This window comes from Paenibacillus sp. sgz302148 (assembly GCF_056120465.1).
In genome coordinates, this window is the sequence record NZ_JBVYOJ010000008.1 from 115,343 (window position 1) to 230,685 (window position 115,343).

At 51.3% G+C, this 115,343-nt stretch carries 89 protein-coding genes, 1 tRNA gene, 2 pseudogenes and 1 riboswitch (2 of these 93 running past the window's edge); of the genes and pseudogenes, 71 read left to right on the forward strand and 21 right to left on the reverse strand.

Annotation, left to right across the window (positions count from 1 at the left end):
* From dpdH to AC0LWM_RS13770, 18 genes are all read left to right on the forward strand, one after another.
* Nucleotides 1-213 carry the final stretch of a protein DpdH gene (gene dpdH / locus AC0LWM_RS13685; protein ID WP_474675508.1) on the forward strand. Its footprint begins 2,904 nt before the window's first position, so only the last 213 of its 3,117 coding nucleotides appear in the window; its start codon lies off the left edge, out of view; its stop codon occupies nt 211-213.
* Entirely contained in the window at nt 200-904 is a 705-nt protein-coding gene (locus tag AC0LWM_RS13690) for a hypothetical protein (protein ID WP_474675509.1), read from the forward strand. Before dpdH ends, AC0LWM_RS13690 begins: the two co-directional genes overlap by 14 nt.
* 15 nt (nt 905-919) lie before the next feature.
* Nucleotides 920-5,455 carry a protein DpdJ gene (gene dpdJ, locus AC0LWM_RS13695; RefSeq protein ID WP_474675510.1) on the forward strand — a complete coding sequence of 1,512 codons (4,536 nt, stop codon included), beginning with the start codon at nt 920-922 and terminating at the stop codon, nt 5,453-5,455.
* A complete protein-coding gene (dpdK, locus tag AC0LWM_RS13700; protein ID WP_474675511.1) occupies nt 5,452-5,964 on the forward strand; it encodes a phospholipase D-like domain-containing protein DpdK in 513 nt (170 codons plus the stop codon). Before dpdJ ends, dpdK begins: the two co-directional genes overlap by 4 nt.
* The gene (locus AC0LWM_RS13705) at nt 5,964-8,792 is read left to right on the forward strand and encodes a hypothetical protein (RefSeq protein ID WP_474675512.1); all 2,829 of its coding nucleotides are present in this window, start codon (nt 5,964-5,966) and stop codon (nt 8,790-8,792) included. The genes dpdK and AC0LWM_RS13705 overlap by 1 nt, the downstream gene beginning before the upstream one ends.
* 133 nt (nt 8,793-8,925) lie before the next feature.
* Entirely contained in the window at nt 8,926-11,799 is a 2,874-nt protein-coding gene (locus AC0LWM_RS13710; RefSeq protein WP_474675513.1) for a PD-(D/E)XK nuclease family protein, read from the forward strand.
* A gap of 4 nt (nt 11,800-11,803) precedes the next feature.
* The gene (locus tag AC0LWM_RS13715) at nt 11,804-14,041 is read left to right on the forward strand and encodes a UvrD-helicase domain-containing protein (protein ID WP_474675514.1); all 2,238 of its coding nucleotides are present in this window, start codon (nt 11,804-11,806) and stop codon (nt 14,039-14,041) included.
* Nucleotides 14,042-14,430: 389 nt separating this feature from the next.
* A riboswitch (PreQ1 riboswitch) is annotated at nt 14,431-14,475 on the forward strand.
* A 109-nt stretch (nt 14,476-14,584) separates the two neighbouring features.
* Nucleotides 14,585-15,244: a 7-cyano-7-deazaguanine synthase QueC gene (gene queC / locus AC0LWM_RS13720; RefSeq protein ID WP_474675515.1), complete on the forward strand. Its 660-nt coding sequence runs from the start codon at nt 14,585-14,587 to the stop codon at nt 15,242-15,244.
* A gap of 2 nt (nt 15,245-15,246) precedes the next feature.
* Complete coding sequence (queD, locus tag AC0LWM_RS13725) at nt 15,247-15,687, forward strand: 6-carboxytetrahydropterin synthase QueD (RefSeq protein WP_474675654.1); 441 nt, start codon at nt 15,247-15,249, stop codon at nt 15,685-15,687.
* The gene (gene queE / locus AC0LWM_RS13730) at nt 15,684-16,412 is read left to right on the forward strand and encodes a 7-carboxy-7-deazaguanine synthase QueE (protein ID WP_474675516.1); all 729 of its coding nucleotides are present in this window, start codon (nt 15,684-15,686) and stop codon (nt 16,410-16,412) included. Before queD ends, queE begins: the two co-directional genes overlap by 4 nt.
* 673 nt (nt 16,413-17,085) lie before the next feature.
* Nucleotides 17,086-17,550, forward strand: a complete 465-nt coding sequence (locus AC0LWM_RS13735; RefSeq protein ID WP_474675517.1) for a hypothetical protein — start codon at nt 17,086-17,088, stop codon at nt 17,548-17,550.
* Nucleotides 17,547-18,569 carry a CehA/McbA family metallohydrolase gene (locus AC0LWM_RS13740; protein ID WP_474675518.1) on the forward strand — a complete coding sequence of 341 codons (1,023 nt, stop codon included), beginning with the start codon at nt 17,547-17,549 and terminating at the stop codon, nt 18,567-18,569. The genes AC0LWM_RS13735 and AC0LWM_RS13740 overlap by 4 nt, the downstream gene beginning before the upstream one ends.
* Nucleotides 18,566-19,285 carry a glycerophosphodiester phosphodiesterase gene (locus AC0LWM_RS13745; protein ID WP_474675519.1) on the forward strand — a complete coding sequence of 240 codons (720 nt, stop codon included), beginning with the start codon at nt 18,566-18,568 and terminating at the stop codon, nt 19,283-19,285. The genes AC0LWM_RS13740 and AC0LWM_RS13745 overlap by 4 nt, the downstream gene beginning before the upstream one ends.
* Before the next feature lie 16 nt (nt 19,286-19,301).
* The gene (locus AC0LWM_RS13750) at nt 19,302-20,315 is read left to right on the forward strand and encodes a LacI family DNA-binding transcriptional regulator (protein ID WP_474675520.1); all 1,014 of its coding nucleotides are present in this window, start codon (nt 19,302-19,304) and stop codon (nt 20,313-20,315) included.
* A 40-nt stretch (nt 20,316-20,355) separates the two neighbouring features.
* Nucleotides 20,356-21,177 carry an ABC transporter permease gene (locus tag AC0LWM_RS13755; protein WP_474675521.1) on the forward strand — a complete coding sequence of 274 codons (822 nt, stop codon included), beginning with the start codon at nt 20,356-20,358 and terminating at the stop codon, nt 21,175-21,177.
* Between the two features lie 35 nt (nt 21,178-21,212).
* Nucleotides 21,213-22,244 carry an ABC transporter ATP-binding protein gene (locus AC0LWM_RS13760; protein ID WP_474675522.1) on the forward strand — a complete coding sequence of 344 codons (1,032 nt, stop codon included), beginning with the start codon at nt 21,213-21,215 and terminating at the stop codon, nt 22,242-22,244.
* Between the two features lie 32 nt (nt 22,245-22,276).
* Nucleotides 22,277-23,428: an extracellular solute-binding protein gene (locus AC0LWM_RS13765; RefSeq protein WP_474675523.1), complete on the forward strand. Its 1,152-nt coding sequence runs from the start codon at nt 22,277-22,279 to the stop codon at nt 23,426-23,428.
* Nucleotides 23,425-24,264: an ABC transporter permease gene (locus tag AC0LWM_RS13770; protein ID WP_474675524.1), complete on the forward strand. Its 840-nt coding sequence runs from the start codon at nt 23,425-23,427 to the stop codon at nt 24,262-24,264. The genes AC0LWM_RS13765 and AC0LWM_RS13770 overlap by 4 nt, the downstream gene beginning before the upstream one ends.
* Nucleotides 24,265-24,358: 94 nt before the next feature.
* Here AC0LWM_RS13770 and AC0LWM_RS13775 read toward each other — a convergent pair whose 3' ends face one another.
* Both AC0LWM_RS13775 and AC0LWM_RS13780 read right to left on the reverse strand, forming a co-directional pair.
* A complete protein-coding gene (locus AC0LWM_RS13775) occupies nt 24,359-25,891 on the reverse strand; it encodes an MDR family MFS transporter (protein WP_474675525.1) in 1,533 nt (510 codons plus the stop codon).
* A gap of 37 nt (nt 25,892-25,928) precedes the next feature.
* On the reverse strand, nt 25,929-26,567 hold the full coding sequence (locus tag AC0LWM_RS13780) for a carboxylesterase family protein (RefSeq protein ID WP_474675526.1): 639 nt from the start codon (nt 26,565-26,567) through the stop codon (nt 25,929-25,931).
* A 236-nt stretch (nt 26,568-26,803) separates the two neighbouring features.
* Here AC0LWM_RS13780 and AC0LWM_RS13785 point away from each other — a divergent pair, with 236 nt between their 5' ends.
* The gene (locus AC0LWM_RS13785) at nt 26,804-27,148 is read left to right on the forward strand and encodes a winged helix-turn-helix transcriptional regulator (RefSeq protein WP_474675527.1); all 345 of its coding nucleotides are present in this window, start codon (nt 26,804-26,806) and stop codon (nt 27,146-27,148) included.
* Between the two features lie 103 nt (nt 27,149-27,251).
* On the opposite strand, the gene AC0LWM_RS13790 is transcribed toward AC0LWM_RS13785, so the two are convergent.
* Complete coding sequence (locus AC0LWM_RS13790) at nt 27,252-29,372, reverse strand: LamG-like jellyroll fold domain-containing protein (RefSeq protein WP_474675528.1); 2,121 nt, start codon at nt 29,370-29,372, stop codon at nt 27,252-27,254.
* Between the two features lie 161 nt (nt 29,373-29,533).
* Here AC0LWM_RS13790 and AC0LWM_RS13795 point away from each other — a divergent pair, with 161 nt between their 5' ends.
* On the forward strand, nt 29,534-30,880 hold the full coding sequence (locus tag AC0LWM_RS13795) for an amino acid permease (protein WP_474675529.1): 1,347 nt from the start codon (nt 29,534-29,536) through the stop codon (nt 30,878-30,880).
* 89 nt (nt 30,881-30,969) lie between these two features.
* Here AC0LWM_RS13795 and AC0LWM_RS13800 read toward each other — a convergent pair whose 3' ends face one another.
* Nucleotides 30,970-31,584: a TetR/AcrR family transcriptional regulator gene (locus tag AC0LWM_RS13800; RefSeq protein ID WP_474675530.1), complete on the reverse strand. Its 615-nt coding sequence runs from the start codon at nt 31,582-31,584 to the stop codon at nt 30,970-30,972.
* Nucleotides 31,585-31,792: 208 nt separating this feature from the next.
* On the opposite strand from AC0LWM_RS13800, the gene kynU reads away from it, so the two are divergent.
* The 3 genes from kynU to AC0LWM_RS13815 all read left to right on the forward strand — a co-directional run bounded on the left by kynU (nt 31,793) and on the right by AC0LWM_RS13815 (nt 38,249).
* Nucleotides 31,793-33,079, forward strand: a complete 1,287-nt coding sequence (gene kynU, locus AC0LWM_RS13805) for a kynureninase (protein ID WP_474675531.1) — start codon at nt 31,793-31,795, stop codon at nt 33,077-33,079.
* Between the two features lie 109 nt (nt 33,080-33,188).
* Nucleotides 33,189-34,544 (forward strand): amino acid permease, encoded by a 1,356-nt coding sequence (locus tag AC0LWM_RS13810; protein WP_474675532.1) that lies wholly within the window; start codon nt 33,189-33,191, stop codon nt 34,542-34,544.
* Nucleotides 34,545-34,715: 171 nt separating this feature from the next.
* Nucleotides 34,716-38,249, forward strand: coding sequence for an S-layer homology domain-containing protein (locus AC0LWM_RS13815; RefSeq protein ID WP_474675533.1), 3,534 nt, complete (start codon nt 34,716-34,718; stop codon nt 38,247-38,249).
* Between the two features lie 228 nt (nt 38,250-38,477).
* On the opposite strand, the gene AC0LWM_RS13820 is transcribed toward AC0LWM_RS13815, so the two are convergent.
* The gene (locus tag AC0LWM_RS13820) at nt 38,478-38,969 is read right to left on the reverse strand and encodes a hypothetical protein (protein ID WP_474675534.1); all 492 of its coding nucleotides are present in this window, start codon (nt 38,967-38,969) and stop codon (nt 38,478-38,480) included.
* A gap of 283 nt (nt 38,970-39,252) precedes the next feature.
* Between AC0LWM_RS13820 and AC0LWM_RS13825 the strand changes: the two genes are divergently transcribed.
* From AC0LWM_RS13825 to AC0LWM_RS13835, 3 genes are all read left to right on the forward strand, one after another.
* Nucleotides 39,253-41,061 (forward strand): sensor histidine kinase, encoded by a 1,809-nt coding sequence (locus AC0LWM_RS13825; protein ID WP_474675535.1) that lies wholly within the window; start codon nt 39,253-39,255, stop codon nt 41,059-41,061.
* Nucleotides 41,058-42,209 (forward strand): response regulator, encoded by a 1,152-nt coding sequence (locus AC0LWM_RS13830; RefSeq protein ID WP_474675536.1) that lies wholly within the window; start codon nt 41,058-41,060, stop codon nt 42,207-42,209. Before AC0LWM_RS13825 ends, AC0LWM_RS13830 begins: the two co-directional genes overlap by 4 nt.
* Nucleotides 42,210-42,369: 160 nt before the next feature.
* The gene (locus AC0LWM_RS13835; protein WP_474675537.1) at nt 42,370-46,308 is read left to right on the forward strand and encodes an S-layer homology domain-containing protein; all 3,939 of its coding nucleotides are present in this window, start codon (nt 42,370-42,372) and stop codon (nt 46,306-46,308) included.
* Nucleotides 46,309-46,557: 249 nt separating this feature from the next.
* Here AC0LWM_RS13835 and AC0LWM_RS13840 read toward each other — a convergent pair whose 3' ends face one another.
* Complete coding sequence (locus AC0LWM_RS13840; protein ID WP_474675538.1) at nt 46,558-46,902, reverse strand: MmcQ/YjbR family DNA-binding protein; 345 nt, start codon at nt 46,900-46,902, stop codon at nt 46,558-46,560.
* 304 nt (nt 46,903-47,206) lie between these two features.
* On the opposite strand from AC0LWM_RS13840, the gene AC0LWM_RS13845 reads away from it, so the two are divergent.
* From AC0LWM_RS13845 to AC0LWM_RS13870, 6 genes are all read left to right on the forward strand, one after another.
* Nucleotides 47,207-48,745 carry an outer membrane protein assembly factor BamB family protein gene (locus AC0LWM_RS13845; RefSeq protein ID WP_474675539.1) on the forward strand — a complete coding sequence of 513 codons (1,539 nt, stop codon included), beginning with the start codon at nt 47,207-47,209 and terminating at the stop codon, nt 48,743-48,745.
* A gap of 485 nt (nt 48,746-49,230) precedes the next feature.
* On the forward strand, nt 49,231-53,070 hold the full coding sequence (locus AC0LWM_RS13850; protein WP_474675540.1) for a DUF4855 domain-containing protein: 3,840 nt from the start codon (nt 49,231-49,233) through the stop codon (nt 53,068-53,070).
* Between the two features lie 103 nt (nt 53,071-53,173).
* Nucleotides 53,174-54,610 carry a cardiolipin synthase gene (cls, locus tag AC0LWM_RS13855; protein WP_474675541.1) on the forward strand — a complete coding sequence of 479 codons (1,437 nt, stop codon included), beginning with the start codon at nt 53,174-53,176 and terminating at the stop codon, nt 54,608-54,610.
* 33 nt (nt 54,611-54,643) lie between these two features.
* Entirely contained in the window at nt 54,644-56,020 is a 1,377-nt protein-coding gene (locus AC0LWM_RS13860) for a hypothetical protein (RefSeq protein WP_474675542.1), read from the forward strand.
* Nucleotides 56,021-56,250: 230 nt separating this feature from the next.
* Complete coding sequence (locus AC0LWM_RS13865; RefSeq protein WP_474675543.1) at nt 56,251-56,541, forward strand: hypothetical protein; 291 nt, start codon at nt 56,251-56,253, stop codon at nt 56,539-56,541.
* A 225-nt stretch (nt 56,542-56,766) separates the two neighbouring features.
* Nucleotides 56,767-57,540, forward strand: coding sequence for an SIR2 family NAD-dependent protein deacylase (locus AC0LWM_RS13870; RefSeq protein ID WP_474675544.1), 774 nt, complete (start codon nt 56,767-56,769; stop codon nt 57,538-57,540).
* Between the two features lie 9 nt (nt 57,541-57,549).
* Here the strand turns inward: AC0LWM_RS13870 and AC0LWM_RS13875 are convergent, their stop codons facing one another.
* Nucleotides 57,550-58,155, reverse strand: a complete 606-nt coding sequence (locus tag AC0LWM_RS13875; RefSeq protein ID WP_474675545.1) for a pentapeptide repeat-containing protein — start codon at nt 58,153-58,155, stop codon at nt 57,550-57,552.
* A 21-nt stretch (nt 58,156-58,176) separates the two neighbouring features.
* Nucleotides 58,177-58,833 carry a pentapeptide repeat-containing protein gene (locus AC0LWM_RS13880; protein ID WP_474675546.1) on the reverse strand — a complete coding sequence of 219 codons (657 nt, stop codon included), beginning with the start codon at nt 58,831-58,833 and terminating at the stop codon, nt 58,177-58,179.
* 269 nt (nt 58,834-59,102) lie between these two features.
* On the opposite strand from AC0LWM_RS13880, the gene AC0LWM_RS13885 reads away from it, so the two are divergent.
* Complete coding sequence (locus AC0LWM_RS13885) at nt 59,103-59,747, forward strand: TetR/AcrR family transcriptional regulator (RefSeq protein WP_474675547.1); 645 nt, start codon at nt 59,103-59,105, stop codon at nt 59,745-59,747.
* Nucleotides 59,748-59,749: 2 nt separating this feature from the next.
* Nucleotides 59,750-60,280 carry a GNAT family N-acetyltransferase gene (locus AC0LWM_RS13890; protein WP_474675655.1) on the forward strand — a complete coding sequence of 177 codons (531 nt, stop codon included), beginning with the start codon at nt 59,750-59,752 and terminating at the stop codon, nt 60,278-60,280.
* Here the strand turns inward: AC0LWM_RS13890 and AC0LWM_RS13895 are convergent.
* Complete coding sequence (locus AC0LWM_RS13895) at nt 60,243-60,992, reverse strand: polysaccharide deacetylase family protein (RefSeq protein ID WP_474675548.1); 750 nt, start codon at nt 60,990-60,992, stop codon at nt 60,243-60,245. The two genes, AC0LWM_RS13890 and AC0LWM_RS13895, sit on opposite strands and share 38 nt — an antisense overlap.
* Complete coding sequence (locus tag AC0LWM_RS13900) at nt 60,989-61,582, reverse strand: YkoP family protein (protein ID WP_474675549.1); 594 nt, start codon at nt 61,580-61,582, stop codon at nt 60,989-60,991. The genes AC0LWM_RS13895 and AC0LWM_RS13900 overlap by 4 nt, the downstream gene beginning before the upstream one ends.
* A gap of 251 nt (nt 61,583-61,833) precedes the next feature.
* Between AC0LWM_RS13900 and desA the strand changes: the two genes are divergently transcribed.
* The 13 genes and pseudogenes from desA (at nt 61,834) to AC0LWM_RS13965 (ending at nt 73,192) form a co-directional block, all read left to right on the forward strand.
* A complete protein-coding gene (gene desA / locus AC0LWM_RS13905; RefSeq protein WP_474675550.1) occupies nt 61,834-62,937 on the forward strand; it encodes a Delta(5) desaturase DesA in 1,104 nt (367 codons plus the stop codon).
* Between the two features lie 55 nt (nt 62,938-62,992).
* Nucleotides 62,993-64,129, forward strand: coding sequence for a sensor histidine kinase (locus AC0LWM_RS13910; protein ID WP_474675551.1), 1,137 nt, complete (start codon nt 62,993-62,995; stop codon nt 64,127-64,129).
* Complete coding sequence (locus AC0LWM_RS13915; protein WP_474675552.1) at nt 64,126-64,725, forward strand: response regulator; 600 nt, start codon at nt 64,126-64,128, stop codon at nt 64,723-64,725. The genes AC0LWM_RS13910 and AC0LWM_RS13915 overlap by 4 nt, the downstream gene beginning before the upstream one ends.
* 30 nt (nt 64,726-64,755) lie before the next feature.
* The gene (locus AC0LWM_RS13920) at nt 64,756-64,935 is read left to right on the forward strand and encodes a DUF3934 family protein (protein ID WP_474675553.1); all 180 of its coding nucleotides are present in this window, start codon (nt 64,756-64,758) and stop codon (nt 64,933-64,935) included.
* Between the two features lie 160 nt (nt 64,936-65,095).
* Nucleotides 65,096-65,620 (forward strand): DinB family protein, encoded by a 525-nt coding sequence (locus AC0LWM_RS13925; protein ID WP_474675554.1) that lies wholly within the window; start codon nt 65,096-65,098, stop codon nt 65,618-65,620.
* A gap of 53 nt (nt 65,621-65,673) precedes the next feature.
* Nucleotides 65,674-66,062 (forward strand): annotated as a pseudogene (locus AC0LWM_RS13930) (iron chaperone).
* Between the two features lie 229 nt (nt 66,063-66,291).
* On the forward strand, nt 66,292-67,371 hold the full coding sequence (locus AC0LWM_RS13935; protein ID WP_474675555.1) for a Gfo/Idh/MocA family protein: 1,080 nt from the start codon (nt 66,292-66,294) through the stop codon (nt 67,369-67,371).
* A 99-nt stretch (nt 67,372-67,470) separates the two neighbouring features.
* Complete coding sequence (locus AC0LWM_RS13940; RefSeq protein WP_474675556.1) at nt 67,471-68,094, forward strand: SGNH/GDSL hydrolase family protein; 624 nt, start codon at nt 67,471-67,473, stop codon at nt 68,092-68,094.
* 191 nt (nt 68,095-68,285) lie between these two features.
* A pseudogene (locus AC0LWM_RS13945) lies at nt 68,286-69,025 on the forward strand (Fic family protein).
* A 78-nt stretch (nt 69,026-69,103) separates the two neighbouring features.
* The gene (gene speD, locus AC0LWM_RS13950) at nt 69,104-69,925 is read left to right on the forward strand and encodes an adenosylmethionine decarboxylase (RefSeq protein ID WP_474675557.1); all 822 of its coding nucleotides are present in this window, start codon (nt 69,104-69,106) and stop codon (nt 69,923-69,925) included.
* Nucleotides 69,926-70,184: 259 nt separating this feature from the next.
* Nucleotides 70,185-71,684 carry a diguanylate cyclase domain-containing protein gene (locus AC0LWM_RS13955; protein ID WP_474675558.1) on the forward strand — a complete coding sequence of 500 codons (1,500 nt, stop codon included), beginning with the start codon at nt 70,185-70,187 and terminating at the stop codon, nt 71,682-71,684.
* 77 nt (nt 71,685-71,761) lie between these two features.
* Nucleotides 71,762-72,757, forward strand: coding sequence for an HD-GYP domain-containing protein (locus AC0LWM_RS13960; protein ID WP_474675559.1), 996 nt, complete (start codon nt 71,762-71,764; stop codon nt 72,755-72,757).
* 27 nt (nt 72,758-72,784) lie between these two features.
* The gene (locus AC0LWM_RS13965) at nt 72,785-73,192 is read left to right on the forward strand and encodes a DUF6855 family protein (protein ID WP_474675560.1); all 408 of its coding nucleotides are present in this window, start codon (nt 72,785-72,787) and stop codon (nt 73,190-73,192) included.
* A 73-nt stretch (nt 73,193-73,265) separates the two neighbouring features.
* Here AC0LWM_RS13965 and AC0LWM_RS13970 read toward each other — a convergent pair whose 3' ends face one another.
* From AC0LWM_RS13970 to AC0LWM_RS13995, 6 genes are all read right to left on the reverse strand, one after another.
* On the reverse strand, nt 73,266-74,483 hold the full coding sequence (locus AC0LWM_RS13970; RefSeq protein ID WP_474675561.1) for a M24 family metallopeptidase: 1,218 nt from the start codon (nt 74,481-74,483) through the stop codon (nt 73,266-73,268).
* Between the two features lie 33 nt (nt 74,484-74,516).
* On the reverse strand, nt 74,517-75,269 hold the full coding sequence (locus AC0LWM_RS13975; protein ID WP_474675562.1) for an amino acid ABC transporter ATP-binding protein: 753 nt from the start codon (nt 75,267-75,269) through the stop codon (nt 74,517-74,519).
* Between the two features lie 14 nt (nt 75,270-75,283).
* Nucleotides 75,284-75,928: an amino acid ABC transporter permease gene (locus tag AC0LWM_RS13980; RefSeq protein WP_474675563.1), complete on the reverse strand. Its 645-nt coding sequence runs from the start codon at nt 75,926-75,928 to the stop codon at nt 75,284-75,286.
* Nucleotides 75,929-75,953: 25 nt separating this feature from the next.
* Nucleotides 75,954-76,790: a transporter substrate-binding domain-containing protein gene (locus AC0LWM_RS13985; RefSeq protein ID WP_474675564.1), complete on the reverse strand. Its 837-nt coding sequence runs from the start codon at nt 76,788-76,790 to the stop codon at nt 75,954-75,956.
* Between the two features lie 34 nt (nt 76,791-76,824).
* The gene (locus AC0LWM_RS13990) at nt 76,825-77,406 is read right to left on the reverse strand and encodes a TetR/AcrR family transcriptional regulator (RefSeq protein ID WP_474675565.1); all 582 of its coding nucleotides are present in this window, start codon (nt 77,404-77,406) and stop codon (nt 76,825-76,827) included.
* A gap of 310 nt (nt 77,407-77,716) precedes the next feature.
* A complete protein-coding gene (locus AC0LWM_RS13995; RefSeq protein WP_474675566.1) occupies nt 77,717-78,841 on the reverse strand; it encodes an acyltransferase family protein in 1,125 nt (374 codons plus the stop codon).
* 221 nt (nt 78,842-79,062) lie between these two features.
* Here AC0LWM_RS13995 and AC0LWM_RS14000 point away from each other — a divergent pair, with 221 nt between their 5' ends.
* The 3 genes from AC0LWM_RS14000 (at nt 79,063) to AC0LWM_RS14010 (ending at nt 84,862) form a co-directional block, all read left to right on the forward strand.
* Nucleotides 79,063-80,052, forward strand: coding sequence for an RluA family pseudouridine synthase (locus AC0LWM_RS14000; RefSeq protein ID WP_474675567.1), 990 nt, complete (start codon nt 79,063-79,065; stop codon nt 80,050-80,052).
* Nucleotides 80,053-80,079: 27 nt separating this feature from the next.
* Nucleotides 80,080-80,955: a radical SAM/SPASM domain-containing protein gene (locus tag AC0LWM_RS14005; protein WP_474675568.1), complete on the forward strand. Its 876-nt coding sequence runs from the start codon at nt 80,080-80,082 to the stop codon at nt 80,953-80,955.
* Between the two features lie 319 nt (nt 80,956-81,274).
* Nucleotides 81,275-84,862: a glycoside hydrolase domain-containing protein gene (locus AC0LWM_RS14010; RefSeq protein ID WP_474675569.1), complete on the forward strand. Its 3,588-nt coding sequence runs from the start codon at nt 81,275-81,277 to the stop codon at nt 84,860-84,862.
* Between the two features lie 179 nt (nt 84,863-85,041).
* Here AC0LWM_RS14010 and AC0LWM_RS14015 read toward each other — a convergent pair whose 3' ends face one another.
* Nucleotides 85,042-85,641 carry an acyl-CoA-like ligand-binding transcription factor gene (locus AC0LWM_RS14015; RefSeq protein WP_474675570.1) on the reverse strand — a complete coding sequence of 200 codons (600 nt, stop codon included), beginning with the start codon at nt 85,639-85,641 and terminating at the stop codon, nt 85,042-85,044.
* A gap of 5 nt (nt 85,642-85,646) precedes the next feature.
* On the reverse strand, nt 85,647-87,170 hold the full coding sequence (locus AC0LWM_RS14020; RefSeq protein WP_474675571.1) for an MFS transporter: 1,524 nt from the start codon (nt 87,168-87,170) through the stop codon (nt 85,647-85,649).
* A 255-nt stretch (nt 87,171-87,425) separates the two neighbouring features.
* Between AC0LWM_RS14020 and AC0LWM_RS14025 the strand changes: the two genes are divergently transcribed.
* The 12 genes from AC0LWM_RS14025 to AC0LWM_RS14080 all read left to right on the forward strand — a co-directional run bounded on the left by AC0LWM_RS14025 (nt 87,426) and on the right by AC0LWM_RS14080 (nt 103,917).
* Entirely contained in the window at nt 87,426-88,232 is an 807-nt protein-coding gene (locus AC0LWM_RS14025; RefSeq protein WP_474675572.1) for a DUF3592 domain-containing protein, read from the forward strand.
* Nucleotides 88,233-88,463: 231 nt separating this feature from the next.
* Nucleotides 88,464-89,612 (forward strand): response regulator transcription factor, encoded by a 1,149-nt coding sequence (locus AC0LWM_RS14030; RefSeq protein ID WP_474675573.1) that lies wholly within the window; start codon nt 88,464-88,466, stop codon nt 89,610-89,612.
* Entirely contained in the window at nt 89,605-91,362 is a 1,758-nt protein-coding gene (locus AC0LWM_RS14035) for a cache domain-containing sensor histidine kinase (protein ID WP_474675574.1), read from the forward strand. Before AC0LWM_RS14030 ends, AC0LWM_RS14035 begins: the two co-directional genes overlap by 8 nt.
* Before the next feature lie 149 nt (nt 91,363-91,511).
* On the forward strand, nt 91,512-92,468 hold the full coding sequence (locus AC0LWM_RS14040) for an ABC transporter permease (protein ID WP_474675575.1): 957 nt from the start codon (nt 91,512-91,514) through the stop codon (nt 92,466-92,468).
* Complete coding sequence (locus tag AC0LWM_RS14045; RefSeq protein WP_474675576.1) at nt 92,462-93,325, forward strand: carbohydrate ABC transporter permease; 864 nt, start codon at nt 92,462-92,464, stop codon at nt 93,323-93,325. Before AC0LWM_RS14040 ends, AC0LWM_RS14045 begins: the two co-directional genes overlap by 7 nt.
* Nucleotides 93,326-93,356: 31 nt before the next feature.
* Nucleotides 93,357-94,907 carry an extracellular solute-binding protein gene (locus tag AC0LWM_RS14050; protein ID WP_474675577.1) on the forward strand — a complete coding sequence of 517 codons (1,551 nt, stop codon included), beginning with the start codon at nt 93,357-93,359 and terminating at the stop codon, nt 94,905-94,907.
* Complete coding sequence (locus AC0LWM_RS14055) at nt 94,808-97,207, forward strand: FAD-dependent oxidoreductase (RefSeq protein ID WP_474675578.1); 2,400 nt, start codon at nt 94,808-94,810, stop codon at nt 97,205-97,207. Before AC0LWM_RS14050 ends, AC0LWM_RS14055 begins: the two co-directional genes overlap by 100 nt.
* A gap of 1,020 nt (nt 97,208-98,227) precedes the next feature.
* Nucleotides 98,228-98,980, forward strand: a complete 753-nt coding sequence (locus AC0LWM_RS14060; protein ID WP_474675579.1) for an SDR family NAD(P)-dependent oxidoreductase — start codon at nt 98,228-98,230, stop codon at nt 98,978-98,980.
* Nucleotides 98,977-99,750 (forward strand): creatininase family protein, encoded by a 774-nt coding sequence (locus AC0LWM_RS14065; RefSeq protein ID WP_474675580.1) that lies wholly within the window; start codon nt 98,977-98,979, stop codon nt 99,748-99,750. Before AC0LWM_RS14060 ends, AC0LWM_RS14065 begins: the two co-directional genes overlap by 4 nt.
* Nucleotides 99,751-100,083: 333 nt before the next feature.
* Nucleotides 100,084-101,211 carry a hypothetical protein gene (locus AC0LWM_RS14070; RefSeq protein WP_474675581.1) on the forward strand — a complete coding sequence of 376 codons (1,128 nt, stop codon included), beginning with the start codon at nt 100,084-100,086 and terminating at the stop codon, nt 101,209-101,211.
* Between the two features lie 2 nt (nt 101,212-101,213).
* Entirely contained in the window at nt 101,214-103,547 is a 2,334-nt protein-coding gene (locus AC0LWM_RS14075) for an SMP-30/gluconolactonase/LRE family protein (RefSeq protein ID WP_474675582.1), read from the forward strand.
* Between the two features lie 4 nt (nt 103,548-103,551).
* Nucleotides 103,552-103,917 (forward strand): RidA family protein, encoded by a 366-nt coding sequence (locus AC0LWM_RS14080; protein ID WP_474675583.1) that lies wholly within the window; start codon nt 103,552-103,554, stop codon nt 103,915-103,917.
* Between the two features lie 3 nt (nt 103,918-103,920).
* Here AC0LWM_RS14080 and AC0LWM_RS14085 read toward each other — a convergent pair whose 3' ends face one another.
* Together AC0LWM_RS14085 and AC0LWM_RS14090 are read right to left on the reverse strand one after the other, a co-directional pair.
* On the reverse strand, nt 103,921-104,757 hold the full coding sequence (locus AC0LWM_RS14085) for a WYL domain-containing protein (protein WP_474675584.1): 837 nt from the start codon (nt 104,755-104,757) through the stop codon (nt 103,921-103,923).
* Nucleotides 104,744-106,057, reverse strand: a complete 1,314-nt coding sequence (locus AC0LWM_RS14090; RefSeq protein WP_474675585.1) for a helix-turn-helix transcriptional regulator — start codon at nt 106,055-106,057, stop codon at nt 104,744-104,746. The genes AC0LWM_RS14085 and AC0LWM_RS14090 overlap by 14 nt, the downstream gene beginning before the upstream one ends.
* A 159-nt stretch (nt 106,058-106,216) precedes the next feature.
* On the opposite strand from AC0LWM_RS14090, the gene AC0LWM_RS14095 reads away from it, so the two are divergent.
* From AC0LWM_RS14095 to AC0LWM_RS14125, 7 genes are all read left to right on the forward strand, one after another.
* A tRNA-OTHER gene (locus AC0LWM_RS14095) sits at nt 106,217-106,277 on the forward strand.
* A 201-nt stretch (nt 106,278-106,478) separates the two neighbouring features.
* Nucleotides 106,479-107,990 carry a TROVE domain-containing protein gene (locus tag AC0LWM_RS14100; protein WP_474675586.1) on the forward strand — a complete coding sequence of 504 codons (1,512 nt, stop codon included), beginning with the start codon at nt 106,479-106,481 and terminating at the stop codon, nt 107,988-107,990.
* 16 nt (nt 107,991-108,006) lie between these two features.
* The gene (locus AC0LWM_RS14105; protein ID WP_474675587.1) at nt 108,007-109,272 is read left to right on the forward strand and encodes a class I SAM-dependent methyltransferase; all 1,266 of its coding nucleotides are present in this window, start codon (nt 108,007-108,009) and stop codon (nt 109,270-109,272) included.
* Nucleotides 109,273-109,275: 3 nt separating this feature from the next.
* A complete protein-coding gene (locus AC0LWM_RS14110) occupies nt 109,276-111,864 on the forward strand; it encodes a metallophosphoesterase (RefSeq protein ID WP_474675588.1) in 2,589 nt (862 codons plus the stop codon).
* A 61-nt stretch (nt 111,865-111,925) separates the two neighbouring features.
* On the forward strand, nt 111,926-112,276 hold the full coding sequence (locus AC0LWM_RS14115; RefSeq protein WP_474675658.1) for a hypothetical protein: 351 nt from the start codon (nt 111,926-111,928) through the stop codon (nt 112,274-112,276).
* Between the two features lie 25 nt (nt 112,277-112,301).
* Nucleotides 112,302-113,075 (forward strand): MerR family transcriptional regulator, encoded by a 774-nt coding sequence (locus AC0LWM_RS14120; RefSeq protein WP_474675589.1) that lies wholly within the window; start codon nt 112,302-112,304, stop codon nt 113,073-113,075.
* The gene (locus tag AC0LWM_RS14125) at nt 113,069-113,728 is read left to right on the forward strand and encodes a GAP family protein (protein WP_474675656.1); all 660 of its coding nucleotides are present in this window, start codon (nt 113,069-113,071) and stop codon (nt 113,726-113,728) included. Before AC0LWM_RS14120 ends, AC0LWM_RS14125 begins: the two co-directional genes overlap by 7 nt.
* Nucleotides 113,729-113,760: 32 nt before the next feature.
* Here AC0LWM_RS14125 and AC0LWM_RS14130 read toward each other — a convergent pair whose 3' ends face one another.
* Entirely contained in the window at nt 113,761-114,069 is a 309-nt protein-coding gene (locus AC0LWM_RS14130) for an MGMT family protein (protein WP_474675590.1), read from the reverse strand.
* Between the two features lie 192 nt (nt 114,070-114,261).
* Between AC0LWM_RS14130 and AC0LWM_RS14135 the strand changes: the two genes are divergently transcribed.
* Both AC0LWM_RS14135 and AC0LWM_RS14140 read left to right on the forward strand, forming a co-directional pair.
* The gene (locus AC0LWM_RS14135) at nt 114,262-115,047 is read left to right on the forward strand and encodes an arylamine N-acetyltransferase family protein (protein ID WP_474675591.1); all 786 of its coding nucleotides are present in this window, start codon (nt 114,262-114,264) and stop codon (nt 115,045-115,047) included.
* 195 nt (nt 115,048-115,242) lie between these two features.
* A protein-coding gene (locus tag AC0LWM_RS14140; protein ID WP_474675592.1) for a VOC family protein crosses the window boundary here: on the forward strand, nt 115,243-115,343 show its start. The gene runs 367 nt beyond the window's last position; only the first 101 of its 468 coding nucleotides appear in the window; it begins with the start codon at nt 115,243-115,245; its stop codon lies beyond the right edge, outside the window.

Genomic DNA, 115,343 nt, shown 5'->3' on the forward strand with positions numbered 1-115,343 from the left:
GGCCATATTGCGGAAGTTGAGAAGAGCGTCGGTGTTCTGGATTCGTTCCTCGATCAATCGACCAGGAAGATCGAAGCGGATTTAAGAGATTTGCAGGCTACCGAGGCTATTAAAGAGCTCGAACAGGTGAAAAACGAAATTGAAGGTCAACTCGGTCTCATTGCGAAAGGGTTGGCTTCCATCCGAGGGGAGGGCTCCCATGCTGGCGATTAAAGCATCACGATTTATCGAGTTCGTGAACACGGCGAAAAGGTTAGAGTCGGAAAAAGATTTGCTGAAGTTGTTTCGTTCCCGTCAATCGATGCTACAAGAGATCGTTACTGCGCTTGCCGGTGTTTGCGACAGTTACATGGCGATGAAGGAGGCGGGCATCGATTGCCCGAATTTGAGCAGCACGATTGGCCCGGCTGCGGTAATGGTGGGCATCAAGATGGATTTATTTAAGGAAAAGCCAGAGTGGATATTGGATACGCAGGAATTCCAGTCGTTTCAACGAACGATGAAAAGCGTCTTCGACACGGTGAATAAAAGTTTGCTGGAAGTATGGAAGGCGCATGTGCAAAACTCGCTTCCGCTCATTCAACAAGAGACGTTGGCGATATTTCAGAAAATATCGAGCTTTCAAAGCGACATCGATAAGATGAAACAGCATATGCAAGCGATTCAGTTGTTATCGGCCCGTTTGCCGATGTCGGTTAATGAAACGAATCTGCTGAAGGAGCGTGCGAACGAATTGCACGCTTTATGGAAAAAGTTCGGACAAGGCAACGTTCCGGACGAAGTGCTTCATTTCCTTAAACTGGCGGGCAGTTCAAGCGGAGCGCCGATGCGCCTATGGACCGCGGCAGTTGCTGAATGGCTTAACGAACAAGGCATTGCGAACCATTGCACAATTCGGATTTAGAAAAGAGGGAATGCCTTGAAAGATTGGAAGCAGCTTTTTCTCAATGAACTCGAAGAGCACGAGGCCAAATATTTATCTTGGGGCTATGTTGAAGGTTCGTTTACCGATGAAGAACTGGATCGGTTGGCAGCAGATTTCATTGACCGCCATCAGGTCGAAGATACGACCGCCGAGGAATTGAAAAACGGCTTACTCGAGGAATGGATGATTGCCGCACTTCCATTAAGAAGGGAAGAGGTGTGGCGTACAAGAATGGCCGAAACCGTCCGTCTCATGGCGCGGTTGCGCCAATGGTTTCCTTCAAAATCGTGGCAAGCATCACCGACGCTTGTTTCCGATTTTCGCTTTCACCAAAGCACCCGTGTATATCCCGAACGGTATATCGACGGGCCGTCACTACTCCAAGCAGCGGATAACGTTCTCGGGCAGTACGAACGAGATACGCTCGAGACGTTCATCGAAGGTAAAGGCGACAAGTTTCGTCTATCCGAATTTCAATTCGACGCAACGATAAGGATGTTTCGGGATTTGCGGGAAGAGAGATCTCGTGGGTTTATCGTGACGGCCGGAACAGGTACGGGGAAGACGCTATCGTTTTATTTACCTGCACTTACATGGATTGCATCAAGGATTGACGCTGTACGCTGGATAAAGGCCGTCGCACTGTACCCCCGAAACGAACTGCTTAAGGACCAGTTTATGGATACGCTAATCGAAGTGCGACAACTGAACCGGATCCTGCCACTCGAACGCCCAATATCGATCGGGGTAGTATTCGGGGATACGCCGAATACGAAGGAAAGAGTCTCGGAAAGATGGAAAAAAGGGCCGTTCGGCTACGTCTGTCCTTTCCTGAAATGTCCAGAGTGCAAATCAGAGCTCGTCTGGTCGGGCGACGACCTGACTGTCGGCCGTGAACGTCTCGTCTGCGTCAAACGAGGGTGCGATACGGTGATCGAAGGTGACGTGATGCCGCTTACCCGCTCATCGATGCGGAAACAGCCGCCTGATATTATGTTTACGACGACAGAAATGATGAACCGGTATACTAGCGATCATAATTACGGCTCGTTAATCGGCTTACGGACAGAGCGTCCGCCTCGCATTGTGCTACTAGACGAGGTTCACACATACACCGGTACGCACGGCGCGCAAGTAGCGCTATTACTCCGAAGATGGCACCACGCATTGGGTAAGCCACCGCTTCATATGACCGGTCTATCAGCAACGCTGCGGGATGCCGGCGATTTTTTTAGTCAGTTGACCGGACTGCCACGCGGCGATGTAGCAGAAATTGATGCTGCGAACGGAAAGATGGAGTCGAAGGGGAAAGAGTATCATCTCATACTGCGCGGAGACCCCGCAGCGGGTACTTCCCTGCTTTCGACGACGATTCAGGCGTCGATGCTGCTACGGCGCATGCTCGATCCTGGCAGTGCCTTGGCGGAAGAGCAAGTGACCGCTTATGGTTCGAAGTTGTTTGTATTTACAGACGACCTCGATGTGACGAATCGGTTGTTCCACACATTGCTTGACGCGGAAGGTAGAAACAACAAGACGCTGGCCAAACTGCTTGATCGTGAACCGCTCGCCGCGCTGCGGAGCCATTTTACCGCTGGAGCCGCACAGCGTATGTTGCACGGGCAGTCATGGTTTTTCCCAGAAAGTATCGGTCACGATCTGCAGCAATCACTTCATATTGGACGGACGAGCTCGCAGGACGCCGGAGTCGATGTAAAAGCGGAAGTGATCGTCTCATCGCCGTCACTTGAAGTTGGATTTAATGACAAACGGGTTGGTGCAGTGATTCAGCATAAGGCACCTCGGGATCTTGCAGCGTTTTTACAGCGTAAAGGACGAGCGGGTCGCGACCCGATGATGCGGCCGTGGATGGTGACGATTCTATCAGATTACGGTCGGGACCGGTTTATGTATCAAAGTTACGATACGCTGTTTCAACCTGTGCTCGAACGGCAGGCGTTGCCAATTATGAATCGATACGTACTTCGTATCCAGGCGGTATTCGCTTTTATGGATTGGGCTTCCTATGAGTTGGGACAGCAGAGGGTCAATGCTGGAAGTTTGTGGTACATGTTCGCACAGCCTACCGGCGGGGATTCCACGCAGAAGGGGGAAGTCATCAGGCTGATCAAACGCATCCTGGAAGAGCAGTCAGTCCGTTTCCGGATGGAGAGTTATATCCGGCAGGCGTTAAATTGTTCGGTGGAAAACATGCACGCTCTTATGTGGGAGCCACCTCGGTCCTTGATTCTAGAAGTACTACCGACGCTGCTCCGGCGTCTTCAATCGGACTGGGGCACAATGGATGGCAGTGGTGGCTCGAAAGAAATGTACACGCCGAATCATCCGTTACCGGAATTTGTGCCTGCGAATCTGTTCAGCGATTTGAGTCTACCAGAAGTTAAAGTGGTGTTGCCGCCATTGCCGAACGCTACCCGTTTGGATGAAGCGATGGATATATTGCAGGCGCTAAACACGTTCGCACCGGGGCGGGTTTCACGGCGATTCGGTGTGTCGCACGGCGCGGAAAGCCATTGGATTGCGCCACCGTCGCTGCTGCCAGGCCTGGAACCGCAGGAGTTATTAATTTCGGAATTTTGCCAGTTTGATGAGTACCGTCATCTCGGCCGATTCCAGTATGTGGATAAAGGTACTATAATCGAATTGCCTGTTGTACGGCCTTGGAAAATCAGGCCGAAACAATCCGATCGGTCGGTTGATACGAAATCAAACGCCCGCCTTATATGGAAAAGCCAATTGTTCCCGGCTTCGGAGGCCGTGACGGGTTCGGAATATGGTTTGGAGGCTGACATTCCAAAAGGTTCCAGATGGGCGTCCGTCATCGGCGGAGTCCGTTTCTTCACCCACGACACGTATAGCGCGGTTATCGTAAGACGGTTCGCCATCGGTTCGGAGTCCTCGGTACGGCTCGTCAATCAAACGGATCCGGTTGAATTGTCCGTAAGGTTCGTACTTGAGCCCGGCCAATCTGCGGCATTAGGGTTTATTCAGCAGGTGGACGGCATCAGGTTTACTCTACATCAGATTCCGGTACGCATCCTATCGATTGACGACCCGAATGAAGCGAAGTTACGGTCCTTCCGATCGCTTTATTTTCAACAAATAGTCATGAAGGATGAGGCGTTGAGCGAGATCGGCAACTCATTTGTGCTTGAGCGGATGGCGGAAATTTATTTATCGGCGCTTCTCCATACTTCTCTGGTGAACGGATGTACACTTGAGGAAGCGTGCGAAACAATTCACGATCATTCGTTTCCTTCTGTCATGAACGACGTGATGAACGTTGTGTTTCAGGTTCTGACAAGCTCAGATGAGTCGGAAATAGAGGAGGAGGCACAGTATCAGCGGACACATCTTAAGTTAATCGGTTTATTTGAGACGCCTCTCGTTGCCGAACGTTTGCGGGCACTCGCGGCCGTGCTTTGGGAAGAGCCCGATGGACAGTGGCATGACTGGGCACGCGAACGCTGGGTGGCCACGCTCGGAGAAGCTCTATTGCAAGCATGTATTGAAATGGCGGGATCGCATCGCAACGGCGAACTTCTACTCGATATCGGGGGCGGCCCGCGGAAACAAGCGGACGGTACGTGTGCGGATGTGGCCGATGAAATATGGATCACTGAAACGATCGAGGGTGGAAGCGGAATTATTGAGGAAATCGCGAAAAGCTACCAGCAAGATCCCCGCCGGTTTTACCGACTCCTAGAGAGTGCTTTGGCGCCGTCCGACGCAGAAATCGTACACAGCGAGTTGTCCCGCATCCTGGAGCACATACAGGCCGATCCGTCGCTCCACGATGCGATCAATCGGTTCCGGAACTCAAGCGGATACCGGGAAACGAATGCAACGATCGAACGAGTCAAGGATCGGTTGAACGATCTCGGCATTCTCGCCACGTTGCCGGTTATGAACGGGTTGTTTAACCGCCTTCTACGTCCCGGCAGCAATCCTGATACCGATGGGTTTCTGTTTGATCTGTTTCAAACGTGGAAACGGGAAGAATCCCGACTTGGAATCGAAATGGACGCACGCGTGTTTGCTTACGTCTTCAGTGCGGACGTTCGCAAGTCTGCCAATTTTCAAGCTGCGCTTCAACACATTGATCCGCGGGCACTGGATGATTTGAATTGGCGGTTCAATGTCATTTACGGCATGATCTGGCCGCAGGGCTCTCAAATCCGACGCCGAGCACTGGAGTCGTACAATCCTTTTGCCAGTCGTGTGCCGACGGATCGAGAGCTTGTCCTTGGCGCCATGCAGTTACATCACCAGGTTTCGTATCCGGATTTAGGGTGGAAAGAACGCATGACGAGCATGCTCATTGACTATGGTTCTGTTCAACTCATAGTTCCAGAGGGAAAAAAATTAGAAATCAGCGATATCATTGTCAGTTTGACCGCGGAACCGCTCGATCTCGGCTATTTGCACGTTTATCCGCGGGTTGAGGGGATCACGAGAGAGCGCGGCTTTTACGCTCTAAACATAGAAATCCGGGAGGCGCTGCAATGACTCGTTACATTTACACAAACTCTGCTTCCCGGGAATTACCGGATCTGCTACAAAGTGTGTTGGCTGCCGAATTGATCCGGCCGAGCCGCCGCCTTTTTCTTGCCTCCCCTTGGGTGTCCGATATTTCGGTCATACGTAACCGTTCGAATGAGTTTTTGCTGCTTGAACCACAATGGGCGCGAAAAGACATTACGTTCTCCGATGTCATTGCCCATGTGATAGAACGGGGCACGGAATTTTTTCTGGAAACCCGGAGACTCGATCATAATGAAGAGTTTGTCAAATCTATCCAACAAAAGACGTCCAAGTCATTCGATGTGCGGTATAATGCGGTTCTTCACGGTAAAGGATTGCTCGGGGACTCCTATTTTATAAGTGGTTCGATGAATTTCACTTACAATGGAATAACGACATACGAAGAGTTTCTTCAGTATACAGCGGATCCCGCTGAAGTGGCTGAGAACCGGATCGTCTGGAGCAGATGGTGGGGAAAGGGGGATACGGAGTGATGACACCCGATGTAAGGTACTTCCTAGAACACTTCTTCGCAAGCCCTAACCTGATTACCTGGGATCGAATTGAATCAGGGGCGCTTGGCAAGGTTTACCCATATATATCTAGACTTGAAGGCAACCGGCCTTCCCCCACGGTGCTGCCATTCATGGAGCGCGACAAAACGTTTACCTGGTATGCCCTCGCGTTTGACGAAACATCGTTCATTCAACTGCGGGAGCAGATCCGATCATTTATCGGACCGACTTACAGTGACTTCGGCGGCTATCGTCTCAGCGGGGCACCTCATGCAGCGGACCTGATCGCCGAATCGTTTACTCAGGGACATTATTTTACCTTTCGCGGCGATGACAACATGATCGGCGAGAAAATTCAACTGATGTTCATGCTGTTGGAGGGGCGGCCGGAGCGTCGTGCTCGTATTCCCCAGGATCCGTTCCAATTGCTCCGCAGCTTTGAGCTAGCGCTGCAAGCGCGAGATATTGAAAGTGCCGAAACGCAAATCAGTTTATTGGAACGTTACCGCCTGGTAGATCCGCGGAATGTTTTGTTCATGCGCATAGACATGCTGGCTCGCTTTGAACGCTGGCACGATATTGTGACCCACCCGCAAATGGAAGATTTGCTTAAGGCATCTCGTCCTTCCCGCATTACGGAAGGGTTAATTCGCGCCGTTTATGCGGTTTACTTGAAAGAACACAGGCACGACCCGCTGGCGCTGAAAACCGCATTTTCACAAGCGGTATGGCCGCAATACCAGTCGCTTTACCGTGTACGCGGGTCGCTTTCGCACCCGGAGACACTGATCAGTTTCATGTTGCGCGCGGTCACCCCGGACACTCCGCAGCCAGAATTGCAAAGCGAATTGCTCGCTGCCGGTATAGGTACCGAAACGGAACAACTGTTAAGGTCACTTGCCGGTTCGGCGGGAGCATGTGGCGACTCAACTGGATCCGGACCTGCAGTGCATTCGCTGGAAGAGGCCAAAGCTCTCGCCGATCAAGGCCGGTTTGAAGATGCTTTCGCGATCGTTTCCGGGCTATCCGCTTCGAAAGAGCAATATCAGTTAATGCTATTGTGTGCGTTTGAAATTCAGGATCTGAAGATCGATAAGCAGGTTGCGGATTCGGTTTCGCACTTGAGCGAAAGCGAGTGGCGAACGATATTGACCAGCAGACAACTCCGCGTCTGCTACGAGTATTTGGTACCACATCTGCGTACCGGCCCCGGTAGGGACGTTTCCTCCTCAATGCCCGGCAACTGGAACGAATGGTTCAGTCGGCTTACCAGTCTGGATCCCTACGTTGCGATTGATCTGGCGAAACGCGGAGCCGACGAGTGGACACGCGACGGTTTTCTCAATAACGGTACGGAAATCGAACGGCTTCTCGTCCATCTACGGAATGATGATACGACAGTAGGAAGTGAAGTGCTGAATGTATCGCTGCCCTATTTACTTCGCTATTTCGTGGGTGATCCGAAGTGGCCACGTCCGGAGTTGAAGCCGGTGTATTTCGAACTCTACCAACTATTCTTATCTCATATGCACGGCATTCGCGATGAAATGAAGATTGCAGCTGACTGGTCCGATGTGCTGCTCGATTTGGGGCTCTCCCTGATTGAATACCGCCAGTTGTTTAGTGAACTCACGGAAGGGTGGCACAAATTTGCGTCAACGGAATTTTTGCAAGTGCTGTTTCCGTTTTTGCAGAAAGCCGGAGAAAGGCCTTGTCCGGATTTGCTCCCATGCCTGCGGTTGATTCACCGGATTCGTATGCGTCTGTCGGGACGGTCCGTTCTGGCGGATCCGATATGGCTCGACATCGAGAACCGGCTCATCCCGAAGGAGTGGGAAATATGGTATCGCATTCTGTTTGAAGCGGAAGAAGATTATCAGTTTCTGACGGACTGGCTGGACCGGCTCGAAGAGAGCTACGATAATTGGACACCGACGGCGATTCGGCACATTAACGAATGGCTGACGCAATGGGTAATAGAAGAACCGGAAGCCGCTAAAAAAGGTATGTTGGTACGATCGCTTTCTCCTTTTGTCCGGTATGTCACGCACGATCCGGACTTTCCGGAAGGAAGCGAAACGGAATTTTACGAAAATTTGGCCGACACCGTCCGGATGTTCGCCAGCAAAAACGAACATACGTTGCAGGACTTATTGAGGCTTCTCGACGGTTTGCTGAGGAAAAAGCCCGAGGCGACAGATACACAGTGGCGGAATACGAGGGACTGGATGACGTTTCAACCTATCCCCAATCTACTGTCTGTCGCGTTTGACTGTATGGAACTGTTTCACGATTATGGCGTGCCCGGCATGGAGATTAAACCCGTGTGGGACAAGTGGGTCGGCAAACTGTACGACAAGATGGATGAACATACGAATTGGCTGTTGCCGTTTCTGATCGAACTCGGTGAAGCGGTGACTGGCGACTACATGATCCTGCAGCAACTTAAGCGGCATATGAACCGCAGAGAGGAGGACTCCGACGATCCGCTTAAGAATCTTCCGCAAATGACGATAACGATTTTCTCATGCAGGGAGAAGGCCGCACGCCGTGCCGCCGAACAGATCATGCGCCGCAACGGGCGGCTGAAAACCCGCGTCTGTACACATGACCGAGCCACCGAACAGACGACGGCTTACGCGCGACAGTCGGACTTATCCATTGTCGTCACGGTGTGTATTTCTCATGCGCTGACGTACGGTATCCGGGATCAACTGCGTGCAGAGCCTATTTATCCGCGAAGTTCGGGGGAGGCTGGTATTCTCGAGCGGTTTGAGGCGTACGCCAAGGAGAAGATGTCTTCGTAACATGGAACTGTTCTTATTATGTTCCTATTTCCAATAGAGTGTATATATGGTATTATTCATTTAGGCCTTTGGGAGCACTCTGCCCAAAGGCCTTTTTCTTGGCCAAAATCCGAATATGTCCTGGAGGGATCGGATGCTCACTTTGTTTACGTATGAAAACCGTCTGCCGGACCGCGCAAAGATTGAACAGCTTATCATTAAAGGGCGTGAGTATACCTACATAACCGCGACTAAAGCACTATCTGCCGAACGGGAACGTAACGGATTAATAAAGGAAGAACAACGGTTCACGAACGATAAGGGCGAAGCAAAGAAGATGGCGTTGTTTGCTGACGTCATAAGGGCATGGACGAAGCAAGGATTTGCATTATCTTCCCGGGGAGAAGAGAAGACGATGTTGTACCGGGCGATGAATGAGATATCCAAAGGCGATCCTCATCTTCGCGATTTGCTGCGCCATGACTTTTCCTCGTGGATTCGCATCCTGTACAGTCTCGCTGCGGAAGGCATCGACCTTCGAAAAAAACCGCTCCCTCAGCCGAAACGGGATCTGCTTGTGAATCCAGTCATCGAAATGCACTTAAAGGCCATTCAGGCTTCGTTTTACGATAACTTGGAAAATGTAAAAAAACGGCTGTTCGAAGCCGCTGCGCACGATTACTTGGCAGTTCGTGCGGCACCGACTGAACTGGTCGTTATGGAAGGTTTCACTTATTTGACTGAACTACAGCGATGGTTTATAGAGCAGTGCGATAATCAAGGAAAGGAAGTCGTATTCCTCGTTCCTTATCGGGAACAGCAGCGGCAGGCGTACCAGGTTATTGAGGAAACGTACCGTTTTATAGGGAAACGTCGTTATTCCATCGACACGCCTCCAATCAGCGAAAAAGATGATATTGCGCATGTTCAGCGCCATATGCTGCAGTTCGGAAAACCTACGCTGTTTGCTGAACCAGTTGCAAACGTAACGCTGATGCAGTATCCGAATCGCGACCGCGAACTGCAAGGGTGTATCGTGCAGTTGAAACATTGGTTCGACAGCGGCGAATACGAGCCAAAAGACGTTGCAGTCGTCATGAGGCGTTCGAAAGAGTTCGTCGACCGTCTTCGGGATTACATGACGATGAATCCACTTACGTATGTGGATCGAACCAGCGGGCAGAAGAGAGAAGTGGAATTGGTTTCGAATCCGAGACTACTGCTGCTTACGCCTGTAGGACGGTTCATTCTCAACCTTTATCAAATTTGGCAGGACGATAAACTTTTTCTTCAAGCAGACTCTCTTGAGACGATATTGTCATCAGGATGGTTGGGCGCGGCCGTTCAGGACTCGACACCAGCGTTTCGCGCAATGAAATTCCAGTACTTCACGGCATGCCAGACCAGGGAAGACTGGATGGCTGTTTTGCGCCGGTTGGAGCGGAATTGCGAGGAAGAGACAGTGTTCCGACTTCCCGTGCAACTGGCGGACACGGAGACGATCCGCAAATGGACCGAAGTTGTCGCACTGCTAGATTCGGTATGCTCTCGTCTGTTCTGTCAAGGAGAGAGATCTGTTGCAAGACATATCCAGATATTGCAGGAAGAATTGAATAAAATGCTGCCGAACGACCTTCGCAAGGCGGAGCGGGAAGTGTTGGAGCTAATTCAGTCGGTATTTCGGGACTTGAGCGGGTATTTCTCGATTCCGCTCACGACGGAAGAGTTCGGTGACGCGATAAATGCTTTGACTCGGGTTCCGAACGAGAATGACGAAAGCGAAGAGGAAGTGGACGACGTTCAAGCAAACCCGGCTTTACTGCGTATCGTCACGCCGGAAACGATGGACGGCATGTCTTATAAAGCGGTTGTGTACGTCGGATGTGACAATGTGCATGTGCCGGTGCTTTATCCGGAACCGTGGCCATTCTATATCGATGGAAGGGAGAAACACTTAGCGACAGAGCGGTATATGTTTCTGACGGTCGTTCGTGCCTCAGAGGAAAGGCTGGTGCTCAGTTACGCGCAGAAGGACGGAGACCGCTCCTTCCAGCCCAGTTCATATATGCAGGAAGTTGAACTGTTGCTCGGTACGAAAAGAACAGTCCAAGGCATCTTGGACACGCTTGATTTAAGCCGGGCTCACGGCGGAGTGAAAGAAGTAAAAGTGCGGACCGCCAAACGAAAGTTTTATGACTTGAACGAATTGGCACATTACGGTCTATGTCCGCTCCGTTATAGGCTGGAACTTCTACACCCAGAGGCCAGGATGTATCGCAGCGAATGGCAGTTGGAGATATATGCTCAGGCCACCTGGCTAAACCGGATATACGGGCTGCTGGAATTGTCGGGAAGAACACCGCCGCAAACGAGCAGCGTGGAATTTTACCAACATATGCTCGGTCTCATGGAGACGTCTAAAGCTGATGTTCTCAATTTGTTTCCGGCTTTCAGCCCAATCACGTGGCACGCAATTGAACTGCAGGTCAAAGGTCAACTCGCATTTTTCAGCAAAGTGCGTTACCGGTATTTTCGTCATATCGTCAAAGGCGCTAGAGAGTCCTTCCGGGTGATGGTCGACGACGGACATGAAGAGCGAACGGTAAGAGTTAACATAGACGTTCCGTTTATGGTCAAAACCGCACTTTTCGATATTCCAGTTCTAGGGGATATTCAGACAGGAGAATGGCTCCTACCCGGTGAAAAGGAAAACGAGAATTTACCTGAAGCCGTTACGGAAGAGGTCGAGATTGACGGCGTCCGACTTTTCCGCAGCCAATATCAGGCCGTTTCGTGGTGGAGAAATTCAATAAACGCTTACTTCGCCGTGGAGAAAAAGCAGAAAGCGACCGACAACCGTTATACGAGCATGCTGGATAGGCATTTTGCGAGTATGCCGGAGCGAATCGGCCACTTCGTAAGGAGTATCGAGCAAAACAAATTTCCCAAACATGCCGGAGATCATTGCACGTCTTGTCCGGTTCGGTTGGAATGTTTGGGTATCACCGATCAACAGGGAGAGGTGTGACGGTATGAGAATTGAGCGCGGCGGGGTACGATTGTCACGCGAGCAAGCCGATATCGTTGACAGCGTTATGCAACCGGACTCGATCACGGTTGTTTCCGCAGGTGCAGGTTCTGGAAAAACACGTACCATGGTGGCGTCCGTCCTGCATCTGGTCAATGAGGAGAAAGTCAACATCGATGATTTCGCACTAATTACTTTTACAAATAAAGCAACCGATGAAATGCGGGAACGATTGGAGAGTGGGGTTCGTGAGCGGATTCGGGATGCGGAGCAAGCCGGCGACTGGGACCAGCGTGTTCGCTGGTTCGAACAGAAGGAGCGTATCGCCTCGACGTTTATAGGTACGATTCACCGCTTTTGTGCCATGCTGCTGCGCAATTTCGGATATACGGAACTTATCGCTCACGAATCCGAGATCTTGATGGCGCGCCATCATTTCTTGACTGCACTTAAAGTCACGATGAACGAAGCGTTGGACGACCCGCTGACTGCCGGGTTGTTTAACACGGAGCATGTCCTTTGGGCTCCCCACGTGATGGCTGAAAAGTTGGAGGGCTGGTATGAACATATCCGGAGGCGTGGACGTTCGATAACAGAAGTGGTTGCTGAAACATTGCGGCAAAATGAAAACGACGAAGACCAGGCTTACCGAAACGCCGTAGCATGCATGCTGGAAAAACTCGATCGGCATTATGGGAATCTGAAGCGCGAGAAAGGCGGCGTCGACACGAACGATCTGCTGCACAAATGTGCGGCGCTCGTCGAGCAATACAAGGATCAAATTGGCCCCTTGGTTGCATCGCGATTCCGTTATTTGTTTGTGGATGAATTCCAGGATACTGATGAACTTCAGATGAACATCATCCAGTCTTTGTCGCCCTGGCTTACACACGTGCTGGTGGTGGGCGACCGCAAACAGGCGATCTATGGGTTCCGCGGCGCCGATCATTCGGTTATACGCAAAATCTCGGAAAAGAACAATACAACTCCTCTTTCACTGAGCGCATCCCGTCGTCCGACTGAGCCTTTGCATTCGGTACAATCGGCTTTATTTGATGACATGGGGCGGCGATACGAGTTTTTGCAAGAAAAATTAACCAAAGCGGATGATGCGCATGTGCCGAATGATACTCTTGTCCCGTTCCATTATGAGCATATTGAGATTTACAAGGAGCGTGAACAACCCATTGCAGAGCGGACGATACATAAGATCCGAGAGTTTCTCGATCAACGGATCCATGACCGGCACCAGGGAATGCGCCCGGTAAAGTACCAAGACATTTGTGTTCTGTTCCGTTCCAATTACCAAATGCAAAGTTTTTACTCTCGGTTTCCATCCGATATTCCCGTCGTAACGGACACGGGTGGTGGCTTTTTTCGTAAACCGGAAATAGTGGCATGCTATCATATGCTACAGGCGATATTAAAGTATCCCGACGACGTGTCCCTCGATTTGGCGCTTGGTACCCCGTTCCTTCCGTTTATCACTCCAAGTTCAATATACCGGAGTGATGGGACAAATCTAGTTCTTAGGGATTGGTTCGAAGAGGAAGAGGATTGCTCGGAATGGTTAGAGGGAATTCGGAATGTACGCAAAAGGATGAAGGTTGATCTCGTACCACAGTTGCTGACCTATATGTACGAATTCACCAGGGCACGGGAATATTACGGGAAGCAGGGCAATTTACAGGCAGTGGCTAATCTGGAGAAGTTGGTGATGTGGTCCCGTGAATTGATGGATTCGGAAGCTCTGACGTTGCAACAGTTTTTCGATCGGTTCCAGTTGGCCTTGCTATCCGGAATGGAGATGGACGAAGCGGATACAGGAGACGAAGAAAGTAAGCCTAATGCGGTTCGATTCTCAACTGTTCATTCCGCCAAGGGTTTAGAGTACCCGATTGTTATCATTCCCGATATTGGTCGCAGATTGCTCAGTGACGACCAGATGCCTACCTTCTTCGAAATTCCCGGATGGGGACTCGATCTTGAACTGCCAGGAGGGCACGGTCGCTCCTCGAAATTTGATAATTGGACTGCTCAATATCGCCATAATTTACTCGAAGAAGAGGCTCGCACCTTTTATGTAGCCGTTACTCGCGCGGAACATGTCGTTTGTTTAATCGGGCATGGATCATACAAAGCGAACCCAATCGGAAGTGAGAACTGGTCGTGGAAAGATGAGGTATTGATGGCAAAGTCAACTCTACAAACACTTGGTAAGAAATTCGTATACTTTTCTTGAATATTAGGCAGATCCGATGGATCTGCCTAATAAAAATTCGCCTTACTTGCCCCTCATCGAACAATTTTCTGTTAATATCTGCCCCTATCCCCGCTTCTTCATCGTTTTCTCGACAAATAAAAACCCCTGTGAGTGCTTCTCAACAGGGGCTTGCCGATGCTTTCGGACAACTCTAAAATATCATAAAATTTGATATAAGGCAAGACATTTAAGTTATATACCATCCTCGCAAGAAAGTTAGATGCCGCAGGCATTATTTCTTAATGAGGGGGCGCAAGCAGATCACCTTTATGGAAAAAGCTTTGAGATGCAAGCTTAGCCAAACTGCGGTATAATGGTAAGATAATATACAAATCTGAAATCATCCGAGCGTAACAGCATGAATGGCTCCAGGAGAGGTTCTAGCGACACCCTCTATAAAAAACTAAGGGAACGATATCCTTAGGATATCGTTTTTTTCATGGTTCCTAAGAAGAGAGTTGTTCTTGAATCTCTATGCTCCGCTCGCGCCGGGTGCCGATATACAAGAGAGGGGATAATAGGATGAAGAAGGAAAAAGCCATCGTCGTTTTTAGCGGCGGTCAAGATAGCACCACCTGCCTGTTCTGGGCGTTGGAGCGCTTCAACGTAGTAGAGGTGGTTACGTTCAATTACGGCCAGCGTCACAAGTTAGAGCTCGAATGTGCGGCCAGTATTGCCAAGGAGCAGAACATTAAGCATCATGTGCTCGATATGTCACTACTGGGCCAGTTGGCTCCGAACGCGTTAACGAGGGATGAGATTGCCATTGAAGAGAAGGAAGGGCAACTGCCGACGACATTTGTGGACGGGCGTAACTTGCTATTTATATCCTTTGCTGCTGTTCTAGCGAAGCAGGTCGGCGCAAAACATATTGTAACCGGGGTATGCGAGACAGATTTCAGCGGCTATCCGGATTGCAGGGATATATTCATTAAGTCTTTGAATGTGACGTTGAATTTATCAATGGATTATCAGTTCGTTATCGATACGCCATTGATGTGGCTCACGAAGGCAGATACCTGGGAACTGGCCGATAAACTTGGGGCATTTGATTATGTGCGGAATAAATCACTTACTTGCTATAATGGTGTAATCGCCGACGGCTGCGGCGAGTGTCCGGCATGCCGCTTGCGAGCGAACGGATTGCAGGAGTATATGTCCAGGAAAAGTGGGGCGCAGTAATAATGATCCATCAAACCTATCCTACCGTTGCACACAACTTTCGGTTCGAATTGAACAAGGATTTCCAGTTCGCGGCAGCTCACTATATCCCGAGCGAAAGCGCTGGAAAATGCAGCCGAGTACATGGTCATACGTATTATGCCAACGTGACGATTGTCGGTGATGAACTGGATGGATCCGGCTTCTTGGTAAATTTTTCAACGATAAAGAAATTGATTAGTGACCGTTTCGACCATTCCTTGCTGAACGATCATAATGACTTTTTTAGTGATGAGAACGAAGCGCGTTTCCCGACGACTGAGGTTGTCGCCAGAACAATGTGCGAAATTATCCAAGCCTATTTGGATAAAACGCCGAATAAGCCGATATGTGCGCAAATTTTCTTGCGGGAGACGCCGACAAGCTACGTGGTGTACCGCCCGTTATCGGGAGGTAAACGATGAGAACAGCACGTATACCAGTGATGGAAGTATTCGGCCCGACAGTTCAAGGTGAGGGCATGGTCATCGGTCAAAAAACCATGTTCGTACGCACAGCAGGTTGCGATTACTCATGCTCCTGGTGTGATTCCGCCTTTACATGGGACGGGACCGGGAAGCAGGACATTCGTATGCTCACCGCCGAGGATATTGCAGCCGAGCTCTTGAGGCTTGGAGGGGAAGCCTTCTCCCATGTTACGATTTCGGGGGGCAATCCTGCACTAATCGGAGGTATGCACGAACTGATCGATCTGCTCCATGACAAGGGTATGAAGGTAGCCTTAGAGACACAGGGCAGCCGCTGGCAGGACTGGTTTCTGTCCATCGACGAGTTGACACTATCGCCGAAGCCACCAAGCTCGGGCATGAGCATGAACTGGGATGTGTTGGACAGCATCGTGGAGAAACTGACCGAAGCGGGGCGGAGCTTCAGCTTGAAAGTTGTCGTGTTCGATGAACTGGATTTGCAGTATGCAGGGAAGGTGCATCGGAAATACCCGGCGTGCGTGCTTTATGTACAAATAGGGAATGATAACCTAACAGAAAGTGACCCTACGGTATTGTTGAAACACCTTGTGAAGCGGTATGAATGGTTGGTTGACGCCGTAATGGAATCTACGGAGTTGAATGCCGTTCGAGTGCTTCCGCAGCTCCATACGTGGATCTGGGGGAATAAACGCGGGGTGTGATCGGAGAAAGAGATATTCGTGGTAGCATGAATGATACAGAGAGAATACTTACCAATAAAAAGATCATTATTCTTTTTTGATCCGATCCGGAATGTTCTAGTATCAAGATACTTTGATCGAAAGGGTCATGACCCTTTTTATAGCCAGACCGCACCTCTACTCAAGATTTTTTCGAACGATGCCAAATAACTTTAACATGTTCATGAATACGGTACATGTAAAGTAAAGTTTTTCGCTGGTCAGGAATAAATTATTCCATTATTGACCAATTCCCAAAAAGCTCCCGTTCACCCGGGAGCTTTCTTTTCTACATATAAAGCCTCGCCACATGAACCGAAGTGATTGTCTTCGCAATCTCCTCAACCAAACAATGACGTTGTCTCACAAAATCTCCCACAGGTACATTTCATTCGTGAAAAACCAGCCGCGTACTACGATATCATGATTTAATTCGGATCGCACCAGCCGTTTTGTTGGGCGTAGGCGACTTGCATCATGTCCCGCTCGGCTTGCTTGTTTGTTAATGATGTCTTCAGCTTTTGCCCAAAACCCCATTTACAAAACATTTTAACCCGGATAACAAAGCTCGAACATTTCGGATGTACATTGGAGATGTGAGAACGATCCCATCTGAGATCGATCCCACATTCAAGAGGAAAGGATACGATCGACGATGCTGATCGATAAGATGCAAACCTTATCGCCGCTCGATACGAGTACGCATATTAGCAGCAAGTTCGAGCTCTTGCGGCCGAAGTCCAAGCTGCACATTGAATTTTCGTATTCCCCGAAGCTGCTTGAGGACGGGGAGCTCACGAGGGAGTATGTGGCGGCCTGCATCGACCGTTACTTCGAACCTGAGCAAAGAACTGCGGCGCGGCGACATTTGGAGCGCGAGACGAAGCTTTCGAATTTATTGACCTTATCCGTGGATGCGCCGGACGGCTACCGAGGTGCATGCCATCGGCACGACCAGAACCAACTGCTATTCCTATCCGCAGAGGAAGCTTCACCAGGCCTGATGAAAGGGCCAATCGGAGCGGGTGAATGGACCGTTACGGTCAGCGTTCATTCCGTCGTGACGGAAAGCTGCACATACCGGCTCCGGGTGTGGGCGGACGAGGAGGATGCCGAATGAAATGGCTGGCTTGCGAGCTTCACACCCATACGATCCATAGTGACGGCAAACAAACGCTGCTCGAGCTTGCTGCGGCAGCGAAGCGGCTCGGCTTCGAATGTATCGCTTTGACCGACCATAACACGATGTCGGGCTTGCAGAGGAAAGAGGACATCGAGAGGGAAACGGGGATCGCCATACTTCCGGGGATGGAGTGGACGACCTTTTACGGACATATGGTCACCGTCGGCTTGGACGCGTTCGTCGATTGGCGGAAAGCGGAGCCGGATGCGATTCATGCCAATGTTACGGAGGTGCACAAACAAGGAGGCGTCGCCGGTTTGGCTCATCCGTTCCGGATCGGTACGCCCATCTGTACGGGATGCTTCTGGGAATTCAACATCCGCGACTGGAACGATTTCGATTATATCGAGGTGTGGTCGACGACCTTCGCGCCGGTGAAGCAGGATAACCTGCGGGCCTTCGCGTTATGGACGCATCTTCTGAACGATGGCGTGCGCATCGCGGCAACCTCCGGGCGAGATTGGCATCGTCAAGAGGAGACGGAGGACCCCTTGTCCGTCACCTATCTTGGGCTGAAGGAAGAGGATGCTTCCATACAGGAAGCGGCGGTGAACGCCTTGAGAGAGGGCCGGGTTGCCGTCACGATCGGCCCGCTCGTCACGATGAAGGTGCTCGGCGAAGCGAGCGGAGCAACTTACGAGCTTGGTGCCGCGGTTCCTGCAGGCCATCCCGATGACAATGAGCGCTATACTGCTCATGTGAACGTCTCGTTTTCCGCCCGGAAAGGATTGTGGCAGCTTCCAGACCAGTCATTCCGGCTCGTTGTTAACAGCAGCGAAGGATGCCTTGCCGAGTTGCACCTTGGAGCGGAGGACAAGCACTACGAAATCGGGCTTAGTTCAAGCGAGAAGCGCCCGGTTTGGATCAGAGCCGAGCTTTGGGGCATCGTACGCGGCGTACGCACGTTGATCGCTTTTACGAACGCCATTTATTTTGACCGGGAGGTAGCCATATGAATGAATTCCCGCTTATTACCGCGCATACGGGCTGCATGGGAACGCCCGATAATTCCATGGCGTCCGGACGCGCCGCGTTGGCGCTTGGCGTCGATATTATCGAAGACGATATACGGTCGACCCAAGACGGAATACTCGTCCTTAGCCATGACGACGAAATCCGAACGGCGAGCGGAGAGACGGCAAGCCTCTCCGGCATGACTTATCAGGAGCTGCGAGAGATTGCCGAAACGCCGGTTGTCGCTCTGGAGGAACTGTTGGCGCTTGTGAAAGGCTCCGATACGATGATCAATCTGGATATGAAAACGGACGATGCGCTCGAGCCGGTTTCCCGGCTGATTCAACGGACCGATATAGCGGATCGCGTATTTATGACCGGCTGCTTTTATGAGCGTGCACTCAAGGCGAAGAGCGTTGTGCCAGGAATGCGGAAGCTGCTCAACGTGAATGTTCAGCATTTTCGAACGATGGCGTACGAGGAAGCGGTGAGGGAGTCGTGCAAAGAAGCGCTCGATGCCGGGTGCTTCGGCCTGAATGTGCCGTACCAAGTTTTAAACGGCAGAATGATGGAAATCGCCGAAGACGCCGGGCTACCCGTGTATGTCTGGACTATCGATGAAGCGGAGGAAATGAGGCGCTGCGCGGAGCTTGGCGTACGTTCGATTACGACGCGGGCCGTCGATATGCTTCAGGTCGTGAAGGCAAATTGGAAATAGGGAGTTCAGTCGGTAAATGGGATATAACATCAACGAGATCGCGGCTCTGGCCGGCGTGTCCAGATCGACCGCATCACGCGTCATATCCGGGAACGGGTATGCAAGCCCCGAAGTTCGGGAGCGCGTCATGAAGATTATAGAACAATTGCAATACAAGCCTAGCGCCGTAGCGCGGGCAATGGTGTCGCAGCGAACCCATAACATCGGCGTCATCGTCTTTCGCGAGACGCTGCCGATCGTCTCTCATCCGCTGTACAGCAAGCTGATCGACGCCGTCCTCATGCAAGCCGAAGCGAAAGGCTACTCGATATTTCTAAAGACGGACCGCGAAATGTCGCTCCGTTCGACCGATTATTTGCTCGAGCAGCGGGTGGACGGTCTCATTCTGATCAGCCGCTTGCGCAAAAACGTCATCGATTACGTGAAAAAGTTTAACGTGCCGTACCTGATGGTCAACGGATCGACGGACGATCCGGAGGTCATTCATCTCGTCAGCGACGACGAGGAGGGAGGGGCGAAGGCGGCTTCCCATCTGTACGGGCTGGGCCACCGGCATTTTCTCGTGATCGCGGGACCTCAGGAGCATCGCAGCCATAACCTTCGCTTGGAAGGGTTCAAACGCGGTTTGGAGCAGCTTGGAGGAGCCGAGACGCTGGATATCGTCTCATCCCGGGATTCGACGTTCGAGCAGGGATACGCGCTGATGAAGGAGCATATCGACTGGTTTTCCGGAGAAAGAATCGGCGCTTTGGTGGCCACGAACGACATGCTGGCGCTTGGGGCGATGAAGGCGCTGCTGGAGCATGCGATTGCCGTTCCGGGACAAGCCTCCGTCTTGGGCTTCGACAATATCGATTACGCGGCGATGTACACGCCGGGGCTGACGTCGGTGCAAATCGATACGGCGAGCATGGGCAGGGACGCGGTCGATTTGCTCGATAGGCTGATCCGCAAGGAACAGGATGTGCCTAAGCTGAACATATACCCGAGCGAGCTGATCGTGAGGCAGTCTACGTATCGATCAACCTAAAACGGCTCGCCGTTGATGACGAAAGGAGAAACGAATCGTAATGTGGTATTTCCGTGCGGTCGGCATTCGCAGAATCGTCGAGTTTGTTTTATTGACCGTATTTGCCGTTTTTTTCGCCGGGCCGTTGCTGAATCTTGCCGTTCTGGCGTTTAGCGGCCAGTGGTCTTATCCCGATGCTTTGCCGCACCAATGGTCGCTGAAATGGTGGAGCTTCGTCCTGAGCAAAGAGGATATCGCCTCGTCCATCGGCCTGTCTTTTGTCATTGCCGCTTGCGTGACCGCCTTGTCGATCGTGCTTTGCATACCCGCGGCATACGCTTTTGCCCGAATCCGGTTTCCGTTCAAAAAAGTGTTCCTGTTTTCGTTTCTACTGACGCACGCTTTTCCCAAGATGGGGCTGTACGTCGCCATTGCCGTTCTGTTCTACCGGCTCGGTCTGATGAACACGCTGCTCGGCGTCGTGCTGATCCATATGATCAACGTTCTGATGTTCATGACCTGGATCCCGACGGCGGCTTTCCGCAACGTGCACGCCGCGCAGGAAGAATCCGCGAGAGACGTCGGCGCTTCACCGTTCCGCGTCTTCCGCAGCATTACGCTGCCGATGGCGATGCCAGGAATTCTCGTCGCCTCTGTCTTCACGTTCCTTAATTCGCTGGACGAGGCGCAAGGTACGTTCCTTGTCGGCATACCGGATTTCAAAACGATGCCGGTCGTCATGTATTCGATCGTTTCGGATTTTCCCGCCAGCGCGGGGGCCGTATTCTCGATTATTTTGACGCTGCCGACCCTGATTCTGCTTCTTGCGGCGCAGCGATTGGTGAGCGCGGATGTGCTCGCGAGCGGATTTCAAGTCAAGTAAACCGAATAAACCCGATCGGAGGTTAAAACAGAAGCATGCAACTTTCCATACGCAATCTTTCCAAACGATACAAAACGGGCGAAGGCGTAACCGGGATCAACCTGGATGTCGCCAAAGGCGAGCTTGTGACGCTGCTCGGCCCTTCGGGCTGCGGCAAAACGACGGTGCTGCGAAGCATCGGCGGATTTCTGGAACCGGACTCCGGAGATATCTTGATCGAAGGACAAAGCGTCGTAAAGCTTCCCCCGGAGAAACGGCCGACTTCGATGGTGTTTCAAAGCTACAATTTATGGCCGCATATGTCCGTCTATGACAATCTGGCATTCGGCCTTCACATACGCAAGATGCCCAAAGCGGAAATACGCGAGGCGGTAGCCGGCGCGCTTCGCTTGGTGAGGCTGCCCGGGGCGGAGAAGAAGCTTCCGACCCAGCTTTCGGGAGGACAGCAGCAGCGCGTTGCGCTTGCGCGGTCGCTCCTACTGAAGCCGGCGGTGCTGCTGCTCGACGAGCCGTTCTCCGCGCTCGACGCGAAGCTGAGGCATGAGATGCGGGAGGAGTTGCGAGAAATTCAGTCGCAGACAGGGCTAACGATGGTTTTCGTCACCCATGACCAGGAAGAAGCGCTTGCGCTGTCCGACCGGATCGTCGTCATGAACCACGGTCATATCGAGCAGGTCGGCAACCCGCGGTATATTTACGACGAGCCGGAAACGCTGTATGTGGCCGAATTTATCGGCAAAATGAATTTTATGGAGGGGGTGGCCGGGCAAAACGTCATTCGGGCGGGACAAGCCGATTTCCCGAATCCCAGAGGATTAACCGGCAAAGTCATGGTCGCGGCAAGACCCGAGGACGTATTGATCTTTTCCGAGCAGAAGAGCGGGAAAGGGCTGCAAGGAGTCATTAAGCACATGATGGTGCTTGGGCATTATGCGGAAGTTTCGATCGAACTGGAGGATGCCTTCACCGTCCGCAGCTTCCAACCGAAGGAAGCGGTCCGCGAATTGTCCGTCGGACAGCAAGTACGAGTCGACTATTCCAAAACGTTAGCTTATCCATGCGCTTGATCAAAAAAGAGATATTCGGGAGGAAGAGAACCATGAAAAAAATGATGACAATTGCTTGTGCAGTAACCGTTTCGTTGATGGCGTTGGCAGGTTGCGGGGCCAAAAGCGAAAACAAAACATCCGATTCGCCGGCCGCCACCGCCGCCACGGAACAGGTCTCATTCAGCTTCTATTTCTCCGGCTCGCAGAACGTCAAAGATTTGTGGGATACGCTAATCCCGATGTTCAAGAAGGAAAATCCGACGATCGACGTGCAGGCGGTTTACCTGCCTTCCGGCACGGGCGCGCAGCCGACGTACGACCGTATTCTGGCGGCGAAGCAAGCTGGGAAAGGCTCCGGCGACATCGATTTGTATGAGGATGGCATAAACGTCGTTAGCCAAGGCGGCAAAGACGACGTATGGGAGTCGCTTTCGACCGACGCGATCAAAAACTTGGCGAATGTCGACGCGAAGACGATGCAGGATGTGAACCAACTGGCGATTCCTTACCGTGCCTCCGCGGTCGTGCTTGCTTACAACAGCGAGAAGGTGGCCAACCCGCCGAAGACGCTGGACGAGCTGCTGGAGTGGATTCGCAATAACCCAGGCAAGTTCGCTTATAACGATCCGTCCACAGGGGGATCGGGTAGCTCGTTCGTGACGACGGTGCTGTACAACGGTTTGCCGGAAGAAGCGATCCATAACAGCGACCCGTCGATCATGGCCGAGTGGGACAAAGGCTTTAAAGTGCTGAAGGATCTGGGGAACTACGTGTACGGCAAAGGTATCTATCCGAAGAAAAATCAAGGCACGCTCGATTTGCTCCAAAACGGCGAGGTCGACATGATCCCGGCTTGGTCCGACATGGCACTTCAGCAATTAAACGAAAAGCTGCTGCCGGAAAGCGTGAAGCTGCAGCAAATTACGCCGGGCTTCAACGGCGGGCCGACTTACCTGATGGTGAACAAGCTGTCCGAGAAGAAAGAAGCGGTCTATCAATTCCTGAACTTCGTTCTTTCGCCTGAAGCGCAAGAGGTTATTGTTAACAAAATGAACGGATTCCCGGGCATCGAGCTTTCGCACATGTCCAAAGACGTTCAAGATAAGTTCAGCGGGGTAGCGGAAGGCTTCCGTGCGTTCAACCTTGGCGATCTGGGCAATGAAATCAACAAACGCTGGCAAAGCGATGTCGCTGCCCAATGAGTAAAAATGCGAAACAAGCGATATGGGGGCTGACGCTTGTCGGCCCCGCCTTCTTGCTTTTGCTCGTCATCGTTGTGTTGCCCATCGTACAGTCTTTTATCGCAAGCTTGCACAACAGTTCGGGCGGTTACGATTTCAGCCGATACCAAGCGCTGTTCACGGACACCGGGATGCGGGCGAACATCGTGTATACGCTCCAAATCACAATCATCTCCTGCGCAGTTGTCTTGGTAGTCAGCTATGCGTTGGCGCTGTATCTGCGATTCAGCTCGGGCTGGATCGCCAGATGGATCCGCAAAACCTACATGATTCCGATGTTCATTCCGGGCGTCATCGCGACTTACGGCCTTATGAATTTGCTCGGCAACCACGGCTGGCTGGCGCGTCTGCTGCTTCCGTTTGGGCTGGAGCTGCCCAGAATTATTTTTGATGCGAAAGGGCTTATTATTGCGAACCTGTGGTTCAACATTCCGTTCGCGACGATGCTGCTCAGCTCCGCGATCGCGGGCATTCCGAACTCGGTGATCGAAAGCGCCAAGGACGTCGGGGCAGGCCGGTTCAGCATCTTCTTCCGGTTTATTTTTCCCTTGTCTTACAAAACGTTTCTAGTCGCGTTTACGTTCGTGTTCATGGGCGTCATCGGATCGTTCACCGCGCCGTTCCTCATGGGCCAGAATTCGCCGCAAATGCTTGGCGTGGCGATGCAGCAAGTGTTCGGCGTGTTCGGCGAGCGCGAGCAAGCCTCCGCGATTGCGTTTTTTACGTTTTTGCTTTGCTCGGTGCCGGGTTATTTCTATATCCGCTCGATGGCGAAGGAAGAATCGGCCCGTATGTAGGGCTCCAGAGTAACCTTACTCTTCACCAGCTCTAACGCGATCTAAGTCCGGGCATCAAGTTAGATTAACTCGGTGCCCGGACTTCTTTTTACGCCTAATGAGAGCCTGTATATTCGTCGCTCTCCAATTTCGTCAGCTTCTCGCGGCCCATGAAGAAAGAGAAGACCAGCGCAAGTAGGGATGGAATAATCGCCCATGCGAAGGTATGCGAGATGGAGGACGAGAGCGCTGTCGTAATCTTCTCGAGCACCTGCTGCGGAATGGCTTCCCTCGTTTCCGACGATAGAATGGCGCTCGGATCGCTGAGATTGATGCCTGCTGGAATCTGGCTTTGACCGCCGCCCCCCGAGAACAATGCCGTCGGCTTGTTGTTCATGGTATGGCTTTGAATAATCCCGAATACCGTGATTCCAATCGTCATCCCTAGCGAACGCAGGAAGTTCAGAGTGGCGCTGGCTGCGCCACGTTCCCTAGGCGTGAATGAGAAGATCGCGGCATTGCTCAGAACGGAGAAGGTCGTCCCGATACCCAGACCAATCAGAATCATGAAGATGATAATCATGAATTTAGGTGATTCAATGCCAAGCGTTGTAAGCAAAATATTGCCGATCGCAAGCAAAGCAAGAGTTGGCACCATAAGCAAACGGAACGTCGTCTTGGTAATCAGGAAGCCGCTAATGGTTGACGACACGACGGACCCCAGCATCATCGGCAGGAGCACGAGACCGGAGTTCGTCGCTTTTCCTCCCAGAACGCCCTGGACGAAGATCGGGATGTAGACCGATGCCGTGATGAATGCTGCGCCGCTGAATATGGAAATGACGTTGCTGGTCCAGTATAGACGTTTGCGAAACATGCCGAACGATATGATGGGCTCTTGAACGGTTCGTTCGATGAAGATAAATGCAACCAGAAGCGCGGCAAATCCGGCAAACAAGCTGATAATTAAGCCGGAATCCCAAGCATACTGTTTGCCTCCGAGCTCGAGCGCGAACATGAGGCATACCACGCTGCCGACGAACGCAGCCGCTCCACCCCAGTCGATTCGCTGCTTTGTATGCTGAACGGACTCTTTATAGAAGAAAGCGATCATGATAAAGGCAATCAGACCCAGCGGCAGGTTAATGTAGAAAATCCATTCCCACTTGATATAGTCGGTAATGTAAGCACCAAGTAATGGTCCGAAAATACTCGATATGCCGAACACAGCTCCGAATAATCCGCCTAGTTTGCCGCGGCTTTCAGCCGGAACGGCATCAAACATGATCGTAAAAGCAATTGGAATTAGCGCTCCCCCGCCGATTCCTTGAATAGCGCGATAAATGCTCAACTCTACGATGGAATGCGCCGTACCGCACAGGATGGAACCCAACATGAACATCAAAAGCCCGAAAATATAAAACCGCTTGCGCCCATACATATCGGACAGCTTGCCGAAGATCGGCATGCCCGCCATCTCGGCGACCATGTAAGCCGACGTGACCCAGACAAATTTGTCCATCCCGCTGAGCTCGCCGACGATCGTTCCCATCGCCGTCGTGACAATCGTGTTGTCCATGGATGCCATCAGAATCCCAAGTAGTAAGCTGGAGACGATAACACCCACATTGTTACGTGGTGCAATCATTGTTGTTTGTCTTCCTTCCCATTTCATCTTCATCATATTATTGGGAAACTTGCTCTAAGAGCCAATTATAGAGCAAAGGGTCAGCATAGGTTTCTGTCAAATCGTGACCCGCATTGGGATAAACGGTTAATTTTACATTCCCATTATGTCGTTTTATAGCTTCTACCATATTCATTGTTTCCTGCAATGGAATAACATCATCCTTCTCGCCGTGAAACGCCCATATCGGGATATTCTTCAAGACCTCTGCTTTTTCAGGATCCCCACCACCGCACATGGGGGCGAGTGCAGCAAATCGCTGTGGATATTTAATGGCTAAATCCCATACGCCATAGCCACCCATACTGATTCCTGTTAGATAGATTCTCTTGTGATCCACAGGGTATTCTGCAACGATCTCATCAAGAAGAGCTATGATGAAGTCTGTTTCCATATTCCAAGAGGATTGGTCAGGACATTGTGGGGTAACGACGATAAATGGGATGTCTGACCTTTTCTCGAGTTGCTGTGGAAGGAAATCTAATCTTAATAGATCCAAATCATTTCCCCGCTGTGATACGCCATGGAGATAAAGGAGCAGGGGCAATCGCTGAGAAGACTTTATTCGATTCGGTAAATGAAGCAAATAATTTAGACTCGCACCGTCTTTTCGCAATTTTTCGTCTATTTGAATCATAAAAATTCCACCTTAAGTTAATTTTGTTTTTACTGTTCCAATCATTCTTTAATTGCATCCATAGTCAGATCGTTTATCACTCACTAATTCATTCCGATCTTTCCCCCCTTTTAAATCATTCACTAACATGGAAGTGGAATTGAAACCATATTAGTGCAATAATGAATATTAGGGAAGAACCCACTTATTAGTGATATACTAACCCGAAAGTAATAATTGTGAAGGAAGTGGGATTTATGGCTATGACTTTTTGCTATGATAAGCTCGAAATTTGCATTAGAGTGATCGGCGGTAAATGGAAGGGACTTATTCTATATCATTTGCATTTTGGTCCGAAACGAACATCTGAGCTGCAGAAGCTCGTGGTAAATATTACGCAAAAAATGTTGATACAATCCTTAAGAGAGCTGGAGGAGGATGGTATTGTAGAAAGAACGATATATAACCAAGTGCCTCCCAAAGTAGAGTACTCTTTAACCGAGCTCGGATTGTCACTTCATCCGATACTGGTGACTCTTATGGATTGGGGCGGAATGTATCAAGAACATTTTCGGAAAGAATCGGAGAAGAACTCAGTATAAATGCTTAGGATGATTTGATGAGGGGGACGTTTGTGAGGGCAACACAAGTAGGGCCACCTGCCTTAACATGCGGTGACCCTTTTTCCATAGTATCATGCCGAAGCTATTTTACATCGTCAGTTATTATGTCCATGTCCTGCGACGAACGGTTATACATGGAATCCGCGGCGAATGCCCGGAGTATGTATGGAGTTTGTGGCGATAAACCAGTGACTTGATATTGCCTGTACTCATCGAATGGCTTGTCTAGCGGCAACGAAAGGCTGTTGAACGATTGGTCCACTTCCCCGGTGAGCTTGTTGATCAGCTGAATATTATATTCCAACACGTGCACATTGTCATTTGCTTGCTTTATTGTAAAAGTAACTTCGTTGCCATTGATGGAGTTGACCATAATTCCCTCATCAAACTGCGGAGCAATGAGTTCTCTTGTATCGCTCCTGCTGTATGTGAAGGCATCTTGGCCTTCGCCGACGTTTACCACACGAGGTATGCCTACAAACTGATCTGTACTTAAATTGTACTGTTTGATAATTATTTTGGTACCATAAACCTCTAAGAAGTTCGCAATACGAGGTGCGGTATTGTAATTGACATACGCGCCTTCGATATAGTCTCCGTACGGACCGCTATCCATATAACTGGAATATGTCGACGCGCCGCATTCGAGATACGTAGCCGCACCTTGATAGAGAGAACGTTCGTCGGTCGGGTCGTAGTGCGTGTGACCAGATAGATATACCACCTGCGATAAATTGTTGTCGGCAATATATTTACCTACCTGATTGCTTGCCTCGCTGCTCCATCTCTCTGACCACACGGTACCGCTTATAGGGAAGTGAGAAGATACAAAGATCGGTTTTGTTGGATCGTAATCCTCTTCTTCGGTAATTTGGTTGAGGAAATCAATGGTTTTTCCCACCGTATTGTCGTTGTTGTAATTTCCATCAAAACATACAAGATTATATCCTTTTACCTTTACCCGATAAGCATCGTTAAAGAAATTGTTATCGTACGAATTCGTAGATTCGTTCCAAGCGCCTGCCGAACCGACAGGTATGAATTCTTCGGCGCCACCCATATCATGGTTGCCTCTTATGATATAAAATGCCGTATTATCAAATAAACCCTCATTTTTAAGTTTATCGTATACGCTAGTCATCTCTTTCATCCACAAATATTCTATAGCATTGTTGCCGCCGGTAACATCGCCGGGAATAAACAAGACGTCGGCCTGCGGGATTATGCTCAGTTCTTTTCTGAAACCTTCTTCCACGCGCGCGATGGCAGCGGGATTACTGCTGATTTCCGGGTCGCTGTCCACAATCATATTAAAATCGGCGGGAGTTAATGATTTATTGCTTTTTTGATAGATGAAAATGGCGTTGTTTAGTTCACGGTTGTAATAATTGATCGTTTCCTGTGTATAAAATTTTACTTTTTGCGTTGTTGCAACCGCAGTTGCCGCATTCAAAACCTTGTTCAAATCACCAAAATCGGTTTCGCTGAAGCCATTGCCGAGACCGCCTGCTATGACTGCATTTGCTTCTGATATGGTGTCGTTAAGTGCTTTCATATTTACTTTATTTATAGCGTAACTAAGATAATTCGCTTGAACTGCATCTCTGCTAAGTGCACCTTTCCAAATCATCAGATCAGCGATATCGAATGAATTGCCGCCGAAGTTGCCCGACCCGTCGCAACCAATATGTAATGGGTTCGATGTATCTAAACTTCCGGGACCTAGCGTAGTTTCAGCCATCTCGTAGCCATCAATATACAACGACGCCAGCATTTTATTTCGGTCTACAACATAGGTCACATAACGCCAATCGGAAGCATTAAACGTGTTGCGCCCAAAGGAAATATTGTTTACGGATGCGTTCGGGAATCCGAAATTCATTTCGACCGAATGTACCGATGTGTAAATCGCCCAGCCTGCGCTCAAGCCATCACTAAAATCCTTGTTAGAACATATGACTTGATTATTGTTCGTGTCGCCTTTATACCAGAAGGATACGGTAAAACTGTCCTTGCCAAAATTCAAGCTATTCGTCGTACTGACATAATTGCCATTTCCGCTTTCTAAATGCAGCGCTTTGGTCCCTGGTAATACACCGTCTACAAAACTATAAATTCCATTTGCTTCGAGCAAATGCTCTGGATTCGCATCGTCTTTTAAGTGATTATCGAATGTAATCGATGCAATAAGGGGAAATGTCATGACAAAACCTCCACATGTCTGAATTTCTTAGTCCATTATACTTTTAGTGGACTTGTTTTCCAATCAACCCTTCTGTTCATGCAGCTGCATCATAGGTTATACTGGTTATGCTATTTTAAAAAATAAACAGCTGCCTATGAACAACATCAGGGGGAACACAAATGGGACAACAAGAGGGTACGTTACAGAAAAAATTAAAACCCAGACACATCAGTTTAATGGCCATGGGCGGTGTCATCGGAACGGGGATTTTTAAAGGGAGCGGCGAAACGATCGGACTGGCGGGGCCGGGTGTTGTTTTATCTTATATTATCGCCGGTCTGCTGCTATTGGTTGTTATGGCTGCCATGGCGGAAATGGCGACCGTCTATCCGAATCGGAACATGAAGGATTTTATCCGGGAAGCTTTTGGGGTCAAGGTCTCTTTTGTAATGGGTTGGCTGTATTGTTTTTTATGGTTAACCGTATGCGTCATTGAGATCATTGCTGCCGGCAGCTTTTTACAATATTGGTTCTTAGACGTTCCGTTGTGGGTACTCAGTCTGGCCTGCGCTGCCTTTATTATATTGATTAATTTGCTCAGCGTAGGCGTGCTCGGGGAATTTGAATTTTGGCTGGCCGGGATCAAGATTGTGATGATCATCGTTTTTATTGTGCTCGGTGCAGGTTTGATTTTCGGGATTATTCCAAGTGAACATACGCCATACCTGGAGAATTTTAAAGGTTCCGGGGGCTTCTTGCCGAATGGGTGGGCTTCTATTTTTTCAGCCATGCTTGTTGTGATGTTCTCTTATGGCGGGTCGGAGCTCATTGGCTTAACGCTGACGGAAACGGAAAATGCGGCCGGCATACTGCCCAAAATGGTCGGCAACTTTATTCTGCGAATCGTGATGTTCTTCACTTTGCCGATCCTTGTCATCTGCGGATTGATCCCGTGGAATGAAATAGGGCCGGAGAGCAGTCCGTTTGTTCAGGTTCTATCGTCAACCGGGCTTTCCGGGACGGCACATATTATGAACTTTATTCTCGTTACGGCCGTTCTGTCCGCAGCCAATTCGGGGATATACGGCGCATCTCGGATGCTGTTTTCTATGGCGGCAGCGGGAGAAGCTCCCAAGGCTTTTGCCAAAACGAATCGCAAAGGAAGTCCGGTGAACGCCCTATTGCTGTGCGCGGCTGTCCTGCTGGTCGGGGCCATGCTCGGATTTTTCGCACAAGACCAGCTATTCCGGGTGTTAATGGCGGTACCGGGTTTTGTGGTGCTCTTGGTATGGATTTGCATTGCTTTGGCACAGCTCAAGCTGCGAGCCCATTATCCGGTGAAACCAAGTTTCAAGGTGTGGGGATTTCCTTATGTAACGGGAGCCGTGGTTTTGTGTCTGGCCATTATTGCGTTTATGTTTGTGCTGGATCCGGCGAACCGGCTTAGCATCGGGGTATGCTTCTTCGTGCTGCTGCTGCTCATCCTGTGGTCTTTTGCTAAATTCCGTTCGGATCGGCCGCGATGATCATCAATTTTAGAGGTTAGTTTTGACGACTTGAGAAGTCCGTTCGATTGCGAGCGGACTTCTTTTCATGCAAGGTTTGGCCAATTTTTTCAAAAATATAACCCCGCCACATAAACCGCAGTGATCGTCCTCGCGATCTCTTCAACTGATCCGTGATGCTCGTCCCGCACGATTTCCCACAAGTACATTTCGTTCGTGAAAAACCAGCCGCGGGCGACGATCTCATGATTTAACTCGGAGCGGGCGAGTCCGTTTTGCTGGGCGTAGGCAACGTCCTGAGAAATGCGCTGAATAAATTTTTCCCGAATCGCTTTCCATTTATCCGCAACCAAGGAAGAAACCCCAATCGCCTGGGCAAACACCTGCATCATGGCCCGCTCGGCCTCCGCCATCGTCAAAAAAGCATTCGCCTGCTTGTTAATGATCTCCTCGGCTTCTTGCTTCGATTTCGGCACGAAGGAGATCTCGGCGATTTCAAAAAATCGCTCCATGACGTCTTCCATCAAGACGATGAGCAAATCTTCTTTGCCCTCAAAATGAACATACGCCGTCCCGTATCCGATGCCGGCATGCTTAATCATTTGCGTGATCGTTGCTTTCTGAAAGCCTTCCTGAAGAAAAATTTCCTTCGCGGCTTCCAATAATTTCTGCCGTGTTTTCTGCGATCGTAAATGGCGCTTGTCCTCTACATTCCGGTTATTCATTCCGTTTCCTCCGTCCGATGCTCAATATCTTAAGGATATATGGATTTTTGCGAAAAGGAAAGAGATGTCCTAGGTTAATCGGATGTCAACAATTGGCTGCGAAATATTATTGACATCATGTCATATTCAGCGTGATAATGTTATTGACACGATGTCACATTTATTCAAGAAAGCGCTTCATTACTGCTTTGTAAAGGGGAGTTTCTCGATGCTGTTGAAGAACTTTGAAACCACGTTGGAATATGCGAAACAAATGGATCAGGTCGATCCGCTGAAGCATTTTCGGGAAGAGTTTTATTTGAAGCCGGGATCGATTTATATGGACGGGAACTCGCTTGGCCTGCTTTCGAGAAGAGCGGAGAAGACGCTCCTGGAATCGCTTGAGGATTGGAAAGAGCACGGAATCGACGGCTGGACGCAGGGGAACCACCCTTGGTTCTTCATGGCGGAGGAGCTCGGGAAGAAGCTTGCTCCGTTGGTAGGCGGTTCGGCGGAGGAAGTCATCGTGACGGGTTCGACGACGGTCAATTTGCATCAGCTTGTGTCGACGTTTTATGAGCCGAAGGACAATCGCACGAAAATTTTGGCGGATGAACTGACGTTTCCATCGGATATTTATGCTTTGCAAAGCCAGCTGCGGATTCACGGTTATGATCCCGATGCGCATCTGATTCGGGTGAAAAGCCGCGATGGCCGCTTCCTGGAGGAAGACGATATTATCGAAGCGATGGATGAGACCGTCGCATTGATCGTATTGCCGACTGTGCTTTACCGCAGCGGTCAAATTTTGGATATGAAACGATTGACTGAAGAAGCTCACCGCAGAGGGATTGTGATCGGCTTCGACGCGTGCCATTCCGCGGGTTCGATTCCGCATTCTTTTGGCGAGTGGGGTGTAGACTTTGCGTTTTGGTGCAATTATAAACATTTGAACGGCGGACCTGGCGGCGTTGGAGGTTTGTTCGTCAACCGTAAGCATTTTGGAAGAATGCCTGGTCTTGCCGGATGGTTCAGCTCCGCGAAAGAGAAGCAATTCGACATGGAGCATACGTTAACTCCCGCTTACTCCGCTGGAGCTTTTCAAATCGGAACGCCTCATGTGCTGAGCGTGGCTCCTTTGATCGGATCACTCGAAATTTTTGCGGAAGCGGGCATTGAACGTATTCGTGAAAAATCGCTTCAAATCAATCAATATTTGATGGACTTAATCGACAGTGAACTGGCGGGTATGGGATTCGTCATCGGTACGCCAAGAGAGGATGCGCGCCGCGGCGGGCATGTGAGTCTCGAGCATAATGAAGCCGCACGGATTTGCAAGTCGTTGAAGGAAAACGGCATCATTCCGGATTTTCGGGCGCCGAACATCATTCGTCTTGCGCCTGTCGCCCTGTATACGTCGTACGAGGAAGTTTGGCAGGTCGTTCGAATTTTGAAAACGATCATGACGGACAAACAATACGAAAAGTTCAAAAACGAACGCGAAGTCGTTGCTTAATGATATGGCGAAATGAGAGGGCGAAATGAGGGGGTTCGCTCTCTCGCATGGATTCAGGTCATCAAAGGACAAAGCCTAATGGAATGGTTCGAGAAGGGGATGAAAAGAGATGGAGAATAAGCATAACGGCGGGGAGTTAAAACGGGAGGTCACGACAGGCCAGCTCTCGATGATCGCCATGGGGATGGCCATTGGAACGGGGTTGTTTTTGGGTAGCGGACTTGCGATCGGCACTGCGGGACCTAGCGTATTGCTCAGCTATTCGATCGGTGCGGTTGTCGTTTTGTTATTGATGGGGTGCTTGGCGGAAATGACGGTTGCCCATCCGACCTCAGGGTCTTTCGGCACGATTGCCGACAAATATCTTCATCCTATGGTAGGCTTTCTTGTCCGCTACTCCTATTGGATCGCGCAGGTTCTCGCCATTGGGGTTGAAATCAGCGCAATTGCCGTCTATATGAAATATTGGTTTCCGGGTGTCCCCGGCATCATTTGGATCGTTTTGTTTACCGCGGTGCTCATTTATGTAAACGCTACCAGTGTGAATGCTTTTGCAAAATTTGAGTATTGGTTTTCCATGATCAAGGTTGGCGCGATTGTGGCGTTTATCCTTCTTGGCGCGTACGTTCTGTTTGGAACTTCCGGATATGAACATGTAGGAGCTCATAATCTGGCGGATCAAGGCGGCTTCATGCCGTTTGGGTTCAAAGGGATGTGGATTGCCGTATTTATTTCGTTATTTAGCTATATTGGCACGGAGTTGGTCGCGGTTACTGCGGGTGAAGCCAAAGATCCGGATGTAGCGGTGCCGAAAGCTTTGAAAGCGACGGTTTTCCGGTTGTCCGTGTTTTATGTGCTGACTTTGGCGATTATGCTGATGATCGTTCCATGGCAATCGGCAGGCATTGAAGAAAGTCCTTTTGTGAAAGTCATGGAAATCCTGAATATCCCCGGTGCCTCCGGGATCATGAATTTTATCGTGCTCACAGCCGCTTTATCCTCCATGAACGGGCAGCTGTATGCTTCCTCGCGGACGATGTTTTCGTTATCCAAAGAAAAGTTCGCACCGGCCGTGTTTGGTAAGCTCAATAAAAAAGGCGCTCCAACGACCGCGCTTTTCGTTTCCACCTTCGGCATTATTCTTGCCGCGGTTGTTAGTGCGCTGCTGCCTGAATCTTCGTACTCTTTTATGATGGGCATCTCCATGTTCGGTTCGCTGTTTACTTGGCTGATCATTTTCATCTCTCATTTGTCTTTCCGCAAGAAGTGGGAGAAGTCAGGTGGGCGCAAATTGCCGGTCAAAATGATGGGGTTTCCTTATTTGACGATACTGGGCGGACTTCTGCTGCTCAGCTTGATGATCACCGCATGGTTTACGGATTTTAAGATTATGCTCCAGTTTGGGGTTCCTTGGCTGCTGTTTTTGTGTGTGGTTTATTGGGTGATGAGGAGAAGGAAGGGGTAATAAGGGATATGGAACAAGGGCAGGAGCGACGGCTTCCTGTCCTTTTTTCGTGTTGGAGAGACCAACTCTCAAACGATGTCGATATTTCATGAAAAAGGCGAGATTTTCGCGAGAATCTGTCGATATAATAGATATATTGATGAAAACTAGCATGTGGGAAGAGGCGGATTTATGGGTAAACGGAAGCGTTTTAAAGTCATCCAACAAAGCAGTCGTCGTTTGCAGACTTCTTTGCTTGCCGGAGTTTTGTTGGCTGGTTCTATTCCAGGACTGGCCTATGCAGCCGAACCGTCAGCACAAGACCAGGTTAAGTCTACCGATCGTCTGGTTCTAGAGGCTGCCGGTGCAAACAACACACCGCTAACGGACCAAGCTTCGGCGGGCGGTTTTTCCGACTTGAACGGAATGTCATCGTCCGCGGAGGAAGCCATTCAGCAGGCGAAGAAGCTGGGGTTGCTGGAAGGGGATCCTACAGGACATTTTCGTCCTGCCGAAATTTTGACTCGCCAGGAGCTTGCGGCTTTGATGGCGAGGGCGCTTCGTTTGTCTTTGCCGGATACGCGGACTTCGTCGTTTGCCGACGTGTCGGAATCGAGCTGGAGCGCTGCCTCCATAGAGGCGGTTTATCGCGCCGGTTTGATGACGGGAGGAGGAGCGGATTCCTTCCGCCCGCAAGATCCCGTTACCCGGGAAGAGCTGGCCGCGGTGTTCGTGCGGGCCGTGAACGGGACGAATGCGCGCGGAGGTCAGAAGCCGCCGGTACAGGACCAGCAGCAGATTTCTACGTGGGCGGCCGGTTTCGTGGATACGGCCTTGCGTTTAGGACTCATCGACACGCCAAATGAGCGATTGAATCCGCGCGGCTCCGTTGTACGCGGAGATATTGCGGCTTTTTTGGTCAATATTTTTCAAGCGGAAGAACAAACGGCGACAATCACCCAAGTGGATGGAGACATGATTTTTATTAACGGGAAGCCGTATTTGGCGGATGACAAGCTGAAGCAGTTGCTCGGCGAACAAAACGGGGAAGCGTTGAAAGGGGCCGTATTGAAGTTTAAGTCGGCCAACCGCAACGTTAACGGCCTTTCCGATTTGGAAATCGTCAAAGACGGCGTTGATCTTAACGCGGGCAGCTTCGCATTTGCAGGAAACTTGAAGATTAGCGGGAACGGTGTCACTGCGAGCGGCGACTCTTTTGGTCAAGTGACTTTAGCGCGAGGGGTTTCGAGCGTAGAATTGAATGCCAAGATCAAAACGTTGGCGGTGGACGGCGGACAAGCTATTCAGTTAAAAGGAAATGTACAAATCGAAACCCTGCAGGTAACGGATCCGAAAACGAAGTTGACGCTAGGCAGCGGCGTGGAAATTGGCGAAATTGTATTGGCCGAGGGCGTCAAGCTGTCGCAGGTGATTGAAAATATAGATAAAGTGAGCGGTCGGATCAAGCGTGTCCAAATCGGCATCGATGATCGAAATATTCCAAGCCCGACACCGCCTACGACAACAATTCCATCTCCGTCTCCAACGCCTGCTCCTGCTCCGTCCAACCATGCGCCGACCGTGAAAAGTGCGATTTCACCCGTGACGGCCCAAGTGATGGACAGCATTCAGACAGTGAGCCTCGCGAATAGATTTGCCGATGCGGATAATGACGCATTGACTTATTCGGCGGTTTCGTCGAACACGGGCGTCGCCACGGTGTCTGTGGCTGGGTCGGACTTGACCGTCACGCCGATTGGTGTCGGCACGGCCACGATTACCGTGACGGCGAATGACGGTAAGGGCGGAACGGTGCAAACGCAGTTCGGCGTAACGATCACGTCCGCCCCGGTGAACCATGCTCCGACAGTGAAGCAGACGATTTCTCCGGTCATGACGAATGCAGGTGATCCGGGCACCAACTTCTCGCTTGGCGGAACGTTCGAGGACGAAGATTACGATGCGTTGACCTATTCTGCGATCTCCTCGGATACCAGCGTTACTGAAGTTGCCGTGACGGGAGATCAGTTATCGATCGTTCCCAAAAAAGCCGGCAAGGCCACGATCACCGTAACTGCCATAGACCGCAAAGGCGGCGAAAAGAGCACCAATTTCTTAGTCACTGTCAATGGACCGCCTGCGGTATCGTCGACGCCATCCGACCAATCGCTCACTGTCGGAAATGCCGACTACACCCTGGATTTATCGACGGTGTTCAGCGATCCGGACCAAGACGCGTTGACCTATGATGCGAAATCGCAGGATTCAAGTATCGCAACGGTCGCGATTAACGGAACGCAGGTGACGGTGCACTCTCTGGCATCTGGCCAGACAACGATTGAACTCACAGCCAAAGACGGTAATGGCGGCGAAACGAGAATCAGCTTCAAGGTCACAGTCAATGAACCGCTTTTGATATCACCGCTGCCAGCTCAAACGCTTCAAGTCGGCACGCCGACCGTCTTGGATCTAGATCCGTATCTCTCCGATCCGGAGCAGAACACATTGACCGTCACGGCAACTTCGGCAGCTGCAGGCATCGCGACCGTCTCGGTCTGGGGACATCAAGTGACGCTGACGCCGGTTGCAGAGGGTTTTACGACCGTAACGATCACAGTTATGGATAACCGCGGCGGGATGGCAACGTCGTCCTTTGTGGTGGAGGTTCAAGCCGCTTCGGTGGGGCCGAACCATGCGCCGCAAGTTTTTGGCACCATCTATGAACAAGTGCTGACTGCAGGCGTGACGAATGCCCGGTCGTTCAGCCTCACCCAACTGTTTAAAGATTCGGATGGCGATACGCTGACCTTTACCGCCGTTCCGCAAGTTTCCGGCATCGTGGCCGCAACGGTTTCGGGGAATATCCTCACGCTAACGCCGGACTCAACCGCGGGCAAAACGATTGTGCAAATTACCGCGGACGACGGCAAGGGAGGCACGGCGACCTACGATGTCAATGTGCGCAACGCGCCTCTTGCTCCGAACGGAAAGGTGGAGATTCGGACGAAGCAGGGAGTGAACGATCCCGTCACCTACGACCTGTCGGGTATCTTCCCGAATCAGACCACTTTCCAAATCTACCAGGGCACTCCGGATTTAACACGAACCGGAACGACGCAGATGAACGGAAGGATTTGGACGTGGGATGGCAATGCCGGACCATTGGTGTGGGTGATCGATGAAAATGGTACGGCGGTTGTTCTGAATATCACCGTAGCTCCTCAAGGGGCCGAGGATCTGTACTTCTCGCAGTACATGGACTTGGGCAGCGGGCGAACGGCGATTCAGCTGTTCCACAATCTTGACGGAGACAATTCGCAGGTGTCCGGTTATGAGCTTGAAGTCTATCGATATAATACCCAGGACGGACAGACGATCCCCAATACACAATCTTTGTTCTCGTTTGGGAAGGGTACGCCGTATATTTTCATCGACGATTCGTTCACAAATTTTATGGATATTACCACTGCCAAATATTTCAACGGTCAATTACCGTTGTACGATCCGAATGGCAAAATAGTAACCACGGGGATTGTCCTGAAGAAAAACGGTGTCGTGATCGACGTGCTTGGCAATCCGAGTTCGCAGACGCAGTTCATGCCAAGCGGCGGCACGATCATCCGCAAGAAGGGCATCCAAGCCGGCTCAATTGCGTTCAATCAGTACGGGGAATGGAATAGTTTCCCTACAGGCACTTCCCAGTACATTGCATCGCACACCCCGTAATCGTGTAAGCTCTAAATCTAAATAACGGAAAAGATGTTGTGAAGCCTACAGAATGGTGAGATGAATGAACCAAATCAAGGATCTTCAGAAACTCATTAAGCTCACAGGTGAGCGAGAGAAAGTGAAAATAAAAAAGAACATATGAAGTTTGAATAAACCCCTCAAAAAGGCGATACTCGGCACTTCATGTGCGAGTATCGCCTTTTTCCTCATTCCGCCAGCCGATTGCTAATTCTGCATTTCCACCACACCGTCTTTGCCGAAATGGGTTTTGATGACGTAACCGTTCGTATCCATTAGCATCCATCGATCGCTGCGATCTTCGTTGAAGTAATGGGTCATGTTTACGGTAATGCCGTTTTCCGTTTCCGGATCCTCCACCGCTTTGCAGTATGCCGTACCGTTATATTTTTTCATGCCTACGATTTTCGCGTATACCGGCTCCTTCATTTTCACGTCTCCGGTGACGGTCCATAGCTCTCCCGGCGTGCACCAGGCGGTTGCGGGTACCTCCTCGGGGGATTCGCCTTCGGGCGAGCTGCCATCAGACGATTCATTTTGAGATGAGACGCTTTGGGATGTTTGACCGCCGCCATTCTCCGCCTGAGAATCCACATCCACATTCTGAATTGCGCGATCCGGGGACGTTCCCCCGGCACTGCAGCCGCCTGCGGCGAACAAGCCGATGATGAACATCCATGCAATGGTTGTTTTGAACACGGGATCCTCTCCTTTGATGCTACATTAAGAGAAAATGACTTCCACTCACAATACCATTTCACTGCCACAATCGGGAATATCGGATCGGCTAGAGCGTCTTTCATTATTCTTTTATTCCGCAGTAGTAAACTTGTCTTATCCTGAATCATTCAAGTCTGCGATTCTCTTGACGAATGACATTCCGCTCCCATCTGCCAGATGATATGATAATGCTAGGGAATTTTGTCGAACTGGGTCGCGGGATTTCGGCTCGGTCGTTATTCGTCACAAGGGAGCCGCATTCGTGGATATTAAACAGTGGATGTCGATCTTACTTTTCATCGCGACGGCGATGATGCTGTTCATCTCTTGGTTATCTTACCGGAAACGCCATCTACCCGTTGCGAATACGATGATTTTCATGATGTTGGCAGCGGCTTTTTACGCGTTTGGCTATGCGTTCGAGGTGCTCAGCCGAAGCTTGAACGATTTCAAGCTGTCGCTTCAAATCGAATATGTGGGCATTCCTTTTGTTTCGACGCTTTGGCTCTTGCTGGTCATTCAATTCACGGGAACCGCCTCGCGCTACAGAAAGCGGCTCACGGCGGCGTTATTCGTCATTCCCGTGCTTGTTTTCGGATTCCATTTGACCAACGATTGGCACCACCTCGTATACGAGCAATATATTTTGAACACGGATACGCCGGTTCCTTTGTACACCACAATCAAAGGATTCTGGTATAAAGTACATTCCGTCTACAATTATGGCGTTATGCTGTGCGGGATGTTGCTGTTTATCCCGATGTATTGGCGGTCTTCGCCCATCGTGCGCAAGCAAATTCTGATTCTCGTCCTGGGCGCCGCCGCTCCGATGCTCCTCAATATGTGCTTTTGGCTCGGCATACGCCTCGACTTGACGCCGTTCGGGTTCGCCGTATCGGGGATCTTCTACATGTGGGGGATTTATCGTTTTAATCTGCTGCGGTTAACGCCGCTTGCCCATGCCAAAGTGTTCGATACGATTCGGGACGGGGTCGTCCTGCTCGATTACGAGGATCAAATCGTCAGCTACAATCGCGCTGCCGAAGCGATGCTCCCCGAACTCGGTTTGACGCTCCATTACCCCGCCGATGTCGGCAAGGTATTGTCCGATCATCCCGAATTGTTGGAAAGCATTCATGCCGCAAACTCCGGCGATGAGCGATTCCCATTCCACCGATTTCATGAGAATCGGCACCGGTATTATAACTGTAGCTTGACCTACATCTACGATGCAGGCAAAACGCCGATCGGCAAAATGTTAATGTTTAACGATATTACGGAGCTGAAGGAGAACGAATCGCGGCTGCGTGAAAACGCGCGTCAGCTATCCGAACTGAATGCGTTCAAGGACAAGCTGTTTACCGTCATGGCGCACGATATCCGTGATCCGATTGCGCTCCTTGTGAGCTTGACCGAGCTTTTGGGCGAGGAGTTGACCGCCGCCGATCGGGAGCATGCCGAGCTGTTTCATGCATTGCAAGGACAAGTGCACGGTACGTTTCAGCTTGTCGAGAATTTGCTGGACTGGTATCGCAGCCAAAAGGGAACAGTCATGTTCCGCCCGCAAGGCTGGAATTTGCAGCAGGTCGTCCGGCAAGCCTTGTCGCTTGCCGGGGCGAAGGCGGGCATCAAGCAAATTCGGATGACGGAACGGATCGACGAGCAGCTTGCGGTAAGCGCGGATAAAGAAATGCTGGATCTGATCTTGCGGAATTTGCTCTCAAATGCGATAAAATTTACGGGGATCGGCGGCTCGATCGAAATTAGCGCGGCCGTGGAAGGCGAACTGGTCGTCATCGCCGTCCGTGACAACGGAGCGGGAATGGATGTGCAAACCTCGGAACTGCTTCGGCTCGAGGAACCTTTCTTCAAGGCGCCGGCCGACGGGGACGATGCAGGGAATACAAGGTTCGGACTCGTTCTTGTGCGGGAATTCGTTCGGATCCACGGCGGCAGCCTCTGGTTTGACAGCGAGCCGGGAGTGGGGACGAGTTTTTATTTCTCGTTGCCCGGCTCCGCCAGTGGGCGAGAGGCTTTCGTCGACGGGGAAATGGAGGAATGGAGCGAATGAAAGTCATTTTGGTGGACGATGAGCCGGCGATGAGTTTGATTTTACGCAAAATGTTGGTCAAGCTGCCCGAAGTACAAGTGGCGGGTACTTTCACGGATACGAAGTCCGCGGCGGCATTTTTAACTGAAAACAAGGACATCGGTCTCGCTTTTGTCGATATCTCGATGGCGGGAGAGAACGGTTTGGCGTTTGCGGCCAGGATGGATGCTTCGGGCTCCCCGGTACAAATCGTATTCGTCACTTCGCATAAGGAATATGCCTTGGATGCGTATGATTTGTCCGTGCTGGATTATTTGGTCAAGCCCGTTGCCCAGGAGCGGCTGCAGCGGACGGTTCGTCGCGCGCTGGCCATCGAACGTGCTTCCCTTTTGGCGGATCAGCCTTCTTCGGTTATCCGGGACGCAGGCAAGGTGGTCGTCACCGTGCTCGGCGACGTCGTTGTGAGCAACGAAGCGGGGCGCGTCAAGTGGATCTCGCGGAAATGCGCGGAGTTGTTCGCCTATTTATTGCTCCATCAGAGCAAACGGATTCCACGCTCCAGATTGATTGCCGATATTTTCGGGGGCATGGAGCAAGAACAAGCGGAGAAGTATTTGAATACGACCGTCTATCAACTGCGCAAATCTTTGGAACCGCTGGGCATGCGCGATGTTGTGCGTTCGGAGAACGATGGCTACGCGATCGATTTAAAGGATGCCTCGATCGATTATGCGGAGTTCGAAAAACAAGCGAAGCGGCTGCAAACCATTGAGGCCGAGGATGTGGAGCTCGCCAAGCAAATCGAACGATCGTATACCGGCGATCTGTTCGGAGACAAGGCGTACGTGTGGGCCATTCATGAAACGGAGCACTACGCCGAATTGTACGCTTCGCTCGCCAAAAGGCTTGCCGAAGCCCTGATTGCCTTGCAAGACACGTCCGCTGCTTCGAAGCTTCTCGCGAAGCTCAACCAGCGCAATCCTTTGGATGAATCGGTGATCCGTTTATTGATGTCGTTACGCGAGCAGATGGGGGACAAAAAAGGATTGACTGCGCTATATAACGATTACGTTAGGCTTCTCGATCGGGAGCTTGGCATTCGCCCGTCCGGCGACCTGGTTCGCTGTTACGAATTGTTGATTGACAAATTCGAGGCTGAAAATAAATAGAGTGAATGACAAAAACCGCGAAGACTTGATGCTGCGCGGTTTTTGCTTTTGTTCTTGTGCGAACTTTCACGCCGGCTCTTTCATTATTCTTTTATTGCGATGAAGTAGACTTGCAATTGAGGAGTCTAGCAAATTGAATAAGAGGAGCGGGAGAGTCGCGATGTTCAGATTAAAATTATCAGGTACTGCGCGAGTGCTGCGTGGGTTTGCAATTCGTTTGATGGTGGGGTGCATGCTGTTGGCCATGTTTTCGCCTTCGCTGGGATGGAACGTATCGGCTGATGGCGGTAACGTTGGACCGGACGGCAGTCCCGGCTGGACCTATTGTGCGGATGAGGGAGCGGCTTGCGTTTTCATGGGAACGAAGGAAGTACGGTACTGGGGATATGACGAGGATAACCGGGTAACTGTTGGCTATCGAACGAGCGTCGCCGCGTTCAGCATCGAGTGCACGACGCCTGCGTTCGGCGGCAGCGATCCCGCGCCTGGCATCGTCAAAAGGTGTTATTATCGCGACGCGCAATTGGATAGCGGGGGGATCACGGCAGTGGTTAGCGGACAGCGCAAGATCGTAACGGTGACCTTCGGCGTGTATGCCCGGCAAACGGGAACAAACGAGGATTTGAAGAGCAAGATCTCCGTGAGAAGGACGGGCGGTAGTTTCGAGCCGTTAGGCCAAGCCGATGCTGTGGCGAACATAGCTTCCACACCAATGTCGAGTACGCTCGAAATCCATTTCGAACAGCCGCTAACGGGTTCGGAAAACGCGATTCGCATCGATAGCGATGCGTTCGGAGACAACGCGGGTGTTCTGTACGCTCAGCCAGTCGAGATTTCCCCGATTCGATATACCCCGCCCGTTCTGGCTGCGGACACGACGGATAACGATACCAAGCATGACATCGAAGTCGCGTTCGCGGACGATCCCGATTGGCGCGGCGCGATCACCGCGGTATGGGATGGCGGAACCATGTTAACGAAGGGAACGCAATATACGGTTGAAGCCGGAATCGTCAGAATCAAAGCAGGCGTACTCGCGAAAGGCGTCCATTCGGTGAGGATCGAGGCAACCGGGTATTTAGAAGCGTCGGTCACTCAAGCCGTCATCAAGATATACGCCAGCCCGAAATCGGGTTTGGGAACGGAAGCCGACCCTTTTCTCATTGCGACGCCGGAGCAGTTGGATGGGGTTCGCATGAACATGAATAACGGCACGTATTACAGGTTGGATGCCGATATCGATTTGAGCGAATACCCGAACTGGGAGCCGATCGGATCTTACTACACTCCCTTCGGAGGGCATATGGATGGCAGAGGGTACGCGATAACGGGACTGAAGATACAAAGCGGAGGCAAGATCGGGTTATTCGGGGCGGTCGTGCAGGGGGATCTCCGAAATATGCGATTGATCGACGTATCGATAAAAGGGAGCGACAATGTAGGCGGTTTAGCCGGCGAGAGCGCGTTGGCCAACATCGAGAATAGCTCCGTCACGGGAACCGTGAGCGGAACCAATAACGTCGGCGGCATGGTAGGCGCTGTCTACGGGGGGACGGTACGTTCCGTTTATTCCTCGGCGGATGTGAGCGGATTAAACTATATTGGCGGAGTGGCGGGTTTCTCGAACGGAATGTTGAGCTATAGCTACGCCACGGGGAACGTGAGCGGCAAAGATGCAGGCGGTTTGGTCGGCATCAACAGCTACGGCGAGATTGTCCACAGCTTCGCCACGGGGAATGTGACGGGCATCGACAGCTCGGGGATCGGTGGTTTGGTTGGGCTTAACCGCCAAGGAAAAATCGGTTACAGCTACGCTTCAGGGAGTACTTTCGGAAGCGGGGATGTCGGCGGTTTGGTGGGCCACAATGATTTCGGAGAGATTCGCGACAGCTACGCGTCGTCCGAAGCGAGCGGATATTATAGCGTTGGCGGGTTGATCGGCTTTAACGACAACACGCTCGGCGGAACGGTCAGCAACAGCTACGCTACTGGCGCCGTGAGCGGAAGAGATACGTATAGCTGGGATCTAGGCGGCTTCATCGGTCTGGATAGCTCCGGATCCGTCGTGAATAGCTTCTATGACACGGTGAAGTCCCGACAAAACGTATCCGCCGGAGGAACAGGCAAGGAAACCGAAGCGATGAAGGATCGAGGCACTTTTGAGGAAGACAGTGCGAACGCTTGGGATTTCACGAGTATATGGGGCATCGATGCTTCGCTTAACGGCGGGTATCCTTATTTGCGCGACATCCAAGCCTTCTTGGTCTATGACGGGAATGGGAACGCCAGCGGGACGGTTCCGGCCGGAGGCTCCTTCATGCCGGGAACAAAGATACGCATCGATGCGGGAACATTGGATTTGAGGAAAAAAGGGCACTTGTTCGGCGGATGGAACACGCGAGCGGACGGCCGCGGGGATGGCTACATGCCGGGGGACAACTATACCGTGTCTTCCAATGCAACCCTTTATGCGAAATGGAATCCGGCCAGTGCGACAGCCACCCTGACCTCGACGATCGGGACCGTTAGCGCGGGAGGAACGGCGAACGAAACGATCAAGAACGTTCCGTACGGAACAACGTTAGCCGCATTCGAGGCGGCGATTACACCGGCAACGGGCGCCACGTTCGAGGTTTACGATGCGGACGGCACGACCGTGGCGACGACGCTCGCGACGGGCACGAAGGTGATCGTCACCGCCCAGGATCGGATCACGACGGTCACGTATACGGTGACGGTGAGCGCACTGAGCCATGCGGCAACGCTGACTTCGACAATCGGGACCGTTAGCGCGGGCGGAACGGCGAACGAAACGATCACGAACGTTCCGTACGGAACGACGTTAGCCGCATTCAAGGCGACGATTACGCCGGCAGCGGGTGCTACGTTCGAGGTTTACGATGCGGACGGCACGACCGTGGCGACAACGCTTGCAACGGGCAAGAAAGTCATCGTCACCGCGCAGGACGGGACGACGAAGGTGACCTATACGATAACGGTGAATCCAGCAGCGCCGAGCGGTAACGGAAGTGGTGACGGAAGCGGCAACGGGAACGGAGGCGGAGCCGTAGGCGGCGGTGGGAGCGGTGGTACCCTACCAGCTGCGGACCCAATCATTAGGTCGTCGAATGGCAGACTGACGCTTCCGGCCGGCAAAGCGGGCGAAGTGAGCTTAGGCGATCAATCGATCGTCATCTCGATCCCGGCGGGCGCCACCAACCAACAATTAAAAATCTCGATCGACAATGTGACGGATCCGCAGAAGCTTCTCACGAATAATGACGTTTTGGCGAGTGCGGTTTACGAGGTTTTGAAGAACTTCCCGGAAAAGTTCACTCATCCGGTTACGATCACGATAACGTTTGATTCCGCGAAATTGAAGGGTAATCAAACGGCGGCTATCTACTACTATGACGAAGTGAAGAAAAGCTGGGTCGAGGTGAGCGGCGGCAAAACAGACGGAAATCGGATCACCGTGTCGGTCGACCATTTCACGAAGTTCGCGGTACTCGCCGTTGGCGGGTCCGGCGATGGGCCGGCGGCAGACCCCAAACCGGCGATCGGCTTCTCCGACATTGCCGGACACTGGGCGGAAGGTGCTATCCTTCAGGCGGCGAACAGCGGAATCGTTGCCGGTTATCCGGATGGAAGCTTCAAGCCGAATTACACGGTGACGCGCGCAGAATTCGCGGTGATGCTGGTGCAAACGCTAAAGCCTCAAGGGACGGGAGCGGCACTTGCTTTCGCCGACGCGGCGAAGATCGGAGCTTGGGCGAAGAACGAAGTGGCGCTGGCGATGAAGGCCGGCTATCTGAAAGGCTATGCCGACGGAACGTTCCGTCCGGATGCAGCCATGACCCGCGCCGAGATGGCGATGATGGTGGCCAATGCCGCCGGTCTAGCTTCGGATACGAATACCTCCACCGGCTTCGCGGATGACAAGGACATTCCGCAGTGGGCGAAAGGCGCGGTCGCAGCCGCTAAGCAGCTTGGCTACATGGGAGGCAAGGGTGCAGGCAAGTTCGATCCCCAGGCCAAGACGACAAGGGCGGAGGCTGTGACCGTTCTTCTGAAACTGTTGGCACAACAGAGCAAGTAAAGTACATCAACAAGGGGCTGCTACATAAAATGACACCTGAGGCTGGAATCCGGGTGTCATTTTTTTTGTACGCCCAGCATGGGCATCATCTCTAGGGTGAAAGTTCCGAACGGGGGCGACGAGCGCCTACCGTAAGATGTCGTTCTTATCAGGGGAGGCCTGCGGAAAACGCGAAGTGTTTTCGTAACGGGGCTGAAAAGTTTGCTTAACTCGTTACTTTTTTCTTGGGTAAGTATGCTAGTTCAACGGTCATTTTGCATACATCCACTTCTCGCGCTCCGTCTTAGGCAGTCCTTTGACGACCAATCGATATGAATGTTCGATCATTTCGTTAATTTCCTCAAGTGGGATCGAGCCGTTAACATCAACCGTGTTCCAGTGTTTCTTATTCATATGGTACCCCGGCCGCACGTCATCATATTGTTCGCGCAAATTTTCCGCAATAACCGGATCGCATTTGAGAGATATGCTGCTGTCGGAAATCAGCGCAAACATTTTGCCTCCGACTTTCATGACCAACGGTTCGGGCCCAAACGGATAATCGCGTACCGCCCCCCTTTGATTTTCGCAGTAACGAATTACTTCTTCTATCATGGAAACCTCCTAATACATTCGTTTTTGGAATATTATAACACAGGCGCAGATGAGACCGACAGCTTCGATGGAAAGAACCGGGGACGATTATGACTCAGCTTGAAGCGCTTTTGAAACGCTTCATTTTGTATGATGGACTGGGGATTTTTTAACAAGATAGAATTTATAAGTTTTCTGCAGATAACGCAGTGAACCAAATTCTATTTGTCAAGAAAAGCTTCCTCTTACGCAGGGTCATTCATCGTGGAAAGGGCTTCGAATAGGAGCTTTTCTTATTTTTTTAAAAGGAAAGGATCTGATCCACATGCTGCCAAGCCGTTGGAAATCTAAGGCGGTTGTCATCCCGGCCCTGACCGCCTTATTCGTTTCGGGCATATTCCTCGTTCCGGAGTCCGTGAAGGGGGCCCCCAAAATCATCAAACCGATAGACCCCAAACTCAAAGTCACCGACCCAAATCTCAAGCTCATCCCAAATCTAAACCTCAAAATCCCAGGCTCCATCATCAAACCGACCGATCCGATCAAACCGCTCGATCGATTCATTGACCGAATTTGGATCTCCCCGATTTGGAAAAACGATCCGCCCAAAATTACGGTCCGATGGGAGTTGCCATTAAACAGGGCCTGGGTCGATTCGCCTCTTGCGGTTGGAGAGGACGGCACGCTCTATTTTACGACTGACACCTGGGGTTTATATGCAATCGACCCCGACAGAACGCAGAAGTGGGGGCTGACTATAGGCGAATCGAAGAGCATTCCTGCATTCGGCTCGGATGGTACCGTCTATGTGAATGCTTACATCAGCGATAATGATCAACGATTGCTGGCCATCGCTCCGGATGGTAGCGTCAAATGGAAATTCATTCGAGTAAGCTCCAGCAGCAGCATCAGAAATTCAGAAACGTCTTCGCCGGCAGTAGCAGCGGACGGAACGATCTATACCGGAGGATCTCGCGATTACAAGCTGTACGCAGTCAATCCGGATGACGGCACGAAAAAATGGGAATACAAGGCGGGAGCTGTTGTCAATACGCCCGTTGTCGGCCCGGACGGAACGATTTATTTCGAGTCGTATAAAAACCTGTACGCGATCCGACCGAACGGTACGAAAAAATGGACCTTGCCTATCCAACCGGCGCTTACAGACAATGTTATTCCGGCGATCGGCCCTGACGGAACCATCTATGTGTCTTCCGCTTACAATTCCAAATTGTATGCTGTGAACCCGGACGGCACAATCAAATGGAGTAAAGATTATCAGGTGGAAACATCGCCGGCCGTTGGAGCGGACGGCACGATCTATGTCGGGGCTAACAAGAAGCTGCTGGCCGTAGGCCCGGATGGGAAACTCAAATGGGAACTCGCCGGCGGAGAGGGGCGGTATACGACGCCGCGGATCGGGGACGACGGTACCGTCTATTTTGCGAACCAGGGAGTTTGTTATGCGGTAGATCCTTCTTCCGGGAAAGTGAAGTGGACGTTTGACGGCGTCGACGATGGTCACGATCTTGCTATTGGTACCTACGGAACGATCTATGTAGCGGGCTACGGGAGAAGCAACGTGTTCGCGCTTGGGAAAGTCGCCGACAGCATACTGATTGACAAGAGCACGATCACTTTGCAAGTCGGGGCGGGCGAGGCGCTGGTCGCGACAGTGGTCCCCGAAGATGCGCCGAACAAAAAGGTTAAATGGAGCAGCACCAACGGCGCGGTCGCCGCGGTGGACGATACGGGTCAAGTGAAAGGCATCGCGCCGGGCAAGGCGAAAATCATCGCGACCGCCGAGGACGGAGGCTTTACCGCCATATGCACCGTAACGGTGACGGAATCGGCGAATCCGTAGGCAACGGTAATGGTGCCGTATCTTTTCAATGACGCGAAGGATTATGGATCATTGCGGCCTATACAATCAACGCCCTTGGTCTCGGTTGGAGAGATCAAGGGCTATTTTGCGACAATTTAAAGACATTGTCCTCACGTACTGATTATTGTACAATCTATCCGAAAAACGCCAATGCCCGATCATACATACTTTTCCAATAGAAGTGCTTTTTCACCCCCGGCTTTATAACCCCACAGAAAGAATCCTCAGCACTTCATGTTTCCGCAACCGATCGTCAGTTCCCAAAGTGTTCAACTATATTTACATAAATCGCATGCTTTAGAAAATCAAATGTGATCTGAGAAAGGCAATGGCGCTGCTATGTAGGTTGAACAGACGCAAAACTCGCAGAAGGGAGAGTGAACGGAAGAACATTCGGACAACCGTAAAGGCTATTGAAACTCGGCACGATCTGAATCCCTTATTCCCGTTGAGGAGGCGAATTCATGACGAACCTGAAGACCCCTAACAGCATGTTGAAAACATTCATCTTTGTTACGTTAAGCGCAATCTTATTTTTATCCGGATTTATGGATGCGACTGCGTCGGCCAAAGCGATAGCGGCGCCGGAAAGTGACCATGAACGACTTGCTCAGAAAATCGATGAATGTTCCCAGAATGGCCAATTAGGCCATCCGCTGGCGCAGCAGTTGCGCAACAGCTTGAAGCAGGCCGTCAAGTTCCACGAGGAAGGTAATGTAGAGAAGTCTTCCGAGTTTTTGCAAAAAATGCTGGACCAAATGAATCATAAGGGCATGCAAAAGAACATTACCTCGGAAGCGAAGCAAATTTTGTCAAGCGAAGTGCAAGCTTTAATCACGCTGTGGACGTCGCCGCCAGACTGTGATGAATTGGAAGGAAGCGACAAATGCGAGATCACCAATGTAGCTTTGCATAAGCCGTATACCGTTTCTTTCCCGGCCTCCGATGCTTATCCGGACGCGGACGGCAAACAATTAACGGATGGAACGTATGGTTCAACCGATTTCATGGATTCCGCATGGGTTGGCCATAACGCGAACATTGACCGTGAATTCGTGATCGATCTGCAAGATGGGAAATCCATTTCATCGATTAAACTGAATGCGCTGAATGACTCCGGCGTAGGAATCAGTCTGCCTGAGGTCGTTAAGATGTACGTATCGGAAAATGGCGTAGATTGGGCACAGCTCATTACGATCCCTAAGCTGCCCTCCCAAGGAAGCGTTTTCACCGCTTCGTATGAGTGGGACGGGAAAACAAACGGCCTGCCTGCGAATCAGCCGCAGGGGACGATGGTGTACGCCCGTTATGTCAAAATTAACGCGATGGTCGACTTTTGGCTGTTCGTGGATGAAATTGAAGTATGGGGCGTGGACGGCAAGCTGAAAAAAGCGGTGAAGCCGATCCCCGATCCTTATGTTGCGCCGAATTATTTGCAAGCAGGTGAAAAAACCGGGAATATCAATGACCTCGTCCTGTTCTACAACGGTCAATATTCCGGAGATGTCGGAAATTGGACTTCATCTTATTTTAAGCCGTATGTCACGTATATGGATACGAATGGACAACCGACCGATTGGATGTTTGATGCGGGATTGTTCTTAGGGACTGCCGCAAACTCGGGCCGCGTCTTTTCGGAGGGAGCTAATCCTTCGAACAAAGCGGATTGGGAATGGTATGCCGACAAAACGCTGGCAGGTCCCAATGCCGACGCCGCGCAGCTGAACGAAGCGGTGAAGCAGGCCGCCCAAGCATTAAACGATCCGAACCATAAAATGAAGGTCGTCATCATGGTTCCGTACCCCGCAAGCAACCAAACCAACTTCGGAGACGTTGACGGAGACGGAATATCGGAAAACTTCAGCGTGCAAGGTGACAAGCAAAAAGCGTTGAATTGGTATGTTGACCTCGTGCTTCAAAAATGGAGTGCCGGCAATTTCACCAATTTGGAGCTGACGGGATTTTATTGGATGAGCGAGACGGTTTCCGATCAAGCGGCCATGAAATATACGGCTGATCTCGTTCATGGCAAAGGATACAAATATTATTGGATCCCTTATTACGAGGCTTCGCTGTATTGGAAATGGGAGCAATTCGGCTTTGATGCGATGGCGTATCAGCCTAACCATTATTTTGCCAATACGAATGCAGACCGAATTAAGGAAGCTGCTGATCGAGCCAAACGGATCGGGTCCGGCCTTGAGATTGAATTTGACGACGGCGTTTTCCTCGATGGGCGGCGCCAAAAGCTGATCGATTATTTGCAAGGGGCGCTGGATTACGGGTATGACGGCAACACCTTCCGCGCTTATTACCAGGACTTGCATACGTTATACAAAGCGGCTAACAGCACAAAGAAAAGGGATCGCCAAGTCTATGATTGGATGTATTCGTTAATCAAAGGTAATCCGCTTGATTTCAACGAGCCTGATCCAGGACCGACTGTCTCTTTAAATAAAGGCCAATACAAGACAGGGGATCCGATTACCGTATCGTATACGGGTACGTCCGGCAAAGATTGGATCGGTATTTACCATAAAGACGGAGTTCCGGGTTCGGGAAACCCGTCGCTTGTTTGGAAGTATACAAGCGAAGGCGGCCAGCCGAACGGAACGTTGACATTCGATACGTCAGCACTAAGCCAGCTTGGCTTCTATGATGTTGTTCTTCTTGCTGACGACGGATATCGAGAGTTGGCTCGCGCAACGTTCGAGTTGACGGAAACGCCAACCCCCGATTTTGTCAACCTGGCGCTGCATAAGCCTTATACGGTATCAAATCCTGCCGAACCGCAATACCCGGACCAAGACGGGAAGGAATTGACCGACGGCTTGTATGGTTCGACTTCCTTCTGGGATCCGGAATGGCAGGGACATGCCTATAACTTCGACCGTAATATCATTGTTGATTTGGGAGAGCCCAAATCAATTGCCAGCATAGCTGCGAACTTCCTGCAGGACAGCGACCCGGGCATCAACGCGCCTGATGATATGAAAATTGCCGTTTCAATGGACGGTCAGCATTGGGCAAGGGTAGCGGCGGTTCCTAAGCCGGGATCATCGGAAAGCGGCGCCCATACGTTGAAGTATGCATGGGACGGGGCGGTCGACGGATTGCCGGCTCATCAACCGCAAGGGGAAATGGTTTATGCCAGGTATGTCAGAATCAACTTCGTGCTTAATGTATGGGGCTTTATCGACGAAATTGAAGTGCTCGGCACAGACGGGCGTGCAGCGGGGGCAGTTGAATTGACGCCGGAAGAATCCGAGAATCCGGATGGAGCCTATTTGAGGGCCGGCGAAGCAACCGCTGGAATTAACAATTTGATGTTATTTTATAACGGACAATACAGCGAAAATCGCGGCGACTGGAAAACGGAACAGTTTATCCCTTATGTAGCCGAAATCGATGCCAATCATCAACCGGTCGACTGGCTGTTCGACGGCGGATTGTTCCTGGGCCTTAACGCCCCGTCCGGCCGATCGTTTGTCGAAACAGGCTGGTCCGAGTCATCGAAGAAAGAAGATTGGGAATGGTACTTGAATAAAACGTTTGCCGCGCAAACGGGAGATGCCGCTCAGCTGAATGAAGCGGTCAAAGAAGTAGGTAACGCGTTAAACGATCCGAATCATAAAATGAAGGTTGTTGTGATGATTCCGCTCCCTTCAACGACGCAAAGCGATTTCGGCGATGTGGACGGAGACGGAGTGTCCGAAAATTTCAGTGATCCGACTAACGGTCTCGCCAATAAGAAAAAAGCTGTCGAGTGGTACTTGAACCAATTGATGGCGAAGTGGAATGCGGCTAACTTCTCCAATCTGGAGCTGGCCGGATTTTACTGGATGCACGAAGCGGCGGGGGCGGACGATCAAGCGGTAATCCGGTACGCTTCGGACCGAATTCATAACCTGAACTATAAGTTTTTCTGGATTCCATATTATAACGCCACCGCCTATTACAATTGGAAGTCGTTTGGATTTGATGCGATGGCCTATCAGCCGAATCATTTCTTCAACAATACCGACCCTGTGCAAATCAAAAACGCAGCAGATGCGGCGAAGAAAGTAGGTTCCGGGGTTGAAATCGAACTGGACGATCGGGCATTCGACAACGGCGCATTCCGCCAAAGATATGTAGATTACTTGAACGGAGCCGTCGATTACGGATACGGCGGGGACGTATTCCGCGCCTATTATCAAGATATTCGCACCTTGTATAATGCGGCATATAGCAGCACCGCGGCCAACCGCGATATTTACGATTGGACCGTGCAGATGATTCGAGGCACCTATGTGAAACAATAACAATTATGCCCATTAAAAAGGCGATACCGGCGCTTCTTGCGTTCGAGTATCGCCTTTTTATGCTACAATATTGGAGAATGACTTCCACTTTGGAGGAACAAGCATGAGTGTTGTAGCAATTGCATCCGCGATCATCTTAATCCTAAACCTGTTATTTTCGATCGCATTGATATTTTTTGAAAGAAGAAATCCTTCAACGACATGGGCTTGGTTATTGATTTTTATGGTTATACCGGTTGTTGGATTTGTCGTTTACGTATTGTTCGGAAGGAACATGAGCAGGCAAAAGCTTTTTGACAAAAAAATTATTAAGGACGAAACGAAAAAGAGATATTTGGAGCATGCGCGGGAAAGCCACCATGACATGTCTTCCTATGAACATCGAGATTTGATCATGATGAATTACAGGCATTCAGGGGCCATATTTACGCAAAATAACGATTTAGCTTTGTTTACTAAAGGGAAAGATAAATTCGACTCCCTTATTCAAGCTCTAGAAGGTGCGACAAAATACATTCATATCGAATATTATATTTTTCGCCCGGACGATATAGGGAAACGGCTATTGCAGATTTTGATGCATAAAGCGAAGGAAGGCGTAGAGGTTAAGTTTTTATTTGACGCCATGGGGTCCTATACGTTAAATCGCAAGAAATACTTGAATGAATTGAAAGCCGCGGGAGTTGAATATGCGGCGTTTTTTCCGGGGATAATGCCGTATGTAAACCGAAGAATCAATTATAGAAACCATAGAAAAATTGTCGTCGTCGACGGAGAAATCGGTTTTGTCGGCGGGTTCAATGTGGGTGACGAGTATTTAGGCAAGGACAAGCATATCGGTTACTGGCGAGATACCCACGTGAAAATTGAAGGCGATGCCGTCTATTCGCTAGAGGAAAGGTTTTTGCTCGACTGGAGCTATGCTACCGATTGCGAGATCGGAGATGTGTGGAGATATTTTCCGAAGCATAAGAACGTAGATGATCGCAAGCAAATCGGAATGCAAATCGTCACAAGCGGACCGGATCATAAGGAACAGTATATTCGAAACGGTTATATCAAAATCATCAACAGCGCCAAAGAAAATTTATACTTGCAATCTCCGTATTTTGTGCCGGACGATACGATGATTGAAGCTTTGAAGCTTTCCGCGTTATCCGGCGTCGACGTGCGAATTATGATACCGGGAAAACCGGATCATAAGTTTATGGCTTGGGCTGCGAATTCTTATATTTTGGAATTGTTAGATGTAAATATAAAAGTTTATTATTATGAAAAAGGATTCATCCACGCCAAAACGATCATGGCGGATGGCTCCGTGTGCAGCATCGGTACAGCGAATATGGACATTCGAAGCTTCCAATTAAACTTTGAGGTGAATAGTTTTATTTACAATCGTGAATTTACGAAAGCCTTGGAAGGCAGCTTTAAAGAGGATATGAAGTACTGCAAAGCAATCACGAAAGAAGAGTTTATGAACAGGCCGCTCTTCGACAAAATGATGGAGTCCGTGGTTAGGCTGATTTCGCCGATATTATAGGACGTGCGACTACTTAAGGTTAGGCGGGAACGTATGGAACTGAAGATGTTTGGTTTGATTGAAGAAGTTATCGAAGACTTGGAAAGAATAAACGGCCAATTGCAACAGGAAGCGAAGGATGTAGAGCAATATTTTCAAGCTTTATTGGAAAATAATCATGATGGGGACATCAAGGTAAGCTCAAGAGTGAAGTCTTCGTCCAGTTTGCGGGAAAAAATAATCAGAAATAATTATTATATCAAGTATAGGACGAGCGAGGATATCCTTCACAATCTGTCCGATTTGATCGGCGTTCGAATCGAATGCAGATTTATTGAAGACGAATCGCAAGTGTATCGTTTGCTTCAAACCTTTTTTAACCAAAGAAATGACGAAGACGGATACTATTATCATGCTACCAATGAAAAGATTCGACTGGAGCTAACCGGTCAGCAGCCGCAGGAGCAGAAGAACGGGTTCGAAATCTTTCGAATCGACGGCGTTTATGAAACAAACCGCGGAAAGATGAAATTTGAGCTTCAAATCAAGTCGCTGGTCAATATTTTTTGGGGCGAGCTTGAGCATAAAATCATTTATAAAAGCAACAATTATCGGATCGCGGACGGCTTTCTGAAGGAACTGATGGGATCCGTCAAGAAAAACCTTGAAATGATCGATAACCAGCTGCTCATGATTTACAATCAGTTCAATAATAAAAATAGTATCGATCCCATGATGCGGAAGACTCAGTTGGAACTCGTTCTTTCGAAAATCATTTATGAGATCTATTCCGCAAAGATGCAGAATAGTATCGGTTTTGGGGTTAACTTTCGAAAATCTTGCGATACGATCATGAAATATATTTTCCGAACGAGAAATGCCGAAAATTTGGACGATTATACGAATACCATGATCAAAACGATGGACCGATTAAATACGATTAGCAAAAATGAGGTGGATTTTAATCGTGAAATCCGATTTGAGAGGGAGATCTATTTCGAAGACGATTTTTCGGGCAAAATCGGAAATGTCATTTTAAACGCCATCAATCATGATTTTCAATGGAATTTGTTCTTTAGAATCCTATTCGAAATCGAGCTTGGCAACAATGCCGATGATTTTGAAACGTTCATCCTGTTTATAAGAAACAGATTTTATGAAAATCATAGCTTGTTTAGGCTAAAATCGATTTTTAACAGGGCGGAGTATATCAGCGTAAGAAACGATATGATGCTGACCATAGCGGGTAGTTTTGAAGCTGTTGGCTCTGTAGAGTTTATTTATGATCATAAAATCGAGGAAATGAATGAAGCGGTAACGGCTTTGGTCGATTTCATATGCGGAAATGTAAAGACGTATGAGGAATGGGAAAACGTTCGCGATGCCCAGCTGGATCGATTGTATGCGAAGGTTTTAGCAGGGTTTGAGTAAGTCCTGGTCGACAGAACAGGCTTTCTATGATATGGTACTACGAAGAAGACATTTCGTTCCGTTTGGAACGGGGTGTCTTTCTCGCATATTTATGCGATTTTACATTAAATGTATAAGGTTGGTGATGTCATGGTGCTCATGCTTCCCCTGCTACGGGGGGCGAAATCCGTAGTCGTGCAGACGGTTGATTTTGAGAGCATAAAAAACCAATTGTAAAGAGGAGTGTTGACATGATGAGAACATGTTTTCAAGTTGAGCAGCGTGAACCCATGAATCGAACGGGCTTGAAGCGTCTGAGGAATTCAGGACGGCTTCCGGCTGTTGTGAACGGTTCGGATACGGACAATGCCATGATCCACCTTTCGGCCAAAGAGTTTGGACGTTGGATGAGAAGCGGCAGCGGCGGCATTGTGGAGCTGAATCTTGAAAATGATGACTCGATTCCGGTTCTCCTGGAAGCGGTGCAGCGTGATGTGGTAACCCGGGAGTACATTCATGCAGATTTTCGTCGGGTGAAGTAGGACGGATCCGTACGAACAAGCGACAATATCGAGCAAGTCGGTATCGCCAAGGTTTCTGACCCATTCCTGCTTCGATTCGCATTGACATAAGTGATTTTGACATTGGACCATCAGAAAACGCATAGGTGTAAACCGACGAAGGCTCCCGAAACAAATTTCGGGGGTCTTTATATTTGGAAATCTTGATATACTGTGGTTAACGAAACATGAACGAGGAGGCATGACGTGGAGACGATATTAAAAGTCGGCGGAGAAGGCGGAAGCCTCTACCAGCTGGCGGAATGGATCGCCTCGTCCCGCTTTACAATCGTACTCACCGGAGCGGGGATGAGCACGGAATCGGGGTTGCCCGACTTCCGTTCCAAGGACGGCTGGTGGCGGCGCATCGACCCACATCAGGTTGCGAATGTGGATGCACTGGAACGGAACTATGAGTTGTTCCGGGATTTTTATACGTACCGTATCGAAACGGTGGAGCAATATGCTCCTCATGAGGGGCATCAAATATTAGCCAAATGGGAAAAAGAAGGACTGCTGCAGGGCATCGCCACGCAAAATGTAGACGGATACCACGCCGCGGCGGGCAGCGAGAAAGTCGCCGAGCTTCATGGCAATATCCGCTCGGTCCGATGCCATCGGTGCGGCCGGTCCGCGGACGTATCGGACTTCTTGTCACGGCTCCATTGCTCGGCCTGCCAAGGGCCATTGCGCCCGAATGTCGTCCTCTTTGGGGAGATGCTCCCGGAAAAGGCTTGGAGTCAAGCCTTGGCCTGGTTTGGCGCGGCGGACCTTGTTATCGTCATCGGCACCAGCCTGCAAGTGGCGCCGGTCAGCCAACTGCCGCAATATACAAGCGGGCGAACCGCTTATTTGAACATGGAAATGCCGCAAGGCTCGCAGCGATTCGATCTCGCGATCCAAGGCAGAGCTCGGACCATGCTGCAACAGTTGGATGAAATGCTGGAATATATTCGCGACGGAAACGCGGGAACGATGTGAAGAAAAAACTCAATCCACCTTCGCGCCATAGGAGCGCAAGAAAACAACGGCTTGGGCGGCGTCCATTCGGGCGCCCTTGACGTCAAACGATTTAAAATCGACGCCGTCCATGACGGCTCCGCGCAAATCGGCCCCTTGCAGCTTCGTTTTCGCCAAGTTGGCCCTGGTTAAGTCGCTGCCTCGCAGATCGGATTTTTCCAGATTGGTCTCGTATAGATCCGCCTCGTAAAAACGGATGTTTCGTAAATCCTGTTTGGCAAGCCCCATTTGACGAAGGTTCGTATAAGACCAATCGCCTCGAGTTAGCGTGATGCCGTCCATTTTTGTTTTGGTAAAATCGGATCCCATCATTTTGCAGTCGATGAATTTGGCTACGAAAAGATTGGCTTCGAGGAAATTGCAGTTTTCAAAAGCGGAGCCCGTATGAATTGAAGCATTCATCGTCACGCCATGAAAGTTGCACTGCACGAACCGGCAGCCGACTGTCGTAATTTCCTCCATGGAAGCATGGGAGAATGTGCATCGCTCAAACGTACAGCGCACGAGCTCCCCTTCCCGTAAATCCCGCCCGCTGAAATTCACGGATTCAAAATGCTGATCGATATGCTGGTACATCCATATACGCCTCCCTAGAAACTATTTCATAATCAAGCCCATGAGTCCGACGAACGATGAAGCTTGCCGCCGTGATATGATACAACCGTTCAAATCCGCGATTTCAACGATCAATCCGTCGAATTCGCATTCGCTCAGATCGATCCCTTCCAGCTTGCAGCCCGACATCGTGGCCTGATCAAGGTGGCACGCGGTAAACATCGTTTTCTGCAAGGTGGCATGATAATAGTCGGCACTGACCAATGAGCAGTCCTCAAAAGCGACCTGTTTACAAGCTGCAAACCGAAACGCAGCGTAATCGCCAACGCAATTGACGAATCGAACGTTCTGAAATCGGCTTCTTGTAAAATCCGTCCCGATCAGCTTGCAATGTCTGAACTCAGTACGGTGCAAGAACGAATCGGTAAGGCAAACGTTCGAAAGATCGCATTTGTCAAAAATAACGTCCGTCAGCTCGATCCCGACGAGCGAGGATTCCATAATGGTGACGTTTTTGAATATGACCTTCTCAAAAGAAACCTTGCTCGCCTCTTGATTATCGATGAAAGTATCGCTGACCGATGCAAGCCGAAATTCATCCTTCGTTCGCAGCGAATTGACTTCATGAGATAATACCGACAAGTCGTCCGGAATTCTCGGTGCGTCAATTTTTATGTTCGCCTGATCGGATCCTTCCATCGTTGTCCGCCTCCAGCCATTGGGTTAAAGTTTGTTTCTCCATGTTTGCATGTTTCCATTCCGAACATCTAGTTGGTGTCATCATATCAAACGTATGTTCGTTTGTCTAGCGCGATGAAGCGAGATGGGGAACCCCGTCGGCATCCTCGTTATCTGCGATCGTCCCCTGCGATCGTCTCCAATAAACTTGAAAACGACATCGATGTCGTTTATAATAAAAACATCCTAAAACGACATCGATGTCGTTTTTTTGAAGCGGGTGAAAAAAGATGTCTCCAAGAGTAAGCGAAGACTACAAAAGGCAGAAGAAGCTGAGCTTAATGCAAGCGGCTAGACGGGTATTCATCGCCAAAGGTTATACCCAAGCGACGATGCAGGACATTATGGACGAAGCGGGGGTGTCGAGAGGCGCTTTATACGCCTACTTCGATAACATCGAGCATGTTTATGTCGAGCTGCTTCAACATGAGGATCAGCAGGACGTGCATTATTTTCGTACCGATGGAACGGAAGCGTTCTGGCAGCAGATCAGCGGGTGGGTATCGAAGCAGCGGAAGGAGATCGAGCAGATCGATCAGACGCTGGTACGGGCGAATTCGGAGTTTTTCTCGTCCGCCAACTACCGAAGCAACAAAACAAGTTACCCGTATATTACGGCCCGATATGAACGGATTATTGAAGCGTTGGCCGATTTTTTCCGGAAGGGAACCGATCTGGGGGAGTTCCTCCCGTGCCTTCCCGCCGAATCCATTGCGCGGTACGTCGTATCGTTCGTAGACGGACTCATGATGAATACAGCCCATCTAGGCACGGAGCAAACGAAGGTGAACGGGCAGATGGACGTGCTGCTGTTCACACTGGAACAACTGCTTCGACCGGCCACAAGTAATGACAAGGAGAGTGGTTTCAAATGAAAATGCTATTCGAATCTTCAAGAGTATACCTTCGCAAAATGACGGTGGACGATGCGGAGATTTACCATCAATGGCGAAACGACATGGACGTCATGCGTACAACCAATCCAGCGATGGACCGGTACACCCTGGAGGAAACCGAGCAGTTCGTGAAGCATGTGATTCTCGGATCGAGCCAATCCAAGAGCTATATGATTATCGCCAAGGAAACCGGGACGCCAATCGGCGTCACCGCCTTAATTGGCATCGATCTGAAAAACCGCAACGGCGAATGTATTATCGATATCGGCGAGAAGTCATACTGGGGCCAGGGATACGGTACCGAAGCGCTGAAGCTGCTGCTCGATTACGCTTTTTTGGAGATGAATTTGCACCGGGTAGCTTTGCGGGTTTTTGCTTTTAACGATCGTGCCATTTGTGTATACGAGAAGCTTGGCTTCAAGCAGGAGGGAGTGTCGCGCCAATGCATTTTCCGAGAAGGACAGTGGCACGACATCATTCACATGGGGATACTTCAGCAGGAATACGATTAAATTCCTGATCCAGAAGTTCATCCGTACGAACACATCGATATCCCTTGAGCCGCACCTCTTGCAGAACCGCCTTCAGTCCTTCCAGCATTTGCTCCGGCGCATCTTCGTCGGCACCCGCCGTGTCGCCGCTATCATGCAAAAGAACAATGGAACCGGGCTTTATTTTATGCAATAATCGTTGTTTTAATGGATCGGCATTCGCCTGGCGCTTCCAATCCCATCCCATGACGGACCAAAGCACGATCCGATACGACTTTCGGAGAAAGAGCAAATCCGCCGCATTCATAATCCCCCATGGCGGACGATACAAGTGGGGCCGCTCACCGGTTATCCGCTCTACAATTTCAGCCGTTTGCTCGACATGATGCTGTCTGATAAACCACGGCGTCATGAGCCAATTGGGGAGATGATGCGTATAATTGTGAATCCCGATCTGATGTCCCTCGCGGTGGATGCGTCGGATTAACTCCGGAAATTTTTCGGCTTTGCTGCCCAGAACGAAGAAGGTGGCCTGTATGCCCTGTTCTCGCAACAAATCGAGCAGCCTGGGCGTATATTCGGGGTCGGGTCCGTCATCAAAAGTAAAGGCAATTTGATCTGCGCGTCTTCCTCTGCTGCAAACACCGAAGCCGCATATTCTCGTCATGACAAAGGGGACCAGCATATATGCGAATACAAATACAACGAATAGAATCAAGATTTGCTGCATCATACGATCACTTCTTTCCGATAAAGACGAAATAGAGTTGGTTTGGACATCATCAACATCATCGGGACGAGCTTCCGGGTGCGCTGCTTGATGCGTTGTTTGCCCGACGGATGCAATACCCTAAGCAATATACGAAGGTAATACGTTGAGAACCTCCGAAACCATTTGGATTCGAGCGGATGCAGCTCAAAGCCTAAGCCATGAATAATCCCCCGATGGAGCAATGTAATGCCGGTTAGCGCTTGGATGTCGGCAAGCTCTGGTTCGCTTTCTATAGCTTGGCTGATTTGCCTCAGCGAATCGTGCAGCATTCGAGCCGTCGTCAATGCCGCGCGATCGGATCCGACGGTGCGCGACAGCATCAGCACTTGTCGATTATCCAGATGCAGCTCGCCCACCCAACCCCCCCGATGTACCCAGAGGCCATCGTGACATTTTACGCTTTTGCCGCGATGCCGCTTGACAACCAATTTACATATTCCATATTTCAGTGTGGATGCGCTCCGCAATCTAGTCATCCTGTCAAACATGCTCTCCCAGGTCATCCAAAGAGATTGCAAAACTATTTTTGATGTTGATGCCAATGCGTTCATGATGATCACTTCTTTCCCTAATTCAGCTATTTTGTAAGCTCTAATGCTTATATTCGCAGTATAGGGAATGAAATTTTCTTTTCTCTTACTCTATTCTTACGAATTTCTTAAGCGCCTATATGACATATGTCATATAGGCTATTGACGTTTATAACTATGCCGAAGAGGCCCAGTTCCCTATACTTAGGTTAAACTATGGGCCGCGTATCGTTTCGGCATCACTGCCGCGCGTCAATTGGAGGAAACAACCTATGGACCATCACAATCACCACCATAATCATCACCATCACCATCCAAGCATCTCGCATCTGAAAAAGAACGTCGCCCCCTTCGAAAAAATCGATGAAAAAGCAAGCATTCGGCAGCTTTTTAATACATTATTGCCACTCGCGGTACTTTGGTACGGCGCATATTTGAGCCTGTCCGTGTCGTATTGGCTTACCCTTCCGATCGTCATCGTTGCCGCGGGCTTTATGGTGAGGGCTTTTATCCTTTTCCATGACTGCTGCCACCAATCGTTCTTCAAGAGCCGTACGGCCAATGATATTCTCGGCACGATTCTTGGAGTTGTTACCCTTGTACCGTATCAGCAATGGAAGCATTCGCATTCGATCCATCATTCCACGAGCGGCAACCTCGATAAACGGGGGATCGGCGATTTGCGGATCATGACGGTCGAGGAATACAAGGCTTCTTCGTTATGGAGCCGTCTCGGTTACCGATTGTACCGAAATCCGCTTGTCATGTTCGGGCTCGGACCGATCGGCGTGTTTCTCATTGAATATCGTTTCAACCGCAGAGGCGCTAGGCGGAAAGAACGGATGAATACGTATATCACCAACGTCCTAATTGCCGGCTTGTACGCTTTGCTCATCTGGGCAATCGGCTGGCAGGCGTTTCTGATGATTCAAGGGCCGATTTTTTTCTTATCCGGAAGCCTTGGCATTTGGCTGTTTTATGTGCAGCATCAATTTGAGGATTCCTACTTCGAGCATGAGGAAGAGTGGAGTTACGTGCAGGCCGCCGTTGAAGGGAGCTCCTACTACAAGCTGCCAAGACCGCTGCAATGGATCACCGGCAATATCGGATTTCACCACGTGCATCATCTGAGCCCGAAAGTTCCAAACTACAATTTGGAAAAGGCGCATGACGCCTCGATTCCGCTTCAGAAAGCAACGACAATCACGATTGGTGAGAGCCTGAAGTCGCTCCGTTTTCGATTGTGGGACGAGCGCAGCAAAACGTTTATCAACTTCAAGGATTTGAAGCTGATGGCGAATAAGCCGGCTTCGGACGCCGAACATCAAGCCGATTCGGATATAAGCCCTTTGAAAGCGAGGGAACGCGCAAGCTAAAGCGCAAATCTGCTATAATAGAACAATCATAGAAGAGTGCAAGAGGGGGGCGACCATGAAGAAGTGGCATCATATTTTTCACAAAAGCACGGGACTTAGCCCTTACGTATGGGTCGTCTTTCTCATCCTCCCTTTTTATTTCATATTTCGGGCATCCTCCACGTACGAAGTTATCAGCGGCATTGTGATGATTTTGGCGTTTTTTCTTTGTTATGTGCTTTCTTTTGTTTCCAAAGGGTGGCTCGTTTATTTTTGGACAGGCGTGCAAATTCTTATCTCGATTACGATGACGATGTTGTTCGGGTACGTTTATTTCGCGTTATTTTTGGCGTTTTTTATCGGCAATATCCAGAATCGGATCGGGTTCGCTACACTGTATACCGTTCATCTGGTCACAACGATCGTCGGGATCAACTTCGGTTTGGTGAACCGGGATCCGATGTTCATTACCCAGCTGCCTTTCGTCTTGGTCAGTCTGATCGGCGTTATCCTGCTTCCCGTCACGACCTATACCCGGAACAAACGGGAGAAGCTTCAGGATCAACTGGAGGATGCGAACAAAAGAATTTCCGAGCTTGTTAAGCTGGAGGAACGCCAGCGGATTGCGCGCGATCTCCACGATACGCTTGGGCAGAAGCTGACGTTAATCGGTTTGAAAAGCGACTTGGCGGGCAAATTAATCGGCAAAAACCCAGCCCAGGCCCAGGAAGAGATCAATGATGTCCGTCATACGGCAAGGATCGTGTTAAAGGAAGTCCGGGACTTGGTGAAGGAAATGCGCGGCACCCGGCTGGAGGACGAGATGTTTCGGATCAGGCAAATATTAAAAGCAGCCGAAATCGAGCTCGTCTTGGAGGGCGAACCTAATATAACGGGCATTTCTTTGATGGCCGAAAACGTGCTGAGCATGTGCTTGAAAGAAGCCGTGACGAATATCGTAAAGCATAGCAGCGCGACAACCTGCTGGATCTGGATCGAGCCGTCGCCAACCGAGCTTGTCATCAAGGTCAAAGACAATGGCGTCGGCATTGCGGAAGGAACGGCATGCTTCAAAGGAAGCGGACTGAGCGGAATTAAAGAACGGCTTGAGTTTGTGAACGGCGTGATGGACATTGTGCGCGAAGCAGGGACGATGATCGTGTTCCGAGTGCCGATCGTGTCCAAGCAACCCGAGAAGGAGGTAGGGATATGATTCGCATCGTGATCGCAGAGGACCAGCGCATGCTGCTTGGCGCGCTAGCTTCCGTGCTTGATCTGGAAGAAGATATGCAGGTCGTCGGTAAAGCGATGAACGGCGAAGAAGCCGTGCGGCTGGTTCACCTTCACAAGCCGGACGTGTGCATCATGGACATCGAAATGCCGGGGATGAACGGGCTGGAAGCAGCCGAGCAGCTAAGGGGATCGGGCTGCAAGGTGATGATTTTGACTACGTTTGCCCGAGCCGGCTATTTTGAACGGGCGATCAAGTCGGGCGCAAGCGGTTATTTGCTCAAGGACAGCCCCAGCGAGGAGCTGGCGGACTCGATTCGCAGCGTTATGGCCGGCCGCCGCATCTACGCAGCCGAGCTGGTTGATGAAGCTTACGGGCATGAGAGTCCGCTGACCGAACGGGAGAAGGAAGTGCTGTTCCTGATCGCCGACGGGAAGAACACGAAGGATATCGCGAGCGAGCTGCATTTGACGAACGGGACCGTGCGGAACTATATCTCGATCATCCTCGATAAGCTCGGCGTCAGCAACCGGGTGGAAGCCATTACGCGGTTTAAGGAGAAGGGCTGGTTTAAGTAATTTCAAAGCCGGAACTAATGGAGTGATATGATGAGCAAAGCTAAAGGCAAAGGCGGGACTGGCCGCGGAACGGACAAAAAAGGCTGGAACCGTTGGCAGGCGAGCGCCAACCGAATCAAAAACGCTCCGAAACCTTATAAAAGCAAAGGCACTAAAAATAAGGATGGCGCAACCGCTTCCGGTAAAGATACAGCGAAGACTGACACATAAACGGCAGAGATGCCGTTTTTTTTTATCTGGATTTCTCTCCCGGTACTCAATAACCGTTGAACTTGGAAATAGAGGAGAAATTGCTCCATGAGGCGAATGTATACCGTAAATTTGTCCGCCGATAATTGCAAATATATTGCCATACGGAAGGAGAAGCTATATGAATATGAACATGAAAGAAGCGTTCGAGGTTCTGGAGCGTACGCCGCAAACGTTAGAGTATTTTTTGTCCGGGTTATCTGCCGGATGGCTGCAATGCAACGAAGGCGAAGGAACGTGGAACGTCTCGGAAGTGATCGAGCACCTCATCGAGGGAGAGAAGACGAACTGGATCCCGAGGTTGGAGCATATCATCCGGGAAGCCGAGAGCAAACCTTTCCCGCCATTTGACCGTTTTGCTCATTTGAACGAAAGCGCAGAACGATCGCTCGAGCAGAAATTCCAAGAATTCAAAACGATTCGAGCGCAAAATATTACGAAACTAAAGGAGCTTGTCGAACCGGAGTCGCATTTTGAATTGACGGGTTCGCACCCAGCGTTTGGTGTCGTGAAGTTAAGAGAATTGCTGTCTACGTGGGTCGTCCACGATTTGACGCACATGGCTCAGATCGTACGCGTCATGGCTGAGAGGTACAGGGAGGACGTTGGGCCTTGGACGGCCTATTTGGGCATTTTGAAGAAGTAATGGTAGCATGAAATAAGGAATGGAAGCCAAACCCGTGAAAGGAGATTTGCCCTATGAAAGAAAATAAAGTTACCTATGGGTCGATCGACGAGTATATTTCAACATTTACTCCCGAGGTTCAGGACATTCTTCAAACGTTAAGGCAAGTCATCCGTGAGGAGGCGCTGGCCGCGAAGGAAAAGATCAGCTACCAGATGCCGACATTCGAACTCCATGGAAACCTCGTCCATTTTGCGGCTTTCAAAAATCATATCGGCTTTTACCCGGCCCCAAGCGGGATCGAGGAGTTCAAAGAGGAATTAAGGAATACCATAAGTCGAAAGGGACACTGCAATTCCCTCTCGATAAGCCGTTACCTTATGATATAATTCGTAAAATCGTGAGATACCGGGTAGCCGGCAACATGGAAAAAGCGGCAGCCAAATCGAAAAAGAAGAAATGATCGTTGATCGTAAGAGGGAGGCTGTTCATTGGCCTTCTTTTTTTTCGTTCATTTCAAGAATAAGAGAATTGTTGTTGAACTATAGGAGATTATGGCGTACGATCAATAGTGCAGACTTTGGCGGTATTTTCCTCCCAGCAGCATCTTGATGGGGAATATTTTCAGAGATCCGATGCATATACGTCGAAATATGCGATGCAACAGCAAACCAATGGAGAGGTGAAACGACATGAGCAATAATACGTTAAAGGTTGGGATTATCGGTCAAGGAAGAAGCGGACGTTACATCCATAGCGCGCAGCTCGCCCAAATGCCCGGTTTTTATGAAATCGCTGCCATTGCCGACGGTATGGCGGATCGCCGCGAGCGAGCGGCCGCCGAATTCGGGTGCCGCGTAAATGAAACGTACACGGAGATGGCGGAGCAGGAACAGCTTGATCTTGTGGTAAATGCGTCGCCGAGCGAGCTTCATTTTCCGATTACGCTGGATTTGTTGAACAAGGGAATCAACGTGCTGTGCGAGAAACCGCTGGCCAAGTCGGTCCAGGAAGTGGATCAGCTGATCGCCGCGGCGGAGCGATCGGGGAGCGTACTGGCTGTCTTTCAGCAATCGCGCTATATGCCCGCCTTTGCGAAAATTCGCGAAATCATCGACTCCGGCGTGCTGGGCCGCATCGTGCAAATCGACATTACGAACAACAATTTCGCGAGAAGATGGGATTGGCAGACGCTGCAGCGGATGAACGGCGGCAATCTTCTGAACACCGGACCGCATCCGGTCGATCAAGCCCTGCAATTGTTCGGCTTTGATGCCATGCCGCAAATTACTTGCGTGATGGATCGGGCCAATACGTTCGGCGATGCCGAAGATTACGTCAAAGTGCTTATGCGAGGCCCCGGCAGGCCTACGATCGATCTGGAGATCTCTTCTTGTTCCGTGTTTCCGCGGGATAAATTCATCGTGCAAGGAACGAATGGCGGCTTGCGCGGCAATAACGACCGGCTGGAATGGAAGTATTTCAAGCCGGAGGAAGCGCCGCCGCAGCAGCTGACGGATAAGCCGCTGGTCGATCAGCACGGCAACCCCGCGTATTGCTCGGAAACGCTCGTATGGTATGAGGACAGCTGGAGCCGCGAGCTGCCCGAAGGAACAAACGAGTTTGCACATATGACGGAGCAATTGTACCTGATGCTCCATCGGACGTTAACAACGGGAGTCCCGCTTGAGGTCACTCCGCAGCAGGTGCGGCGACAGATGGAAGTCATGGAAGAGTGCCGTGCGCAGAATCCGCATATTTACCAAAATTAACGAATTGCCTCATGGACTTATTGCAGGAATTGCATCCTGCGATGTTGTATTTGTAAATGTAAAGATTACCAATTTAACGAATAAGGGAGAGGAATACGAATGACTTTGATTGAAGATCAAGCGGTCGTGCTTTTTCAAGGCGACAGCATTACGGATTGTGGGCGCAACCGGGACGGCCATGATCTCGGCAACGGTTATGCGTTGATGGCCGCGGCATTGTTCGGCAGCAAATATCCGGAGAAACAAGTGAAGTTCATCAACCGCGGGATCAGCGGCAACCGGGTCGTCGATTTGCAACAGCGCTGGCAGGAAGACTGCCTCGATTTGCGCCCGACATGGGTTTCGATTTATATCGGCATCAACGATACGTGGCGACGCTACGATTCCAATAACCCGACTTCGGCGGAGGATTATGCGCGAGGGTACCGCGATTTGATCGTGCAAACGAAAGAGAAGCTGGATGCCAAGCTGATCCTGATCGAGCCGTTCGTGCTACCGATTCCGGATGACCGCAAGGGCTGGAGAGAAGACCTCGATCCGAAAATCACCGCGGTGCGGGATCTCGCACGGGAATTCGGGGCGCTGTATGTCCCGCTGGACGGGTTGTTTGCGCAAGCGAGCACGCTAGCGCCATCGGCTTATTGGGCGCCGGACGGGGTTCACCCGTCGCCGGCCGGTCACGCGTTAATCGCCAAGGCTTGGCTGGATGCGGTCAAGGCTTAGGGGAGTATGAGCGGGTATAATTTTGCAAGCTAAGATTTGAATATTGACACCTAAGGCTAACAACCTTGTTCCTGTAACAATAGGAGTAGGTCGTTAGCTTTTTGCTGTTCTCCGCCGGTTATTGAACGTTTTAGCGCATATAAACTGTGATATAATGGGGATATCGATTTTAGTTCGGGTGGTGGAATATGATGAATCTCAATCCTATCGATCGGTTAAAGCAAGAGCTTGATCAATTACGGCCTTTGCCGGCAGCGGCTGTTCGAAATTTGGACGAAGTGTATCGAGTCGAATGGACGTATAACTCCAATGCAATTGAAGGGAATACGTTAACTCTCCTGGAGACCAAGCTGGTGCTGGAAGAAGGATTAACCATCGGCGGCAAAAAGCTGCGGGAACACTTTGAGGTCGTCAACCATGCGGAAGCGATCGAATATGTTCGCGATGTGGTGAATCGGGATACGGAACTGACGGAATATATACTGAAATCCATTCACCAACTCGTTTTAAAAAACATTGATGATGATAAGGCAGGCAAGTATCGGTCGATTAATGTCAGAATACCCGGTTCTCAGCACGTGCCCCCGCACTATATGTTGGTTCCCGAGAAGTTGGAACAATTATTGCAATGGTACCATGATCAGCAAGTCAACGGCATCCTATCGTGTTAGCCGCAGAGTTTCATTTCAGATTTGTTTATATTCATCCATTCTCGGATGATAATGGCCGCACCGCTCGTTTATTGATGAATCTCATTTTAATGAAGCACGGATATCCCCCGGCGATCGTCAAAGCTGCGGATGCGAACCGGCTGCAATATTATGAAGCATTGGAGCGAGCAAGCGTGCAAGACGACTTGGCGCCATTTATTCAGTTGATCGCTCAATGCGTCCAAGACAGCCTGCAGAGATACATTGACGCGGTGAAATAATCGTTCTGCGCGGCAATTGGTATTTTCTTCATCCGGCAGGGCATAAATAAAGGGAAATCTTTTACGAGGAGCGCCCTTATGGACCCAACGAGAAAAATGCCCATTGCCCTGCACGGATTCAATAACTTGACCAAAACGCTCAGCTTTAATATGTACGATATTTGCTACACGAAAACCAGCGAAGAGCGCAAAGCTTATCTCGCTTATATCGACGAGCAGTACAACGCGGAACGATTGACCGGCATTTTAACGGCGGTTGCCGATATTATCGGAGCCCACGTCTTGAACATTGCCAAGCAGGACTACGAGCCGCAAGGCTCCAGCGTTACGATGCTGGTGTCGGAGGGGCCGATCGAGCAGGCGCCGGATTCCTCGTTCGAGGAGTCGCCGGGCCCGTTGCCCGATCATGTCGTCATGCATTTGGACAAAAGCCACATCACCGTGCACACGTACCCCGAGTACCATCCCGACGAAGGCATCAGCACGTTTCGGGCCGACATCGACGTCTCCACATGCGGGGAAATTTCTCCGCTCAAGGCGCTCAACTATTTGATTCACTCCTTCGATGCCGATATCATGACGATCGATTACCGCGTACGCGGCTTTACCCGCGATAAAAGTGGCTACAAGCTGTTTATCGACCATGAAATTAACTCCATCCAGAACTATACCCCCGATGAAGTAAAGGCGCGCTATCAGATGATCGACGTTAACGTGTATCAAGAGCATATCTTCCATACGAAGTGCAAGCTGCGGGAATTCGACATCAACAACTACTTGTTCGGCTACACCCAAGAGGAGCTGAGTCCGGAGGAACGCAAGGAAATCACGGTTAGCGTTCAATGGGAGATGGATGAAATCTTCTACGGGAAAAATATCGAGTCGTTCGGGAACCGATAAGCGGTGCCAAGCCAATTTCCAAACGAGTCCTTCGAACCACGCTCTTCGATCCAATCTATCTAACCAAACCCTTCGAAAAGAAGGGTTTTTTGTCATGGTTAATGAGTCTTTAGTTTCGTTCAACCCCCTATATTTTCATATTTTGCAAATATTCATGTCGAATAAAGGTTTTATATGTCATCCCGTGGAATAAGACTAAGGAATCCCCTCATGAGGAGCGATTTCTTGAGACGGTATCACAAGCAGTGAGGTGTTCAGCGTGAAGTCTTATTTTCGGCTCAAATTATCCATCGCCATGATTGTGTTTGCTTTGCTTATCTCATTCACTTTGGCTACGTTCGATCACCTTCGGCTGAAAGACCAAGCCCAGGCCAACCATCTGGCGCAAATTCAACAAAATGAAGACATGGTCGCTTATGCGCTGAAAACGATCGAGAAGGCTTATTACTTGTTCGGCGAAAATTTGGCGGACCGGATGCGGAGAATCTCCCGGGAACTGGCCGATCGTTACGATCGCGAACCGTCGTTCGAAGACTGGGATTTCGCCTCGTTGAAGAAACGGTTTGGCATGGACGTATATATCATCGATAGGAACAATGTCATTACGCATAGCAGCTATGCGGCGGATATCGGAATGGATTTTAAGAAATGCTGCAGGAAGCTCGCGCAAGTATTGGATACGAGGCGTGAAGCCGGCCAGTTCTTTGATGACGGCATCGACATCGAGCAAAATACGGGGAGAATCAAAAAATATAGCTACATGGCGACAGGCGACAAGCAATATTTGATTCAGCTCGGTTATTCGCTGGAAAACGGACTTATTTTTAAACAATTCAACTTCCTAAGCGCCGTACAGGAGCTTGTCCAAAAATATGACGCGATCGATGAAATCAATATCCTGAATGTCGGTGGGTACTCGCTTGGGACGCCGGTCGAAGCTGGCAAGCTGCCCCCGGACCGAAGGCAATCATTCGAGCGGACGCTGAAGACGAAGGAAACGACCGAAATCCGAGGCCGTTGGAACGGGCGGCCCGCGACGTACCGTTACGTCCCCTATAGCTCTGAATACGATTCGGGAGCGACGAAGGACAAGGTTCTTGAAATCGTCTACAACGACAAGGAGCTGCAAGCCGTAAACAGCGCGAACCAGAGGACGTTCGTCATCCAGCTTGGCATCGTGTTATTCATTACGATTGTATTGTCTTTTATCATTTCGCGCAGGGCGGCGCGGCTGATGTATCTTGCCTTCCACGACAGCTTGACCGGGCTCCAGAACCGTGCCGCCTTCGAGGAGAGACTGAAGACCACGATCGCGGAAAACAAAAGTACGGCTGCGCTGCTCTTGTTCGATCTGGATAATTTCAAATTCGTAAACGACAATCTCGGCCATGATAAAGGGGATCGATTGCTGCAAGCGGTAGCGCAGCGCATTCGATCGGTTGCCCGCAAGCAGGATGTTCCGTTCCGGCTGGGCGGAGACGAATTCGTCATGGTTATGCCGGAAACGAGCAAGGAAGAAGCGGGGAAAGCCGCGGCCGACATCATTGCCGCCGTCAAGCAAACCTGCGAGAGCGAGCTAGGTTTTCAAGAAGAGACGATTACGGTCAGTATCGGAATTTCTCTTGTGCCGGAGCATGGCGTTGACCTGGAAACGTTATGCAAGAAGGCGGACATCGCCTTGTATGCTTCGAAGGAGCAGGGGAAGAACCGGTATCGGTTTTATGCGGAAGATCCGGTTAACGGTGAGGGAGTTCTTTGACGAAGCACTCCTGCGATGATATCATCTTTAAGGATTACCAAAGTGTTCACTCATCGATTCAGTCAGGAGCATAATCAATGAAACCTGAATTATCTTTCTTTTTGCTATTAGCGGATGCGGTGATCATCACCGACGTTAACCATAAGATCATAGCCGTCAATCCGAAATACGAAGAGTTGACCGGATATAGCCGGGACAATATTATCGGTTTACGGGCGGGCATTTTGAAATCGGGTTATACCCCTCAGGATACATACGACGAAATGAAGCAGGCGCTGGAGCAATCGCAGCCTTGGTCCGGCATCTTTATTAATCGCAGGCGGGACAAGCACATCTGGAATTCGTTCATTACGATTACGCCGGTTGTCGTGGATAACGAAACGTATTTCATCGGCGTGTTCCGCGACCTAGGAGATATCTCGTACGGCGTTTACGTGTCGGAGAACCGCAAAGAGAAAATTCAAAATGAAATTTTACGCGTTCTCGCGTTATCGTGCGAAATTCGCGACCCGTCGATCGAGGATCACCTGTTCCGGGTTCAAAGCCTAACCGAACGATTGATCCATGCCCATAACGAAAGGCTGGAGCTGCAATTTTCCGAGGAATACATGCAGCAGGTCGTTCATGCGAGCATCATGCACGATATCGGCAAATCGGGCATTCCGGAAGGAATCCTGTACAAGCCGGGCAAGCTGACCTATTATGAGCGTCATATTATCGAAACGCATCCTCTGATCGGCGTCGATATCCTGAACCGGATTTCGAATGAGCTGGACGACGAAATTTTCAAACAGGAATTAAAAATCGCCAAGTCCATCGTTGAACACCATCATGAAAAATGGGACGGGACCGGTTACCCGCATCAGCTGAAGGAGGAGCAAATTCCGCTGGAAGCGCAAGTCGTCTCCATCGTTGACGTGTATGACGCTTTAACAAGCAGAAGAGCTTATAAGGAAGCATGGTCCCATGCCATAGCGATGGACTACATCGTGCGGCAGCGGGGCATCTCGTTCGACCCGAGGTTAGTGGACACCTTCTCGCAAATGGCGTTCGAGACCGCGGAAAATCCATAAAAATATGAAACTCAAAGGAGCATGCTTATGTCCGGAAATGAAGGCACCAAAGAAAACCCATGGCAGCTGAAAACGCCGCCGCTTACGTCGGAATACGAAATGTACAAGGACGAGAAGGACGGCAAAGCGATACTCGTCTGCACCGTCGGCAAAACCGTCCTGCATTATGACTACCGCTGCATCGAAGATTTGCACGCCATGCTGAAACAGCATGGCGACTGGATGGAGCTCGGCAGCGCGGATGAGCAGAAGCCGGCCAAGGACGGCACAGTGGAGGCTTGGGGACGTTCGCCGGAAAATCCGGCAGGCGGCTGGTACGGGCTGAAGAAAGGGCTGCGCGGCCGGTTCGGCATGTACATCCCGCCGCTGATGGAGAAGCTCGGGCTGGCGGAAGTGGAGCACAATGCCCGGAACAACCGGATGCGGGCGATCTAGCGGAAGCAAATGAAAACTCCTATAAGACGTTTGCCGAAAGCAAGCGATCTTATAGGAGTTTTTTGACGTTAAATTAAAGCGAAACAAGATCTCTGGACAGCTTGTTCAGCCGCTCGCAGCCATTCTCCGTAACGAGCACCATATCCTCGATCATGATCGAACCGACACCGTAGCCGTAATAAGGCGTCTCCAAACAAATCACCATGCCAGGCCGAAAGACGGCGGCCTCGGACGGACTGATGAACGGAGGTTCTTCCGCCGCAAGGCTCAAACCCGCGCTATGCCCCAAATGACCTCTGTTGTAATTGTCCAATCCGGAGCGGCGGATGAGATCCATGACCTCGTTAAAGACGTTCTTCATCGGCATCCCCGGCTCGATCATCTGCAAGAGACGGTCGTGCCCGACTCGGAGTGCATGGTATACTCGTTTCATATAATCCGAAGGAGATCCAAGCACAAAGGTACGGGCAATGTCGGAGCCGTATCCCGCGACCTCAACGCCCACGTCGAATTTGATCAAATCTCCCGGTTCCCCCGGACGAGTGTCAAACCGATACGCAGGAGCGAAGTTAGCCCCGACCGAAATCATATGGAATCGGGCGACGGAGCCATCCGCATGGTTCATCAAGGCTAACCGGAACGCCCCGGCGATATCCGCGGCAGAGCTGCCGACCCCGATCCCGCGGACCGTTTCGGCAATACCGGTTTCGGCATAAGCGCATGCTTTGCGCAGCTGCTCGATCTCCCAATCCGTTTTGACGGCGCGCAGCTCGCTAAAAATGGCGCTAGCGTCAAACAACTGAAGCGATCCGGCCATTCGGTGCAATGCCGTTGCGGCAGGATAGCGCATCGAATTCAGCTCGACGGCTGCTCTGCCGCTCGAAATGCCGTGTTCGGCGAGCACCTGGATCAGCATTCCGAACATTTCTTCCGCTTGGGGCGAAACCGGCCGTTTGCCCTGAAATTTGTCGCCTCTAAGGCCGAACGGATCGTCCACGTCAACCCATGTCGGATAAGTTCTAATCTCGCATTGAGACGCCAAATCCGCCGGAACGCCGGCGGCCTCGAACTCATTCATGATCAAGACCGTTTTCCGGTTCGGATCGCGGAACATTACGGCCAGCGCGACTTCATTCATGCGCAGCGTATACATGAAAGCGCTGGGGTAACCGGAAAGGTAATAGAAGTTCTCGCAACTCGACGCCACGAGGGCATCTAGGTTTTCCCTCTCCATAATCAATCCGGCACGTTCTGCAATACTCGCTGCATGAGCTTTTTCTAGATGATTCACGATCTCAACTCCTTCAAGCTTTCCGAGTGGCTGTCAGTCGGGCTGATTGGCCAATTGGCGCAGAAATTTGCGAGCACGTTCCGTTTGCGGCTGAACGAAAAACCGCTCCGGTGCCCCTTCCTCCTGAATCGCTCCATCACTCATAAAGATGACCCGGTTCGCGACTTCTTGGGCGAATTTCATTTCATGAGTGACAACGATCATCGTCATGCCTTCTGCGGCAAGCTGCTTCATTACCGACAACACTTCACCTGTTAATTCCGGGTCCAAGGCCGACGTCGGTTCATCAAACAACATAATTTGCGGCTGCATGGCAAGTGCACGGGCAATCGCAACCCGCTGCTGTTGGCCGCCGGAAAGCCGCGAAGGGTACTCGTCTTTTTTTCCCAGCAAGCCCACTTTGGCTAATAAGGACTCGCCTAGACGGACGGCTTCATCCATCGGCATCTTTTTAACGGTGGTAGGTGCCATAATCACGTTTTGTAATGCGGTCATATGCGGAAATAAATGAAACGATTGAAAAACCATGCCGGTCATTTCACGAATTTCCCGGATGGCTTGTTTTTTCGCTTTTGTATTCATTGCAGGCTCCCACCTCGCGTCACCTACACGAAGTGTTCCTTCGGTGGGCGTCTCGAGGCCGTTCAAGCAGCGCAGCAGCGTGCTTTTACCGGAACCGCTCGGTCCGATCAAGACGACGATTTCTTTGGGACGAACATGGAGATTTATATTTTGGAATACGACCAAATCGTCAAAACGTTTGCCGAGATGATTTACCTCAATCATGCTTACACACGTCCTTAATAAGCCTTTGATAATTTTCTTTCGATGCGGTTAAGGATGCCCGAGAATACCATGCTCATGATCCAATACATGAGGGCAATCGCAATAAAAAAAGGCATGGCAACATAATACTGCGCAACGAGCAGCTGGGCCGAACGAAGCAATTCGGTCACCGTAACGATCGAAACGAGCGAAGTTTCTTTCAGCATCCCGATAAAAGTATTGCCCATCGGCGGAATCGCTACCCTGGCCGCTTGCGGAAGAACGACTTTCAGCATCGTTTGCCATGGCGACAAGCCCAGCGATAAAGCCGCTTCCGTCTGCCCCTTGTGCACCGAAAGAATCGCGCCGCGAAACGTTTCGGACAAATAAGCGCCAATATTGATGCTAAGGGAAATATAGGCCGCTGTGAGCGGCCCAAGCGTAATTCCGAAATCAGGCAAACCGTAATACACGATAAAAATTTGAACAAGAATCGGGGTTCCGCGAATGATGGAAACATACCCTTTGGCCAGATTGCCGACCAGCCAATTTCCTTTCAGACGGGCGATTGCCACGATCAGTCCGATAAGGAGCCCAAAAAACATCGAAACGATCGTAATGAGCAATGTGTAGTACGCGCCCTTGAGCAGGAAGTCCAAGTTGTCAAATACGAGTTCCATTCATGCATCCTCCCAGTTCATGCCCTTAAATATTAGGATCGACTCCGAACCATTTTTGAAAAATTTCCTTGAACGTTCCGTCGGTTTTCATTTCGTCCAAAGCTTTGTTCAGTGCCTCAACCAGCTCCGGATTGTTTTTGCGAACCGCGATTCCGGCAACGTCTTCTTTAATCGGTTCTCCTACCGGTTTAATATCCAAATGATTTTTTTCAAGCAGAGGCTTGATGGCAAATATGTTGTTAATCGTCGCGTCGATTCTTCCGACATTCAAATCCGATAGGGAAGTGATGACATCGTTGTATGTGGCGATTTCAAAGTTGCCGACTTTCGGAAGAACAACGTCCCGCAAATATTTTTCGTCGTTTGTTCCGAGTCCAACGCCAATCTTCTTGTCTTTAAAGTCGTCAACCGATTTGATCGTCGTATTGTCGCTTTTCACAATGACATTTACTGCATTTTTAATGTACGGCTCTGAAAAATCCATCGTTTTTTTGCGATCGTCGGTAATGGTCACTTGAGTCACCAACGCGTCGTATTTATCTTTTTGCAATCCTTCGATCAATCCGGAAAATTCTCCCGTAATGAATTCCACTTCCACGCCCAATCGCTTCGCGACTTGTTTCGCGACGTCGGCATCGAAGCCGTCTACTTCATGCTTATCGTTCAAGAAGTTGTAAGGCGCGTAAGTTCCCATTAAGCCGATTCTAATTTTTCCGGCGCTCTTGATTTTTTCCAGCAAATTCGATGGAGCGGCCGTATCGGTTGTTTTATTCTCCGATTTTCCGGCGCACCCTGCAAGTACGATCATAATCAAGCTCAGCAGCGAAATGGCTGTAATCAGTTGTTTTACTTTTGTTGACATATATGTTCCTCCTAGATGTATCTATCTTCCTTGATTATCCCAACAATCCGCGGAATTCGAATTTTGCCGTTTCCTCGGCCATTTCCGAAGCGGAGCGGGGCGATTGAAAATTAACGTCATGCATAGGTCCGAACAGCCATTTGGACAACACGCCTGTAATTAAACAGACGAGGATGTTGACCCGAAGAGACAAATCTTCCGTACTCGGCAGCATCCCGAGTTCGGTTGCGCGCTGGACATTGTTTTTGAAAGCTTCCTCGAACGCAATCCAGGTTTGGGAAACGGCTTCTTGTATCGGCGGGTCTGCGCCTTGGCCCTTGATTAGCAATAGCGCCATCAAATATCGGTTCCGATCGGCGAATTCGAACAAATCCGTCAAAAGCCGTGCGGACGATTTCACCATATCCTCCACCGTACCGGCATGCTTGCGATAACCTTGCTGAATGACTTCGGTCAGCTTTTGTTCGCCGCCTGCGATTAATTCCAGAGCGAGCTGTTCTTTGCTTTGAAAATACCAATAAAACGTTCCTTGCGTGACCCCCGCGGACTTGACCACATCGGAAACTTTCGTATTGTGATATCCTTTTCGCGCAAATAACTCAAGAGCGAACCCCATCAGCTGCTGGCGGCGGTCCTGATCTTGATCCGGTAATGTAGGCAGTGCAAACGCTCCTCTCCATTAACTGACGAGTCAGTTAGTCTAATTCCGATAGGCTTACTATAGATTGATTGTTCTTTGTTGTCAAGCTCAAATCTACCTGCGCGAAAGGGTCTCTTCTTCAAACGATTATTATCATTTGCAGAATGAGAAAATCTATCCAAATCGGAGGGTTTGAGGAAACTCCTTATGATGCCAAAAACACCCGCAGCTCGATGAGCGACGGGTGTTCCGTTTTGGGTATATTTTGCAGTCATCCACGTGAATGCTAAGCTTGTACGCTTTCTCTTTCCATTGTATCCGCAGTACGAACAGCAGGGCGTGTGCCGGCCGGCGCACGACGCAGCGCGGGGATTTTGCCGACGACGAATTTGCCGAGCGGCAGCTTGTTCAGGATAAACGTAACAAGCATCGGTCCGAGTATGCCGATCACGAACAATCCAAGCACAAAAATGCCCATGTTGATTCGCGGCAGCTTCGGATAAACCAGATGAATCACTTTTTGAAACAGCGGATGCAGCAAATAAATGCCGAATGAAAAATTGCTGATAATCATGACGAAACGCGGCACTTTTTTGAAAAAGGACGCCAAATAAAATAAAGAAAACATGACCAGAATGGTGTAAGCCAACAAATCGACTCGAGTCGAGGCGATGTTCGTGAGCGTGCCTGTCCGCCTCATGAGATGGACAACGATCAAGCTTGCGATGCATCCTGCAAATATAAGCAAGCGGTATTTCCGCACAAATTGCCGGAACGAGGCAAGGTTGCGTCCGCAATAATAGGCGACCGTAAAGTAGAAAATCCAAGCCAGGAACGGGATTTTCGAAAAGTCGTACCAGTAATAAAATGCGTCCTTGAAATGGAATGGCGGCACGAAATTGAAAAAGCCCAAATAAGCCGCATTGATGACAAATGCGCCGGCTATGACCCATTTCATCGGTAAACCGCTTACAAATTTATGGAAGATAAGTTGTAATAAATAGAATTGCACGATAATCAATACAAAATAGCCATGCCATTGGCCCATTACCAGTTTATTGTACAGAATGTCGCCGAAAGGAAGCGGTTTGGACGTATAATAAAAATCGTAAGCCGTATACACGGTGCCCATAATTAAGTAAGGGACGACGATGTACAGAAATCGTTTGACAAGGAAGCCTTTCGGCATATGATCCTTGTATGCGTGCGAAAGTACGAGAGCCGAGATAAGGACGAACATCGGCGTTGCGAACATGACGGTCATCTGGATGGAACGAAACAGATCGATTGTCGATCTCGGCAAAGAATACGTGTAAATGGTCGTCGTCAGGGCGTGAATAAGAACAATGCTAATACAGGCAATGGCGCGCAGAAAAAATATTTCATTGACCAATTCTTTTTCTTTATTCATTATAACCTCCGATCGTTTAAGTTTATCACGCTAGCAGTGATAGAACGACTCTCAAAATCTACCTTTGGTATAACAATAACACAGCAGAGTATATTTACCAAGGAAATGATTTTCAATTTTCGACGGAATTCGGCTGTCTCAATTAGTTCGTGATATAATACGCTACATGGAGTACAATACATGGGATGTATTGTGCTTGATAAACTCGGAGGATTCGTGAAATGGACAAAAGAAATTCGCGCCAGAGGCCCAAACCTGCGCCGAAGCCTGCCTTCAAGGCGGTATCCAAACATAAACGCGCACCGCGCGAACCTAAACATATACCGGACAAACAATATGAAGTCAAAGAGCCGGAGGAGCTGCTTTCGTTCCTGCTTAAGAGCATCACCAACCAAAGCCGCAATTCCATTAAGTCGATGCTCGGGCGCGGCCAGGTGAGCGTGAACGGCAAGCGGGAAACCGCGTATAATGCTCCGCTGCAGCCGGGTCAGACCGTAACGGTATCGATGGAACGGGTCGTGGAACAAGTGCCTTTCGTCGGACTTGCGATATTGCACGAAGATGAAGATATTATTGTCATCAAAAAAGATGCCGGATTGCTGTCGATCGCCGCTTCGCCGGAAGATAACGAGCTCACCGCGTATCGTCAGCTTACCGCGCATGTCAGGGCAAGCCATCCGGACAACCGGATTTTTGTCGTCCATCGGCTAGACCGGGATACGTCCGGCGTGATGATGTTCGCGAAAAGCAAGGACGTGCAGCAAACGCTGCAGAACAACTGGCAGGACATCGTGAAGGAAAGAAGTTATGTCGCGCTCGTCGAAGGAAAAGTGAAGAAGCCCGAAGGCACGGTCTCGTCCTGGCTTAAGGAAAGCAAAACGCTGAAAATGTACTCCAGCCCGTACCCGAACGACGGACAGCATGCGGTCACGCATTATAAAGTGCTGCAGTCGAACGCGAACTTCTCGCTGCTGGACGTTCATTTGGAAACCGGCCGCAAAAATCAGATTCGCGTCCATATGGAAGAGATCGGCCATCCGATCGTCGGTGACAAAAAATACGGCGCCAGGTCGAAGGCAATCGGGCGGCTCGGGCTGCATGCGCGCATCTTGGCTTTCGAACACCCGACGACGGGCAAGCTGATGCGTTTTGAAACCGACATTCCGAAGCTGTTTCTGAACCCGTTCAAGGAAGGCTTTTCGGCAAAATAAAGGGTAAAGGGAGAGGAGGAGCGCGTTGTGAAAACATTCAAGAAGGTATATGTCGAAATTACGAGCGTGTGCAACCTAGCCTGCAGCTTCTGCCCGGAAACGAGCCGGAAGGCGAATTTCATCAAGCTGGACACGTTCAACAACATATTGGATCAGATCAAACCGCATACGAATCATATTTATCTTCATGTCAAAGGGGAGCCGCTGCTTCATCCGAAGCTGGACGAACTGCTGGACGCAAGTCACGCCAAAGGCTTCAAGGTCAATATTACGACGAACGGCACGCTGATCCGCAAATCGAAGCATAAGCTGCTCGGCAAGCCGGCGCTGCGGCAAATGAATTTTTCGCTGCACAGCTTTGACGGGCATGAAGGTTCGGAGGATCGGGAAGGGTATTTGCGGGAAATTTTTGCTTTCGTGCGGGAAGCTTCGGAACAAGGCGTTATTTTTTCGTTCCGTCTGTGGAACTTGACGCAGGACAATATGACCAATATACAGAGAAGCCGGAATCGGGAAACGCTCGCGATGATCGAGCGGGAGTTCGGCTTGGACTACCGTATCGAGGAGAAGGTCATCCCGGGCAGCGGCGTACGGATTGCCGACCGGGTATATTTGAACCAGGACCATGAATTCCAATGGCCGAGCCTACAAGCGCCCGAAGATGACGGCAAAGGGTTCTGCCACGCGTTGCGCAGCCAAGCGGCGGTGCTTGTCGACGGTACGGTCGTGCCGTGCTGTCTCGACGGGGAAGGCGTCATCAACTTGGGCAACATTCACGAGAAGCCGTTTTCCGAAATCGTCGAAGGGGAGCGGGCGAACAATCTTTTTTATGGATTTTCGCGGCGCGAAGCAGTCGAGGAATTGTGCAGAAGGTGCGGGTATCGGCAACGGTTCGGGACGTGAGAAGGGCACGGTACGCGTTTTTCGCCCGGCGTTTTGTCGCGGCGAATAAACTCGGGATTGAAAGAATGAGGAACCTGACGGGAGCGAATCGCTTCTTGTCAGGTTTTTTTTTTGCGCTGCATTGAAAATGGTGTTGTATGTTCCAGGCAAATTGAATCTCCTTCACAGCAGATTCACAGGGTCTTCACGTCGTATTCACAGGATTTTTGATATGCTAAAAAAGAAAGCGCTTACCTTCGAGGGGAGGAGGAATTGCTTACGTTTCGATGAAAAGCGGGTCGTACGGAGAAAGAAGCATTCGAAAGGAGGAATGAAAGAAATGATTCGCAGAGGAAACGGCAAGAAGTGGTTGTCCCTTATTTTTGCAGCAAGTTTGTTGTTTACGGCAGTACCTGCTTCACAAGTCGCCCAGGCTGATAATGGACAGCTCGAGGTTTGGGTGGAAAATCCGCTAAAGACGGTTTACCGAAGCACGGTTTTGCCTCAGCACCCGGTGCGGAGCATATCGCTCGTCTCGGCGAAAAACGAATATGAAAGTGCGCAAATCGCATTGCGCAGCGAGGAGACGGCTTTTACGATTGCAGGGGTCGAATTTTCGGATTTGAGTTCGCCAGCAACGGAAAGCCGTATTGATGGCAATCAATTAAAATACCGCTTTGTTGAATATGGGTTAACGGATACCGTACAGCCGAACGCTTTTTTTCCGGAGCGCGTAGGGCAGCCGATTTATCCGACGTCCGAGCTGCCGGATCCGTTATCGAACGAGGCATCCATGCAAGTGGAGGCACGGTCGACGCAGCCGATTTTCATTACGGCTTATGTGCCGCCGGGGACGATGCCGGGAGAATACGACGGCACGGTAACGGTAAAAACGACTTTGGGCGATTACCATGTACCAATTCATATCGAGGTTGGCAGCGCGGAAATTCCGCGAACGAACGAGTCCCGCTTTGTCAATTACCAATGGGCGATGACCAACGGGTTTACATGGGACGGCTTTTCTTGGGACGGATACCCCGAGGCGATGTATGACGTCGGCAAAAATTACTACGGAATCGATACATACAGTGATGCTTGGTTTGAGTTGATGGACCGGTTCGCCGGCGTCATGGCCGAATACCGTCAGAACATGATATGGGTTCGTACGGATTTGCTGCTTCAAGCCGGTGGAACGTATTTGTCCGCGTTTAAGGAAGGCATCCCCGAGCATATCGACTGGTCCGTATTCGACCGGTATGTCCAAACTTTTATCGACCGGGGCATCACCCATTTCGCCAACGTTCCCCTGATCCACGCGCTGAACTACATGCCGGAGGGCGAAAAACCGAGCGCCGACATCTGGAACGGGCAACAATTGCCCGATACGCTGCCGGTAACGGACGAATTTCTGAACAATTACATGACCGCGCTGCGCGATCATCTGAAGGACAAGGGTTGGATCGGCGAAGAAGGCTTCACTTGGTATCAGCATATTCGGGATGAGCCAACAAGCGGCAAAGACCGGAACTACTGGACCTATATCGCCCGGAAACTCAAGCAGGTCACGCCTGAGATCAAGACGATGGACGCCGATCCGAACGGCGTGCTGATGGACGATAGCACCAAGCCGTATGTGGACGTTTGGGTTCCGTTGACCCCCGCGTTCCAGGAGAAAAAAGCGCTCTACCAGGCGGAGCAGGCGGCGGGCAAAGAGATGTGGGTGTATACTTGCGATGTCAATCAGCCGCCTTGGCTGAACCGGTTCTGGACGCAGCCGACGTTGACCGGAAGGCTGCTGTTCTGGAATTTGAGCCAGGACAATGTAACCGGCCATCTGCATTGGGGCTGGAATGCCTGGTACGTGGGAAGTTATTACGGCGACTCCACGATTGTCTACCCGGACAAGGAGCATAAGACGGTGAAAAGCTCGCTCCGCTACGAAGCGCAGCGGGACGGACTGGAAGATTACGAGCTGCTTGAAATCGTCAAACGGACCCATCCGCAGCTCGCGAAACAAATTGCGGACAGCGCCGTCAGCCCGGCAGATCCGCGCAAATACACGCTCGATCCGGGCTATGTCAAGACGCTGCACGATTACCTGGTTCGCGCTGCTTCCGGAACGCAGACCGGCGATGTCCCGCTGCCGGTCAATCCGTATGCCGGGCAAGAAATACCGGACACTTATATGGCAGACAGCACGAGCGGCGATATTCGTTTCGAGGGCGGCTGGACGAACAAAAACCGCCAATTCGCTTATTTGGGCAGCGTGAAAGCGACAACGTCGGCCGGGGATTATGCGGAGCTTGATTTTAACGGCATCGGCATTGACGTCGTCATCGAGAAGAACGATGGGGCCGGCAAAATCGCAATTTCCGTGGACGGAGCGGAGCCGGTCATCGTCGATGCCTACGAGAAGGTGCAGCATGACTATTATACGATCTACAGCGTTCAGGGGCTTGAGCGAGGAAAGCATACGATCAAAGTTGTCAATGCGTCGGCCGGAAACTTGTATCTGGACGGCTTCCGCATCCATATGTACGAGGGACAGCAGCTATATGACGCATCGCTGGAAAGCTTGCAGATCGACGGTGTACCTTCCTTCTCGTTCAACAGCGGCATAACCGAATACCAGGCCATCATTCCGGAAGACATCGGTTCGATCCGCGTTGCGGCAGTTCCCGTCGACAAGTCGGGGACGATGGCAATCGGCGGCAAGCGTGTCGACAACGGCACGTCTTATACAGTGGATATCCCGAACGGCAAAAGCAAGCTTGTCATTCAAAGTACGGCAAGCGACGGCGAAACCCGGAAGCGGTATACGCTGAATTTCTTGAAAGGCAACAAGAATGAACCGGGTATGAATATAGCGAGAGATTACGCCGATATTACCGCCTCAGCTACCCGCCCTGGAGACGGAGGAGTCAACTACGGTCCGCAGAAAATGGTCGACGGCAGCTATTGGTCGATGTACGCCAGCTGGCAAGAATATATGAACACGCACCCGTTCCCGCATGAGATTGTCCTTAGCTGGAACGAGCCGAAAACATTCAATACGGTGGTGCTGGCCACATCGTCAGGCCTTCTTCAGGGCATTACGGATCTCGATGTTCAAATATCCAAGGACGGGACCCATTGGGAAAATGTAGCGCAAAAAGTTCCGTTCGGCTGGAAAAGCGACAAGGACGACGGCGTGATGGAGTTTTCCTTTGCGGGCCTCCCGGAGGTTAGCGGCGCATTGAAGCTGAGATTGCAAATCAACGAAGCCAATTACAAGTGGTGGAACATGTATGCCTTATATGAAATGGAGCTGTACAATCTTCCGAACAACGGCGAGCTTGGAGTTAAAGAACCGCAGGTCGATCCGCCGGTATGGTCGAACGGAACGCTGGAAGCATCGCACATAACGGCAACGGGAGCGACGTTGACCTGGTCCGGGGCTTCCGATCCGGTCGGCGTGACCGGGTATCGCATTTACATGGAAGGACAATTAACAGCAACGATTGAGGACGGCAATGTGAGCAGCTACGTGGTAACCGGACTGTCGCCGAATACACAGTATACCTTTAAAGTGGAGGCAGGGAATGCCGCGGGAAAATGGAGCTCCGACGGTCCGAGCTTAACCGTTGCCACCTTGGGCAAGCCGGACACGGCGAAGCCTGTTTGGCCGAAAGGCAGCAAGCTGACTGTCTCGGACGTAATGTCGTCCAGCGTGAAGCTGACTTGGCCGAAAGCGGCGGATAATGTCGCTGTAGCGGGATACCGGGTTTACGTCGACGGCAAGGAATACGGGGCGGTAACGGAAGGATACACGTATAGGGTCACGGGTCTGAAGGCGAAAACGAAGTATACCTTTGATGTAAAGGCATATGACGCGGCGGGGAATGAAAGTGAGGGATTAAGTAAATCCGCGAAAACATCGAAGAAGTAATCGGCACATCCCGCCTCGTCCTGGCTGGCCCGCACCGGAACAAGCCGTAATCATTCGGATTCGCGGATGAGGAGATGAGGACGGCATTCGGCGGATTCGGCGCGAATAGCGAGCAGCAGATGCAGTATGGGGAATGCACGGTCCCCAAGCTGCATCTGCTTTTTTAAAGAGAAAATATATTACGTGAAATTCAAACCGGTTTCGAGCTTGTCAAACCCTTCGATAAGCGTGTCGCTAAAGCTGGCGTCCGGATTTTCCGCGCAATGAAGCATCACCGAAACGGTCATACCCATGATCGTGCCGGCGAATAAACGAATGTCCAGATCGTTTGCGGGTTTGCCGACGCGTCCCGCCACCAGTTCCGTAATCATTTCCATCGTTTGCGTTAAATTGTTGATCGTCGCCGCCCGGAGCTCCGGCACCGTCATAATCAATTGATTACGCTCGAATACAGCATCCAGCTCTTCGGCCGACATGCCCGCAAGACCGGCAAGCATCGCGTTGCGCACAGCCTGCAGCGGGGTTAGCTCAGGCGGCTGCTTTTCGAATTCGGCGATCAGGACCGGGTCGTAGTTGTCCATGATCACGACGTCTTCCTTGGTTGCGAAGTAGCGGAAAAACGTGCTTGGGGATATTTCAGCAGCTTCTGCAATTTGTTCCACGGTTGTTGCATTATAGCCATGCTCCCGGAATAGCCGCAGGGCGTGCATTTGGATCGAAGCCATCGTTTTGGCTTTTTTCCGCTCGCGCAATCCGAGAACCGGTTGATTCGTAGTCAATGGGTTCACTCCCCGATTTGAATTTGCCGTACCTCCGTTCCTTTTGTCTCGGAAGTCGAAGGCCGCAAGAAGACAAGTGATAATATAAATCCAACGACGGCGAAGCCTCCGCATATAAGAAGCATCGCGTTCATTCCGTGCACAAAAGCGGAACGCACCGATTCCAGCAAAGTTTCCGAATTCATCTTTTGTGCCGCAGCGGCACCGGCGGATACGCTTCGTCGCACCAATTCTACGACATCGCCGGGCAAGCCGTCCACATTCAGTTTATCACGATATGTCGTGCTAAGCACACTGCCGAGCAGGGCAACCCCCATCGTCCCCCCGACATTGCGCATCGCCATAATAAGCGCCGAGCCAACGCCGCTGCTCTCACCGCTCAGCGCGGACATGGCAACGTCCATGCAAGCCGGCATCGCGAAGCCGATCCCAAGTCCGACCAAAGTAATCCAGACCGAAGCGAAGCCGTAACCGCTGTCCGCCGCCGTATTGGCGCCTACGAATAATCCTGCCGCGATAAGCAAGAAACCGAACGCGATCGTAAGTTTGATCCCGAATCGCGGTTGTATTCTTTCGCTAACTTTGGATCCGACCAGTAGACCGCCGATCAGCGGCAGAAGCCGAATCCCTGCCCCTAAAGCGTCGACGCCTTCGACCCCTTGGAATAATTGCGGTGCCGCAAACAATATGCCGAACATGGCGAAAGATACGGCGGTTGCCAATATCGATCCCCAGGTGAATCCGGCGGAGCGGAATAGCTTGGTATCGACAAGCGGATGGGCCGCCCGGCGCTGCCATAAAGCAAATCCGGCGAGAAGAAGCAGTCCGGCCATGATCGCGATTAGCGCCGCCAGGTCGTCCCAACCTTTCTCCCCGGCCTCGATGACGCCATAAGTGAGAGCGACCAATCCCAGGCTTGAGGTAAGGACACCGAAATAATCGACCTTGGTTTTCTGTTCGCTGCGCATGGAGGGCAGCAGCACGGCAACCGCAATCAATGCGATCGCGACTAGCGGGATATTGATCAAAAATACGGAGCCCCAAGCGAATTCATTCAGCAGCCATCCGCCGATAATCGGTCCAAGCGGAATGCCGAGCGCGTTGGACATCACCCATATCCCGATCGCTTTGGGACGTTCTTCTTCCGTGAACATAACCGGAATAATGGACATGGACAGCGGAATGAGCAGCGCCGCACCGAGTCCTAGAACAGCGCGTCCGGCCATGAGCGTTCCCGAGGAATCGGCATAAGCGCAAGCGATGGATGCCGCGCCGAAGATCAATAGTCCAACGATGAGCATTTTCTTGCGTCCCAGCCGGTCGCCGAGCAAGCCGGCGGGCAGCAGCGCCGCGGCGAAAACTAAATTGTACGCATCCGCGAACCATTGAAGCTCACTATTCGTCGCGTGCAAGTCCGTTGCCAAAGTCGGCAAAGCCAAATTCAGAATCGTCAAATCGAGTCCAACCGCCAGTAGCCCGATCGCGAGTGCGCCGAGCACCCACCATTTGCGGTTTTCTAAAGTTAACATGAAAGTTACCACCTTTCGAGTGTTTATTTAAAATGACATTAACTATCATTTGATAGTATATGTCTTTAATTCATTATTGTCTACAGAAATATTGTTCGATATTTCGGTTCTCTTTTTCGCGGCCGAATCACGGTTGGCGGAGCCGATAAAGACCGATTTTTTAGCAATACGTCTTGTACGGGTTGCCGACAGCGGGCAGGATCATATAGAGGTTTGTCGAATAAACAACCGAGAACAAACCGCAGGAGGCTTCGCATGAACAAACTTTCCGTATCCGTCAGGCTTGCTTGCTGGCTTACGATTCGCATGTGGGTTGCCGCATTGCTGCTCATCGGTTCCGCGTTCGGCATCGTGGGCAATATCCGGGCTGAAGCGGCACATGCCGATCATTTGCTGACCGGGCAAGCGGGCGGGCAAATTACTCGCGTCGAATTGGAAAACCGGGGAAGGGGTTATCGCGATTATTCGTTTGCCTATACATACGAGATAGAGGGAAACCGTTACGAAGGCCTCGTCTATTGCACAATACCATCTACAAGCGGGATTCCTTACGAGACGGGGGAAGCCGTTACCGTATGGTTCAACCCGGAGCATCCGGATGATTCGAAGCTGCCGAGTACGGTGCCGGTCAAATTGCATATCGTTGGGTATATCTTCTTTGCGGTCGTTTCAGTCATCGCGCTCGCCGCGATCATATGGAGCACCGGCAGGAAGCTCGGGACGATGCGCCGCGGCATTGCCCGGACGGTAACATGCACCAAGTATTACAAAACATCCAAAGGCAGCCATGCCTATGTCGGGTATTATTCTGGGCCGAACGGCAAGAAGTGTAATTTTTACGAAAGCAAAACCTTTCCAATCAAACATGCCGAATCCGGCATACCGATCTTCATGGACCGGGAGAACCCGAACACGTATTTACTCATGATAAGTATCCCGCGCGGCATCTACTTGTCGGAACAAGAGCAGAAGTGGAAGGTAAAAGGATGGAGGCTCGCTTTGCTGGGCGGGGTGAACCTGTTGATCATACTGCTGATCTTCGCAGGCTTAGCATTTTCCTAAGGGGAAGCCGGGGACAAGAATCGGGACTAGGAGCGTTCATGTTGCGAGTCCGATGCGCGGACTTCGCCTTTCGGTCCTGAAACTCTCAATCGAGGCTTATTCCCCTGAAAGCCCATCGTTGATTTTCTGACATTTTCCGTGCCCTTCGCCTGTTCGTCGGACAATAGTTCGGTATATAATACAATCAACAATGTAAGCCTTTACAGGAAGCGAGAAGACGGAGGGGGCAGCATGAATCGATCCAAGGTTGTTATCGTAGACGATGAAGTGCCGATTCGCGAAAGCTTGCGCATGTTCGCGTGGGCCGAGCACGGCTTTGAGCTTGCCGGAGAAGCCCGGCACGGGCAAGAAGCGCTGGATTTGTGCGACCGGCTGCAGCCCGACATCATCGTGACCGACATCGTTATGCCGGTGATGGACGGCCTGCGGCTGACCCGCCTGCTGAAGGAACGCAAGCCAGAGTATCAAGTCATTCTGCTGACGTGCCACAGCGAATTTGATTATGCTCGCGAGGCGTTGTCGCTTGGAGCAAGCGACTATTTGCTTAAAGGCACGTTTCGCGACCAAGATTTGGCGAATGCGTTGAATCGTGCCAAAGGACGCATTCCGGCAAGCCGCGTACAGGAGAGAGTGGAGGATGCGAATGCGGAAGTGATGATGAACATGCCCCCGCAAAGGAAGTCGGAGGCCGTGCATCCGAGAGCGTTGAAGAACAAGCACTCGCAAGGGAAGTTCGCGGCTGCGGCCGAGCATGGTCGGGAGAGCCTCGAGAAATCGCATGGGCAAACGATGGGAGCGGAGACGCTACAAGGACAAGCGAAAATGGGAGCACATGGCCGGCAATGGCGGACACCGGTGTACGGACAAGAGGCATTGGCGCCCGTCCATGGCCGGGGAAGCGTAGAAGCGGTAGCAGCGCCCGGACAAGAGAAGCAGCGGCAGCATGCGGCAATACACGAGCAAGACAAGGCGGGAGGGAGCGGCGGCCGGTGGAGGACGGCGGAAGCTAACGTTCATGAGCTGCCGGGGGCGGGCCATGCGCTCGATCAGGACGATGGCAAGCGGTACGAAATCCGCCATGCGCTCCACTTCATACAGGCGCATTTGGCCGAACCGTTCGATCTGCCTGTCGTTGCGGAGCATGTCGGCTTAAGCGCCAACTATTTCGGCACATTGTTCCGCCGGGAGACGGGGGAGCGGTTCCAGGATTACGTGAAACGACAGCGGCTGGAGAAGGCGGCACATCTGCTCCGCAACAGCCCTCTGAAAGTGTACGAGGTTGCGGCGGAAGTCGGCTTCCCGAACTACCGCTATTTCACCGACGTGTTCTTCCAGCAGTACGGGCGCAGTCCGCGCGAATTCCGGAGCAGCCATGGCTAAGCTTCGGGGGCTGTTCTCGACGATGTTCGTCAAGCTGTTCCTGATGCTCGCCTTGGCGAGCCTGCTTGCTTTTTCAGGCTTGCTCTACAGCGCCCTCAGCAGCTCCCGGGAAGCTCTGTCGAAACAAAAGTCCGAGGATATGACGATGTTCATCGAACGGACCTGGCAATATCTCGATCTGTATCTGCAAAATATCCGCAACATGCTGATCAGCCTATCCGACCGCATCAACGATAATTTGCTGGATCATCCGGCGGAGCTGGAGCAGGTGATGCAGGAATACATCAAACGAAACAGCGGCATCGCCTCATATATGTTCGTGCAGCGCCGCGATGGGACGATCGTTTCAAGCGATGAGCTTGTGTACGGCGTCGTCGGTCATCCGGAGCTGCCGCGTATTTTTCGCATGGCAGAAGAAAGGCCCGGAACCATTCGATGGAGCGAGCTGTATTATTCGCCGATGCTGACCGACCGCACGATCGCCTTCGCCCTGAGTCTCAAGGGCGGCTTGGGAACGGTGCTGCTCGAGATCAACACGGCCCAGCTGACCCGCAAGCTTCACGAGCTGCTGCATAGTTCGGGCCAAGGGTTCGCGTTGTTCACGGGTCAAGGAGGGATCGTCTCCTACGATCCGTACAGCTCGATCGTCCCGTACAAGCCGGCGACGCTGCCACCCGAGATGGACGAACGATTCGCGGGGACGCTCCGGGGGTTGTCCCGGGGCATCAGCCGAATCGAAGGCGCCGCCGGACCGCTCATGGTGGTGAAGAGCGAGCGGAATGAGCTCGGCTGGTATTTCGTCACGATGACCGACGAGCGGGATTTCCGAGAAGCGACGAACAAGCTGCTCATTCGTTTTCTCGGCATCGGCGCATTATGGTTTTCGCTGCTGATCGCGCTGACGCTGTTCATCAGCCGACATTTCACGACGCCGGTCAACCGGCTCGCGCTGCAAATGGACCGGATTCGCGGCGAACGGTTCGTCGATTCGTACCGGCAAATCGAGCGCCGAGACGAAATCGGACGGCTTTCGCGCAGCTTCTACACGATGATCGGGCGCATCCAAGAACTGCTCGCCACCGTACGCGAGACGGAGGAACGGAAGAAGGCGACGGAAATGGAACTGCTGCTTCATCAAATCCGGCCGCATTTTCTGTACAACACGCTCAGTTGTATCGGAAGCTTGGCCAAGCAGCACCGGGTCCAGGAGGTCGAGGAAACGATCCGTTCCCTGATCGGCCTGCTTACGTACAGCATCGGCCGAAACGAATTCGTCACGCTGGAGGAAGAGATGCAAGCATTGCGGGAATATATTCGGATTCAAAATGTAAGATACGGGGATGCGTTCCATTATGCCGACGAAATCGATCCGTCGGTTGCGCAGCTGCCTGTATTGAAGCTGATTCTGCAGCCGCTCGTCGAAAATTCGATCTTCCATGGCTTAGCCGCCCGCGGAGAGGGAAGCGTGCTGGTGCGCGCGCAAGTTGAAGATGCCAAGCTGGTGCTCACCGTGTGGGACGACGGCGAAGGCATGTCGATGCAGCAGATCGAAGCCGCGCTCGCCGCCTCCGTTCCGACGCCAAACGGCGATACCCCTCGGCACAACGGCAAATCCGGCCGATTCAACGGCATCGGACTGTCGAACGTCAAGGAACGCATTCATCTTCACTATGGGCCGGCGTATGGGCTGCATATTCGCTCCGAGCTCGGACGGTGGACGGAGGTCACCGTTGTTTTACCTTTGCCGTAGGCGTTTGCCTGCGGCGTTTTCTTTTTCCGATATGAGCGGAACACGATCGTTGACGAACTGACATTTTCGTGAAAGCGCTGTATATTTTCCGCCGTACGGGCTCGGTATAATTGGATAGTAAGCAGCGTCTACGACAAGGGGGGGATCGTATGGTGGATGCACAAATCGTGGCAGCCCCGCAATCGGCGACAAAAAAGCGCCGCACAATATGGCATTGGATCTGGAAATACCGTGCGCTTTACTTGATGCTGCTGCCCGGTATCGTATATTACGCCATCTATGTCTATGCGCCGATGTACGGCGCGATTATCGCATTCAAAGACTATAACATCGTCAAAGGCATTTTCGGAAGCTCTTGGGCGGATCCGTGGTACAAGTATTTCAAAATGTTCTACGATTCGCCTTACGCTTTCCAGACATTGCGCAACACGCTGCTCATCAGCCTGTACAAACTCGTATGGGGGATGCCGCCCGGCATCATACTTGCCATCCTGTTGAACGAGGTGCGGCATTCCTTCTACAAACGTTTCGTGCAGACGGTCAGCTATTTGCCGCATTTCCTCTCTATGGTCATTATTAACGGTCTCGTCATCGCCTTGCTGTCGCAGACGGACGGCCTGATCAACCAATGGATCAAATCGGCGACCGGGCAAGCGATCCCGTTCCTGACTTCGACGGATTGGTTCCGCAGCATACTGGTCGGATCCGGCGTCTGGCAGCATGTCGGCTGGAGCGCGATCATTTATTTGGCCGCCATCGCAGGCATCGATCCGACGCTGTACGAGGCCGCGCGCTGCGACGGCGCAGGACGTTTTCGCATGATCTGGCACATCACGCTCCCCGGCATCCGCAGCGTCATTATGCTGCTGCTCGTGCTTCGGCTCGGGCATGTGCTCGACGCCGGATTCGAGCAAATCTACATCATGTACAACGTGCATGTATATCCGGTTGCCGACATTATCGACACGTGGGTGTTCCGCGTAGGTCTCGTCGACATGAACTTTAGCCTGGCGACGGCCGTCGGATTGTTCAAGACGCTCATCGGCGTCGTGCTGATCGTTGGGGCGAACCGGCTGGCGAAGCGTTGGGAGGGATCGATATGGTGACGTCGGTTTGGAAAGACCGGGTGTACATGTTCATCGTATACGCGCTCCTCGCGGGTCTTGTCGTCAGCATCATTTTCCCGCTCATGTACGTCATCAGCGTATCGCTCACCCCGTACAGCGAAGTGCTCAAGCACGGCGGATTTCTCGTCATCCCGCGCAAAATTACGCTTGCGGCGTACAAAGCATTTTTGCAGGACGATCTCATTCCGCACGCGTTCGGCGTCACGATATTCATCACCGTAGTCGGCACGTTCGTCAATCTTGTACTGACTTCACTCATGGCCTATCCGTTGGCGAAGAAATATTTGCCGGGACGCAATGTTTTCCTGCTGATGATTGTGTTCACCACGCTGTTCGGCGGCGGGATGATCCCAACGTATCTGATTGTCAAAGAAACGGGATTGCTCAATACGGTATGGTCGATGATCGTGCCCGGCGCGATCGGTTCCTTCAACTTGCTCGTCATGAAAGCGTTCTTCGAAAATTTGCCGGAAAGCCTGGACGAGGCGGCACGTATGGATGGTGCGGGCGAAACCGGCATTCTGATTCGCATCGTGCTTCCGTTATCGATGCCGATTATGGCGACGATCGGGTTATTTTACGCGGTGGGGCATTGGAACGAGTTTTTTGCCGCGATTCTGTACGTCAGCGATCGAACGCTGCATCCGCTGCAGGTCATGCTGCAAGGCATTTTGCGCGCCGGCCAGACGCCGGAGGTCAACATCGAAGAAACGCTGCCGACGATATCGCTGCAGATGGCGGCGGTCGTCATTACCGCTTTGCCGATTGTCGTTATCTATCCTTTCATCCAGAAGCACTTCACCAAAGGGGTTCTTCTCGGATCGGTCAAAGGTTAAGATAAAAATCATTGGAAGAGGTGTTCGCCAAATGAAGAAGAAGTGGGTCACGGGCGTGATGGCACTGTTCATCGGCCTCAGCATGGTACTTGCAGGTTGCGGGGGAAGTGGGGACAAGGCGGGAGAAACGAATAAGGATACGCCGAAGGCAACAAACGAGACGCCAGATACCGACAAGGACAACGGCGCGCAAGCCGAGACGCCGAAGGAACCGGTCAAGTTCTCCGTATTCATTCAGGGCGGGGGCGGCAATCCGCCGCAGGATAAAGACCCGATCATTCAACAGCTGAACAAAGATTTGAACATGGTGATGGATTTTAATATCGGGGTGACGGAATACAACCAGGTGCTGACCGCCAAAATTACCGGTGGTACGCCGCCCGATGTGTTCTCGGTGAACAAAACGCTGATGAGGCAGCTGGCGGATCAGGATTTGTTGCTCGATATCGGGAAATATCTCGACAAAATGCCGAATATTAAGCAGGCGTACGATGAAGCGCTACTCAACAAAGGAAAGTATAACGGCAAAATTTACGCGCTCGACAAACGGCCGTCGATTCCGATGCATACGTATTGGATTCGGGCGGATTGGCTGAAGAAGCTGGGGCTTGAAACGCCAAAAACGCTCGAAGACTTCAAAAAAGTGCTCATCGCCTTCACGGAGAACGATCCGGACGGCAACAACAACAAAGATACGTACGGCCTGACGGGAGCCGATCTGCCGGCGTTCAGCGGCATATTCACCGCGTTCGGCGTGGCGAATCCCGGCAACTGGATGATCGTGGACAACAAAGCCGAATATTCCACCGTGGATCCAAGAATGAAGGACGCGATCGCTTACATTGCCGATTTGATCAAGGCAGGCGCGGTCGATCCGGAAGTGTTGACGAACCAGAATCCGAACGACAAGGCGTTCAAAGGGCAAGCCGGCGTTATTTACAGCAACTGGCCGTCGATGAGCGTCGACGCGAAGGTGAAGATTTGGAAAGAAATCAATCCGAACGCCGAATGGGTGCAGCTCGACGCGCTTGAAGGACCGGGCGGCAAATTCCAAGGCACGTGGGATGTAGGCAGCTCCCAAGGACTGATCGCTTTGTCCAAAACGCTCGAGAACGAACCCGACAAGCTGAACAAGGTGCTGGAGTATCTTAACTACATTACTTCTCCGGGCAAGGGGCAAGACACGGTCAACTACGGGGTCGAAGGCACTCATTATAAAATGGAGGACGGCAAAATCGTCGCGCTGCCGGCCATGGGCGAGCTTGGCTACGCTTATCAGGAGCAGTTGACCGGCCGCGCGGAAATGGAATATTTGAAAATCAAGTTCGCCAACCAAGGACCTTATATCGAATTCGCGATGAACCAGCCGCGCATTTCGATCTACAGCGCGCTTATTCCTCCGCCTGAAGGCGTTATCGCCGACGATCGTTTCGAATACGAAGAACTGGTCAAGTTCATGTACGACAAGCGGCCGCTCGCGGAATGGGACGATTACATCAACACGCTGAATACGAAATTCAACATTACGTCCCGTACGGAGGAAGCCGCCAAAATATTGAAAGACCAAGGATTCTTGAAATGATTATGACGGGGGCACAAGAGAATTTTCGTTCCGTGGAGGAACGGTACGACATTGTCGTGTGCGGCGGCGGGCTGGCGGGCTTTTGCGCCGCCGTTGCCGCGGCCCGGCACGGCACTCGGGTATGCCTCGTGCAGGATCGGCCGGTGTTCGGCGGCAACAGCTCCTCGGAAATTCGCGTCCCCCCGCAGGGGGCTGCGAGCTTCCATGCGTATGCCAGGGAGACGGGCATCATCTCCGAGCTGCTGATCGAGGAGCGGGCCGTGAACCATGAGGCGCCGACGTTCGATAACGGGTATATCAACAGCGTTTGGGATCTGGTGCTTTATGACATGGCGATGACGACGCCGAATTTGACGTTCCGGCTGAACACGACGATATCCGCTGTGAAGATGCGGGATGGGGATGCCAGGACGATCGAGGCGGTTGTCGGGCACGTCGGCCATGCCGAGACGGAGCTGACGCTGTACGCGGATTCGTTTATCGATTGCACGGGGGATGGCGTCGTGGCCGCGTTTGCGGGATGCGAGTGGCGGCTCGGCACGGAAGGCCGGGACGAATTCGGCGAACCGCACGCGCCGGAGCAGGCGAGCGCCGCCGTAATGGGCAACTCGATTCACTTCAAGGCGAAGGATATGGGACGGCCTGTGCCGTTTACGGCTCCTTCTTGGGCGGTGCGGTACGAGAATCCGGACTTTTTCTACAAGCAGGGAAGGTGGCCGGGGGACCAGCGCAGCGGGTTTTGGTGGATCGAGTTGTCCGTGCCGTGGCATACGATCTACGACAACGAAACGCTGCGCCACGAGTTGACCCGGCATGTGCTCGGCGTGTGGGATTGGATCAAAAACCGCGACCCGCGGCTGAAGGACGAAGCGGTCAACTACGGGCTGGATTGGGTCGGCCAAGTGCCGGGCAAGCGGGAAAGCCGCCGCATTATGGGCGATTACCTGATGACCGAGCACGACCCGCTGCAGCGGACCGTGTTTCCCGATGAGGTCGCCTACGGCGGCTGGTTCATCGATTTGCACGAGCCGGGCGGATTGCTTGCCGAGTTTAGCGAGAAGTCCGCGGTAGCGGGGCATGGCGCCGCGTACATGTCGAAGAGCTATGTCGGCCCTTACGGCATCCCGCTGCGCGTGCTGATTGCGCGTGACATGAACAACCTCATGATGGCGGGCCGCAATGTTAGCGTGACGCACGTCGCGCTCGGCACGGTGCGCGTCATGGGCACGACCGCGCTGATGGGCCAGGCGGCCGGAACCGCGGCGGCTCTTGCGGTGCGAGGCGGCGTGCCCGTGCGGCAGGTGCCGGCGCGCGACGTGCAGCAGGCGCTGCTGCGCGATGGCTGCTTCCTGCCGAACGCCGCGAACGACGACCCGCGCGATGTGGCGCGGCTCGCGTCGGTTGCGGCGAGCAGCGAAGCGGCGCTGGCCGGAGGCGAGCCGCTGCCGCGGGATGCCGAGGGCTGGCGCGAACCCGGCGCGTTGGACGCGCTGCGCGGGCAGTGGATCGCCGTCGGCGCGGAGCGGATCGAGCGGCTCGCGGTGTGCCTCGATAACGAGGCCGACGCGGTGCAGCGCGTCGAAGCGCGATTGGTCGAGGTCGAGCATCTGTGGGACTACCGCGTCGACCCGGGGCCGGGGCGCGTGTTGGCTCAGGCGACGCTGGAGGTGACACCGGGCCGCGACCTATGGGTCGAGTGGCCGGTCGGCGTGGATGTATCGGCGCTGCAGGGGAGGTACGTCCGGCTCGATTTGGGCGCGAACCCGGCGATTCGGTGGCATGCCGCCCGCGCGGTGGAGCCGGGGCATGTGAGCGCCTATGACTTAGGAAACGGGGCGATGCGCCGTTACGGTCTAGGCGAAATGATGAGCTATCGCATTGAGCCGCCGCAGCGCTGCTACGGCGCAGGGCAGGTGCTGAGCGGCGTTACTCGCCCTTACCGGGGGACGAACCTATGGCGCTCGGATCCGTCGCAGCCGCTGCCGCAATCGCTGGAGCTGCGTTGGGCGCAGCCGGTTGCGATTGGCCGGGTGGAGCTGACGTTCCCGGGCCACCTGCTGCGCGACTATCGGCAATATCCGCCGCTGTACCGCGACCCGCAATGTCCGAAGGACGTTTCGGCGGAAGCCTGGGTCGACGGCCGGTGGATCGAGCTTGGCGCGATCCGCGATAATTACCAGCAGCGCCGCGCGATTGCGGCCGAGCACCCGGTGCTCACGGATCGGCTGCGCGTGACCGTGCACGCGACGAACGGCGATCCGTCCGCGGCGATTTACGAGGTCCGCTGTTACGCGGAGTGAATGGAGCCGTTGCTCACGGATCGGGTGCGCGTGACCGTGCACGCGACGAACGGCGATTTGTTCGCCACAATCTACAAGGTCCGATGTTACGCGGAGTGAATGGAGCCGCTGCTGACGGATCGGGTGCGCGTGACCGTGCACGCGACGAACGGCGATCCGTCCGCGGCGATCTACGAGGTCCGCTGCTACGCGGAGTGAATGGAGCCGTTGCTGACGGATCGGCTGCGCGTGACCGTGCACGCGACGAACGGCGATCCGTCCGCGGCGATTTACGAGGTCCGCTGTTACGCGGAGTGAATGGAGCCGTTGCTCACGGATCGGGTGCGCGTGACCGTGCACGCGACGAACGGCGATTTGTTCGCCACAATCTACAAGGTCCGATGTTACGCGGAGTGAATGGAGCCGCTGCTGACGGATCGGGTGCGCGTGACCGTGCACGCGACGAACGGCGATTTGTTCGCCGCAATTTACAAGGTCCGATGTTACGCGGAGTAAACCGTGTGGCGGTTTCTAGGCTACTTGGTCATGAGCTTTCCCAAAATCCAAGTACAAGTTCAAGTCCTTGCTTAGCGAGTCATAGCCCCTAATGATCATCTGGTGGATTAAAACGCTTGAATGACCAGCATGCTCTATAAATAACTGGAAAACATGCATGTAATTTAAGTGGATCAACTTATCTGGTAAAAATAACTGGAAAACATGACCTTAAAATTACGGATATATTCGGAAATCCGATGAATCGCCAAAAATAAATACAGGTTTTCCAGTTAATTGTTCGAAAACAAGCAGTTGGGCGTAAATTAACTGGAGGTTTTGCAGTTATTGGAATGTTCAACAATAGTGCAAGTACTCAAAATGCCGATTGTACTCAAAATGCCGATTGTGCTCAAAATGCCGATTGTACCCAATGCCGAAAGTACTCAAAATGCCGATTGTATCTAACAATGCCGAAAGTACTCAAAATGCCAATGTGCTCATAAGCATCAATTGCACTCTATTCCAATATGTGCGGTGAATACGATGAGTAATTTAAACGATAAAGTTGTGCTCATAACGGGAGGTTTGGGAGCGGCGGGTCGGTCGGCGATCCGTCTTTTTCTTGCCAAAGGGGCGACCGTGTTCGCCTGCGATCGCGAGCCGATGGATCGCTTCCCGGAGGCCCGGGAAGCGGCGGAACATTATGGCCGTGACCGATTCGCGTTCCGGCAAGCCGATCTGTGCCGGGAGGACGAGGTCATTGCCGTCATGAACGAGGTCGAGTGTCGTTTCGGGCGTCTGGACGGCACGTACCATAACGTGTACACGAACGTGTGGAAGCCGGCGCTTGAACTATCGCTCGAGGAGTGGGAGGCTACGATCACCGGGACGTTGACGAGCACCTTCCTCGTGTGCAAGCACGCCATTCCGCTGCTCATTCGCGCCGGCGGCGGCTCCATCGTAAACACGTCGTCGATACTGGGACAAGTGCCGCAGCTCGGCTGTCTCGCATACGGGGCTGCCAAAGCGGGCGTCAACCAATTGACGCGGGTATTGGCCGCGGATTATGCGCAATACGGCATTCGCGCCAACGCGCTGGTACCCGGCGACTTCAAGTCGGACGAGGTACTGGCGGCTCAATCCGAGGAATCGAAGGACTCCATGCGGCGTCACAGTCGGCTCGGCCGAAGCGGAAGGGCGGACGAAATCAACGAAGTGGCCGCATTTTTATTGTCAGATGCCGCCAGCTATGTCACCGGGGCGTTATATACCGTCGACGGGGGGTTTCACGTATGAACCGACTGGCCATGGAGCACCACACGCGAGAATCGATTTCCGAGCTGGCGCGACAAGGCTGCGCCGTCATCGTCCCGCTGGCCGCGACGGAGCAGCACGGCCCGCATTTGCCGGTGATGACCGACAGCCTCATCAGCGGAGAAATCGTCCGCAGATCGGCAGAGCAAGCCGCCGAGCAAGTATCCCTGCTGGTGGCGTCGATGCTGACGATCGGCTGCTCGCAACATCATTTAGCTTACGGCGGAACCTTATCGTTCACGTCGTCTACTTATCTGAAAGTGCTGCGAGATATTGGAGATAGCCTCGTAGCGGGTGGCTTTCGCAAAATCATTTTCCTGAACGGCCACGGCGGGAACGAGCCGATCATGCACCAGACGGCGAACGACTTGGCCGTCCGCCATCCGATCTGGACGGCATCGGCGTCCTACTGGAGTATCGCCCGCGAGGCTCTGCGGAACGTGAACGCTTCCGAGGTCGGTTTCGTCCCCGGCCATGCGGGTGGCTTCGAGACGGCAGCCGTGCTGGCGATCCAGCCGGATACGGTACGAACCGATCGAATCGAGCCGGTGCATGAAAGCCGGCGATGGATTCACGAAAGCGTCCCGGGCACCTTCGTCGGCAAGCATGGCGAACTGACGGGCGCCGACGGTTACACCGATGCGGCAGTGAAGGCAACTGCGGAGAAAGGCATGATATATTTGGACGCCATCGTGGAGAGCGTTGCGGAGTGGCTTGTTCGAACCATTCGTACGATGGGGACGGAAGTTTAGGAGCTGCGCTGCGCAATGTTGGGGACAGACTATCCACTGGGGCGCACCTAGAGAAAACGATGTTTAGAAGCACCAATTGCAGCCACACCAGGCAACAGCAGGTCGTAAGTGGCAACTGGCCATATCCGGCAATTCACAAAGTGACAGCAGGCCATATCCAGCGGCAGTTCACAAAGTGACAGCAAGCCATAACCAGCAAAGGTTGTAGCACTTGCCATGCTTAGCGGGTCATATGCCGCTAGCAGGTCGCAGGTCATAAGCCGACACCAGGTCAGCAGGCTAAACGGGCAGCGCCCAATACGGGCAATCAACGAAGAAAAGGAGGGACTACGTATGAACAACAAAACGAAACCGAAGGTTGCGGTAATCGTGACCGAATATCGGTACAACTCCCATGCGGACGTTATTCTGGGTCGTCTGCTCGGCGATATGGGATACGTCCCGAGCGTTGATGTTGTTTCGATCTATACCGATCAGGTGCCCGCGAACGACATGAGCCGGGAAGCGGCTGCGCGGTGCGGCGTTCGGATTTGCGACACGATCTTCGAAGCGGTAAAAGCCGGGCATGCCGACGGACCGGTTGACGGCGTCATTCTCATCGGCGAGCACGGCGACTACCCGACTAACGAAAAAGGGCAAATGCTGTACCCGCGCCGCCGTTTCCTCGAGGAGACGATAACGGCACTCGATGAGCTCGGGCTTGTCGTGCCGATCTTCTCCGACAAGCATCTCGCCTACAACTTGGAAGATGCGCTCTGGATGTATCATGCGATAAAATCGCGAAACGTCCCGTTTCTGGGCGGTTCATCGATCCCGCATACCGATCCTGTACCGGCGTACGACCCGAGGCTGCTGCAAACCGCGCGGAAATTTCTTGTCGTCAGCTTCTCCGACGGCTTCGAGTCCTATGGCTTTCACGGTGCGGATGTGCTGCAATCGATCGCCGAACAACGATCCGGCGGGGAGAGCGGCATCGCATCGGTGCAAACCATCACGGGAGAAGGCGCAGCATGGGCAGCGATGGACAGGGGAGAGTGGCCGGAGGAGCTGCTGCTTGAAGCGCTCGCGACTTATCCCGACCTGCCAACAACTGCATCACTCCGGGAACTTGAACCCGACCCAATCCTCGTCACGGTCCACTACGCGGACGGCGCGCACGGCTACATGATCCAGTTCAAGCGGCTGGTGGAGCAGTGGGCATATGCCTTCCGCGACGACGAAGGCCGCATCGTTGCGGCACGCTGCAACAGCGACAACGATCGGCCTTTCGCTCATTTTGAACGGTTGACCCGCATGATCGAAACGATGATCATCACGCGCAAACCGCCGTTTCCGATGGAACGGACGTTATTTTCCACGGGAATCATCTATTACGCCGTGGAGTCGTTATATTCCGGAAGAAAGCTCGATACGCCGGAGCTTCACGTACATTATCAATCTATCGCGAGTGGGGGAGATTAACGTTGCGGCACAATTTATATGCGGGCATCCCCGAGGAGCTGACGCGTTTCGTGCAGCTGCCGAATGAGCGGGGCCATAATGCGGTCTGGGATTTCGTACGATCTCCCGATGGCCGTTTTTTTATTAGCATATGCGGCGAAAACGAAAGGCCACTGACGGCCCTGCTGTATGAATATTACCCGGAAACGGGGGAGCTTCGGCTTATTTTTGACGTGGCCGATATTTGGATCGTGCACCCGGAGCAAATGCCGCCGAGCAAAATCCATACGAGCATCGACTTTTTGCCGGACGGAAGGCTCATCATGGCGACTCACAACACGGCTCCCGCGCAAGGCCATCCGTATTGGCTGTACGAGCAGCATTACGAGCATCCGTGGGAAGGGTACCCCGGCTCGATCGTCATGTTCGTGAACCCCGACACGAACGAAGTTCAGGTCAGGGGCATCCCCGTGCCGAGGGAAAGCATGTATGGCGGCATGCTCGGCAACGACCCGCGGTTTTATTATTTTCTCGGGTATATGCGCGGGCATTTTTACCGGCTTGATCTGGAAACGAACGAGGTCCGGGATTACGGCAAAGTGTCCGAATTTTCGTCGTGCCGGCTGGCGAAGGACGAACGCGGACGGTTGTACGGCAGCGCGTATACGGGAGGGCTGTGGCGGTACGATCCCGAGAGGGATGAAATCGAGGATTTGAAAATAAGCTTTCATTCGCCGAACGGGACGAAGGTGCGCAGGCAATTTATTTTTGCCTTGAACTCGCCTCGCGGCTCGCTTTTCCTGGTCGACAATTGCGATGGGGAAATGCTCGAGCTGCATCCGGAGACGTTAGAGCTGACCCGGCACGGCCACATCCACCTGCCCGGCGAAGTCCCCGAAAAAATGTACCTGATCGGCGGATTGGCCGCGGACGAAAACTTCGTCATATATTACGGGCTCAAAACCTACGACGAGGATTTGCCGATTCGGCTAGTTCGCTGGGACATTCTGAGAGGCGGGCAACCGGAGAACCTTGGCCTGATCGCTCCGAGAGGCAAAGCATCGCAATACATTTGCGAGATGCTGTTCGACCGGGAAGGCTGGCTCCATATGGTCGACGTATGCGGCCAATTCTCGCCTTATATCGTGGCGGTGGACGTCAAGCGGCTGCAAGTTCCGTCCGGCGATTCGCCGAAGCTGCCCATCGAGCCGTACGTGGAGCCGAACTTCCATTCAGGCGGCGATCCTGCGACGTATATGCAAATCGAAGCAAAAGCTACCCTAACGCTGCCGCTTCACCAGCATCTGAACTGGCGCGATACGGCGATCATCCATTTGAAGGCATTGAACGGCAAAATATACAGCTTAAGCGGCAAGGATCGAACCTATCTAGCTGAGTTCGGCGACGCAGGCGACTCGCCTTCCCGGATTTTGACCGTGTACGAGGGGGGCGCTCCATTGTCCTGCGTCGACGTTAACGAAGGGATGATCGCGATGCTTGCTACGGACGGATGCATCGTTTATATCGATCCTGATATCGGAAGCGTAACGCGAACAATTCCTGCTCCCGAGGGTGTCGAACTAGTCAAGCTTCACGGCGCGCTCCACGCGGGAACGGGAAGTATACTAGCAAGCGATAGAGACGGAGCGTTTTATTTATTGGACAGTTCAAGCGGCGGCGATTGCAGCAACAAAGGCGCCATTGGCGGGGGCAATTTGCGTAAACTCGCCAACATTCAGCTCCATGCAGCCGATGCGCATATCCTCCGCATAAGCGACACATGCTGGCTGTTATCCGGCAAGAGCGACGAAATCCGCTTGTACGATGCCGTTCACGAACGCAGCGAAGCTCTGCAAGTAAAAGCCGCATCCATCCGCGGGCGTGGATTCCGGGCGACGATGACGGGGGGAGCCGTACTCGCGGACGGTACGATCGTAGCCGGTACGCACGACGGCATGCTCTTTACGCTTTCCCCCGATCTGAGCCGCCGGACGGTATACGGCAGGTTGTTCTCGAGCGGCCAGCTGCGCAATTTCATCAAGCTGGGCGACAATGCAGTTGCAGGCATTTACGGCGGGGAGAAGGATGCGGGGCACGTGTTTTATTTTTCGGGGGAAAACGGTTTTGTCGATTTGGGCAGACCACGCGTCATCAAGGACAATAACCCGATGTACGAGCTCGATTCGGAGTGGGCCAGCATCCACCACATTTCTTGCCTGGCGTATGCCCGAGAGGAGGATACACTCTATGTGGCGTCGGGAGAGCAATACGGCTGCATCGTCCGGTATACGGGGGCTACGGAGGTTGCGGGGAAAGACAGGGATATCGGGATTTCACTAACGGAAGGAGGCGAATAGCTGCATGAAGCAAGAAATTTTCTCGTCATCGGCTGAAGGCAAGCCGTTTTCGTCGGGGATCGCAACGGAATCGTTCGTGTTCGTTTCCGGGCAAGGCGGGCTGCTTGACGGCGTGGTGGTCGGCCCGGACATCGAGTCGCAAACCGTGCAAACGCTGGAAAATATCCGCGTCATCCTGCAGGAAGCGGGCCTTGATCTGGACGACGTCGTCAAGATGGGCGTTTATTTGAAGGAGCGCAGCCTGTACGATGCATTCAATCAGGTGTACAAACGATATTTTCAGCACCCTCTGCCCGCCCGGACGGTTGTATATTGCGATTTGAACTTCGATATTTTGGTCGAGATCGACGCGATTGCGGTGAAGAAGTAACGCTTATTCAGACAATTCGGACCGTTCCGTACCAGTCTCTATCCCGATCCCATAGCGTTCAAGCGCCTTGGTCGAAGATTCCAGCATCCTGCGAATGAAATAATCGTTGTCGACGACACGGACGCGTTTGCCGAGAAAACGGATTTTGGACAGGACGTATTCGCTCTCATCTCCAAGAAAGCTGACATGAATATGATACAGGTTTGCTTCTTCGTCGTAATGCACGTGTTTCTCGAAACAAGAAAATGCGTATAAAATTCTGGACAGCTCCGGGTTGTACGCTTGAACGACTTGAATGACGGCTGTTTCCTTTCGGCCGTACAGCGTCCGCTCCATATCTGCAAGCGTACGCTCGAATCGGGTTGAAGGGACGGATTCCTCCGACACGACGATAATGTTGTGCAGCCGGGTGCTCATAAAGGAACGATGTCGGGAGTGGTGCCATAGCAGGTACCATTCCCTTTTGACCATGGAGTACTCCAATCTGTAAGGAATCCCCGATTGATCGGAATATTCCCGTCCCCCCTTGATCCGATAGGTGATCCGAATGCCTTGCTTGTTCATAATAAAACGGCGCAGCGGCCGCAATAGCGGATGGTACGCTTGCTTTTCACGGCTTCGTGCTCTCTCCAGCAAATGCTCCTCGGTGTTCATCGGATCGTCGCCAAGCAGCAGGCTTTGAAGTTTCTCCAAGGTGTCGGCGGAGAAGGCGTCTAGTGCCGCAGGATGCTGCAGCATCATTTTGAGCCACGCGCGTTCGTGGGACGTCACCATGAATGCACCCGAATCTTCAAGCCGGGAAATGATCTGGTAGTTAAAAATCTTTTCAAACAGATTCATAATACGATTGTAGCTCCTTCCACTCCGCGATCATCTCGCGGCGAAACTGGGAGGGTTCGAGAATTTCGCAGCTGGACCCGAAGCTGCGCAGCCAAGGCTTGATCTCCGTCGTGCCGTTGACCGTGATTTCATAGACGAACGAGATCTCGTCCTCCTCCACAATCTGCCCCCACTGGCCTTGCAGCATGACCCGCTCCTTCACGAAGTTCGGTTGATTCTCCCCCGGATTGAAAAAGCGTACGCGCACCTTAACCGGTTTCCCCGTATCGATCAGCCAGCTGTATCGGATTTTGTCCTCCAGCTCCGCTTGCTTCTCCGCAAAAAATGCTTCATCGGCCGGTTCTTCCAGCTCGATCTGCGTTAGTCCTTCCATGCGATATTTCCGGATTCCCATGCGCCCATCATAGGACAATATATACCATCTTCCGTATTGATGGTCGTAAACGATCTTTAGCGGCAAAGCTTGTTCTTGCTTTCCGTTCGTCCCCCGCTCGAACAGCGGATTCGTATTCCGGGAGGCATAGCTTTTCTCGGCTTTGGGCGAAAAATATAAAAATTTCACGTAGCGATGATTTCGAATCGCGCTCATGATCGTAAACAAGTGAGCTTCGTCCAGGATGCGCGAGTAATAATGATATTTGTATAAAAAAGGCTCGACGGCAACCGGTTCCGCATGATTGCGGGCGATGTGCTTTTTCAGTCCGTCGCGAAGCAAGTAGCCTTGAACGGAAGGAATTTGCGTGTTGGCCATCACGCTGACGAAGTCGAACAAATCGAGAAGCTCATCGTCGGTGAGCTCGCGAACCAAATCGTTGTGCAGGCGGTAACGAAAAGGACGAACTCCAGGCTCTCGCTTAATGACACCGACCTCCTCCAAATATTTGAGGTCCGAGCGTATCGTCTTCTCGTCGGGGAGTGCCGCTTCCAAAGCAACGCCGCTGCTGCACAAATCGAGAAGCTCCATTGCCGTCAGAGAGTTCTCGTGCAAAGCCGCGAGCAGCATTGCAATTCTTTGGCTTTCCGACTCCTTCAGCGATTTGGCGCGGAACAGGAACAACAGCAGCGGATCGGTCGAGTCGTAATAGTTGAAGCGAAGCGATTCGGCGAATTCCTTGCTTTGCTCTTCCGGCAGCTGCCGGTGAACGGCACTGACGATATCTTTGAGTTTGCGGATGGTCTTGTCGAAGGTATGTACCGAAATGCCGAGACGATCGGCGAATTGTTGGCGGCTGTACGCGCCGCTTGTCAGGACAAGCATGCGCAAAAACTGAATTTCTTTGTCAAAGCTTTCCTTCGCCATTCGTGTTCCCTCCGTTCGTCCGTTGATAGAAGCTTTTCTTATTGTAACAGGCGGGAGATTTGGAGAAAATGGCAAACTTTTTCTGCGTCGTAATACTTTCGCCATGTTCGCGGGCAGCCAAATGAGTGAAAATGAGATCAACAAGAGAACACCGAGGCGCTCGGAAGGGTTACTTCGACTTTAAATCGGCCGGCCGTTGGTTCGAATCCAACTTCCGCTGCAAAGCGGAATAGCTCAGGGGTAGAGCAGCATGTACCTTTCCAACCATTTTCCTCGGGTGTTCTCCAATTCGTGAGGCGCTGGGACGGGTTACTTCGCACTCAAGCGACCAATTTGATGAACTGGGCAATACGGCAGGTTCGACTCCTGCAGCAAGCCTGTCCCGCTTTTTCCTCACGGTCAATTAAGGAGGTATTACCCGATGAGCATCGCCAAAAAACTGTTTGGTTCCATCCTGCCGAACGCGCTGAATAAACACCAATATCCCGCATATACGCGCTCTGCCGAGGAGCAATATTTGCAGACGCTGCTTACCAATACGATGCAAAACATCTTTTATTCGGATCAAAAAGAACTTCTAACCGATGCCGCACAGCTTCATCACGAAATGGCGACAGCCAATCCAGCGTTTATGGCGAAGGCCATCGTCTATGCCCGTAACGAAGGCTTTATGCGACTGCAGCCATTATTCGGTCTAGCTGTACTTTCCGGTTACCGTCCTGATTTGTTCGCATTAATCTTCTTGCAGGTCGTACGCATTCCTTCGGATTTGTCCGATTTCCTGACGATATTGCAAGGCTTGGGGCGCGGCGAAGGCGGAAGAGCGGTGAAGCGGCAAGTGAATCGTTTCCTTGACGGCGTGTCCGAATATTGGGCGTTGAAATACAACGGCCGCGGCCGGGGATACAATCTGGGAGACGCGATCGCCACGGCGCATCCGAAGCCTGCCGATCTGAAGCAGCAAGCGTTGTTCCGCTATTTGAGGGGACTGGAAGCCAACTTGTCCTTGTTGCCACAAATCGAAGCGCTGGAGTCGCTGAAACGGGCAGAAACGGAGGAGGAGCAGCTCGCCTGGATCGAGCGGGGGAAGCTTCCTTACGAAACGGTCACAAGCGCGATCAAGCCTTCGACAGCAATCTGGGCTTCGATCATGTACCAAATGCCGACGTTTGCGCTGCTGCGACATTTGAACGCACTGCAACGGGCGGGCGTTTTCGAGGATCAACATCATCTGGACTACGCCATAGGCAGATTAACCGACAAGGAGGCATTGGCTAAATCAAAAATATTGCCGTTCAGATTTGCGTCCGCCTACCGGGAACTGAGCCATCCCGATTTGCGGGATGCGATGCGGGAAGCGGTCGAGCTAACCTTCGACAACTTGCCCGAAATCGGCGGCCGCACGGCCATATTCCTCGATATTTCCGGCTCCATGCAGGGCGAATATTTGGAAATCGGTTCGATCTTCGCGCTGGCCCTGTACAAGAAGACTAAAGGAAACTCGTTGTTCTGGCTGTTCGATACGGAAGTGTACGATGCGAAGCCGTCCCGGCATGATAGCATATTGAGTCAGGCGGAGCGGATTCGAGCCCAAGGCGGCACGGATACCGGCGCTCCCGTAAGGAAGCTGATTCATCAGAACGTGAAAGTGGATCAAATCATCCTCATCACCGACGAACAGCAGAACAGCGGCAACCCGTTCTATGGTCAGTTGGATTCGTACCGTTCCAAAGTCAATCGGGATGTCAAAACGTTCGTCGTAGACATTGCGCCGTACCGGCATGCGATGGTTCCGCAGCAGGACGAAAGGACCTATTATATTTATGGCTGGAGCGACACGGTACTGTCATATATCGCACAATCCGCGCAAGGCTACGGCACGATGGTAGAACGGGTTGAGGCCGTGGACATCGTTCAGAAGGCCGATAGTTAGTTAGGAGGTATGTTTTGTGGCAATTGTTCAATTGACGTCGACGAACCCGGCGTTCTCGTTTCTGATCAAGAAAAATCCAAGCTCCGGGATGCAGCTCCGGTCGATTCGTAAAGGAATCGCATACGGATGGTACACGGATGATGAGACGTACAATGTTTATTTTAAAGACTCGGACCATGAGGTCTCGTATAAACAGCATGCAAACGAAAACTTCGAATATTTGAACGTATCTCGCTACAACACGCCGTTATTTCCTTTGAATGCGATCAACGAGTTTTTTTCGAATCCGCTCAAAGCGCAGGATAACCGGGATACGGAAGGCTACGAGCATGCTTTTTACATCCCGATGATTCATATTGAAACGGTGCGTTATATCGAGCTATTTAATAAGCATATGAAAGATTTTTCGTTCGAAATCAAGCATCAGGCTCATAAAAGCTACTCGCTAACGATTAAAACGACGAAAAGCTTATATCGGCTGATGCACGCCGTCAGCGTATTATGCTTGTTTTTGTCTCTATCAGGCAACGAATATATCGATATTTCCGACAGCATCTTGGAGAAATATATCAAGAGCGTTCATGTCATCGACGCGCCGTTTTATATTCGGAACCTATTCGTCAGGAATTTCTTGACTTCAAGAGAGCAGTTTCGGAAGTTCAAAACGGAGCTTGAACAAACAAGCCTGTACGAGATTCGATTTGATTTCGGCGGAACGGCGCTTCAACGGAGAAACTACATCGGAAGATGGCTATCTTACGATAAATCCATTTTGGATGTCGGGTGCGGCGAAGGCTATTATGCTTTCCCGTTTGCTCCGAAGCTGGAAGGCAGCTATTATGCGATCGATATCAACGAAACGCTGCTTGAGGCGTTAAATCGCAAAGCCCGGTCCAAGGAGATCGACAATATCGCTACATTCAACTCACTCGCTTCATTTCTTGAGACGTACAGCGGCGAGCAGGTCGATATCATCCTGACCGAAGTGATCGAGCATATGAGCGAGGAGGAAGCGGCCCAACTCATTCTCCAACTTTATCGGAACGTCGATTTCGATCGGTTCATCATCACGACGCCGAACGCTGATTTTAACCCATTTTACGAGCTAAGCGAGTTTAGACATGCCGATCACCGGTGGGAAATGGGGTGGGAACAGTTCCAACAGTGGTTGCTACATGCACTTGAAGGAACGGATCTTGCGTGTGAATTTGTCGGCATCGGCGACGCGGTTAACGGAATCCAGACAACGCAAGGCGCGATTTTAAGCAAAAGGAGGGATTGATTCGTGCAGATCCTTACAAAAGTGCATACGGTATTCATGATGATCGGTTCGACGGAATGCGGCAAAACGACATTTGCCCGGGAAGTGCTTATTCCTCAATTGCAATTCGAAGATCCCTCGAAGCATGTGAGATCGAATGTGCAGTACATTTCCTCGGATAGCATTCGTCAAGAAATCCTCGGCTCGGCGTACGACAAGTACGACCAAATTATGCTGGAAGCAAGTGAACAAGCTTTTCATCTGCTGTTCCAGAAGCTCAAGATGGTCACTTCTTTTCCCGTAAATGCCGAGTTTGTTGTCGTAGATACGACGGGGCTATCGGAAGATTTCAGAGCGAAAGTTCGCGAGATTGCCCAGGAGAATAACTATAATCTTGAAGTGATCTTGTTCGATTACAAGAAACGAGAAGATTATTATGCCTCGGACCGTTCCAAGAAACTGATTACGAGCCATATCAATCGTTTGAAGAAAGAAGTTTTGGGCTCTCTGTCCAGAGAGGGCTATTCGAAAATCCATAAAATCCGTTCCAAAGACTTCTTCAACGTTCAAGAAAGCTCGCCTAATCCCGAATATCAGATCGTCATTGAAGATTTGGATCTCTACTTGGAGACGATACTTCCGAAAGACGAGAAGCATATCATTGTCGGCGACGTTCACGAATGCATCGACGATCTGAAAGGCTTGCTGCTGAGCCACGGCTATCGGATCGAGGACAATAAGCTGATCGCAACGGAAAAATTGCGTGATACGAAGGTCATTTTGGCCGGCGACTGGATCGACAAAGGCAACCGTACAAAAGAAATCGTCGAGTTCCTCTACGACAATCAAGCGTATTTTTACCTCGTTATGGGGAACCACGAAAATTTCGTGTTCAAGTACTTGCAAGGTGAAGTCCAGGGCGTCGATCAAGAGCTGCTCCATACGTATTTCGATTCGACGCAGGTTCTGCGCAGCGATCCGGAATTATTGGACAAATTCAATCGTTTGGTGTCGGTCTCGAAGCCCTATTTTAAAAAAATCGGAACGGAAGGCTCTTCCTTCTACGTCACGCATGCGCCATGCCGAAACAAATATATCGGCAAGCTGGACGCGAATTCGGTCCGCCATCAGCGCAATTTTCGAATCGATCGCGAAGCTTCATTGGAAGAGCAGCTTGCTTTTCTCAAGCAGGAAGCCGTTCATAATCATCCGTTCCACGTGTTCGGGCACATCGCGGCGAAGCAGCCGTTCCGGATCAAAAACAAGCTTCATATCGATACGGGAAGCGTGCACGGCAATGCGCTGACTTCGGTTCATATTAGCTTTAAGCCGTTCTTGAAATCGCATAAATCGCGGCAGGCTGATCTTACGGATGAGTTGATGACGTTATTTCCGCGGGAAGAGAAGAAAATATCAATACAGGATCTTGAAGAAGACGAGATTCGCAGACTGTGGTATTGCTCTCGCAATCGAATCAATTTTATTTCCGGCACGATGTCTCCCGCGGATAAGGACGAGGAAACGGGTAATCTTGAATCTTTGAAAAGCGGTTTGGCCTATTACGCGGAGCAAGGAGTCCGGCATGTTGTTCTGCAACCGAAGTATATGGGTTCAAGATGCAATCTGTATTTGCACCGGGAAATCGATCAATGCTTTGCGGTGAGCCGCAACGGATATAAAATCAACCAAGTCGATTTGACCGAGATTTACGAGCGGGCGCTTGAACGATTCGGCGGATATATGAAGCAGGAACAAGTTTCGATGCTGATCCTGGACGGAGAGCTGCTGCCATGGAAGGCGATCGGCGACGGCCTGATTCAGCGGCAGTTCAAACCGATTGGCAAAGCGTTGGAGAGCGAACTGCGGTTTCTGCGAGAGAGCGGGTTCGAGGCAGCCTTTATGCAATTGGCCGAGGCGTACGATGCAAGCGGATTTGAGAGAGACCAGCTTCATGTATCCAAAACGGCACTGAGCGATAAATACGGGGCCAGCGTGTATCAGAACTATAAACATATTCATGAGATTCAAAAATCGTATGTAACGTTAGACGAACATGCCAAGGCGTACGAAACGTATCAAAGACAGCTGGAACTATATGGCGGGGATGCGCCGATGGAATATAAGCCGTTTGCGGTGCTAAAAGTAGTCCACGATGACGGCACCGAACAGGTTCCCGGCTGGACAACGTCCGAGATGTACCGTTTTTTGAACGACGACGAGTACTTGCTGCTGGATTTGGAAGAGGCGGACAGCCTGGAGAAGGCGGAACGGTATTTCGCAACCATGACGACGGACAATCATATGGAAGGCGTCGTGATCAAACCGGAAGTCGCCCAGAACAAAACGGTTCCTTTCATGAAAGTGCGGAACCCGGAGTATTTGTCGATCATCTACGGCTACGACTACCGGTTCCCGCATAAATACGCGAAGCTGATCAAGCAAAAAAATATTCATCGGAAGCTCTGGACTTCCATGAACGAGCATCGTTTAGGACAACGGATGCTTGCCGTCAAGTTCGGCGAAATTGGACCGGAGAACGAGACGTATCAAGAAATCGCGGCCCATTTGTTATTCGAGGTCAGCCAAGAAAAAGAGATCGATCCGAGACTGTAAGGCGTACCTTGGGACCCAAATTAAAATATTCCGCATCCAAATTGGGAGCGAAATCTATCAGATGAAAAAGGAATATCAGAAGCCTGCTTCCATTAGAAAGAATGGAAGCAGGCTTCTCTTGTTAACAAAGAATATTCTAATCATAAAAACACTTGAAAGTGACGTTGCGTCATTTTGTATAATCAAACCAATGGTTAAGCTCCTGTCTATTAAGTCGGCTAATAGAGGGAAGAGGAGATTTATACAAAAGGGGATGGAAGATATGAAGCAAGGCGACATCTTTATTTATGCATGTGTCATTATAGGAGCAGGGATTGGACTTATGCTGGGTCAAGCATTTCCTGGAGTATTAGTCGGACTAGGATTGGGGTATCTAATCAAATATGCTGTATATAAAGATAAAGAAAATTAGCATCCATCGCCGGAGGTGTCTGTAATTGATTCATATCAAAGAAGTTGCGAAACAAACTAAAATCACGGTCAGAACACTTCGGTACTATGATCAGATTGGATTATTGACGGCTTCATCCAAAACAGAAGGGCGACACCGTCTATATTCAGAAGAGGAACTGAAGAAGCTTCAATATATCCAATTTTTAAAAGGAATGGGTTACAAGTTGCAAGATATTAAAGATATGTTATCCGACTCTAATTGGAATTGGTCGAATAGTTTGAAAAGCCAGTTAGCTTATATCCTTGAAGAGCAAGAAAGATTAAGGAGTATAGAGTCGTCTCTACGGGAATTGATGAATGGGATTGCAGTCGAAGGCGGGGATGAGCGGCTTGCGATACAGAAACTTATTCAGCTATCGAATCAACATAAAAAAAGATTGCCGACCATCAAGGAGAACGTGTTTAACGATAAGGAAATGAAGCTTTGGACGAAGCTACCAAAAATGAGTGGAGAAGACCCTGATTCTATGGAGTGGATTGCTTTGCTAGGTCAGATAAAACGATATACGAAAGATGATCCTGCTTCATCAAGAGTGCAAAACATAATACGTCGTATGATTGAAAAACAATTGGAAGAATTCAAAGGAGAAGACGAGTTTGTGAATAAATTATGGGATCTGAGAAGATCCCCAAAGGAATCCGAGAGTCTCGGGCTATATCCTATAGATAAGGAAGTTCTTGATTTTATGGAGCGAGCCTATGACATTTACGTTTCCTCCCTACAGGACTCTTCCTTGGAGCAAGGAGGAGAATCGTGACTCTTGAACTCCTTTTCACGGTAGGGGGATTAGCCTTATTAGATACGCTTAGTCCTGCAGCATTGGGAGTAACAGTATATCTGCTGTTAACTGAAAAGGAGCGATTAGGTTCACGCTTAATGATTTATTTATTGACGGTCGCAGTACTTTATTTTTCAGTAGGCGTTGCTTTCATGTTAGGTCTGGATGCGTTTCTGGCTACGTTCTCTTCCATCTTTCAAAATCGGATTGTAAGTTGGGTTATGCTGATCACTGGGGGAATTCTGTTTATAGCTAGCTTTTACTACCCAAAGAGTAAAAAAACAGATTTGCCAAGGCCAAAGTCAAATAGTAAGAAATCCATGATTACACTCGGTTTTATGACATCTTTGATTGAAGTAGGTGCAGCATTTCCGTATTTTGCCGCGATTGGACTTATGAGTACCTCAAATCTAACAGTTTTTCAGTGGCTCCCAATTATGGCAGGTTATAATTTTATAATGATTTTACCGCCTTTAATCCTGTTTACATTTCATTTATTATTAGGGCGAGTGATGCAAAGACCATTAGAAAGGCTTCAAATCAAGCTTTCGAAGCATTCAGGATCGGCTGTTTCGTGGGTCATGTGTATCGTGGGGTTGATTTTGGTTTTTAATAGTTTGGATTATCTGTAAGGAGTTTTATAGTAGGGGTCAATCCGTCTTCCTCACTCCGGCCAATGCTGGTACGTCTCCAAATCGATGCGCCGCGCGCCGACGATTTCGACGCCTTCGCTTTCGAGAAGCAGCGCTTGCGTTTGGAAGCCTTCGTCCTCCTGGATGCCAATCTCACCTTTGGAGTTGATGACCCGGTGCCAGGGCAGCTTGTGCTTCATGCTCATGGAATGCAGGATGCGCACGACTTGCCTTGCGGCCCGGGGGCTTCCGGCGAGCGCAGCGATTTGGCCATAGGTCATCACCTTGCCTTCGGGGATGCCGCGGATCAGCTGGATGACGCGATCGGTAAAGGGAGTCATGGCATAAGCCTCCGTTCGTTCGAATGAACCGGTCTGCCGGTTCGCTTTTTTTTTATTGTCGCACGGGCGCAAAGGGTTGTCTATAGATGCGGAGGCTCATTATTTTTTTCCGTTGCGCCCTTTGGCAAAATGTGATTTGATAGGCTTAAATGCTAACGTTTTTTGCCAAATGGAAGGGGACGAGTTGAACGAATGAGCCAAACGAATACGAATGTGAAACCGGAAGTCCGCGCCTATCTCGACCGGATCGGCTATGACGGTCCGCTGGACGGCAGCGCGGTGGCGCTCGCCCATATTCAGGAATGCCATCTTCATGCGGTGCCTTATGAAAATTTGGATATTTTGCGCCGCGTTCCGCTTTCGCTGGAGGTGGAGAAGCTGTACGACAAAATCGTCGTTCGCCGCCGCGGCGGGTATTGCTTCGAGCTGAACGCGTTGTTCGGCTGGCTGCTGCGGGAGCTGGGCTATCCGGTGACCGATTTATTCGCGCGCTTCTGGCGGGACGAGCCGAACAAGCCGCCGAAACGGCGCCACCACGTGCTGAAGGTCGAAGCGGAAGGCGAGTCGTATTTGTGCGACGTCGGCGTTGGCGGCATCGTGCCGCGCAGGCCGATTCGGATGGCACTCGGACTGGAACACCCGCAAGGCGACGAATGCTACCGGCTGGAGCTCGATCCGTTCTTCGGCTGGATGTTGTGCGAGCTGAAGCGCGGCGAGTGGCACCGGCTGTATTCCTTTACGGAAGAGCCGCAGCTGCCGAAGGATTATACGATGGCCTCGTATTGGTGCGAAAACGCGCCGGATTCCATTTTCTTGCACGACACGATGGTTGCAATCCGGACGAAGGAAGGGCGCAATACGATCGCCGGCAAGGAATTCCGCATTTTCACCCCGGATGGGGTGCAGGTTGTGACGCCGCAGACTGAAGAGGAGTACAACGAAGCGCTGCGCATTTATTTCGGCATTGTGATCGAATAGAGCCAAGAAGCTATGCAGTTCGGCATCACAGACGAACCCCTTATTGCGGAGTACGTTTGGAAGCTGAGTTGCGTGGCTTTTTCTTTTAACAAAATTTATTTTTTCATGAAGTCAGGTTTGCGATAACTTATGGCATCCAACTCACTGTAGACCAGTGAAACTAAACTAACGCGAAATGAAGGGAGAAAAGAGAACATGCAAATGAACGAAGAGATCAAATTGGAGGAAAGACTGGAAGACATCACAGGCTTGACTTGCATTTACGTTCCGGTGAGCGACGTATATGCATCCATCCA

Coding starts and splice junctions, on each gene's coding strand:
- AC0LWM_RS13690 (WP_474675509.1), top strand. CDS start 200: ATGCTGGCGATTAAAGCATCACGATTTATCGAGTTCGTGAACACGGCG.
- dpdK (WP_474675511.1), top strand. CDS start 5,452: ATGACTCGTTACATTTACACAAACTCTGCTTCCCGGGAATTACCGGAT.
- AC0LWM_RS13705 (WP_474675512.1), top strand. CDS start 5,964: ATGACACCCGATGTAAGGTACTTCCTAGAACACTTCTTCGCAAGCCCT.
- AC0LWM_RS13710 (WP_474675513.1), top strand. CDS start 8,926: ATGCTCACTTTGTTTACGTATGAAAACCGTCTGCCGGACCGCGCAAAG.
- AC0LWM_RS13715 (WP_474675514.1), top strand. CDS start 11,804: ATGAGAATTGAGCGCGGCGGGGTACGATTGTCACGCGAGCAAGCCGAT.
- queC (WP_474675515.1), top strand. CDS start 14,585: ATGAAGAAGGAAAAAGCCATCGTCGTTTTTAGCGGCGGTCAAGATAGC.
- queD (WP_474675654.1), top strand. CDS start 15,247: ATGATCCATCAAACCTATCCTACCGTTGCACACAACTTTCGGTTCGAA.
- queE (WP_474675516.1), top strand. CDS start 15,684: ATGAGAACAGCACGTATACCAGTGATGGAAGTATTCGGCCCGACAGTT.
- AC0LWM_RS13735 (WP_474675517.1), top strand. CDS start 17,086: ATGCTGATCGATAAGATGCAAACCTTATCGCCGCTCGATACGAGTACG.
- AC0LWM_RS13740 (WP_474675518.1), top strand. CDS start 17,547: ATGAAATGGCTGGCTTGCGAGCTTCACACCCATACGATCCATAGTGAC.
- AC0LWM_RS13745 (WP_474675519.1), top strand. CDS start 18,566: ATGAATGAATTCCCGCTTATTACCGCGCATACGGGCTGCATGGGAACG.
- AC0LWM_RS13750 (WP_474675520.1), top strand. CDS start 19,302: ATGGGATATAACATCAACGAGATCGCGGCTCTGGCCGGCGTGTCCAGA.
- AC0LWM_RS13755 (WP_474675521.1), top strand. CDS start 20,356: ATGTGGTATTTCCGTGCGGTCGGCATTCGCAGAATCGTCGAGTTTGTT.
- AC0LWM_RS13760 (WP_474675522.1), top strand. CDS start 21,213: ATGCAACTTTCCATACGCAATCTTTCCAAACGATACAAAACGGGCGAA.
- AC0LWM_RS13765 (WP_474675523.1), top strand. CDS start 22,277: ATGAAAAAAATGATGACAATTGCTTGTGCAGTAACCGTTTCGTTGATG.
- AC0LWM_RS13770 (WP_474675524.1), top strand. CDS start 23,425: ATGAGTAAAAATGCGAAACAAGCGATATGGGGGCTGACGCTTGTCGGC.
- AC0LWM_RS13775 (WP_474675525.1), bottom strand. CDS start 25,891: ATGATTGCACCACGTAACAATGTGGGTGTTATCGTCTCCAGCTTACTA.
- AC0LWM_RS13780 (WP_474675526.1), bottom strand. CDS start 26,567: ATGATTCAAATAGACGAAAAATTGCGAAAAGACGGTGCGAGTCTAAAT.
- AC0LWM_RS13785 (WP_474675527.1), top strand. CDS start 26,804: ATGGCTATGACTTTTTGCTATGATAAGCTCGAAATTTGCATTAGAGTG.
- AC0LWM_RS13790 (WP_474675528.1), bottom strand. CDS start 29,372: ATGACATTTCCCCTTATTGCATCGATTACATTCGATAATCACTTAAAA.
- AC0LWM_RS13795 (WP_474675529.1), top strand. CDS start 29,534: ATGGGACAACAAGAGGGTACGTTACAGAAAAAATTAAAACCCAGACAC.
- AC0LWM_RS13800 (WP_474675530.1), bottom strand. CDS start 31,584: ATGAATAACCGGAATGTAGAGGACAAGCGCCATTTACGATCGCAGAAA.
- kynU (WP_474675531.1), top strand. CDS start 31,793: ATGCTGTTGAAGAACTTTGAAACCACGTTGGAATATGCGAAACAAATG.
- AC0LWM_RS13810 (WP_474675532.1), top strand. CDS start 33,189: ATGGAGAATAAGCATAACGGCGGGGAGTTAAAACGGGAGGTCACGACA.
- AC0LWM_RS13815 (WP_474675533.1), top strand. CDS start 34,716: ATGGGTAAACGGAAGCGTTTTAAAGTCATCCAACAAAGCAGTCGTCGT.
- AC0LWM_RS13830 (WP_474675536.1), top strand. CDS start 41,058: ATGAAAGTCATTTTGGTGGACGATGAGCCGGCGATGAGTTTGATTTTA.
- AC0LWM_RS13835 (WP_474675537.1), top strand. CDS start 42,370: ATGTTCAGATTAAAATTATCAGGTACTGCGCGAGTGCTGCGTGGGTTT.
- AC0LWM_RS13840 (WP_474675538.1), bottom strand. CDS start 46,902: ATGATAGAAGAAGTAATTCGTTACTGCGAAAATCAAAGGGGGGCGGTA.
- AC0LWM_RS13845 (WP_474675539.1), top strand. CDS start 47,207: ATGCTGCCAAGCCGTTGGAAATCTAAGGCGGTTGTCATCCCGGCCCTG.
- AC0LWM_RS13850 (WP_474675540.1), top strand. CDS start 49,231: ATGACGAACCTGAAGACCCCTAACAGCATGTTGAAAACATTCATCTTT.
- cls (WP_474675541.1), top strand. CDS start 53,174: ATGAGTGTTGTAGCAATTGCATCCGCGATCATCTTAATCCTAAACCTG.
- AC0LWM_RS13860 (WP_474675542.1), top strand. CDS start 54,644: ATGGAACTGAAGATGTTTGGTTTGATTGAAGAAGTTATCGAAGACTTG.
- AC0LWM_RS13865 (WP_474675543.1), top strand. CDS start 56,251: ATGATGAGAACATGTTTTCAAGTTGAGCAGCGTGAACCCATGAATCGA.
- AC0LWM_RS13875 (WP_474675545.1), bottom strand. CDS start 58,155: ATGTACCAGCATATCGATCAGCATTTTGAATCCGTGAATTTCAGCGGG.
- AC0LWM_RS13880 (WP_474675546.1), bottom strand. CDS start 58,833: ATGGAAGGATCCGATCAGGCGAACATAAAAATTGACGCACCGAGAATT.
- AC0LWM_RS13885 (WP_474675547.1), top strand. CDS start 59,103: ATGTCTCCAAGAGTAAGCGAAGACTACAAAAGGCAGAAGAAGCTGAGC.
- AC0LWM_RS13890 (WP_474675655.1), top strand. CDS start 59,750: ATGCTATTCGAATCTTCAAGAGTATACCTTCGCAAAATGACGGTGGAC.
- AC0LWM_RS13895 (WP_474675548.1), bottom strand. CDS start 60,992: ATGATGCAGCAAATCTTGATTCTATTCGTTGTATTTGTATTCGCATAT.
- AC0LWM_RS13900 (WP_474675549.1), bottom strand. CDS start 61,582: ATGAACGCATTGGCATCAACATCAAAAATAGTTTTGCAATCTCTTTGG.
- desA (WP_474675550.1), top strand. CDS start 61,834: ATGGACCATCACAATCACCACCATAATCATCACCATCACCATCCAAGC.
- AC0LWM_RS13910 (WP_474675551.1), top strand. CDS start 62,993: ATGAAGAAGTGGCATCATATTTTTCACAAAAGCACGGGACTTAGCCCT.
- AC0LWM_RS13915 (WP_474675552.1), top strand. CDS start 64,126: ATGATTCGCATCGTGATCGCAGAGGACCAGCGCATGCTGCTTGGCGCG.
- AC0LWM_RS13920 (WP_474675553.1), top strand. CDS start 64,756: ATGAGCAAAGCTAAAGGCAAAGGCGGGACTGGCCGCGGAACGGACAAA.
- AC0LWM_RS13925 (WP_474675554.1), top strand. CDS start 65,096: ATGAATATGAACATGAAAGAAGCGTTCGAGGTTCTGGAGCGTACGCCG.
- AC0LWM_RS13935 (WP_474675555.1), top strand. CDS start 66,292: ATGAGCAATAATACGTTAAAGGTTGGGATTATCGGTCAAGGAAGAAGC.
- AC0LWM_RS13940 (WP_474675556.1), top strand. CDS start 67,471: ATGACTTTGATTGAAGATCAAGCGGTCGTGCTTTTTCAAGGCGACAGC.
- speD (WP_474675557.1), top strand. CDS start 69,104: ATGGACCCAACGAGAAAAATGCCCATTGCCCTGCACGGATTCAATAAC.
- AC0LWM_RS13960 (WP_474675559.1), top strand. CDS start 71,762: ATGAAACCTGAATTATCTTTCTTTTTGCTATTAGCGGATGCGGTGATC.
- AC0LWM_RS13965 (WP_474675560.1), top strand. CDS start 72,785: ATGTCCGGAAATGAAGGCACCAAAGAAAACCCATGGCAGCTGAAAACG.
- AC0LWM_RS13975 (WP_474675562.1), bottom strand. CDS start 75,269: ATGATTGAGGTAAATCATCTCGGCAAACGTTTTGACGATTTGGTCGTA.
- AC0LWM_RS13980 (WP_474675563.1), bottom strand. CDS start 75,928: ATGGAACTCGTATTTGACAACTTGGACTTCCTGCTCAAGGGCGCGTAC.
- AC0LWM_RS13985 (WP_474675564.1), bottom strand. CDS start 76,790: ATGTCAACAAAAGTAAAACAACTGATTACAGCCATTTCGCTGCTGAGC.
- AC0LWM_RS13990 (WP_474675565.1), bottom strand. CDS start 77,406: ATGGGGTTCGCTCTTGAGTTATTTGCGCGAAAAGGATATCACAATACG.
- AC0LWM_RS13995 (WP_474675566.1), bottom strand. CDS start 78,841: ATGAATAAAGAAAAAGAATTGGTCAATGAAATATTTTTTCTGCGCGCC.
- AC0LWM_RS14000 (WP_474675567.1), top strand. CDS start 79,063: ATGGACAAAAGAAATTCGCGCCAGAGGCCCAAACCTGCGCCGAAGCCT.
- AC0LWM_RS14010 (WP_474675569.1), top strand. CDS start 81,275: ATGATTCGCAGAGGAAACGGCAAGAAGTGGTTGTCCCTTATTTTTGCA.
- AC0LWM_RS14020 (WP_474675571.1), bottom strand. CDS start 87,170: ATGTTAACTTTAGAAAACCGCAAATGGTGGGTGCTCGGCGCACTCGCG.
- AC0LWM_RS14025 (WP_474675572.1), top strand. CDS start 87,426: ATGAACAAACTTTCCGTATCCGTCAGGCTTGCTTGCTGGCTTACGATT.
- AC0LWM_RS14030 (WP_474675573.1), top strand. CDS start 88,464: ATGAATCGATCCAAGGTTGTTATCGTAGACGATGAAGTGCCGATTCGC.
- AC0LWM_RS14035 (WP_474675574.1), top strand. CDS start 89,605: ATGGCTAAGCTTCGGGGGCTGTTCTCGACGATGTTCGTCAAGCTGTTC.
- AC0LWM_RS14040 (WP_474675575.1), top strand. CDS start 91,512: ATGGTGGATGCACAAATCGTGGCAGCCCCGCAATCGGCGACAAAAAAG.
- AC0LWM_RS14045 (WP_474675576.1), top strand. CDS start 92,462: ATGGTGACGTCGGTTTGGAAAGACCGGGTGTACATGTTCATCGTATAC.
- AC0LWM_RS14050 (WP_474675577.1), top strand. CDS start 93,357: ATGAAGAAGAAGTGGGTCACGGGCGTGATGGCACTGTTCATCGGCCTC.
- AC0LWM_RS14055 (WP_474675578.1), top strand. CDS start 94,808: ATGGGACGATTACATCAACACGCTGAATACGAAATTCAACATTACGTC.
- AC0LWM_RS14060 (WP_474675579.1), top strand. CDS start 98,228: ATGAGTAATTTAAACGATAAAGTTGTGCTCATAACGGGAGGTTTGGGA.
- AC0LWM_RS14065 (WP_474675580.1), top strand. CDS start 98,977: ATGAACCGACTGGCCATGGAGCACCACACGCGAGAATCGATTTCCGAG.
- AC0LWM_RS14070 (WP_474675581.1), top strand. CDS start 100,084: ATGAACAACAAAACGAAACCGAAGGTTGCGGTAATCGTGACCGAATAT.
- AC0LWM_RS14080 (WP_474675583.1), top strand. CDS start 103,552: ATGAAGCAAGAAATTTTCTCGTCATCGGCTGAAGGCAAGCCGTTTTCG.
- AC0LWM_RS14085 (WP_474675584.1), bottom strand. CDS start 104,757: ATGAATCTGTTTGAAAAGATTTTTAACTACCAGATCATTTCCCGGCTT.
- AC0LWM_RS14090 (WP_474675585.1), bottom strand. CDS start 106,057: ATGGCGAAGGAAAGCTTTGACAAAGAAATTCAGTTTTTGCGCATGCTT.
- AC0LWM_RS14100 (WP_474675586.1), top strand. CDS start 106,479: ATGAGCATCGCCAAAAAACTGTTTGGTTCCATCCTGCCGAACGCGCTG.
- AC0LWM_RS14115 (WP_474675658.1), top strand. CDS start 111,926: ATGAAAAAGGAATATCAGAAGCCTGCTTCCATTAGAAAGAATGGAAGC.
- AC0LWM_RS14130 (WP_474675590.1), bottom strand. CDS start 114,069: ATGACTCCCTTTACCGATCGCGTCATCCAGCTGATCCGCGGCATCCCC.
- AC0LWM_RS14135 (WP_474675591.1), top strand. CDS start 114,262: ATGAGCCAAACGAATACGAATGTGAAACCGGAAGTCCGCGCCTATCTC.